This window comes from Acinetobacter calcoaceticus (assembly GCF_016508255.1).
Classification (GTDB): domain Bacteria; phylum Pseudomonadota; class Gammaproteobacteria; order Pseudomonadales; family Moraxellaceae; genus Acinetobacter; species Acinetobacter calcoaceticus_E.
Genome location: NZ_JADVKT010000006.1, coordinates 1 through 115,343, shown reverse-complemented (window position 1 = coordinate 115,343; position 115,343 = coordinate 1). Strand labels below are relative to the sequence as shown.

General features: G+C 38.8%; 108 protein-coding genes, 1 tRNA gene, 1 pseudogene and 1 riboswitch (1 of these 111 running past the window's edge). Of the genes and pseudogenes, 57 read left to right on the top strand and 53 right to left on the bottom strand.

Annotated features, from left to right (window positions below):
* The 3 genes from I5515_RS12855 to I5515_RS12845 all read right to left on the bottom strand — a co-directional run.
* Positions 1-1,099, bottom strand: partial view of an NADH:flavin oxidoreductase/NADH oxidase gene (locus I5515_RS12855; protein WP_199967519.1) — the 5' portion only. The gene continues 11 nt to the left of window position 1, outside the view; only the first 1,099 of its 1,110 coding nucleotides appear in the window; its start codon is at positions 1,097-1,099; the stop codon falls past the left edge of the window.
* Between the two features lie 9 nt (positions 1,100-1,108).
* On the bottom strand, positions 1,109-3,241 hold the full coding sequence (locus tag I5515_RS12850) for a TonB-dependent receptor (RefSeq protein WP_199967518.1): 2,133 nt from the start codon (positions 3,239-3,241) through the stop codon (positions 1,109-1,111).
* A gap of 133 nt (positions 3,242-3,374) precedes the next feature.
* On the bottom strand, positions 3,375-3,941 hold the full coding sequence (locus I5515_RS12845) for a DNA-3-methyladenine glycosylase (RefSeq protein WP_199967517.1): 567 nt from the start codon (positions 3,939-3,941) through the stop codon (positions 3,375-3,377).
* Between the two features lie 76 nt (positions 3,942-4,017).
* On the opposite strand from I5515_RS12845, the gene mutM reads away from it, so the two are divergent.
* Positions 4,018-4,842 carry a bifunctional DNA-formamidopyrimidine glycosylase/DNA-(apurinic or apyrimidinic site) lyase gene (gene mutM, locus I5515_RS12840; RefSeq protein ID WP_199967516.1) on the top strand — a complete coding sequence of 275 codons (825 nt, stop codon included), beginning with the start codon at positions 4,018-4,020 and terminating at the stop codon, positions 4,840-4,842.
* An 18-nt stretch (positions 4,843-4,860) separates the two neighbouring features.
* The gene (locus I5515_RS12835) at positions 4,861-5,151 is read left to right on the top strand and encodes a peptidylprolyl isomerase (RefSeq protein ID WP_199967515.1); all 291 of its coding nucleotides are present in this window, start codon (positions 4,861-4,863) and stop codon (positions 5,149-5,151) included.
* A 10-nt stretch (positions 5,152-5,161) separates the two neighbouring features.
* Here the strand turns inward: I5515_RS12835 and I5515_RS12830 are convergent, their stop codons facing one another.
* The 3 genes from I5515_RS12830 to typA all read right to left on the bottom strand — a co-directional run bounded on the left by I5515_RS12830 (position 5,162) and on the right by typA (position 8,175).
* On the bottom strand, positions 5,162-5,515 hold the full coding sequence (locus tag I5515_RS12830) for a gamma-glutamylcyclotransferase family protein (RefSeq protein ID WP_199967514.1): 354 nt from the start codon (positions 5,513-5,515) through the stop codon (positions 5,162-5,164).
* Positions 5,516-5,652: 137 nt separating this feature from the next.
* Positions 5,653-6,084: a large conductance mechanosensitive channel protein MscL gene (gene mscL / locus I5515_RS12825; RefSeq protein WP_199967513.1), complete on the bottom strand. Its 432-nt coding sequence runs from the start codon at positions 6,082-6,084 to the stop codon at positions 5,653-5,655.
* 255 nt (positions 6,085-6,339) lie between these two features.
* Complete coding sequence (gene typA / locus I5515_RS12820; RefSeq protein WP_199967512.1) at positions 6,340-8,175, bottom strand: translational GTPase TypA; 1,836 nt, start codon at positions 8,173-8,175, stop codon at positions 6,340-6,342.
* Between the two features lie 178 nt (positions 8,176-8,353).
* Here typA and I5515_RS12815 point away from each other — a divergent pair, with 178 nt between their 5' ends.
* From I5515_RS12815 to I5515_RS12795, 5 genes are all read left to right on the top strand, one after another.
* A complete protein-coding gene (locus tag I5515_RS12815; RefSeq protein ID WP_199967511.1) occupies positions 8,354-9,712 on the top strand; it encodes a uracil-xanthine permease family protein in 1,359 nt (452 codons plus the stop codon).
* A 63-nt stretch (positions 9,713-9,775) separates the two neighbouring features.
* A complete protein-coding gene (locus tag I5515_RS12810) occupies positions 9,776-10,789 on the top strand; it encodes a methyltransferase (protein WP_199967510.1) in 1,014 nt (337 codons plus the stop codon).
* A gap of 21 nt (positions 10,790-10,810) precedes the next feature.
* Positions 10,811-12,271, top strand: coding sequence for an amino acid permease (locus tag I5515_RS12805; protein WP_199967509.1), 1,461 nt, complete (start codon positions 10,811-10,813; stop codon positions 12,269-12,271).
* A gap of 275 nt (positions 12,272-12,546) precedes the next feature.
* Entirely contained in the window at positions 12,547-13,752 is a 1,206-nt protein-coding gene (locus I5515_RS12800) for an RtcB family protein (protein WP_199967508.1), read from the top strand.
* A 3-nt stretch (positions 13,753-13,755) separates the two neighbouring features.
* Complete coding sequence (locus I5515_RS12795; RefSeq protein WP_199967507.1) at positions 13,756-13,914, top strand: hypothetical protein; 159 nt, start codon at positions 13,756-13,758, stop codon at positions 13,912-13,914.
* A gap of 123 nt (positions 13,915-14,037) precedes the next feature.
* On the opposite strand, the gene omp38 is transcribed toward I5515_RS12795, so the two are convergent.
* Positions 14,038-15,090, bottom strand: a complete 1,053-nt coding sequence (omp38, locus tag I5515_RS12790) for an outer membrane protein Omp38 (protein WP_199967506.1) — start codon at positions 15,088-15,090, stop codon at positions 14,038-14,040.
* A gap of 379 nt (positions 15,091-15,469) precedes the next feature.
* Between omp38 and I5515_RS12785 the strand changes: the two genes are divergently transcribed.
* The 3 genes from I5515_RS12785 (at position 15,470) to I5515_RS12775 (ending at position 17,842) form a co-directional block, all read left to right on the top strand.
* Positions 15,470-15,985, top strand: a complete 516-nt coding sequence (locus I5515_RS12785; RefSeq protein ID WP_199967505.1) for a GspH/FimT family pseudopilin — start codon at positions 15,470-15,472, stop codon at positions 15,983-15,985.
* Between the two features lie 108 nt (positions 15,986-16,093).
* Positions 16,094-17,269 carry a thiolase family protein gene (locus I5515_RS12780; RefSeq protein ID WP_199967504.1) on the top strand — a complete coding sequence of 392 codons (1,176 nt, stop codon included), beginning with the start codon at positions 16,094-16,096 and terminating at the stop codon, positions 17,267-17,269.
* A 129-nt stretch (positions 17,270-17,398) separates the two neighbouring features.
* On the top strand, positions 17,399-17,842 hold the full coding sequence (locus I5515_RS12775) for a VOC family protein (protein ID WP_199967502.1): 444 nt from the start codon (positions 17,399-17,401) through the stop codon (positions 17,840-17,842).
* A 52-nt stretch (positions 17,843-17,894) separates the two neighbouring features.
* On the opposite strand, the gene I5515_RS12770 is transcribed toward I5515_RS12775, so the two are convergent.
* The 5 genes from I5515_RS12770 to I5515_RS12750 all read right to left on the bottom strand — a co-directional run bounded on the left by I5515_RS12770 (position 17,895) and on the right by I5515_RS12750 (position 25,268).
* Positions 17,895-18,380 (bottom strand): DUF934 domain-containing protein, encoded by a 486-nt coding sequence (locus I5515_RS12770; protein ID WP_199967500.1) that lies wholly within the window; start codon positions 18,378-18,380, stop codon positions 17,895-17,897.
* Entirely contained in the window at positions 18,373-20,016 is a 1,644-nt protein-coding gene (locus I5515_RS12765) for a nitrite/sulfite reductase (RefSeq protein WP_199967498.1), read from the bottom strand. Before I5515_RS12765 ends, I5515_RS12770 begins: the two co-directional genes overlap by 8 nt.
* Before the next feature lie 163 nt (positions 20,017-20,179).
* Positions 20,180-22,585 (bottom strand): glucose/quinate/shikimate family membrane-bound PQQ-dependent dehydrogenase, encoded by a 2,406-nt coding sequence (locus I5515_RS12760; RefSeq protein ID WP_199967496.1) that lies wholly within the window; start codon positions 22,583-22,585, stop codon positions 20,180-20,182.
* 175 nt (positions 22,586-22,760) lie between these two features.
* Positions 22,761-23,993 carry a carbohydrate porin gene (locus I5515_RS12755; protein ID WP_199967732.1) on the bottom strand — a complete coding sequence of 411 codons (1,233 nt, stop codon included), beginning with the start codon at positions 23,991-23,993 and terminating at the stop codon, positions 22,761-22,763.
* 156 nt (positions 23,994-24,149) lie between these two features.
* Positions 24,150-25,268: a CaiB/BaiF CoA transferase family protein gene (locus I5515_RS12750; protein ID WP_199967494.1), complete on the bottom strand. Its 1,119-nt coding sequence runs from the start codon at positions 25,266-25,268 to the stop codon at positions 24,150-24,152.
* A 210-nt stretch (positions 25,269-25,478) separates the two neighbouring features.
* Between I5515_RS12750 and I5515_RS12745 the strand changes: the two genes are divergently transcribed.
* The 5 genes from I5515_RS12745 (at position 25,479) to I5515_RS12725 (ending at position 31,316) form a co-directional block, all read left to right on the top strand.
* Positions 25,479-26,489, top strand: a complete 1,011-nt coding sequence (locus I5515_RS12745; RefSeq protein ID WP_004789200.1) for an AraC family transcriptional regulator — start codon at positions 25,479-25,481, stop codon at positions 26,487-26,489.
* 169 nt (positions 26,490-26,658) lie between these two features.
* A complete protein-coding gene (locus tag I5515_RS12740; RefSeq protein WP_199967492.1) occupies positions 26,659-27,864 on the top strand; it encodes an acetyl-CoA C-acetyltransferase in 1,206 nt (401 codons plus the stop codon).
* Between the two features lie 18 nt (positions 27,865-27,882).
* Complete coding sequence (locus tag I5515_RS12735; RefSeq protein WP_199967490.1) at positions 27,883-30,018, top strand: 3-hydroxyacyl-CoA dehydrogenase NAD-binding domain-containing protein; 2,136 nt, start codon at positions 27,883-27,885, stop codon at positions 30,016-30,018.
* A gap of 164 nt (positions 30,019-30,182) precedes the next feature.
* Complete coding sequence (locus I5515_RS12730; RefSeq protein ID WP_199967488.1) at positions 30,183-30,440, top strand: hypothetical protein; 258 nt, start codon at positions 30,183-30,185, stop codon at positions 30,438-30,440.
* Between the two features lie 15 nt (positions 30,441-30,455).
* Complete coding sequence (locus I5515_RS12725; RefSeq protein ID WP_199967485.1) at positions 30,456-31,316, top strand: patatin family protein; 861 nt, start codon at positions 30,456-30,458, stop codon at positions 31,314-31,316.
* Between the two features lie 29 nt (positions 31,317-31,345).
* On the opposite strand, the gene I5515_RS12720 is transcribed toward I5515_RS12725, so the two are convergent.
* Both I5515_RS12720 and I5515_RS12715 read right to left on the bottom strand, forming a co-directional pair.
* On the bottom strand, positions 31,346-31,765 hold the full coding sequence (locus tag I5515_RS12720; RefSeq protein WP_199967483.1) for a GNAT family N-acetyltransferase: 420 nt from the start codon (positions 31,763-31,765) through the stop codon (positions 31,346-31,348).
* A gap of 12 nt (positions 31,766-31,777) precedes the next feature.
* Positions 31,778-32,989, bottom strand: coding sequence for a class I SAM-dependent methyltransferase (locus tag I5515_RS12715; protein ID WP_199967482.1), 1,212 nt, complete (start codon positions 32,987-32,989; stop codon positions 31,778-31,780).
* Between the two features lie 127 nt (positions 32,990-33,116).
* Between I5515_RS12715 and trhA the strand changes: the two genes are divergently transcribed.
* Both trhA and I5515_RS12705 read left to right on the top strand, forming a co-directional pair.
* Entirely contained in the window at positions 33,117-33,758 is a 642-nt protein-coding gene (trhA, locus tag I5515_RS12710; protein WP_199967480.1) for a PAQR family membrane homeostasis protein TrhA, read from the top strand.
* Between the two features lie 132 nt (positions 33,759-33,890).
* Complete coding sequence (locus I5515_RS12705; protein WP_199967472.1) at positions 33,891-35,201, top strand: MFS transporter; 1,311 nt, start codon at positions 33,891-33,893, stop codon at positions 35,199-35,201.
* 124 nt (positions 35,202-35,325) lie between these two features.
* Here I5515_RS12705 and I5515_RS12700 read toward each other — a convergent pair whose 3' ends face one another.
* The 3 genes from I5515_RS12700 to secA form a co-directional block, all read right to left on the bottom strand.
* Positions 35,326-35,772, bottom strand: a complete 447-nt coding sequence (locus I5515_RS12700; RefSeq protein WP_227562712.1) for a hypothetical protein — start codon at positions 35,770-35,772, stop codon at positions 35,326-35,328.
* A gap of 287 nt (positions 35,773-36,059) precedes the next feature.
* On the bottom strand, positions 36,060-36,503 hold the full coding sequence (locus I5515_RS12695; RefSeq protein ID WP_199967469.1) for a hypothetical protein: 444 nt from the start codon (positions 36,501-36,503) through the stop codon (positions 36,060-36,062).
* Positions 36,504-36,634: 131 nt separating this feature from the next.
* Positions 36,635-39,355, bottom strand: a complete 2,721-nt coding sequence (gene secA / locus I5515_RS12690; protein WP_199967467.1) for a preprotein translocase subunit SecA — start codon at positions 39,353-39,355, stop codon at positions 36,635-36,637.
* 407 nt (positions 39,356-39,762) lie between these two features.
* Between secA and I5515_RS12685 the strand changes: the two genes are divergently transcribed.
* The 3 genes from I5515_RS12685 (at position 39,763) to I5515_RS12675 (ending at position 42,028) form a co-directional block, all read left to right on the top strand.
* Positions 39,763-40,404, top strand: a complete 642-nt coding sequence (locus tag I5515_RS12685; protein WP_199967460.1) for a peroxiredoxin — start codon at positions 39,763-39,765, stop codon at positions 40,402-40,404.
* Positions 40,405-40,640: 236 nt separating this feature from the next.
* Positions 40,641-41,453, top strand: a complete 813-nt coding sequence (locus I5515_RS12680) for an MBL fold metallo-hydrolase (protein ID WP_199967721.1) — start codon at positions 40,641-40,643, stop codon at positions 41,451-41,453.
* Positions 41,450-42,028 carry a dual specificity protein phosphatase family protein gene (locus I5515_RS12675; RefSeq protein WP_199967458.1) on the top strand — a complete coding sequence of 193 codons (579 nt, stop codon included), beginning with the start codon at positions 41,450-41,452 and terminating at the stop codon, positions 42,026-42,028. The genes I5515_RS12680 and I5515_RS12675 overlap by 4 nt, the downstream gene beginning before the upstream one ends.
* Before the next feature lie 28 nt (positions 42,029-42,056).
* Here the strand turns inward: I5515_RS12675 and I5515_RS12670 are convergent, their stop codons facing one another.
* From I5515_RS12670 to I5515_RS12650, 5 genes are all read right to left on the bottom strand, one after another.
* Positions 42,057-43,121, bottom strand: coding sequence for an SPOR domain-containing protein (locus I5515_RS12670; protein WP_199967455.1), 1,065 nt, complete (start codon positions 43,119-43,121; stop codon positions 42,057-42,059).
* Positions 43,112-44,398, bottom strand: coding sequence for a bifunctional tetrahydrofolate synthase/dihydrofolate synthase (folC, locus tag I5515_RS12665; RefSeq protein ID WP_199967453.1), 1,287 nt, complete (start codon positions 44,396-44,398; stop codon positions 43,112-43,114). Before folC ends, I5515_RS12670 begins: the two co-directional genes overlap by 10 nt.
* Positions 44,395-45,291, bottom strand: coding sequence for an acetyl-CoA carboxylase, carboxyltransferase subunit beta (gene accD, locus I5515_RS12660; protein WP_199967451.1), 897 nt, complete (start codon positions 45,289-45,291; stop codon positions 44,395-44,397). The genes folC and accD overlap by 4 nt, the downstream gene beginning before the upstream one ends.
* Positions 45,288-46,091, bottom strand: a complete 804-nt coding sequence (gene trpA, locus I5515_RS12655) for a tryptophan synthase subunit alpha (protein WP_199967449.1) — start codon at positions 46,089-46,091, stop codon at positions 45,288-45,290. The genes accD and trpA overlap by 4 nt, the downstream gene beginning before the upstream one ends.
* A gap of 246 nt (positions 46,092-46,337) precedes the next feature.
* A complete protein-coding gene (locus I5515_RS12650) occupies positions 46,338-47,387 on the bottom strand; it encodes an AraC family transcriptional regulator (RefSeq protein WP_199967447.1) in 1,050 nt (349 codons plus the stop codon).
* A gap of 120 nt (positions 47,388-47,507) precedes the next feature.
* On the opposite strand from I5515_RS12650, the gene I5515_RS12645 reads away from it, so the two are divergent.
* Entirely contained in the window at positions 47,508-48,383 is an 876-nt protein-coding gene (locus tag I5515_RS12645) for a metal-dependent hydrolase (RefSeq protein WP_199967436.1), read from the top strand.
* 8 nt (positions 48,384-48,391) lie between these two features.
* On the opposite strand, the gene I5515_RS12640 is transcribed toward I5515_RS12645, so the two are convergent.
* The 5 genes from I5515_RS12640 to I5515_RS12620 all read right to left on the bottom strand — a co-directional run bounded on the left by I5515_RS12640 (position 48,392) and on the right by I5515_RS12620 (position 52,420).
* Positions 48,392-49,387 (bottom strand): DUF2804 domain-containing protein, encoded by a 996-nt coding sequence (locus tag I5515_RS12640; RefSeq protein ID WP_199967434.1) that lies wholly within the window; start codon positions 49,385-49,387, stop codon positions 48,392-48,394.
* 272 nt (positions 49,388-49,659) lie between these two features.
* Positions 49,660-49,875, bottom strand: coding sequence for a hypothetical protein (locus tag I5515_RS12635; RefSeq protein WP_199967433.1), 216 nt, complete (start codon positions 49,873-49,875; stop codon positions 49,660-49,662).
* Positions 49,876-50,028: 153 nt separating this feature from the next.
* A complete protein-coding gene (locus I5515_RS12630) occupies positions 50,029-50,538 on the bottom strand; it encodes a DUF1543 domain-containing protein (RefSeq protein ID WP_199967431.1) in 510 nt (169 codons plus the stop codon).
* A gap of 9 nt (positions 50,539-50,547) precedes the next feature.
* Positions 50,548-51,777 carry a tryptophan synthase subunit beta gene (trpB, locus tag I5515_RS12625; protein WP_199967429.1) on the bottom strand — a complete coding sequence of 410 codons (1,230 nt, stop codon included), beginning with the start codon at positions 51,775-51,777 and terminating at the stop codon, positions 50,548-50,550.
* Positions 51,761-52,420: a phosphoribosylanthranilate isomerase gene (locus tag I5515_RS12620; RefSeq protein WP_199967427.1), complete on the bottom strand. Its 660-nt coding sequence runs from the start codon at positions 52,418-52,420 to the stop codon at positions 51,761-51,763. The genes trpB and I5515_RS12620 overlap by 17 nt, the downstream gene beginning before the upstream one ends.
* A 126-nt stretch (positions 52,421-52,546) precedes the next feature.
* A riboswitch (cobalamin riboswitch) is annotated at positions 52,547-52,754 on the top strand.
* A 35-nt stretch (positions 52,755-52,789) separates the two neighbouring features.
* Here I5515_RS12620 and I5515_RS12615 point away from each other — a divergent pair.
* From I5515_RS12615 to I5515_RS12605, 3 genes are all read left to right on the top strand, one after another.
* Positions 52,790-54,661: a TonB-dependent receptor plug domain-containing protein gene (locus tag I5515_RS12615; RefSeq protein WP_199967424.1), complete on the top strand. Its 1,872-nt coding sequence runs from the start codon at positions 52,790-52,792 to the stop codon at positions 54,659-54,661.
* A gap of 95 nt (positions 54,662-54,756) precedes the next feature.
* Entirely contained in the window at positions 54,757-55,335 is a 579-nt protein-coding gene (locus I5515_RS12610) for a cob(I)yrinic acid a,c-diamide adenosyltransferase (RefSeq protein ID WP_199967422.1), read from the top strand.
* A 72-nt stretch (positions 55,336-55,407) separates the two neighbouring features.
* Positions 55,408-56,121, top strand: coding sequence for a glycerophosphodiester phosphodiesterase (locus I5515_RS12605; RefSeq protein WP_199967420.1), 714 nt, complete (start codon positions 55,408-55,410; stop codon positions 56,119-56,121).
* A 27-nt stretch (positions 56,122-56,148) separates the two neighbouring features.
* Here I5515_RS12605 and I5515_RS12600 read toward each other — a convergent pair whose 3' ends face one another.
* Complete coding sequence (locus I5515_RS12600) at positions 56,149-56,682, bottom strand: META domain-containing protein (RefSeq protein ID WP_199967418.1); 534 nt, start codon at positions 56,680-56,682, stop codon at positions 56,149-56,151.
* Between the two features lie 208 nt (positions 56,683-56,890).
* Between I5515_RS12600 and I5515_RS12595 the strand changes: the two genes are divergently transcribed.
* The 3 genes from I5515_RS12595 to I5515_RS12585 all read left to right on the top strand — a co-directional run bounded on the left by I5515_RS12595 (position 56,891) and on the right by I5515_RS12585 (position 60,262).
* Positions 56,891-58,063 carry an acyl-CoA desaturase gene (locus I5515_RS12595; RefSeq protein ID WP_199967416.1) on the top strand — a complete coding sequence of 391 codons (1,173 nt, stop codon included), beginning with the start codon at positions 56,891-56,893 and terminating at the stop codon, positions 58,061-58,063.
* Positions 58,064-58,162: 99 nt separating this feature from the next.
* Positions 58,163-59,605, top strand: coding sequence for a protein adenylyltransferase SelO (locus tag I5515_RS12590; RefSeq protein WP_199967407.1), 1,443 nt, complete (start codon positions 58,163-58,165; stop codon positions 59,603-59,605).
* 75 nt (positions 59,606-59,680) lie between these two features.
* Entirely contained in the window at positions 59,681-60,262 is a 582-nt protein-coding gene (locus I5515_RS12585; protein ID WP_199967405.1) for a L,D-transpeptidase family protein, read from the top strand.
* A gap of 70 nt (positions 60,263-60,332) precedes the next feature.
* On the opposite strand, the gene I5515_RS12580 is transcribed toward I5515_RS12585, so the two are convergent.
* A complete protein-coding gene (locus I5515_RS12580; RefSeq protein ID WP_003655179.1) occupies positions 60,333-61,019 on the bottom strand; it encodes a response regulator in 687 nt (228 codons plus the stop codon).
* 21 nt (positions 61,020-61,040) lie between these two features.
* Positions 61,041-62,699, bottom strand: coding sequence for a sensor histidine kinase efflux regulator BaeS (gene baeS, locus I5515_RS12575; protein WP_199967403.1), 1,659 nt, complete (start codon positions 62,697-62,699; stop codon positions 61,041-61,043).
* A gap of 131 nt (positions 62,700-62,830) precedes the next feature.
* Between baeS and I5515_RS12570 the strand changes: the two genes are divergently transcribed.
* The 4 genes from I5515_RS12570 (at position 62,831) to I5515_RS12555 (ending at position 67,854) form a co-directional block, all read left to right on the top strand.
* A complete protein-coding gene (locus I5515_RS12570) occupies positions 62,831-63,208 on the top strand; it encodes a hypothetical protein (protein ID WP_199967401.1) in 378 nt (125 codons plus the stop codon).
* A gap of 291 nt (positions 63,209-63,499) precedes the next feature.
* The gene (locus I5515_RS12565; RefSeq protein ID WP_199967398.1) at positions 63,500-65,302 is read left to right on the top strand and encodes an acyl-CoA dehydrogenase C-terminal domain-containing protein; all 1,803 of its coding nucleotides are present in this window, start codon (positions 63,500-63,502) and stop codon (positions 65,300-65,302) included.
* Between the two features lie 167 nt (positions 65,303-65,469).
* Complete coding sequence (locus I5515_RS12560) at positions 65,470-67,251, top strand: acyl-CoA dehydrogenase C-terminal domain-containing protein (RefSeq protein ID WP_199967396.1); 1,782 nt, start codon at positions 65,470-65,472, stop codon at positions 67,249-67,251.
* A 120-nt stretch (positions 67,252-67,371) separates the two neighbouring features.
* The gene (locus I5515_RS12555) at positions 67,372-67,854 is read left to right on the top strand and encodes a phosphate-starvation-inducible protein PsiE (RefSeq protein ID WP_199967394.1); all 483 of its coding nucleotides are present in this window, start codon (positions 67,372-67,374) and stop codon (positions 67,852-67,854) included.
* A gap of 48 nt (positions 67,855-67,902) precedes the next feature.
* On the opposite strand, the gene I5515_RS12550 is transcribed toward I5515_RS12555, so the two are convergent.
* Positions 67,903-68,286, bottom strand: a complete 384-nt coding sequence (locus tag I5515_RS12550; RefSeq protein ID WP_199967391.1) for an RcnB family protein — start codon at positions 68,284-68,286, stop codon at positions 67,903-67,905.
* A 163-nt stretch (positions 68,287-68,449) separates the two neighbouring features.
* On the opposite strand from I5515_RS12550, the gene I5515_RS12545 reads away from it, so the two are divergent.
* Positions 68,450-68,896, top strand: a complete 447-nt coding sequence (locus tag I5515_RS12545; RefSeq protein ID WP_004789125.1) for a hypothetical protein — start codon at positions 68,450-68,452, stop codon at positions 68,894-68,896.
* 248 nt (positions 68,897-69,144) lie between these two features.
* Here the strand turns inward: I5515_RS12545 and I5515_RS12540 are convergent, their stop codons facing one another.
* Positions 69,145-70,608 (bottom strand): phospholipase D family protein, encoded by a 1,464-nt coding sequence (locus tag I5515_RS12540; protein WP_199967383.1) that lies wholly within the window; start codon positions 70,606-70,608, stop codon positions 69,145-69,147.
* A 74-nt stretch (positions 70,609-70,682) separates the two neighbouring features.
* On the bottom strand, positions 70,683-72,695 hold the full coding sequence (gene znuD, locus I5515_RS12535; RefSeq protein WP_199967381.1) for a zinc piracy TonB-dependent receptor ZnuD: 2,013 nt from the start codon (positions 72,693-72,695) through the stop codon (positions 70,683-70,685).
* Between the two features lie 124 nt (positions 72,696-72,819).
* Here znuD and I5515_RS12530 point away from each other — a divergent pair, with 124 nt between their 5' ends.
* Both I5515_RS12530 and aspS read left to right on the top strand, forming a co-directional pair.
* Positions 72,820-73,584, top strand: coding sequence for a DUF4184 family protein (locus tag I5515_RS12530; RefSeq protein WP_199967379.1), 765 nt, complete (start codon positions 72,820-72,822; stop codon positions 73,582-73,584).
* A gap of 170 nt (positions 73,585-73,754) precedes the next feature.
* Entirely contained in the window at positions 73,755-75,539 is a 1,785-nt protein-coding gene (gene aspS / locus I5515_RS12525) for an aspartate--tRNA ligase (RefSeq protein WP_151964298.1), read from the top strand.
* Between the two features lie 64 nt (positions 75,540-75,603).
* Here aspS and I5515_RS12520 read toward each other — a convergent pair whose 3' ends face one another.
* Complete coding sequence (locus I5515_RS12520; RefSeq protein ID WP_199967377.1) at positions 75,604-76,632, bottom strand: stealth conserved region 3 domain-containing protein; 1,029 nt, start codon at positions 76,630-76,632, stop codon at positions 75,604-75,606.
* A 201-nt stretch (positions 76,633-76,833) separates the two neighbouring features.
* Here I5515_RS12520 and I5515_RS12515 point away from each other — a divergent pair, with 201 nt between their 5' ends.
* A complete protein-coding gene (locus I5515_RS12515; protein ID WP_004789113.1) occupies positions 76,834-77,052 on the top strand; it encodes a hypothetical protein in 219 nt (72 codons plus the stop codon).
* Between the two features lie 39 nt (positions 77,053-77,091).
* Here I5515_RS12515 and I5515_RS12510 read toward each other — a convergent pair whose 3' ends face one another.
* Positions 77,092-78,021 carry a lipooligosaccharide outer core biosynthesis glycosyltransferase GtrOC6 gene (locus tag I5515_RS12510; protein WP_199967375.1) on the bottom strand — a complete coding sequence of 310 codons (930 nt, stop codon included), beginning with the start codon at positions 78,019-78,021 and terminating at the stop codon, positions 77,092-77,094.
* Positions 78,022-78,049: 28 nt separating this feature from the next.
* Positions 78,050-78,805, bottom strand: coding sequence for a glycosyltransferase family 25 protein (locus tag I5515_RS12505; RefSeq protein WP_199967373.1), 756 nt, complete (start codon positions 78,803-78,805; stop codon positions 78,050-78,052).
* A gap of 68 nt (positions 78,806-78,873) precedes the next feature.
* Between I5515_RS12505 and I5515_RS12500 the strand changes: the two genes are divergently transcribed.
* Positions 78,874-79,764, top strand: coding sequence for a hypothetical protein (locus tag I5515_RS12500; protein ID WP_199967371.1), 891 nt, complete (start codon positions 78,874-78,876; stop codon positions 79,762-79,764).
* Here the strand turns inward: I5515_RS12500 and I5515_RS12495 are convergent.
* The 4 genes from I5515_RS12495 to I5515_RS12480 are packed head-to-tail and all read right to left on the bottom strand — an operon-like array spanning position 79,761 to position 83,347.
* Positions 79,761-80,795: a glycosyltransferase gene (locus I5515_RS12495; RefSeq protein WP_199967368.1), complete on the bottom strand. Its 1,035-nt coding sequence runs from the start codon at positions 80,793-80,795 to the stop codon at positions 79,761-79,763. The genes I5515_RS12500 and I5515_RS12495 overlap by 4 nt on opposite strands.
* 7 nt (positions 80,796-80,802) lie before the next feature.
* Entirely contained in the window at positions 80,803-81,570 is a 768-nt protein-coding gene (locus tag I5515_RS12490) for a glycosyltransferase family 2 protein (RefSeq protein ID WP_199967366.1), read from the bottom strand.
* Entirely contained in the window at positions 81,567-82,322 is a 756-nt protein-coding gene (locus I5515_RS12485; RefSeq protein WP_199967364.1) for a polysaccharide deacetylase family protein, read from the bottom strand. Before I5515_RS12485 ends, I5515_RS12490 begins: the two co-directional genes overlap by 4 nt.
* Positions 82,319-83,347: a glycosyltransferase gene (locus I5515_RS12480; protein WP_199967361.1), complete on the bottom strand. Its 1,029-nt coding sequence runs from the start codon at positions 83,345-83,347 to the stop codon at positions 82,319-82,321. The genes I5515_RS12485 and I5515_RS12480 overlap by 4 nt, the downstream gene beginning before the upstream one ends.
* Before the next feature lie 124 nt (positions 83,348-83,471).
* Here I5515_RS12480 and I5515_RS12475 point away from each other — a divergent pair, with 124 nt between their 5' ends.
* Positions 83,472-85,046: a phosphoethanolamine transferase gene (locus tag I5515_RS12475; RefSeq protein ID WP_320159797.1), complete on the top strand. Its 1,575-nt coding sequence runs from the start codon at positions 83,472-83,474 to the stop codon at positions 85,044-85,046.
* Here the strand turns inward: I5515_RS12475 and I5515_RS12470 are convergent.
* From I5515_RS12470 to I5515_RS12445, 6 genes are all read right to left on the bottom strand, one after another.
* On the bottom strand, positions 85,031-85,915 hold the full coding sequence (locus tag I5515_RS12470; RefSeq protein ID WP_199967359.1) for a mitochondrial fission ELM1 family protein: 885 nt from the start codon (positions 85,913-85,915) through the stop codon (positions 85,031-85,033). The genes I5515_RS12475 and I5515_RS12470 overlap by 16 nt on opposite strands.
* Before the next feature lie 67 nt (positions 85,916-85,982).
* Positions 85,983-86,909 (bottom strand): branched-chain amino acid transaminase, encoded by a 927-nt coding sequence (locus tag I5515_RS12465; protein WP_009389399.1) that lies wholly within the window; start codon positions 86,907-86,909, stop codon positions 85,983-85,985.
* 24 nt (positions 86,910-86,933) lie between these two features.
* Complete coding sequence (glnE, locus tag I5515_RS12460) at positions 86,934-89,684, bottom strand: bifunctional [glutamate--ammonia ligase]-adenylyl-L-tyrosine phosphorylase/[glutamate--ammonia-ligase] adenylyltransferase (protein WP_199967357.1); 2,751 nt, start codon at positions 89,682-89,684, stop codon at positions 86,934-86,936.
* A 67-nt stretch (positions 89,685-89,751) separates the two neighbouring features.
* The gene (locus tag I5515_RS12455) at positions 89,752-91,023 is read right to left on the bottom strand and encodes a sensor histidine kinase (protein ID WP_199967355.1); all 1,272 of its coding nucleotides are present in this window, start codon (positions 91,021-91,023) and stop codon (positions 89,752-89,754) included.
* 389 nt (positions 91,024-91,412) lie between these two features.
* Complete coding sequence (locus I5515_RS12450; RefSeq protein ID WP_199967353.1) at positions 91,413-91,976, bottom strand: DUF2939 domain-containing protein; 564 nt, start codon at positions 91,974-91,976, stop codon at positions 91,413-91,415.
* Positions 91,977-92,300: 324 nt separating this feature from the next.
* A tRNA-Leu gene (locus I5515_RS12445) sits at positions 92,301-92,387 on the bottom strand.
* A gap of 182 nt (positions 92,388-92,569) precedes the next feature.
* Here I5515_RS12445 and queA point away from each other — a divergent pair.
* From queA to secF, 7 genes are all read left to right on the top strand, one after another.
* Entirely contained in the window at positions 92,570-93,607 is a 1,038-nt protein-coding gene (queA, locus tag I5515_RS12440) for a tRNA preQ1(34) S-adenosylmethionine ribosyltransferase-isomerase QueA (RefSeq protein WP_199967351.1), read from the top strand.
* A 232-nt stretch (positions 93,608-93,839) separates the two neighbouring features.
* Positions 93,840-94,868 (top strand): hypothetical protein, encoded by a 1,029-nt coding sequence (locus tag I5515_RS12435; protein ID WP_199967349.1) that lies wholly within the window; start codon positions 93,840-93,842, stop codon positions 94,866-94,868.
* Between the two features lie 84 nt (positions 94,869-94,952).
* The gene (locus tag I5515_RS12430) at positions 94,953-95,522 is read left to right on the top strand and encodes a LemA family protein (protein ID WP_199967346.1); all 570 of its coding nucleotides are present in this window, start codon (positions 94,953-94,955) and stop codon (positions 95,520-95,522) included.
* A 153-nt stretch (positions 95,523-95,675) separates the two neighbouring features.
* Positions 95,676-96,809, top strand: a complete 1,134-nt coding sequence (gene tgt, locus I5515_RS12425) for a tRNA guanosine(34) transglycosylase Tgt (RefSeq protein ID WP_004638765.1) — start codon at positions 95,676-95,678, stop codon at positions 96,807-96,809.
* 97 nt (positions 96,810-96,906) lie between these two features.
* Positions 96,907-97,236 (top strand): preprotein translocase subunit YajC, encoded by a 330-nt coding sequence (gene yajC, locus I5515_RS12420; protein WP_003655131.1) that lies wholly within the window; start codon positions 96,907-96,909, stop codon positions 97,234-97,236.
* A gap of 51 nt (positions 97,237-97,287) precedes the next feature.
* Entirely contained in the window at positions 97,288-99,189 is a 1,902-nt protein-coding gene (secD, locus tag I5515_RS12415; protein ID WP_199967344.1) for a protein translocase subunit SecD, read from the top strand.
* A gap of 8 nt (positions 99,190-99,197) precedes the next feature.
* Complete coding sequence (gene secF / locus I5515_RS12410; RefSeq protein WP_199967342.1) at positions 99,198-100,163, top strand: protein translocase subunit SecF; 966 nt, start codon at positions 99,198-99,200, stop codon at positions 100,161-100,163.
* 63 nt (positions 100,164-100,226) lie between these two features.
* On the opposite strand, the gene coaBC is transcribed toward secF, so the two are convergent.
* Positions 100,227-101,480: a bifunctional phosphopantothenoylcysteine decarboxylase/phosphopantothenate--cysteine ligase CoaBC gene (coaBC, locus tag I5515_RS12405; protein ID WP_199967340.1), complete on the bottom strand. Its 1,254-nt coding sequence runs from the start codon at positions 101,478-101,480 to the stop codon at positions 100,227-100,229.
* A gap of 112 nt (positions 101,481-101,592) precedes the next feature.
* Between coaBC and radC the strand changes: the two genes are divergently transcribed.
* Both radC and I5515_RS12395 read left to right on the top strand, forming a co-directional pair.
* A complete protein-coding gene (gene radC, locus I5515_RS12400; RefSeq protein WP_199967337.1) occupies positions 101,593-102,300 on the top strand; it encodes a RadC family protein in 708 nt (235 codons plus the stop codon).
* Between the two features lie 61 nt (positions 102,301-102,361).
* Entirely contained in the window at positions 102,362-103,273 is a 912-nt protein-coding gene (locus tag I5515_RS12395; protein ID WP_151964278.1) for a bestrophin family protein, read from the top strand.
* Between the two features lie 4 nt (positions 103,274-103,277).
* On the opposite strand, the gene I5515_RS12390 is transcribed toward I5515_RS12395, so the two are convergent.
* On the bottom strand, positions 103,278-104,129 hold the full coding sequence (locus tag I5515_RS12390) for a PHP domain-containing protein (protein WP_199967335.1): 852 nt from the start codon (positions 104,127-104,129) through the stop codon (positions 103,278-103,280).
* A gap of 44 nt (positions 104,130-104,173) precedes the next feature.
* Here I5515_RS12390 and I5515_RS12385 point away from each other — a divergent pair, with 44 nt between their 5' ends.
* The 4 genes from I5515_RS12385 to mnmC are packed head-to-tail and all read left to right on the top strand — an operon-like array spanning position 104,174 to position 107,495.
* The gene (locus tag I5515_RS12385; RefSeq protein ID WP_199967333.1) at positions 104,174-104,788 is read left to right on the top strand and encodes a septation protein IspZ; all 615 of its coding nucleotides are present in this window, start codon (positions 104,174-104,176) and stop codon (positions 104,786-104,788) included.
* A gap of 34 nt (positions 104,789-104,822) precedes the next feature.
* Complete coding sequence (locus I5515_RS12380) at positions 104,823-105,125, top strand: YciI family protein (protein ID WP_056483568.1); 303 nt, start codon at positions 104,823-104,825, stop codon at positions 105,123-105,125.
* A gap of 4 nt (positions 105,126-105,129) precedes the next feature.
* On the top strand, positions 105,130-105,597 hold the full coding sequence (locus I5515_RS12375) for a hypothetical protein (protein ID WP_199967331.1): 468 nt from the start codon (positions 105,130-105,132) through the stop codon (positions 105,595-105,597).
* Between the two features lie 23 nt (positions 105,598-105,620).
* Positions 105,621-107,495 (top strand): FAD-dependent 5-carboxymethylaminomethyl-2-thiouridine(34) oxidoreductase MnmC, encoded by a 1,875-nt coding sequence (gene mnmC, locus I5515_RS12370; RefSeq protein WP_199967329.1) that lies wholly within the window; start codon positions 105,621-105,623, stop codon positions 107,493-107,495.
* A gap of 36 nt (positions 107,496-107,531) precedes the next feature.
* On the opposite strand, the gene I5515_RS12365 is transcribed toward mnmC, so the two are convergent.
* Positions 107,532-107,846, bottom strand: coding sequence for a rhodanese-like domain-containing protein (locus I5515_RS12365; RefSeq protein WP_016137240.1), 315 nt, complete (start codon positions 107,844-107,846; stop codon positions 107,532-107,534).
* A gap of 91 nt (positions 107,847-107,937) precedes the next feature.
* Between I5515_RS12365 and I5515_RS12360 the strand changes: the two genes are divergently transcribed.
* The 3 genes from I5515_RS12360 to I5515_RS12350 all read left to right on the top strand — a co-directional run bounded on the left by I5515_RS12360 (position 107,938) and on the right by I5515_RS12350 (position 109,539).
* Positions 107,938-108,426: a YajQ family cyclic di-GMP-binding protein gene (locus I5515_RS12360; RefSeq protein WP_005036089.1), complete on the top strand. Its 489-nt coding sequence runs from the start codon at positions 107,938-107,940 to the stop codon at positions 108,424-108,426.
* Positions 108,427-108,461: 35 nt separating this feature from the next.
* Positions 108,462-108,956 carry a DUF4442 domain-containing protein gene (locus I5515_RS12355; RefSeq protein WP_199967319.1) on the top strand — a complete coding sequence of 165 codons (495 nt, stop codon included), beginning with the start codon at positions 108,462-108,464 and terminating at the stop codon, positions 108,954-108,956.
* 76 nt (positions 108,957-109,032) lie between these two features.
* Positions 109,033-109,539 carry an ester cyclase gene (locus I5515_RS12350; protein WP_199967717.1) on the top strand — a complete coding sequence of 169 codons (507 nt, stop codon included), beginning with the start codon at positions 109,033-109,035 and terminating at the stop codon, positions 109,537-109,539.
* 66 nt (positions 109,540-109,605) lie between these two features.
* Here I5515_RS12350 and I5515_RS12345 read toward each other — a convergent pair whose 3' ends face one another.
* The 3 genes from I5515_RS12345 to I5515_RS12335 are packed head-to-tail and all read right to left on the bottom strand — an operon-like array spanning position 109,606 to position 111,358.
* Positions 109,606-110,022, bottom strand: a complete 417-nt coding sequence (locus I5515_RS12345) for an acyl-CoA thioesterase (RefSeq protein WP_199967317.1) — start codon at positions 110,020-110,022, stop codon at positions 109,606-109,608.
* Position 110,023: 1 nt separating this feature from the next.
* Entirely contained in the window at positions 110,024-110,461 is a 438-nt protein-coding gene (gene trxC, locus I5515_RS12340) for a thioredoxin TrxC (protein ID WP_199967314.1), read from the bottom strand.
* Positions 110,462-111,358, bottom strand: a complete 897-nt coding sequence (locus I5515_RS12335; protein ID WP_199967312.1) for an alpha/beta hydrolase — start codon at positions 111,356-111,358, stop codon at positions 110,462-110,464.
* A 190-nt stretch (positions 111,359-111,548) separates the two neighbouring features.
* Between I5515_RS12335 and I5515_RS12330 the strand changes: the two genes are divergently transcribed.
* Both I5515_RS12330 and I5515_RS17670 read left to right on the top strand, forming a co-directional pair.
* Positions 111,549-111,884: a TIGR01244 family sulfur transferase gene (locus I5515_RS12330; protein ID WP_002116083.1), complete on the top strand. Its 336-nt coding sequence runs from the start codon at positions 111,549-111,551 to the stop codon at positions 111,882-111,884.
* A gap of 153 nt (positions 111,885-112,037) precedes the next feature.
* Positions 112,038-112,142, top strand: coding sequence for a lipoprotein (locus I5515_RS17670; RefSeq protein ID WP_413784476.1), 105 nt, complete (start codon positions 112,038-112,040; stop codon positions 112,140-112,142).
* A 35-nt stretch (positions 112,143-112,177) separates the two neighbouring features.
* Here the strand turns inward: I5515_RS17670 and I5515_RS12325 are convergent, their stop codons facing one another.
* Positions 112,178-113,659: an Ig-like domain-containing protein gene (locus I5515_RS12325; protein WP_199967310.1), complete on the bottom strand. Its 1,482-nt coding sequence runs from the start codon at positions 113,657-113,659 to the stop codon at positions 112,178-112,180.
* Between the two features lie 147 nt (positions 113,660-113,806).
* Between I5515_RS12325 and I5515_RS12320 the strand changes: the two genes are divergently transcribed.
* Both I5515_RS12320 and I5515_RS17570 read left to right on the top strand, forming a co-directional pair.
* Positions 113,807-115,177 (top strand): dihydrolipoyl dehydrogenase, encoded by a 1,371-nt coding sequence (locus I5515_RS12320; protein WP_199967308.1) that lies wholly within the window; start codon positions 113,807-113,809, stop codon positions 115,175-115,177.
* Positions 115,178-115,188: 11 nt separating this feature from the next.
* A pseudogene (locus I5515_RS17570) lies at positions 115,189-115,278 on the top strand (hypothetical protein); the annotation flags it as partial.
* Between the last annotated feature and the right edge of the window lie 65 nt (positions 115,279-115,343).

The following is a 115,343-nucleotide window of genomic DNA, read 5'->3' as shown; positions in this document are numbered from 1 at the left end:
TAAAAAGCTGTTTTACCCCATGAGGTTGGCAGCGTAAATATTGAGGGGCAATTTTAACTTCTGCTCCTAAAGCCGCCGCTGCATGCCAAGGCCAACGCGGGTCATATAACATTGCACGAGCAAGACCAATTGCATCGGCCTGACCTGAAGTTAAAATTTCCTCTGCCTGCTTGGGTTCTGTAATCAGCCCAACCGCAATGACCGGAATAGAGACATGTTTTTTAACCTGTTCGGCAAAATGAACTTGGTAACCCGCTCCAATGGTAATGTTTTGATGTTCATGTAAACCACCACTAGAGACATGAATATAAGCGGCACTCAACTGCTCTAAAGCTTTGGATAAACCAACCGTAGATTCAATATCCCATTGTTCATTACCCTCCATCCAGTCAGTTGCGGATAGACGTACTCCTACTGGATATCCTTCAGGAACAGCTAATTTAATTGCTTGAAGTACTTCAAGCGTCATGCGCATACGATTTTCTAAAGAACCGCCATATTCGTCTGTTCGCTGATTTGCAATTGGCGATAAGAATTGATGCAACAAATAGCCATGCGCTGCATGCACTTCAATTAACTCAAAGCCAGCTTCAACTGCGCGTTTTGCCGCAGCGGCAAAGTCTTGTTGAACTTGTTTAATTTCAGCAATGGTTAAAGCATGTGGTGCTGCATCATGAACAGAAAAGGTGCTTGTACTTGGTGCAACGGTTTGCCAGCCATGTGGCTGATTTTTTGCAATTTGGCCTTTTCCTAACCAAGGCTTTTCAGTAGATGCTTTACGACCAGCATGCGCTAACTGAATTCCAAATGGCATTGGAGAAAGTGTTTTGACTTTCTCCAATAAAGTTTTGATCTGGTCACGTTGCTGATCATTCCAAAGTCCAAGATCAGCATAACTAATTCGACCTTCCGCCTGTACAGCAGTAGCTTCCACAATACATAACCCAGCCCCAGACAACGCGTAATTTGCCCATTGCTGCTCATGCCAATAGGTAATTTCGCCTTCATCTGTTGCCGAATATTGACACATTGGGGCAATTACAATTCTATTGACCAGTTGTAGTGAATCAAAATTAATCATTTCAAATAATTTTGCCATTTTAAATTCCTAGAATTGTTTAATTACACGTAAACCTGCACTCCAGTTACGCCCATCAGCAGGTTCAAAGTAACGGTCATTACCATCATTTACGATGACTGAACCCGCATAGTTTTTATCAAACAAGTTGTCCACACGGGCAAAGCTTTTGACTTTCCAATCGCCTAGATCCCATGCATAACCAATGTTTGCTGAAGTTACACTGTAGCTTGGTGCTGCGTCACTGTTGGTATCATTCACGTATACTTTATCCATATACTGTACATCTACACCACCATATAAGCCGTGGCTAGGTTGCCAAGCTAACGACACAAAAGCCTGATTTTTAGCAATACCTGGAATCGCATTCCCTGATGGAATTTGCGTAGAACCTCCAGAAGCTGGAATATCCGCATCAAAAGTCGCATCTAAATAGGCATAACTTGCAGTAGCCGTTAAATCACGCCATAGCTTTTTATTCCATGCAAACTCTACGCCTTCACGCAAAGTTTTATCTGCATTACGGAAGGTTGCACGCCCATTTGAACTTCCCGCTGAAACAATGTCATTTTTGGTTTTAGTTTGAAAAACTGCCAAAGTAAAATCACCTAATTGGTTTTGTGACTTTAAGCCAGCTTCATAGGTATCACTGGTTGATGGTTTTAAATCAAAGTTAAAACCTGACTTTGTCATATCAGTTTGATAAGCCATTTCAGTAAAGGTTGGTGTTTCAAAACCTTTGGCATAACTTACATATGCCATAAGCTCAGGTAAAATTTGCCAACTTAAAGCAGCTGAAGGTAAAACTTTATCGTAATCTATTTTGCCACTATCGTCGCCATTGCTTAAGTAGTGATCTTTAGATTTGTAATGAACATTGCTATAACGTACGCCTGTATCTAAACGCCATGTTGGTAAAAACTGCCATGAAGCTTGTAAATATGGGTCGATATTCCACAAAGTATTGTCTTCATCACGACGTAATTTACCTTTAACGCCATAAGAAGGTTGCCCATTTACTAAATTAAAGTTTTCAAAGCCTTTACGGTCTTCATCCATCGCATCAAGTGCAACACCCACACTCACCGTTGTATTTGGTAGTAGTTCCTTACCTGTCCAACGGAAATCAGCACCATAATAATTACGTTCAAAGTCAATCACTCCACCCGCATGATTAATGCTGGCATCTTGTGCCGACTTAGGAATAGATTGATATTGAGTGACTTGGCGATTGCCTAAATAAGCCATGGCATAAAGCTCATTATGGTCATTAATCGGTTTAGACCATGTCACCCCTGTTTGAGTTTGCTCAATATCTTTTCGAACCTTGTAAATATTTTTTGAATCATTAACCTGTTTGGGATTCGCATTCCATTGAGCATGATTTAAACCTTGCGGATCATCTGCATTGATTTTGACATAGTTAGTTACCCAGTTGATTTTGCTTCCATCATCAAGGTTCCAACTCAGCTTTGCATTATTTAATACTTTATCTGCACCACTATGATCTCGGTAACCGTCCGTATTGAAGTACGATGAACTAATAACATAACTTGGCTCATTTGCACCCTTGGCCCCACCTTGTAGCACGAGTCCCGCTCGGCTTTTATCATGGCTGCCTCCCGAATAGCTCAGCTCAATTGAGTCTTTCCCTTGTCCTTCTTTAGTAGAAGTTAAAATTGTCCCGCCCGATGAGTTTCCATAAAGTGAAGAAAAAGGACCTGTTAACACTTCGACATGGTCAAGACTACTTAAATCAATATTAGACGTTTGACCTTGCCCATCTGGCATGGTTGCAGGAATCCCATCAACATATAGGCGAATACCTCTTACCCCAAAAGTAGAACGTGCGCCAAAACCACGCATAGATAGCTGTAAATCTTGCGCATAATTTTCACGATTACGAATTTGTAAACTCGGTATTCCCTTCACAACTTCAGTCAAATTGACTTGTGAAGAAGTATCCGCTTGAGGCCCATCTATTCGAAAAACGGAAGCAGGTGTTTGCAAATAAGTGGTATCAGTACGCGTTGCTTCCACATGTAAAGTTGGCAATTTGGCAACTTCTGAATTTGAGTCTTCTGCCCAAACGAGTGGACTAGAAATACAGCCCATACCCATCAAAATACAGTAATGAAGTCGATCTAAGCGTAATAAGGACATGCTTATTTCCTTTATTTATATTGTAGTTATCATAACAAAAAGCGGTGTCTTGTCTGGATATTGAATTCGATTTGCATTGTTGTAAATCTAGAACAATCTTTTCGATATATAAAGATTGATTTTCAGAATTGAACTAACGGCTTAAAGATGGATGATCTTTCCAGCAATAGCGCTCTGGCCAATCTTTTGCTTCCTCGGCATAATCAATTCCGATGCGTGGAGTCATAACCACTTCAGGCTGCGTTGATGCTGCTTCAATCCATAGTCCAGATTTTTCACCTAAAGTCTGACTTTTTAAAGTTCGATCAATGCCTAAATAGCGTGTCAGTTTGCCGGGTCCAGCTAAAAGCTTATATTCTTTTTTGGTTGAAGCGCCATTTAAAAATGCAGACCGAATCATCACGCCTTCAGGGACACCTTCCGTTTGCGTAATGATATTCAGCATTTCATACATGCCATAAATTAAATAAACGTAAATCGTACCACCATGGCCATACATCACATCTGTTCGAGCGGTACGTTTATCATTGTAGCTATGGCAAGCCTTATCACGAACCCCCAAATAAGCTTCTGTTTCGCTAATCGTACAGCGGATAATTTGACCATCAGGCTGTCGCTTACACAATACACAGCCGATCAAATCATAAGCCACTTCTGAAGTTTCTCGTTGGAACCAGCTTAGTGGTAAAATATCTGACATAGTAAGCTCTGAAATATTACATACCACACTTTATACTTGATTAGTCCAGTATATCTGTTAATTCTGCGAGTTGGCGATGCCTGAGTTACCCGAAGTCGAAACAACCAAAACGAGTTTATTCCCCCTATTGAATCAAAAAGTTCAAAGTGTAGAAGTCCGTAATCCTAGCTTACGCTGGCCGATTCCGGATGATGTTCATAAACTTATTGGACAACGTCTTATTGGCTTAAATCGACGCTCAAAATATATCTTGGCAGAGTTTGAACAAGACCAAATGCTCTGGCATTTAGGAATGTCAGGTAGCTTCCGCTTGTGCCAACCAAATGATGAGCTGAGAAAACATGATCACTTCATCATTCGCTTTGAAGAACATGAATTACGTTATCACGACCCTCGTCGTTTTGGCTGTATTCTCTGGCTTAACCGTGAGACTCAAGGCAAGTTAATTGATACTTTAGGACCTGAGCCTTTAAGTACCGACTTTAATGCAGAATATTTAGCTTCAAAACTTAAAAATAAATCTGTCGGCACAAAAATTGCAATTATGGATAATCATGTTGTAGTCGGTGTTGGCAATATCTATGCAACTGAAAGTTTATTTAATGTCGGAGTTCATCCTGCTCAGCCAGCTGGGGACTTAAGTTTTCAGCAGATCGAGAAACTGGTTATCGAAATTAAACGAATTTTAAAATCAGCGATTGATTTGGGTGGTTCAACTTTACGAGACTACAGCAATGCCATGGGTGAAAATGGTTATTTTCAGCAAACACTACTCGCTTATGGTCGTGCTGGAGAAATGTGCGTTAATTGTGAAACCCCATTAGAAAACTTAAAACTTGGTCAGCGTGCTAGTGTATTTTGCCCACAGTGCCAACCCCTCAAAAAGCCAAATAAACTCTAATTTATAGAGGAAGACAAAATGCAAACAGCTATCGTCCGACATATTCTAGTCAAAGATAAAGACTTAGCAGAACAGTTAAAAAAGAAGCTACAAAATGGTGCTGACTTTGCCAAACTGGCTAAGCAGTATTCAACATGTAATTCAGCAAAACGTGGTGGTGAATTAGGTGAAGTAAAAAAAGGACAATTAGTGCCAGTTATCGATAAAGTCGTTTTTACTGCGGCTGAACGTGTATTACAAGGCCCAATAAAGAGCCAGTTTGGCTACCATCTGTTAGAAGTTAAATTCAGAATGGGCAGTTTACGTTAATCCAATTATTTTAATTGTGTTTTTCAGAAGCTTGAGCCTGCGCATTCAATTGATATGTCCAGGCTTTAACCATTTCTCCTGACTCAAGCTTCACCTCTGCGATGACACGTTGGTATTGGAAACCTTCAAAATCATCAAGCATCTGCCAATTTTCAGCCAGTTTCTCGGTGCTAAACAGATAACCCTCTACCCAATTGGCTTTTGAGTCTAAAACGATTGCCTTTAAGCCTTTGTCAGGTCCCCAATCTAAAATATGAATCACGCCTTGCACACTGGCTTTTGTCCAATGTCCACCAATCTGCTCTAAAATATGAGCATTAGCTTTATTCGGACATAAAGTGCCATATACAAAAAGCTGATTCATTTATTTATACCCCTTTTACAATCTGCATAGCTGAGCTTATCGGTAGCCTTTAAATTTTATCAGTATCTTTAGTCCAACATAAAATACTTAGTCATAAAAAACGGTACTCTAGGTACCGTTTTTTATTTCAAATTTTATTAAGCTTTCTTTTTCAACTCATCACGAATTTCACGTAATAACTGCACGTCTTCAGGAGTTGCAGCTGGAGCTTCTGGTACATTTTTATCACGGCGAAGTCTGTTTAATAATTTCACCATTAAAAATACAACCCAAGCCAAAATAATAAAATTAATTAAAATGGTGAGGAAGTTACCATAGGTCAATACATTGATACCTGCTTTTTGCAAAGCATCTAAAGATTGTAGGTTATTAGGATTTGCACCTAGTACGATAAATTTTTGAGAGAAATCAACACCACCACCAGTAATTACACTAATGAGCGGCATGATGATATCTTTTACTAAAGAGTCTACGATTTTGCCAAAAGCACCACCAATAATGACACCAATGGCTAAATCCATCATATTGCCTTTAATGGCAAATTCTTTAAATTCTTGAATAATACTCATCTAAACATCTCCAGATGTCGGGGGCCGAAACACGTCATATTTTTCTTTTTCATTGGCATCTTATCGATTTAGATAGTACTCGCCATGATATTGATAATTTAATATTTTTATCAAAAAAAGAAAGCTATTTCACACTTTAACAACATATTCTCTGATAAGAAAAATATGATTTTAAGCTTAGTTTAACTTCAAATATAACGATTAAAAAAACCGCTAAATTAATTTAGCGGTTTTTTCTTTTTCATTTAAGAAAAATTATTTATCACGGTTACGTTTACGTTCATTTTCAGTCAAGTAACGTTTACGGATACGGATTGATTTTGGTGTTACTTCAACTAACTCATCATCTTCAATGAATTCAAGTGCTTGTTCAAGCGTGTATTCCATTGCAGGTGTTAAAGTTAATGCTTCATCAGTACCAGATGCACGAACGTTAGTTAACTGTTTCGCTTTAGTTGGGTTAACAACCATATCATCTGAACGAGAGTTAATACCGATGATCATGCCTTCATATACTTCTAACTGTGGTTTAGCAAATAAACGACCACGGTCTTGAAGTGTAAATAATGCATAGCCCAAGCAAGTACCTTGAACCATTGAAATCAATACACCATTTTGACGTTTCGCAACAGTACCTTGTTTAGCTGGACCATAATGCGAGAAGCTTGATGTCATGATCCCTGTACCAGAAGTCATGGTTAAGAATTCAGAACGGAAACCGATCAAACCACGTGAAGGCACAGTTGCTTCAATACGGATACGGCCTTTACCGTCAACTTCCATATTCGTCATTTCGCCTTTACGGAAGCCCATTTGTTCCATCACAGAACCTTGGTGCTGTTCTTCAACGTCAAAAGTTACGTTTTCGTAAGGCTCTTGTTTTTGACCGTCGATTTCTTTCATGATTACTTGTGGACGTGACACGCCCATTTCGAAACCTTCACGACGCATGTTTTCAATTAAAACTGAAAGGTGAAGTTCACCACGGCCAGATACTTTGAAACGGTCTGGACTGTCAGTATCTTCAACACGTAAAGCTACGTTATGAATTAATTCGCGATCTAAACGTTCACGGATATTACGTGAAGTTACGAACTTACCTTCTTTACCAGCAAACGGAGAGTTGTTTACTTGGAATGTCATAGATACTGTAGGTTCATCTACAGATAAAGCTGGTAATGCTTCAACATTTTTCGGATCACAAATCGTGTCAGAAATGTTAAGCGCATCAATACCAGTAATACATACGATGTCACCCGCAGATGCTGAATCAACATCAATACGCTCTAAACCATGGTAACCCATGATTTTTAAGATACGACCGTTACGTGTATTGCCTTCTTTGTCAATTACAGTAACAGGAGTGTTTAATTTTACTGAACCACGTTGAATACGACCAACACCGATAACACCTACGAAGCTGTTATAGTCAAGTGAAGAAATCTGCATTTGGAATGGACCTTCAGCATCAACTGCTGGCGGTTCAACGATGTCTACAATCGTTTCAAACAACGGAGTCATATCTTCTGCAAGTTCTTCTGGAGAAGGACCAGCTACACCGCGTAAACCTGATGCGTAAACGATTGGGAAGTCCAATTGTTCATCAGTTGCACCAAGGTTATCAAATAAATCAAATACTTGATCGATAACCCAGTCTGGACGCGCGCTTGGTTTGTCAACTTTGTTAATAATAACAATTGGTTTTAAACCACGAGCAAACGCTTTTTGTGTCACAAAGCGAGTTTGTGGCATTGGACCTTCTTGAGAGTCAACTAAAAGCAATACGCAGTCAACCATCGACATAACACGTTCTACTTCACCACCGAAGTCGGCGTGTCCCGGGGTGTCAACGATGTTGATACGATAAGTTATATCAGTACGTTTATCTAACCAAGTAATAGAAGTGTTCTTTGCAAGAATAGTAATACCACGTTCACTTTCAAGCGCATTCGAGTCCATGACACGCTCAATCTCGCCTGCTCGGTCACCGAGAGCACCTGATTGCTGAAGTAGTTTATCGACAAGTGTGGTTTTCCCATGGTCGACGTGCGCAATAATTGCGATATTACGGAGATTTTTGATATCTGACATGAAAGTTCGAAACGCCTGAAATTTGAGGGCAAATTATACAGAAAAACACTACTCTTGAGTAGTGACAGTTTATTGACATTGACAAAAAAAATTTCCAATCGCCTGTATTTCGTTTTGTAAAGATAGTTATCTCGATTAGAATAGCGCCAATTTGCAAAATTGCGGCGGACCTACACCCATGTCCAATCAACACTCTCAAGACCATTTAGACCTTGTTTATGGTTTAAATGATCGACCAAAACCTTTGATCGCTTTTTTAGCAGCTTTCCAGCATTTGCTTGCGATTATTGTACCAATTGTTACACCTGGCCTTTTAATTTGTTTAGCTTTAGGCGTTTCACGCACCGAAACCAACATGATTTTATCGATGTCTTTGGTGATTTCAGGTATTGCTACATTTCTACAATGTAAAAAAGTTGGTCCGTTTGGTGCAGGTCTGCTTATTGTTCAAGGCACGAGCTTTAACTTTATTGGTCCTATTATTGGTATTGGTAGTGCAATGGTGGCCGCAGGAACACCTGTTAACCAAGTTATGGCTGCAATATTTGGTGTGGTCATTGCAGGTTCCTTCATTGAAATGGGTGTTTCACAAATTCTTCCATGGGTAAAAAAACTAATTACTCCGTTGGTGACCGGTATTGTTGTTTTATTAATTGGCTTAACGCTTATTAAAGAAGGCTTAATTAGTATGGGTGGTGGTTACCAAGCCATGCAAGATCACACTTTTGCAAGTGCAGACAACCTTATTATGTCATGTACAGTACTTGCCATTATTATCGTGCTCAATCGTATTCGAGTGGTTTGGATTAAATGTTCAGCTATTTTAATCGCTTTAGTGAGTGGTTACATTCTTGCTGGATTTATGGGTCATCTAGATTTCTCTGGTATTAAAGATGCGCCACTCGTACAAATTCCAACACCAATGCACTTTGGTTTGAGCTTCTCTTGGGGATTATTCATCCCAATGGCATTCATTTATTTAGTAACTTCTTTAGAAGCAATTGGTGATGTGACAGCAACCAGTAAGCTTTCTAACCAACCTGTTAATGGCCCTGAATGGATGAAACGCATTAAAGGTGGTGTGTTAGTTAATGGTGCAAATTCTTTATTGGCTGGATTATTTAACACATTCCCGAGTTCTGTTTTCGCCCAAAACAATGGTGTGATTCAACTCACTGGGGTTGCTAGCCGCTATGTAGGTATCTGGATTGCTTGCTTATTGATTTTATTAGGTCTATTCCCTGCGGTAGCTGGTGTTATACAAGCAGTTCCTCAAGCGGTTTTAGGTGGCGCTGTTATGGTAATGTTCGGTGCAGTGGCTGCATCAGGCATTAATATTCTTTCTTCAGTTCACCTTGACCGCCGAGCATTATTAATTATTGCCATCTCACTTGCATTAGGTTTAGGTGTTGCTCAAGTTCCTCAAATTTTAGAGCACCTTCCAGAATTATTTAAAAATATTTTTAGCTCTGGCGTGGCAACAGGTGGTATAGCAGCATTAATTCTAAATGTTGTGCTTCCTGAAACTCATAAATAACTAATTTGTAATTTTGATTACTGCCCAGTTCCCACTGGGCATTCTTCTTCATGAGAGATGTACATGGATCCTAGAAGTGAAGTGGTATTAAGACAGCAAGACTATTTGAAAGGTAGAATCTTGTTAATTAATGCACCAAATGATGCCTTAGTCAGTCAATTACCCACTGGGACTGATGCGTCAGTCTGGACATGGAACCATGCCGACTATCAGGTATTTATAAATAGTGGAACAAAAGCGCACTTCTCAGTTGAGTTCCCATCACAAGAATTCGACCAAGCAATCATTTTTGTTCCAAAATCTAAAGAGCTCTTAAACTATATCTTGCACGTAGTGATGAGTCATCTTAAAACCGATCAGTCTGTTTTTTTAGTCGGTGAAAAAAAAGGTGGTGTCGAAAGAGCTGCCAAACAATTACAAAGCTTCGGCAAGGTACTAAAACTTGACAGCGCCCGCCACTGTCAGTTGTGGCACTTAAAGATAGAAAAAACAGAACAGATTAAACCTCTGGAAAGTTGGCTTAAAACTTACACTGTTCAGGTGAATGAACAAGAGCTTACGATTTGTGCCCTACCCGGTGTTTTTAGCCAAAATCATCTAGATGTCGGAACTGCTGTTTTACTCCCTTATCTTAATCAGGTGAAATCAGGTAGAATTGCCGACTTCGGGTGTGGTGCTGGAATTATCAGTTGCTATTTGGCAAAAATAAATTCAAGTAATATTATTCATGCCCTAGATATTGATGCTTTCGCATTACGGTCAACGGAAATGACTTTTAGTCGAAATGGAATAGGTTCAGACCAGTTGAGATTGCAGCCTGTCATAGGTATTGCAGACGCTCCAACAGAACTCGATGCCATTGTCAGTAATCCCCCTTTTCATCAAGGTATTCATACCAACTATGATGCAAGTGAAGGACTCTGTCAGAACGCTAAAAAACATTTAAAGGCATCAGGCGAGCTATGGATTGTAGCAAACCGTTTTTTAAACTATCCGATCTTAATTGAGAAGCACTTTGGTCAGTGCCAGATTAAAACTGATCTTCAAGGCTTTAAGGTGTTATATGCCTGTGCATAACAAACTATGTAAGGAATCTCCATGAGCGAAACACATGCTCCTGAAAAACTCCAGCGTAAGCTTGGGGCTCGTCATCTGAATATGATCGCCATTGGTGGTTCCATTGGTACAGGCCTCTTCCTTGCTTCTGGATCAACCATTGCAAATGCTGGCCCAGGTGGAGCACTACTCGCCTATTCCCTTATTGGTATTATGATTTACTTCTTAATGACCAGTTTAGGTGAGCTTGCAACCCACAATCCGACTTCTGGGGCTTTTTTTACATATGGCAGTCGTTATGTCGAAGAAGGTTTTGGCTTCGCTTTAGGTTGGAACTATTGGTATAACTGGGCGATTACGGTTGCCTTCGAACTTGTTGCAGTTCAGTTTATTATGAAGTTCTGGTTCCCTGATATTCCAGGGTTCTATTGGAGTGCTCTGTTCCTTGTCGTTATCTTTATGATTAATGCCATGACAGTAAAGGGATTCGGCGAAAGCGAATTCTGGTTCTCAATGGTAAAAGTGATCGCCATCGTTGCCTTTATTATTATTGGCTTAGCCATGATCATTAAGATTATGCTCACTCCAGGTGTTGCAGCTTTTGGAAACTGGACCTATAAAGAAGCACCTTTTGTAGGTGGTTTACAGGCGATGATCGGTGTAGCAATGATTGCCGGATTCTCTTTCCAAGGTACTGAAATGGTTGGGGTTGCCGCTGGTGAGTCAAAAGATCCAAAGAAAACGATTCCACTTGCAATCAAACAGATTTTCTGGCGAATTTTATTATTTTATATCTTATGTATTTTCATTATCGGTACCTTAATTGCCTATGATGACCCAAATTTGCTGCAAGCTGCTACTACTGAAAACATTGCGCTTTCTCCATTTACCTTACTCTATGAAAGAGTTGGTTTTGCCTTTGCTGCTGGCTTAATGAATGCTGTCATTCTGACTGCTATTTTATCTGCTGGTAATTCTGGTATGTATTCTTCAACGCGTATGTTGTTTAAAATGGCTCAAGAAGGTCGTGCACCGAAATGGTTTGCAAAACTTGATGGTCGTGGCGTTCCGATGAATGCGCTATATGCAACGACATTTATTGCAGCATTTTGTTTCTTAACTACATTTATTGGCGAAAAGCAGGTATTTAACTGGTTGCTCAATATGTCTGGTATGTGCGGATTTATTGTCTGGTTAGGAATTGCAATTTCTCATTACCGCTTCCGCAAAGGTTATATTGCTCAAGGATATAAATTAGAAGATTTAGCATACCGTGCCAAATTTTTTCCATTTGCCCCTTGGTTCGCATTTATTCTATGTTCAATCATTATTTTGGGACAAAACTATCAAGCCATTTTAGGTGGAAAAATTGACTGGTTAGGCCTACTTTCAACTTATATTAGCTTACCTTTGTTCTTAATTATTTGGTTGGGGTATAAGTGGAAAAATAAAACTAAACTCATCCCTTATGATCAAATGAACGTCAAACCGGAACAAGATTAAAAGCGATATCAACAAATCTTTAATATCACTCAAAGGTCAAAAAACTTGATCTTTGATTTAAAAGAGGTAAAATGCCGTTCAGATTTTCAACGGCACTTTTAAATAAGGAGGACATCATGCCAACACTACTAGGTAAAACAGATTAAATCATTTGGCACGATGTCAGCTCACGGACAAGTGTACAAATTCACTTCACTTGTCCGAATGCTCAAATTTAAGACCTAGCATTCGCTAGGTTTTTTTATGCCTGCACGGACAAAAATAAGAGAAAAATTATGGGCATACAAAAAATATTAAACGAGGAAGCACTTTACGGTGTTCCTGTTAAAATTTTCACTCAAGATATCGATAGTGAAAGTATTGAACAACTCAAGAAAATGGCTCAGCTGCAATTTATCTATTCTCATATTGCAGTTATGCCAGATGTCCATGTAGGAAAAGGCGCTACCGTAGGCAGTGTTATTCCTACTAAACATGCCATTATTCCTGCTGCTGTAGGTGTAGATATTGGCTGTGGAATGAATGCAATTCGCTTAAGTCTAAAAGCATCGCAATTGCCTGATAACTTAAGCCGTTTACGTGATGCAATGGAGCGCAAAGTACCGGTTGGATTTGCCTTACATAAACAGGTAAAAGCAAAGTCATCTAGCATTATTCCATTAGAAAAACGTTTGCAACCTATTATCAAAAAGCACCCTGGTCTTATCCGCATGTTACGGCAATTTGATGCCACATGGCAAAAGCAACTAGGCACTCTAGGTGGTGGTAACCACTTTATAGAGCTATGTATTGATGAAAATCAAGACGTATGGATTATGCTACATTCAGGTAGTAGAGGGTTGGGTAACGTTATTGGTACTTACTTTATTGAGTTAGCCAAGAAAGAGGCTCAGCACCGTTTTGGTCATGTACCTGATAAAGATTTGAGTTATTTTGCCGAAGGCTCAAACAGTTTTGATGATTATGTAGAAGCTGTGGAGTGGGCTCAAGAATATGCTTTTGAAAATCGCAAAGAAATGATGCGATTAATATTAGAAGCAATTCGCCCTCTTCTACCCTCCTTTCAAATGACAAAAGAGGCTATTAATTGCCATCATAATTATGTGAGCCGAGAAACTCATTTCGGTGAAAATTTATTGATTACCCGAAAAGGTGCAATTCGAGCAGGCTTAGATGAATTAGGCATTATCCCTGGTTCAATGGGAGCAAAATCGTATATCGTCCGAGGTAAAGCAAATCCAGAGTCTTTTTGCTCTTGTTCACATGGAGCTGGCCGAAAGATGAGTCGAAGCAAGGCAAAAAACCTTTTTAACCAGCAAGATCTTATTAAACAAACCCAAGGTGTTGAATGCCGTAAAGACAGTGGTGTTGTAGATGAAATCCCAAGTGCTTATAAAGATATTGATGAAGTCATGGCAAACCAAACTGACCTCATTGAAGTTGTCCACACACTAAAACAAGTTTTATGTATTAAAGGTTGAAACATGAAAATTAAAGATATGTCAAAGATCAAACTCCGTAATCAAGTGGCTCTTTCTCCTTTACTTCAAAAAGGTGGGATGCACGAAACAGAAAAACCTCGTGCTCAACATCGTAAAGATAGACAAGATACTAGACAGCTATTAAGAAAAGGTGATTGGTAAATATTTTAGACAAAAACGAAAGAAATAATTATTAAGGAGATCTAGAAATGACTAAATATTTTAAAAATCGCAATAAAAAAAGCGACTCTAACGAGTCGCTTTTTTACTGTTCAAAAACTCAAATTATTGAGCTTGTTGACCAGGTTGAACTACTACAGTACGGCTACCAGTGATTGTCGCGAATACACGACGGTTCATAGCACGACCTTCTTTAGTTTTGTTGTCAGCAATCGGTTGATCCCAAGCGAAACCTTGAGTAGACAAACGAGATGCATCAACATTGTATTCGTTTACAAGAGCTGATTTAACAGAGTTAGCACGAGCTAAAGATAAACGTTCGTTTAACTTACGTGGACCAGTGTTATCTGTGTGACCTTCGATACGTGCAGTAGCGTTAGGGTATTCAGTTAACTTTTCAGCAACTTTAGCGATTTCTGGCTTGTATTGGTCTTTGATGTTTGATTTGTTAGTATCAAAGAACACACGAAGTTCCATGTTAAGGTCTTCAGTTAACTCTTGTGGTTGTGGAGCAACTGGAGTTGGTTCAACTGGAGCAACTTCTACTACAGGAGCAGCAGGCTTCAAGTGACCACCAAGAACTACGTTCAAACCAGCAAGAGCTGTATAGTTCCAGAATTTCTCGTCAAAGTTATAAGTACTACGAGCTTCTGTACGAAGTGATAAAGCATCGTTTAAGCGATAGAAAGCACCGATACCCGCGTTACCTAAAGTACCTTCTTCAGAATTACCACGTGCGCCACGATCTACACCAGTAAAGTCATATTTGTAGTGACCAGCACCTAATAATACGTACGGCTTAAATTTGCTGTCATAGTTTTTAGTGATTAAATCAGAAGTAGCATAGAAGTTACCATTGATTTGTTTTTGTTTGTATTCAGCACCAGCAGAAGCGCCGTTTACATCACCTTTAACTTGGTTATATTCAGCTTCAAAACCTAACCATGGTGTTAATTCAATACCAAGAGCCGCACCAACGAATAAATCGTTTTGAAGCTCTGGACCATTTGTTAAATTACCCTTATCACCACCATTATTGTGTTGGCTGTCTTGGAAAGTGTAACCAAGCAATAATGGAGTAACAGTTACGCCAGCATTAGCAGCAGCTAATGGAGCAGCAACCAGCATAGTAGCAAGTGCAATACGACTCAATTTCATGGATATCCTCCAGAGATAACAATTGTTGTTCAAGCTCAGCCTAAATTTATTGGCCCCTGAGATATTTTTACCCCAGTATTATTTTTAAGCTATTCACATTTGAATCATACAAACACTTGATAGACTTTCCAAGTGCTTGATAATTTTAATCAAGTAAATTATTGACAAAATTACTTACAATTTCCGTTGTAATTCGGTAATTTTTTACTCAACTAGCAAATATGAACAACTTCGTTGTTTCGCTTGCGGTGATTTTACCAGTATTATTGCCAACTGATAACCCTTATTTGATTTTGTGTTTCCTTATTATAAAAAATAATATAAATCATTGTCAGAAAACATAAAATTGCTCTATTTATATATATATTAAGGTTTCTTAATGTTTAAATCTCCTGGTTTTACTATAGTTGAGCTTTCTATAACCCTCGTAATTCTTATGATTATGTCAGTTATAGCCATTCCTTTATACCATCAAATTATGGCATCTGTAGAATTAAAAAACACTTCGCGTATACTCACAATTCATATACAAAAAGCTAAATATGACGCAATTATTAGACATAAGAACGTTGTCATCTGTCCAAGTTCTGATCAATTGGCCTGTAATACGAACTGGGATACCAATTTAATCAGCTTTATCGATAATAATCGTAATCTACAGCATGATTTAAATGAAGAGTTATTATCCTTTGTAAATCTTAATCATCATTATGGTTCTATGAAATTACAACGTTTTGGAAAAAAACAAAATAGTATTGTTTTTCAAGGAAGCTCAGGTCTTCCAATCGAGTCTAATGGTAATTTTATATATTGTTCTTATGATCAACTTAAAAATTTTAAATTAATTCTTAGCAAAATGGGGCATGTACGCTTAGAAGAACTAAAAAATTGTTAGAACTCTACAGTCTAATGCGGAACCTAATCCTGCCCCTATTTTGCAATATACTGCTTAAGTTTTAAAATTTTCTTAATTTGAGATAAAGAACAATCGGAGATTACAACAATGACTGACATCGTAATTGTTAATGGTGCTCGTACTGCTATGGGCGGTTTTCAAGGATCATTATCTGGTCTAACTGCTCCTGAATTAGGTGCGGTAACAATTAAAGAAGCAATCGCACGAGCAGGCTTACAGCCTACTGATGTCGAAGAAGTCATTATGGGTTGTGTTCTTCCTGCGGGCTTAAAACAAGGCCCTGCTCGTCAAGCAATGCGTAAAGCTGGCTTACCTGACTCTACAGGTGCTGTGACGATTAATAAGCTTTGTGGCTCTGGCATGAAAGCTGTAATGCAAGCAACCGATATGATTAAAGCTGGTAGTGCTGAAATTGTAGTTGCTGGTGGTATGGAGTCTATGACAAATGCTCCTTATGTTTTACCAAAAGCACGTGTTGGCTATCGTATGGGTCATGGTGAAATTAAAGATCATATGTTCCTTGATGGTCTTGAAGATGCTGAAACTGGCCGTTTAATGGGATCTTTTGCTCAAGATATGGCAAATACACGTGGCTATACACGTGAGCAAATGGATGACTTTGCAATTCGTTCTTTGAAACGTGCTCAAACAGCAATTACCGAAGGTTATTTCAAAGACGAAATTGTTTCTGTTACTGTCCCTAGCCGAAAAGGCGATGTTGTTGTTGACCAAGATGAACAACCTTTAAATGCAAAGATTGACAAAATCCCTTCACTCAAGCCAGCTTTTGCAAAAGACGGTACGATTACCGCAGCAAACGCAAGTTCTATTTCGGATGGTGCATCTGCACTAGTGTTAACTTCTAGTGAAGTTGCCGCCCAACGTGGTTTACAACCCCTTGCAAAAATTATCGCTACAGCTTCAAACTCTCAGCATCCTTCAGAATTTACGATTGCTCCAGTAGGTGCTATCGAAAAAGTTCTTAAAAAGGCTGGATGGAATGCTCAAGATGTTGATCTTTGGGAAATTAATGAAGCTTTTGCGATGGTTACTATGTGCCCAATTGATGACTTCAAACTTGATGCCGAAAAAGTCAACATCAATGGTGGTGCTTGTGCGCTAGGCCATCCTGTTGGTTCTACGGGCTCTCGTATTATTCTTACGCTGATTCATGCACTGAAACGTACTGGTGGTAAAAAAGGTATTGCAGCACTGTGTATTGGTGGTGGAGAAGCAACAGCCGTTGCGATTGAACTCATTTAATTAAAATTAAGTTTTTAAAATCCCGCTTCGGTGGGATTTTTTTATGAAAAAACTACAAAAAATGACCCACAAAATCACTTTTAAGTTTTAACTTATTCTTTTAAACGAAAACAACAATGGACAATAACAATGCAACTCAATCACTATCTCAATTTCCAAGGTCAGGCAGAGCAAGCCTTTAATTTTTATAAGTCGGTATTTGGCGGTGAATTCGCCATGTTGAGCCGTTACGGTGATATGCCCTCGCAAGAAGGTGTGACCCTATCAGAAGCGAACAAGAATCTAGTTCTTCACGTTTCTCTACCTATCAATGAATACACTGTACTTATGGCATCAGATACCAATGATCAGTTCTGTGCGCCTAACAGTGTTTTTACCCAAGGCAATAATCACTACATCGCTATTAATCTTGAAAAGGACGAGCAAGAAAAAGCAAAACAACTTTTTGATGCTTTATCTGTTAATGGTCAAATTGAAATGCCTCTAGAAAAGACATTCTGGGGAGCATTGTACGGCGCTTTTACCGATCAATTCGGTATAAAGTGGATGGTCAACTGCCAATTAGATACATAAATTTCAATATAAAAAATCCCGCAAATTGCGGGATTTTTTATATCAGGATTTATTAAGCACCTGTTTGATAACTCGCTTCTGGCACACCAGTTGAAGCTTGATACGGGTTGGTAAAGTCTTGTAAACCTGCCGCTGCTTCTTGTACGTCTTTGCCTTCTTTTACAACAAAACTATCAAAACCAGAACGCTTTAAGTAGTTCAAGACATCCTTAAACACATCACCTGTCGCACGCAATTCACCTTGGAAACCTTGGCGACGCAATAGTGCAGCAAATGAATAACCGCGCCCATCTCCAAAACCTGCAAACTCAATAAAAATTGCATCAAGTTCATTTAATGGAAATGTATGATCTTCAGGTGAATCATTCACAGTTACATACAAAGCTTTTTTACCTTGAATGTTAGCTAATTGGTCTAGTTGAGCTGTTGTTACCACAACGTCACCTTGAGGAACAACACCATCTTCAGCAATGATTTGATATGTATTATCTGCAATCGTGCCATCTTTATAAAGCACAGGTAGAGCTGTATTAAGCATATGCACGCTCCTTAAATGGTTGAATTCCTACACGGCGATATGTATCTACAAAACGCTCACCTTCAGTACGTAAATCAAGATAAGTATTTAATACTTCTTCAATAACGTCAGGCACAGCATCTGCTGCAAATGATGGGCCTAAGATGTCACCGATTGATGCATCATGGTCAGAATTACCGCCTAGTGTAATTTGGTAGAATTCAGCACCTTTTTTATCTACACCTAAAATACCGATGTTACCTACGTGGTGATGACCACAGGCATTCATACAACCAGAAATATTTAAGTCTAAATGACCAAGGTCATAAACTTTGTCTAAATCATCAAAACGACGTGTAATCGCTTCAGCAATTGGAATTGATTTCGCATTTGCAAGTGAACAGAAATCACCGCCTGGGCAACTAATGATATCGGTAATAAAACCGATATGTGCACGTGCCATATTTTGCTGTTCAAGCGCTTGCCATACATCGAACAAATCTTTTTGAGGAACATCGGCCAAAGCAATGTTCTGTTCGTGAGTAGTGCGAAGTTCACCGAAAGTATATTTATCAGCAAGATCTGCAATAAAATTCATTTCTTCAGTGGTCATATCACCTGGTGCAATACCTGCACGTTTTAGAGAAATCGTAACAATACGATAGCCCTTCACTTTGTGCGCATGTGTGTTGATATTGAACCATTGCTTGAATTTTGGATGCTCAGCAAATAAAGCCGTAAAGTCTTCATCTGCTAAATCTTGATAGTCAAATGGAATGAACTCTTCATCCAGTTTTTTCAAGATTTCTGGCTGAATTCTTAAAGATTCACGTGTGTGTTCAAATTCAGCTTCAACTTTCTGAGCAAAAACTTGAGGAGTTAATGCTTTAACTAAAATTTTGATACGTGCTTTATATTTGTTATCACGGCGGCCATGCAAGTTATAAACACGTAGCACTGCTTCTAAGTAAGCAATTAAATCTTCACGTGGTAAAAACTCACGAATTACGCTACCAATGATTGGGGTACGGCCTAAACCACCACCAGCCATAATTTTGTAGCCGATTTCACCCGCTTCATTACGCACGATATATACACCAATATCATGGAATGCCGTTGCTGCACGGTCTTTTTCTTCAAGTGCAGAAACGGCAATTTTGAACTTACGCGGCAAGAAGGCAAATTCGGGATGGAACGTACTCCACTGACGAATCAATTCACATGTAGGACGTGGGTCTGCAATTTCACCTGCAACCACACCTGCATATTGGTCAGTCGTTGTATTACGAATACAGTTACCACTGGTTTGAATGGCATGCATTTGTACCGTGGCAAGTTCAGCTAAAATCTCTGGTACATCTTCAAGAGCTGGCCAGTTTAACTGAATGTTCTGACGTGTAGATACATGTGCATAACCACGATCATATTCAGTTGAAACTTCAGCAACTTTACGTAATTGTTTTGAATTCATTAAGCCATACGGCACGGCGATACGCAGCATAGGCGCATAGCGTTGCACATATAAACCATTTTGCAAACGTAATGGACGGTATTCATCTTCAGAAAGTTTGCCCGCTAAATAGCGCTCTGTCTGATCGCGGAACTGAGCAACTCGTTGATTAATCAGCTGCTGATCGAAATCGGTATATAAATACATGGCGTACGGCTAGTAGTTTCATTATTAAGGCGGATAGCATAGCGAGCTTTTATTCATCAATAAAATGCTTTTTTTGCATATTTAATAACGGTTTTATTGATAAGCTTATATAGATCGACATAAAAAAGCCCAGATAAATCTGGGCTTTCTTTATAGCAAACGTTTATTTGTTATCTGGCAAAGCATAAGCCACTAAATAGTCGCCCATTTTTGTACCAAATGAACCATGACCACCGGCCATAATCACAACATATTGCTTACCATTGATTTCATAAGTCATTGGTGTTGCTTGTCCACCTGCTGGTAAACGCGCTTCCCAAAGTTTCTTACCATTTGTGACGTTAAACGCACGGATGTAATTATCTTGAGTTGCACCAACAAACATGACATTACCTGCGGTAGAGATTGAACCACCTAAACCAGGTACACCAATTTTCACAGCTGGTAATTGGAAGAGTTTTGGCAAGCTATCACGGATAGTACCAATACGTTTTTTCCATACTACTTCATGTGTTTTTAAATCTACGCCAGCAACATAACCCCAAGCTGGTTGTTTACAAGGTAAACCAAGTGGAGATAAGAATGCGCTGATTTCTACGCCATAAGGCACGCCATACATTGGCTGAATACCCTGCTCAGTTCCAGCACCTTTTGCAGTTTCTGCGCGGTTCGGATCTTCAGGAATTAGACGGCTTACAAATGGCAGACCAATCGGGTTCATGACAGCAACCTGACGGTCAGGGTTAACCGACATACCGCCCCATTCAAACACACCTAAGTTACCAGGGAAAACTAGAGTACCGTTTTCTGATGGTGGCGTATAAATACCATCGTAATTTAGACGCTTGAAAGATACACGACACATGAGCTGATCAAGCATTGTGGCACCCCACATATCTTTATCAGTCAATTTATCTTGTGGTGCCAAGTTCAAATCAGAGAATGGCTGAGTTTTTGAATAATGCTCGCCTTTGGTTTGTGGGCCACGCTTAACTGTTTGTGGAACTGGTTTTTCAGTTACAGGAACAATTGGCTGACCATTACGACGATCAAGAACAAAAGCATTACCTGTCTTAGTCAATACATAGATTGCTGGAACAGTTTTACCTGCTTTGTCTTTAATATCTGCCAAAGATGGTTGAGACGGTACGTCCATATCCCACAAATCGTGATGGGTTGTCTGGAAGTTCCATATCAATTTACCAGTAGAAGCATTAATCGCTAACATCGAGTTCGCATAACGCTCTTTCAACTCAGTACGGTCCCCCCCCCAGATATCTGGAGTACCTACACCTGTTGGAACATAAACGATATCAAGTTTGGCATCGTATGCTAAAGGTGCCCAAGCATTTGGCGAGTTATGAACAAATGTTGTACCTTCGCCTGGCATTGCATTTGGATCTGCTGCACCCGTATCGAATGCCCAAAGAAGTTTACCAGTGTTAACATCGTATCCACGAATTACACCAGATGGCTCTTTACTTGAATAGTTATCTGTTACAGAACCAGCAATGACGACAGTTGAACCTGTCACAACACCAGGAGATGTTGGGTTATAACCACCTGGATAAGCATATGGCATGAATTTTTGTAAATTCACTTCACCATTTTCACCAAAGTCAGTACATGCTTTACCTGTATCAGCATTCACAGCGACTAAACGTCCGTCATTGACTGGTACAAAGACCTTACGAGGACATTGTGTAGAGCTAGATTTCTTGCTTTGAAGACTCGTTGCAAACTCAGTTGTATTGTTTGCATCGTAGTACATCACACCACGACAAGTTAAATGCTGGAACGATTTATCCGTTTTCAACTTCGGATCAAAACGCCATTTTTCTTTACCTGTAGCTGGATCAATTGAAATTAATTGCTGGTGAGCCGTACAGATAAACATGTTATTACCGATTTTAATCGGTGTAACCTGATTGGTTGTTTCGCCAGAATCATTATCTGTTTTGAGATCACCAGTACGTAATGTCCAAGCCACTTTTAGGTCTTTTACGTTCTGATCATTAATCTGTTTCAATGGAGAATAACGTTCACCCGCTTGAGTACGACCATAAGCTGGCCAGTCGCTCTCTGCCACACCAGGTACAGCTTGAGCTGTTTCTGGTTGAGGTGTCTTGATTTCACCATTAATTTCTTGCGGATCGTTGAAGATAGAATAAACCATCAACACGATTGCAATTGCTAAAGTTGAAGATAAGGCAACTTTACTTGATCCAAGGTTGCTGATTCCACGAGTCACAGCTGGAACCAATAACCATAAACCAAGAATACCTAAAATATCTAAACGAGGTGCAAGTGCCCAAAAGTCAGTTCCAACTTCCCAGACTCCCCAGATAATGGTACCTAGCATTAAAGCGGCATATACCCATAGGGCCGTGGATGCGCGCTTATAGAGTTGCCAAGTAACAATAAGGAGTAATACACCAGCAATAATATAGTAAATTGAACCGCCTAATGTAGCGAGCCAAATACCTCCAATTAACAGGAATAACGCTAATAACCCGATTATAATTACGGTAAAAGTCGTTAGACCTGATCTTGAAGTAGGTTGATTCATAAACCACCTCTTATCAATCATCATTTTTATCGGAAAGATGTGCCAAAAATTTTATCGAAAAATGGCATCATCAATACATCTAAAACAAAATTCAGGCATCAAGAAAAAACGGAAGGTCAGGATAATTCAATCAATGATTTAGCCCTCGACAATCCGTTTTTCGGAATAATTACGCTTAGAATGCGGTTGAGAATTTAATACCGCCTACCCAAGTGTTATCACCATTTTTTAATGCGCCAACATGACGAACATATTGCACATTTGGACGAATGGTTAGCCAGTTAGTGGCATGAATACCGTAGTAAAGTTCGGTATTGTATTCAGTGTCATATTCTTTATTTTGGATATCACTCCAATCATCATTAAGATGAATACGAGATACACCCAACGCCAATTCATCTTGCGGACGTTGATTGAGCAAACCTTTATAAACCAAGCCTACATTTTGTGTGTTATCGACTTTGTTAGTATCAGAGTCATGGAAAGTCAGGTTCACAAAACCTGTCAAACCGCGATCTGTTTGATCAGCCGGTTGGAATAATTTTTGTTTTGCAGTTACCCAAACGCCTTGCTTATGAGATGTTTTGGTTTCATCTGCAATTTCTTTAGCATCAGCAGTGCTGTAGTAATAACCTAAACGGTATTCACCAGCCATACTTTGTGTACCGAGTTTCGGTGACCAAACTACTTCTGCTGGAATAATTGCACCGTGAGAACCATCTGTACTTAGGTTAAAGCCTTTGCCTCGGTCCAGATTTTCTGGGTTATATTCATATACACCTACTTGCGTATATAAATCGGGTTGCAAGTTATATTTAACGCGCATTGCCCATTGGCTGACTGGCCAGTTATACCACTGATCGCCTACCCAGTTTCCGACTTGTGAACCACAAAGCGCCAAGTTCTGGAAATCGCAGTCAAAACTATTAAAGTCTTCACCTTCACCAAAACGACCAACTTTAACGTCTAACTTCTGATCCATGAATTTTTTCTTAATCCACAAATCAGTTAAACGCCAAGTTTGCTCACGCCCCCACACTTCCTGTACAGAACTCAAGTGTCCAGCGAGTGCTGGTGAGTGTTCAGAAAGGGATTGCCCATCACGATAAGTTAATGTGATTTGAGCTTCTGTATCTTGCCAACCTAAAATTTTACTTAGGTCAAAATGAGTTCCTAATGCAAGTTGCCCCGTATAAGCACTACCATGCGTAGATGTATTTTTTGAATCTAAAATACCGGCATATTCACCGGTATATCCAAAAGAAAAATCATAACCTTGTGCTTTTAACGCGGTGCGTTGACCGTTCCAATCACCCAACATCCACGGACTATTTGGGTCGAATGCAGCAGCAGCTTGTGCGTGCTGTATGAAAAGAGTAATTGATAAAACGGATAAACAGGAAGCCATCAAGGATTTATGTGTTTTCATGTTTACATACCTTTTATGTCTTTGTTTATAAAGGGTACGCTAATTTTATGTAAAGAAATTATTCAAAATGTTAATCAATTGATTAATTTAATAATAATCTTAATACACATTGTATAAGGAATAACCTTAGGCCTTTTACCACTCTCCCTCACCAAGTTTTTGACCTATAAAGGAATATCTCATTTGTGATCTGGAAAACTTAATAGGACAAGCAAGTTGAGGCTCTGTATCAGCTGCAGCATTTTGCAAAGGTACATCCACAATCCATCCACGTTGTTGTGCTAGGGGCGAGTTTAGGGCTTCACTTAAACTTAGAACAGGTTCAACACATACATCAAGATTTGCAAAAATTTCATGCCATTCTTTAAACGTTTTGGTTTTGATTTTTTCTTGAATGGCTTGCTTAACTTCCTGTCGATCTTGAATATCTAATGACGCACCTTTTTGCAATAACACAGGCAAATCAAGAGCGGCAGATAAACCAGACATAAACTGGGGTTCAAGACTGCCAATAGAAAGATAACGATTATCTTGGGTCATATAGTAGTCATAAAAAATACCGCCATTGAGCATTCCCTGTTCAGGTGCCTGCTCTACTTGTGCCGCCAATGCAGCAGAACCAGCCATACTATTTAAGCTAGCAACACAATCTGTCATGGAAATATCAATATATTGCCCCATACCACTACGCCCACGTTCAACTACCGCGGCTAGAATAGCAATCACTGCATGAAGTGAACCACCTGCAATATCTGCAATTTGAATACCGAGTGGCGGTGGACCGCTTTCTTGTCGACCGCTATACCCAGCAATACCAGCTAAAGCTAAATAGTTAATATCATGCCCTGCTCTGTCTTTATAATTTCCTGTTTGCCCATAACCTGTAATCGAACAATAGATTAACCGAGGATTAATTTCTGCCAGTGTTGAGTAGTCCAATCCTAGACGGCGCATAACATCAGGTCGAAATTGCTCAATAACAATATCGAATTCGGAAATCTTTGCTTTAATCAGGTCAATACTCGCAGCATCTTTTAAGTCTAAAACAATCGATTGCTTGTTACGGTTTAGATAACTATGTGCGGTTGCTTGCCCATTTGCATAAGGTGGCATGATACGGACGAGATCAGGACGTGATGGTGATTCAATATGAATAACTTCTGCCCCCATATCAGCCAAGTACATGGTTGCAAAAGGTCCAGGTAGGAGCGTTGAGAAATCGAGAACTTTAAGTCCATTTAATGCTGTCGTCATCGTTTTTTTAACCACTATTATTCATATTTTCTTTTATATTAGTTAAGCAAATATTCTAAAACAATGTCATGTTCAGCCATTTACCTTGATCATTTCGGCAATTTAACATGTAAAAAGTGCTTTTACTCTGTTGTAAATCGCCAATTTATTTTTTTAGACGGTCATTTAGGTCAATTTAAAGTGAACATCAAAGAGACTGAAGGATTCAATATGAGTCGCGATACGATTAGCATCCACTTCGTGAATGCGGCTTTGACAGGCGTAAAGCGCCTTGGCATGGATGTTGAAATGCTCCTTTCACATGTGGGCATTGAAGCGGAATTATTACGTCAACCTAAAGCTCGAATCTCACCAGAACAATACACTCGTTTTATAAAAATGTTGTGGATGGTCACACAGGATGAACACGTTGGATTTGACGTACAACCACGTCGTCTGGGCACTTTTGCCATTATGTGTCAGTTGATTATTCATGCAAAAACATTGGGCCAGGCCCTTGAACTCTCATCTCAATTCTACAAATTATTTGGTGATGAATGGTCAGTAAGCCTAGAGCGTGACAAGCATGAAGCCCGTCTAGTCCCACTCATTCCAAAAACTTTAGATCCAGATCATTTCATTACTGAAAGTATGCTAATGATTTGGCACGGTCTGGCATCATGGTTAATTGAACGTCGTTTGCCATTAGAGCGCGTTCATTTTAGCTACCCACGTCCTGCACATGCAGATGAATATGATGCATTATTTTTTGCACCTGTCATGCAGTTTGATGCACCGCGTACAGAAATTACCTTTGCGGCTGATTATCTTGATTTGCCAATTCGCCAAGATGAAAAAACGCTAGAAGAATTCTTAAAAGCAGCCCCTGCTCAGCTTTTAGTAAAATTCAAAAATACCAACTCGCTAACTTCTCGTATTCGTGAAGTACTCAAAAGCCAGATTGGTGAAGAAATGCCAACGCTTAATGACGTTGCATCAATGTTGTATTTATCTCCTCAAACCTTACGTCGCCGCTTGGCTGCTGAAGGGAAAAGCTATCAAGGCGTGAAAGATGCTTTACGCCGAGATGCTGCAATTCACTTATTACTCAACCCTGAATTAACACTTGAAGACGTTGCTCAACAAGTTGGTTTTAGTGAAACGAGTACGTTCCACCGCGCATTTAAAAAATGGACGGGTGTAACCCCTGGCCTATATCGCCAGCTACATGGTTACCACTAATTTTTAAATCTCTTTAGTTTCACATTTAGCCCAAGTTCAACTTGGGCTTTTTTGTATTTCTATTGGCAAAAATCATCACCTGACTGGTGCGCTTATCGTCATTGCGTTGCCTTTTAAAACCAGTACACTCAAAGCACAACAAAGTTTAAGTAATAAAAAAGGAACTGCTATGAGCGAGGCTTATATTATTGATGCCATTCGCACCCCACGCGGAAAAGGAAAAAAAGATGGCTCACTTTACGAAGTAAAACCAATTACCTTACTCACCACCTTATTAAATGAATTACAGCAACGCCATCAACTCGATACGTCTAAAGTCGATGATATTGTTCTGGGCTGTGTAACGCCTATTGGTGAACAAGGTGGCGACATTGCAAAAACAGCAGCTATTGCAGCAGGTTGGAATGATGATGTTGCTGGGGTGCAAATCAATCGTTTTTGTGCATCTGGTTTAGAAGCAGTCAACATGGCAGCAATGAAAGTCCGCTCCGGCTGGGAAGATTTAGTTGTTGCCGGTGGCGTTGAATCAATGTCTCGTATTCCAATGGGTTCTGATGGCGGACCATGGGCATTAGACCCTGAAACAAACCTTAAGTCATCATTTGTTCCGCAAGGCATCGGGGCTGACCTTATTGCAACCCTAGATGGCTATAGTCGCGCCGATGTTGATAATTTTGCCGTGAAGTCACAACAAAAAGCGGCAACGGCTCAATCAAATGGTTATTTTAATCATTCAGTCGTACCCGTAAAAGATCACGCAGGTGTGGTGATTTTAGAAAAAGATGAATTTATTAAAGGCAATACGACACTCGAAGGTCTAACGAAGCTCAACCCAAGTTTTGAAATGATGGGGCAAATGGGTTTTGATGCAGTAGCTTTACAAAAATATCCTGAAGCACAAAAAATCAATCATGTTCATCACGCAGGTAACTCATCAGGCATTGTCGATGGAGCAGCTGTAGTTTTATTGGCCTCTGAAAAAGCGGTAAAAGAACAAAATTTAAAACCACGCGCTAAAGTTTTGGCAACTGCATTAGTCGGTACTGACCCAACCATCATGCTGACTGGCCCTGCTCCTGCCGCACGTAAAGCTTTAGAAAAAGCTGGTCTAACGATTGATGATATTGATCTATTTGAAGTGAATGAAGCATTCGCAGCAGTTGTTATGCGTTTTATTAATGAACTCAATGTTCCACCCGAAAAGGTTAATGTAAATGGTGGCGCGATTGCTTTAGGTCACCCTTTAGGAGCAACGGGTGCCATGATTTTAGGTACATTACTTGATGAGCTTGAACGACAAGATAAAAAGCGCGGTTTAGCGACGCTCTGTGTTGGTGGTGGGATGGGTATTGCCACCATTATTGAACGCGTATAAAGATTAGGGATATTAAAAATGAGTGCAATCCAATACGAAAAAAATGCCGACAATATTGTCATTTTGACACTTGATTCAACTGGCCAATCTGCAAATACCATGAATGCAGAATTTCGTGACTCGCTCGATGAAGCGACTCAGAAACTTAAAGCAGAAACAGAACTTTCAGGCGTTATTTTCCGCTCAGCTAAAAAAACTTTCTTTGCAGGCGGTGATTTAGATGAACTAATTCAAGTTCAGCCTGAACATGCGACTGAGTTTTTCAATATGGTTGAAAAACTAAAAGGCCATTTACGTACAATTGAAACGTTAGGGATTCCAGTTGTTGCAGCATTGAATGGCACCGCACTTGGTGGTGGCTGGGAAATCGCTCTAAGTTGCCATCACCGTATTGCGATTAATGACCCAAAAAGCAAATTTGGCTTACCTGAAGTAACTTTAGGTTTGTTACCTGGGGGCGGTGGTATTGTCCGCATGGTACGTCTACTTGGACTTCAAAACGCCTTTCCATTTTTAATGGAAGGCAAACAGTTCGGTGTTGATAAAGCAAAGTCTTTAGGTTTAATTCATGATACTGCAGAAAATGAACATGAGCTTTTAGATAAAGCAATTGCTTGGATAAAGGCTAATCCTAAATCTCAACAACCTTTTGATGTGAAGGGTTATAAAATTCCGGGTGGCGACCCAAAAACTCCAGCAGTTGCACAAGTTCTTGCAATTGCACCAGCCATGTTAAGAGACAAGACCAAAGGTTGTTACCCTGCCCCTGAAGCAATTATGGCAGCCGCAGTTGAAGGCGCACAAGTTGATGTAGACACTGCACTGCGTATTGAATCTCGCTACTTTACCCAGCTTACAACAGGCCAAATTTCCAAAAATATGATCGGCACTTTCTGGCATGCTCTAAATGCAATTAAGTCTGGTGCTAGCCGTCCTGCTGATATTGCAAAATGGCAAGCGACTAAAGTTGGTGTGTTAGGTGCAGGCATGATGGGTGCTGGTATTGCCTATTCAACAGCAATTAAAGGCATTGCTGTTGTACTCAAAGACGTATCTATTGAAAATGCTGAAAAAGGCAAAGCGTACTCACAGAAGCTTCTTGATAAACGTGTTTCACAAGGCCGCATGACCGCAGAAAAACGTGATCAGGTTTTATCACTGATTACAGCAACTGCCTCAGCACAAGACCTACAAGGCTGTGATCTGATTATTGAAGCCGTATTTGAAAACCAAGAACTTAAAGCAAAAGTCACTCAAGAAGCTGAACAATATTTAGCGCCTAATGGTGTAATGGCATCAAATACCTCAACCTTACCCATTACGGGTTTAGCTCAGGCAAGTAAGAATGAGAAAGCGTTTATCGGCCTACACTTCTTTAGCCCTGTCGACAAAATGCAGTTAGTTGAGATTATTAAAGGTAAAAACACCTCAAGCGATACACTTGCTAAAGCCTACGACTTCGTACAACAAATTGGAAAAACACCAATTGTGGTGAATGATAGCCGTGGCTTCTTTACCAGTCGTGTGTTTGGTACTTTCATTCAAGAAGGTATGCGCTTGCTTGCTGAAGGTGTTCACCCAGCACGTATTGAAATGGCAGCACTGAAAGCTGGTATGCCAGTTGGACCACTCGCGATTCAAGATGAAGTGTCTTTAACATTAACTGAACATGTTGCTGGTGAGGCGCGTAAAGCGCTACAAGCCGAAGGTAAAGATTTACCTAAAACTTCTGTAGATGAAGTTGTTCACACCATGATTCATGAGTTAAATCGTAAAGGTAAAGCTGCTGGAGCAGGTTTTTATGACTATCCTGAAAATGGCAAAAAGCATCTTTGGGAAGGCTTGAACCGTTGGCAAAAAGATCATGATATTTCTGAACAAGATATGATCGATCGCATTTTGTTTGTACAGGCTTTAGATACCTTACGTTGTTATGAAGAAGGCGTATTGGAATCTGTGATTGATGCCAATGTCGGTTCTATCTTTGGGATTGGTTATGCACCTTGGACGGGTGGAGCAATTCAATTCCTAAATCAATATGGTATTGATAAAGCACAAAAACGCGCTGAAGAGTTAGCTGCCAAATATGGTGAACGCTTTACACCTCCAACTTTGCTAAAAACCAAAGCCGAGCAGAAACAAAATATTCAATAATTTAGAGCTATTGAATATTTAAAAACTGCATGAACCTTGCCCATATAAATATATTTTATTTATATGGGCTTTTCTTTATGACCTTTAAGATTTCAGCCTACTACCTAAATATGCTATAAATAGACTTCATTTTTGTGCTTCCACAGCACATTCGAGAAATTCTTATGTCCGATAAAAATTCTTCCGAGTCAGCAAGTTTAGGCTGGAAATTTGTTCTGATCGTTGGTGTTTTAAGTGCGATTTTCCTTGGCTTTTTCTATTTAGCGATGAGTAATGAACCTGACTATATGCCAGGAGCACAGCGCAAAGCTCAACAAGAGCAAATGCAGCAAAAGGCTGAACACTCTACAGAGCAACACGCTCAACATAGTGACGACATGCCTGGAATGGATATGCAAGAACACAAGCAATCAACTCAGTAATCAGATATTTTTCAAATGACAGATTTTTCCCGTAATGCACTTGTTGTAGAGGGTGGAGGCATGCGTGGTGCCTTTACCAGTGGCGTACTTGACGCTTTTTTACAGCAACAGTTCAACCCCTTCGATTTATATGTTGGCGTATCATCTGGCTCAACCAACGTTGCAAACTACTTAGCTGGTCAACAAGGCCGTACTTTAACGTTTTATGTCGATCACTCCCTGCGTCCGGAATTCATCGATTACAAACGCTTTTTTAAAGGCGGTGATTTACTTGATTTAAAATGGATGTGGGAAATTGGTGAGCAAGAACATCCTCTTGACCAACAAAGTCTTTTTGCTAAAAACCCTGATTTTTATATGGTGTTGACGCATGCCAAAACAGGTCATGCGGAATATCTCCGTGCTGGTAAAGATAATTTACTAAATGCACTGCGTGCTTCTAGCTCAATTCCAGTATTAACGCGCCACCCTGTCGATATTATGGGCGAGCCTTATTTTGACGGTGGTGTTGCAGATGCTTTACCTGTGCGCTGGACTGCCCAACAAAGCGGTGTAAAAAAGCTATTAGTGTTACGAACCCGTCCCCAAAACTACTTTAAGGCGAGTAGTAGAGGTGATCAATTTCTCGCGAAATATGCTTTTAAACATCATTATGGTTTTGCAAATAGTCTGCGTAGTCGCTGTGCTCGTTATAACGCTTCGGTAGATTTCGTACGTGGTTCTAACCCAGATCAGCAAATTTTAGAAGTTTGCCCACCGCCGCTTAAAAATATGGCTGGCCGTTTAAGTACTAATCCTAAAAAGCTTCGTTACAGTTATGAAGTCGGTTTAGAAACAGGTCTACAAGCAATTGAAAGCTGGAATGCAATGAAATAAATCTAAATTGAGATTTCTAAAAAGAAGTCTCAATTTAACTCTAAAATCATATCAATATGTGGAATACCACAGTCTTCGTAAACTTCACCCTGTACATGAAAACCCAAAGCTTCATAAAAAGCGATCACATAAGTTTGTGCTGAAAGTTTCAAATAAGGCAGTTTCTGATGACGCGCATAATCAATAATGTGCTGCATTAAAATTTTACCTACACCTTGCTTTCCATAAGGCACTAAAACAGCAACACGCCCTACACTATGCTGCGGCAACAGAAGCGCTGTCGCAATGGATTGTTCGTTGTCATACACAATAAAGTGTAAAACTGTAGCATCCAAATCATCCCATTCATCTTCAGGCGCAATCCCTTGCTCTTGAATAAAAACTTGCTCGCGGATGTATTTCGCATCTTTCTCAAGCTGCTCCCAACCACCCGCTCTAATTTTATACATCAATTCACCTGCTTAACATTTACACCCAATATTTTCGATAGGCAACTGATCTTGTAACAACAATTCTAGCGTTTGTTTTTGAATACCGTACATTTCTTTCAAGGCTTGAATCTGAGCCATGATCTTGGCATCAGGTTCAGAAACATTTTTGCGCTTGGTTGCTAAAATCATTTTATTTTTACTGGTATGTTCAAGCGATACAAATTCAAAAACTTTGGTTTCATAGCCATATGCTTTTAAAAGTAATGCACGTAATGTATCAGTCAACATTTCAGCTTGTTGCCCAGCATGAATACCAAACTGTAGCATTGGCTGTAAAACGTCTGGACTATGTAATTGTGGACGTAATTCTTTATGACAGCATGGCGCGCACATGATCATAGAAGCATTTAAACGAATTCCAGTGTGAATCGCGAAGTCAGTCGCAACATCACAAGCATGCAAGGCAATCATGACATCAAGTTTTTCTGGTTGGTAACTACGCACATCACCTTCAAAAAAGTCTAAATGCTTAAAATCAACTTTATGTGCGACCTTTTGGCAAAATTCCACCAGATTACTGCGAAGTTCAACACCAGTAATCAATGGGGTTTTCTGCTGTTCTTGTAAATAGTCATATAAAGCAAAAGTTAAATAACCTTTACCCGAACCAAAATCGACAATGCGTAACTCTTGTTGAGATGCATCAATCTGTTCGTAGGCGCTGGCAAAAATTTCAATAAATTTATTAATCTGCTTCCATTTACGGGCCATGCTTGGAATAACTTGGCCTTTTTCATCGGTAATACCAAGTTCTTTCAAAAATGCATTAGCCTGCTGCACATAGCGTTGCTTTTCACGATCATGAGCTTGTACAGTTTGAATAGAGTTTATAGTTTGTTTTTTACCCATATTTAACATGGCTTTTTTCTTATTTTTTTTAAGCTGAATTTCTTGGTTTACTGAAAATAAGTTAGCTTGCTTACATTGAACTAAAAGCGCTGCAATTTGTTGTAGCCCCTCTTCAAATGAATAGTTTTTAGTTACATCCTGTGTCGCATAATGATAAAGCGCTGAAAGCTGTTTCTGACCATGTAACTCGACTACGCGGAAAGTGATTTTTTCCAGCTGCGCCAACTCTCCCTTATATTGACTTAAGATCAAACGCTCAAAAGTTTGTTGCTCAAGCATTTGCTGAGTTTCATGAAAGAATTGTTGTTCTTGCTCAAAGGAAAAAACCGACACGAATATACCTAAAAAATGATGACTCATATGAAATGAAAGTTTAAAGGGTCTGACGTTAAAAATAAAATAACTTTACGACTGATTTGTATTTCTATACATTCGTATTTTTAATTGAAAAATTAAACTCATGAGTAAATCGGTGTTGGAAACTTACGACCCTAAAGAAGAACTATTTAATGCCTATAGTCATGGTGCTGGTGTTATCATGGCAGTCATTGCCTCTATCCTTTTAATTATAAAAGGGTCTTATTTATCCACTGGTCAGTGGATTGGTCTATGGGTTTACTCTTTTAGCCTTATTTTGGTTTTTACCAGTTCTACACTCTATCATTTTGCTCAAACACAAAACCTACGTTACTGGTATAAAAAACTCGACCATACTGCGATCTATTATTTAATTGCTGGAACTTACACTCCATTCTTAAGCATCGCAATTCCTACTACAAAAGCTCATTATCTGCTAGTTGCACTATGGGCCATCGCCGCAATTGGTACACTTTTCAAGTTAGTTTTCATTCATCGTTTTCAAAAGATTTCTTTGCTTGCCTATATTGTGATGGGATGGCTTGCAGTGTTTGTCATGGATGATATGCGTACCTATTTAAGCAAAGACGCATTGATTTTCTTGATCATTGGCGGACTTGCTTATACTGTCGGAGCATTGTTTTACGCGTTAAAAAAGGTAAGATATACCCATGCGATCTGGCACATTTTTGTGCTTTTAGGAGCAGGAGCACATTTTCTTGCTATCTATTGGTACATCGTTTAGTCCATTTTTCACTCATATTCAGTGATCCTGAAAGAGTCATGGATGATATTCTTTCACGCTATTCTTTTAGAAAAACATGCTCTAAAAAAGAATAGCAAACTAAAAATAAATTTTACTAATATAAGGACTTACATGGATTCAACCTCTGCGACTGCTGCTCCGGCAGTAGCCACTAATTCAAAAACACGGGTTTTGTTTGCAAGCTTAGTCGGCACAACCATTGAGTTCTTCGACTTTTATATCTATGCAACTGCTGCCGTTCTTATTTTTCCTCACCTGTTTTTCCCTGCTAGTAGTGGCAGTGCCGCAGTCCTACAATCTTTAGCAACCTTCGCAATTGCCTTTATTGCTCGCCCTATCGGTGCAGCCCTGTTCGGTCATTTAGGAGACCGTATTGGCCGTAAAGCTACACTGGTTGCAGCTTTACTCACCATGGGTGTTTCAACCGTATGTATTGGTTTACTTCCTACCTATGCACAAATCGGGATTTTCGCGCCTTTACTATTGGCTGTATGCCGTTTAGGACAAGGTTTGGGGTTGGGCGGTGAATGGAGTGGTGCAGTATTACTCGCGACTGAAAATGCCCCAGAAGGTAAAAGAGCATGGTACGGCATGTTTCCACAGCTTGGTGCTCCAATTGGCTTTATTTTGGCTACTGGTTCATTCTTACTATTGGGTGCAATTATTCCTGAGCAGGCCTTCATGCAATGGGGCTGGCGTATTCCCTTCATTGCAAGTGCTGTATTAGTGATTGTGGGCTTATATATCCGTTTAAAGCTGCATGAGACTCCAGCATTCCAAAAAGTTTTAGATAAGCAAAAAGAAGTAAATATTCCATTTAAAGAAGTCTTAACCAAACATACAGGTAAACTTATTCTTGGCACGATTGCAGCAATCTGTACTTTTGTCGTGTTCTATCTGACCACCGTATTTGCTTTAAACTGGGGAACCACTAAGCTTGGCTATGCACGTGGTGAGTTCTTAGAACTTCAACTCTTTGCCACACTTTGTTTTGCTGCATTTATTCCTTTATCGGCTATTTTTGCAGAAAAATTTGGTCGTAAAACAACTTCTATTGGCGTCTGTGTTGCCGCTGCAATTTTCGGCTTATTCTTCTCTAGCATGCTAGAGTCTGGAAATACCTTAATCGTCTTCCTTTTCTTATGTACAGGTTTGGCGATTATGGGGTTGACCTATGGTCCGATTGGTACCGTTCTTTCTGAACTTTTTCCAACTTCAGTTCGTTATACAGGTTCAGCATTAACGTTTAACTTAGCAGGTATTTTTGGTGCGTCATTTGCACCACTTATTGCAACTAAGCTTGCTGAAACTTATGGTTTATATGCAGTTGGTTATTATCTTACTGCGGCATCACTTCTATCACTCATCGCTTTCTTATTCATTCGTGAAACAAAAAATGATGATGTGAATAATCAGATTTAAATATCCAAATCATGTCTATTTTAAAATAAAAAACCAGTTCTAATTAAAACTGGTTTTTTATTTTCGCAATTAGATTATCTAGCTAATTATAAAAATAGATGTTTTAAATAATCTTCAAATTAAATTATTCAAATGCTTTCTTAAATTTACTCTCATCTAAATACTGGGCAAATTTTCCAATTCGTTGATTTACATTCTTGTCAACAAGCATACCGCGCATGGCAAGCTGACCTAAATATTCAAATGATTTTTCCAGAGCATTCGTACCTTCATTTTTAACCACATCTTTAACAGCCATATTACAATTTTGTGTCAAAATTCTTTCATAAATTTTAGCAATCTTTTTATCTGCAAGAATTAACTCATCAGAAGAAATACGAGTAAAGCCTGACAATTCAGAGTTTGAGGCCATTGCAAAAAATATCCATTGCGTTAAATCTTTTCGCTCTTGTTCTGTCACAGAACTTTCAAAACACTGATTTAACTTATCTTGATAAACCCCTGCATGACTTAATGATGTTAATAGAACTAAGGGGAAAATATATAGAATAGATTTCAATTTAAATTTCATTATGAATAACCTCTTGTAATAACTCAATTATATAGTATTAACATGAATCATGTAATAATAAATAGGCTTGAGAAAAGTTACTAGAGTCATGGATTAAATTATATAGAAAACTTCTCATTAGTTATAATTCCAACCTGGTTGGTTTGTACTAAGTAATTTTTTTAATTATTGACGTGGACTTATTAAGAGTAAATTTACTATTTCGATTACATTATAAATGGTTAAAATAGAGTACACAAAAATAAAAACCAGCTCATATTGAACTGGTTTTTTTATAAATATATGTCTTAATTTATTGTTGCTGGATTTGCTGGAGCAACGCTACTTGTTACAGCTGGAGCTGTTACATTGCTTGCTGCAACAGCAGCTGGTCCAGCAACAGCAGCTTCACCAATTAACGCAACTTTCGCTTTTTCTTGACTCTTCGCAGATAAAGCAGGGTTAGTTGCCACAATACGATTAATATTTGCCGAGTTTGCCGGAGCAATAGCGGTCGTTTGTAAAATAATTGGGCGATTACCTGTGTTACCCAACGTATAGCGAATGCCAGTACGCGGACTAATCACTGTTGTGTTTTCTTGCTTCACTACCGCTTGAGCCGAAGTTGGCCCTTTTGCTGCAAGTACTTTATCAACCGTTGTCGTTTGAGGGGCTGAAGCTGCTTCTGCTGCGAAGACAAAACTAGGCACAGCAAGAACAGTTAAAAATAAAGGTTTTAATACTTTTTTCATTGTCTTTCCAACATACACTCTGGATGAGAAGTAAATAGCATTTAATGCTTAAAACTGCAAACATTATTCACAGGCTTACTACAAACATAAAAAAAGCAGAACAATTGTTCTGCTTTTTTTATCAAGGCAGATTAGATCTTACCATGACATTGTTTATATTTTAGTCCTGAACCACATGGGCATGGTGCATTGCGACTTTCTGGAACAGGGAAAGCTTGCTGATCGACAGCAGACTCTATAGTTTCTTGAGAAAGAGTGACTTCTCCTGTTAAACCATCTACATCGTCATGTTCAAAAGAAAGTTTCATCGATTCAGCTTGCTGCTGCTGTTGAGCTTCCATTTCTGCAAGTTCTTCTGGTGTTGGGATATGTACACGAGACAAATCAGTCACAACATCAGTTTTAATAATGCCCAACATATTTACGAACAGGTTGAAAGCTTCTTTCTTGTATTCCTGCTCAGGGTTCTTTTGCGCGTAGCCACGTAAGTGAATACCTTGACGCAAATAATCCATTGCAGCTAAGTGATCTTTCCAATGACGGTCAAGAGAGTTTAAAACGAAGTGACGTTCAAGCATTGCTGCTGACTCATCACCCATTTGAGCACGGCGTTGACGATAACGCTCAATCACTTCATCACTGATTCGCTCAACCAAACCTTCTTCATCCAGACGGCGATCTTGATCTAACCATTCCTGAATTGGCAGCTCAATACCCAAATCAATACGTAAGGCATTTTCTAAACCTTCAACATCCCACTGGTCGTGAATTGACTCTGGTGGAATGAAGTTAGCAATCACGCCTTTCATCACTTCATGATGCATTTCTTCAACGTATTCTTTTAAGGTATTTTCAGCTAACACTTCATCACGTTGTGAATAAATGATCTTACGTTGTTCATTATTCACATCATCGTATTTCAACAAGTTTTTACGAATGTCAAAGTTACGTGCTTCAACTTTACGCTGTGCATTCTCGATTGAACGACTCACCATTTTGTGTTCAATCGCTTCATTTTCTTGTAGACCCATCGCGCGCATCATTCCGACTACGCGGTCACCTGCGAAAATACGCATAAGGTCGTCTTCAAGAGACAAATAGAAACGAGAAACACCAGGGTCACCCTGACGGCCCGCACGACCACGTAACTGGTTATCAATACGACGTGATTCATGGCGTTCAGAACCAATGATGTGCAAACCACCTGATTGCAATACATCTTCGTGATCTTGTTCCCATTGTGCTTTCAGACGTGCTTCATCTTCAGCAGTAGGGTTTTCAAGTTTGCCAAGTTTCGCTTTCCAGTTACCACCCAAAATAATATCAGTACCACGACCAGCCATGTTGGTTGCAATCGTTACTGCATTCGGGCTACCCGCTTGAGCAATAATGTCAGCTTCACGCTCATGTTGCTTTGCATTCAACACTTCGTGATGAATACCTGCTTGCATTAACTTAGAAGATAAAATTTCACTGGCTTCAATGGTCGCTGTACCAATCAGAATCGGTGCAACACCTTGCTGACGAATATTCGTAATTTCCTGAATAATCGCATTGTATTTACCGTTACGGTTTAAATAAATTAAATCGTTTTGGTCATTACGTACCATTGGGCGGTGAGTTGGAATAATCACAACATCAAGGCCATAAATTTCTTTCATTTCCGCAGCTTCAGTATCAGCAGTACCTGTCATACCTGAAAGCTTTTTATATAGACGGAAATAGTTCTGGAATGTTGTGGTTGCTAGAGTTTGGTTTTCAGGTTGAATTTCCAAACCTTCTTTCGCTTCAACTGCTTGATGTAGACCTTCTGACCAACGACGACCCGGCATTGTACGGCCAGTATGTTCATCAACAATCACAACTTCACCATCGTGAATAATATAGTGAACATCACGTTGAAATAAGAAGTGTGCACGAATAGCGGCAGAAACGTGGTGAACAAGGCTGAGATTCGTTGCTGAATATAGGCTTTCACCTTCGGCCAACAAGCCCATCTGAATAAGTTCTTGTTCAACAGTTTCATAACCAATTTCGGTCATTTCAACTGAACGCTGCTTTTCATCAATCCAAAAATGCCCGCCATCCGCTACTTTTTCTTCTTTTTGAGGATGCAATTTAGGGGGAATCGTATTAATTGCAGCATACAGATGCGAAGAATCTTCACTTTGACCAGAAATAATTAATGGTGTACGTGCTTCATCAATCAAGATTGAGTCAACTTCATCGATAATGGCATAGTGCAAACCACGTTGTTTCTTTTCTGCTAAAGAAAACACCATGTTGTCACGTAAGTAGTCAAACCCGAATTCGTTATTGGTACCATACGTAATATCAGCAAGATAAGCTTCCGCTTTTTCAGACGGGCCTTGCATTGAAAAGATCGTACCAATAGATAGCCCCAAAAATTCAAATAATGGGCGGTTTAACTCAGCATCACGCTGTGCCAAATAATCGTTCACAGTAATGACATGCACACCTTGACCACTCAAAGCGTTTAAATAACACGCCAGAGTACCCATAAGGGTTTTACCTTCACCGGTACGCATTTCAGCAATCTTACCTTCATGTAAGGTAATACCACCAATAAGCTGAACGTCATAGTGACGCATGCCCATTACACGTTTGGCCGCTTCACGACAAACTGCGAACGCTTCTGGAAGTAATTTATCTAAACTTTCGCCGTTATTATAACGTTGTTTGAATTCTGGAGTTTTTGCAGATAAGTCTGCATCGCTTAAAGCTGATATCGTCGGCTCGAGCGCATTGATTTGCTCAACAATTTTGCGCATGCGTTTGAGTTCGCGCTCATTTTTTGTACCGAAGATACCTCCGATCAGACTTGCCAACATGGATAAACTCTCTAAATCTTGCTTGGTCAAATGAATAAACTTTTTCTCAGTCGTTTATTATGGTGCCAGAAATTTGAAGTACAAGGGGTTTGCACAAAACCCCTAAAAAAAATCTGATAGTTAGACGAATGGTTTTATTATTCGTCTAGTCCCCCGTAATGCATCTTGCACTTAAAAATGTAACATTAACGCTCATCTATTAAGCATAACTTCCGAGAAATCTAATTTAGCAAATTTACCTTAAAGTTACATTGATTAAGCACATAAAATAGTGAGTTTTAGTCATATATATTTACACTTATATAAAAAGTTCATAATAAAATACAAAAACAATAATTTTAATCATAAAGAAAATGCTGCATATTCATTAGAACACATAACAAATTATGAGCAATTAAGGAACGACCATGACACTACGATTAGGAGACACTGCCCCCGATTTTCAACAAGAATCGAGCGAAGGCACTATTCATTTTTATGATTTTCTAGGAGATAGTTGGGGAATCTTATTTTCACATCCAGCCGACTATACTCCAGTATGTACAACAGAGTTAGGCTACACAGCAAAATTAAAAGATGAATTTACGAAGCGTAATGTTAAAGCGATTGCTTTGTCAGTAGACGATGTAGAGTCTCATAAGGGCTGGATCAACGATATTAACGAAACACAAAATACGACTGTAAACTTTCCAATCATTGCAGATAAAGATCGTAAAGTATCTGAGCTATATGATTTCATCCATCCAAATGCCAGTGAAACGCTTACAGTTCGTTCTCTAGTGATTGTTGATCCTAATAAAAAAGTTCGCTTAATTATTACCTACCCTGCTTCAACAGGCCGAAATTTTAATGAAGTCTTACGTGTTGTTGATTCATTACAATTAACTGACAAGCATAAAGTAGCTACCCCAGCGAACTGGCAACAAAGTGAAGATGTCGTTATTGTGCCATCGCTTAAAGATGAAGAAGAAATTAAACAGCGTTTCCCTAAAGGCTATAAAGCAGTTAAACCTTATTTACGCCTCACACCACAGCCTGAGCAAGATTAAAGCCTTTTAAAAGGCTTTAATCGAAGCGCAAGACAAGCGAAGCGCGTAGGCAAGCATCAGAAAATTTCAAATAAGCCCAGTGCATAGCAAGCCTTAATAAATCCTAAGCGAAATAAATATCCTTATCCTGAAAAGTCATCCAACGCGATGGCTTTTTATTTATGTATTGAATATCCATGGTTTTTACTACTCAGATCAGTTATAACTCGAAACGATTCGGTATAAAAAATAAAATCATGATCTATAAAATTCATCATTTAAAGTGTGGCAGCATGTGCCCAGTTTGTGCCCCACTCTTTGGACAAAAAGGTTTACGAGCTGAAGTCGTATGTCATTGTCTTCTGATTGAAACTGATCGTGGGCTTGTACTCATTGATACAGGCTTTGGATTACAAGACTACCTACATATGAAGCAGCGTTTAGGCTCACTCGTCAACCGTTTAGGTAAAATCGAGCCTAATCTTGAGTTTAGTGCCATTCAACAAATCCAAAAGCTCGGGTTTAATCCTAAGGATGTACAGCACATCTTTGTCACTCATCTTGATTTTGATCATGCAGGTGGAATTTCAGATTTTCCTCATGCCACTGTGCATGTTTTAGCAGCAGAATATAACGCAGCCCAACTTCCAAATTTCAAAGGCAAACTTCGCTATAGAACCAATCAATATAAAGACCATCGCTACTGGAACTTTGTTGAATATCAGCAAGGTGAAGCGTGGTTTAATCTAGAAAAAGTAAAAGGCTTTCCTCTTTTTCAAGATGAAATTTTAATGGTGCCTTTATTGGGTCACTCGGCTGGTCATTGTGGCATTGCCATAAAACAACAAAACCAATGGTTATTATTTTGTGGAGATGCATACTATTCACATCTGGAGTTAAACCCTAAAAATAAATTAAGATCACTCAGTTTGCTGGAAAAAACATTTGCAGAAGATAATGAGAAACGTCTTATTAACCTCAAACGCTTACAGCATTTAGCTCAACATGAGCCAACGATTGAAATCATTTGCGCCCATGATCCCTATGACCTTCGACGGTACCAAACATGAAAAAAATTTCACTCATCGCACTTATTCTATGTTTAAGCCTACAAGGTTGTATGCAACATGAAAGTATTACACAAGCGAAGAGACCTAAAGATTGGGGAATTTTAGTTTCTCAAGCCCAGAATTTTTATCAAGTAAGCGATGATGTTTTTCGTAGTGAGCAACCTGATATCACAATGATTCCCGAATTAAAACATCATCAAATTGGAACGATTATTAATCTAAGAGCCAAGGATTCAGATAGTTTGGTTTTTAAAAATGAAAATTTCAACCTTGTGCATATTCCTATCAATACATGGGCAATTGACCGACAAGACTTATTAGAAGTCATGCGACAAATTAAGATTGCCAAGCAGAATAATCAACGTGTTTTACTACACTGCTATCATGGTTCAGACCGTACAGGGGCTAGTATTGCCATGTATCGAATTATTTTTGAGAATTGGGCAATTGATGATGCGGTTAAAGAAATGAAAGAAGGAGGTTATGGTTATCATATTATCTGGAAAAATATTGACCATTTATTTACCCCTGAAAATGTAAAATGGATTCAACAGCAACTGTCAAACCCATCTTAACTACATCTTGAGTAAACATTAGATCAGATTAACGCTGATCTAATGGTACCCAGTCAATGACCCAAGCCGATTTCATATTTAAACTTGAATCAGACGTAATTTTCTTACGGGCTGCATCTGCTGTATCACGGTCTTTCGCTGGTCCAACCATAATACGGATTCCCTTGCTAGTTTGGCTCGTGGTTACCTTGTAGCCTTTAGCTCGTAATTTAGAAACAACTGAATCTGCATTTGCTTGGTTAGCAGCCAATGCAACTTGCACCATCCATTTTTTATCACCATTTTCCAGCAGTTCACGCGCTTTTTCAGCCTCGGCTTTTTTCTCGTTTTCTGCTTTGTGTTTTGCTTCAGTTGCCTTTTTATCAGCTTCTTTTTTGTGTTTTGCTTCAGCTGCCTTTTTGTCAGCTTCAGCTTGATGTTTTGCTTCAGCTGCCTTTTTATCAGCTTCTGCTTGATGTTTTGCTTCAGTTGCCTTTTTATCAGCTTCTGCTTGGCGTTTTTCTTCAGCTGCCTTTTTATCAGCTTCTTTTTTGTGTTTTGCTTCAGCTGCCTTTTTATCAGCTTCTGCTTGTCGTTTTGCTTCAGCTGCTTTTTTATCAGCTTCTGCTTTTTTACTATCTACAGATTTTTTATTCACATCAGCTTGTAAATTTTTAACCTTACCATCGCTACCGACAACTTCAGGCGGAATGTTATCTGAACTTTCTTGAGCTGCTGTACGACGTGCATTAACCGCAGCGTACTCTGCTGCTGCTTTACGAGCAGCATCAGCCTCAGCTTGCTGTTGCATTGCTAAAAACTCTGCTGCACGTGCTTCTTGTTCTGCAACAGCTTTTTCACGTGAACGGCGCTGTTCTTCTAGCAACCGCTTTTCTGTTGCAACATCAACCGCTAGAGGCTGTAGTTGTACCATTTGCCCTTCTTGAGCTGATTGCTTTGGTTTGGCTTGTAGTTTCGGTGATGTTGAGGTTTGGGGTTGAGCACCCACATGTTTTATTTCTTCATTTCCTTTTAGAAGTAATGCTGCCAATAAAACACCACCACCTAATAAAACAACGCCACCCATCCAGCGTTGTTTGTTATTCATTGACATTCTTCCAAATACTCCCAAATCGCTTCTAAAGTATGAAACGAACCACAGACCAAAATCAGCTGATTGTTATTTGTTTGCTCAAGCGCTGATTTAAAAGCCTCTTTGATATTACCAAATTGTTGTACTGTCTGGCCTTGTAGGGCATCATTCAATTGCTGAATCGGTGCAGCACGCGGCACATTCAACTCAGCAATTTTCCAATGTAAAACAGTAGGTTTCAACAAATCGACTACTGATTTTATATCTTTATCTGCCAGCATTGAAAATACTGCGACAACTTCTGTGTACTGTTTATTGTATTCTAAGAAATTTCGCAATTGCTTTAACAAAAATTCAACACCATGTGGATTGTGTCCGGCATCAAAAATTACCGTTTTCCCTTCCACTTGACGTTCTTCAAAACGCCCTGCTAAGCGTGCAGCTCGAATACCTTTTTCTAAAGCAGGCTGAGAAATTTCAAGTCCGCTATTTAAAATTGCAGCAACCGCCCCTGCAATATTTTCAATGGCTAAGCGACCTAAAGGAAGCTTTAAAGTTATTCCTTCTGAAGCAAAGTACCAGTTTTGTGCATCATCGGCGAGTTTATAAAAATAATCACGATTAACGGTATATAAAATTGCTTGCGTACTTGCTACTTTATCTTGAATTGCTTGAGGTAAAAGTTGTTCACCAGCAAAGATAACCGGAATTTGTGGGCGAATAATACCTGCTTTTTCAAAAGCAATTTTCTCGATGGTATCACCTAACCAATCGGTATGATCTAGACCAATATTAGTAATAATCGCAACATTGGGGTCAATTACATTAACGACGTCTAAACGTCCGCCCAAACCGACTTCGAGCACCCATACATCACATTGCTGTTGTTTAAAAATGACAAAAGCAGCCAAAGTGGTTGCTTCAAAAAAAGATAAACTTAAATCACAATCGCGACGAGCCTGATCAACTTGAACAAAAGCATCAATCAGACTTTGATCATCGACTTCGACTCCACCTAATTTGACTCGCTCATTAAAGCGATAGATATGGGGTGACTGATATAACCCAACTTTATAACCCTGCTCATTTAATATAGCAGCTAGTGTGGTTGTAGTTGAGCCTTTGCCATTCGTTCCGGCTACTGTAAAAACTTTGGCAGCAGGCTGGGTTACACCTAGCTTTTCTGCCACAGGAATTACACGTTCCAGACCAAGATCTATCCCTGTAACGTGAACATGGCTCCAATAATTGAGCCATGTATCTAAAGAGTCTATTGAAAGTGGAGCTTGTGGGTTCAAGGTAAGTTCATCAATTTCGATACAAGTCGAGATACAGTATCACGTAAAGCATGACGATGAACAATCTGATCGATTACACCATGATCAAGCAAATATTCAGCACGTTGGAACGGTTCTTCTAGAGTTTCACGTACAGTCTGCTCAATTACACGTTTACCAGCAAAGCCAATCATCGCTTTAGGCTCAGCAATATGAATATCACCCAACATTGCTAAAGAAGCTGTTACACCGCCATACACCGGATGTGTTAACACTACGATATAAGGTAAGCCTGCATCTTTTAATCTTTGGATCGCCGCTGAAGTACGTGCCATTTGCATAAGAGACAGCATACCTTCTTGCATACGTGCGCCACCAGAAGCTGCAAAACAGATCAATGGCTGACGTTTTTCAATAGCAAGTTCAGCAGCCTGCACAAAACGATCACCTACTACAGTACCCATAGAGCCGCCCATAAAGTCGAACTCAAAAGCACAAGCAATCATATCAACGCCATTTAAATTACCTTGCATGGCAATTAAAGCTTCTGTTTCACCAGTTTTGCTTTGAGCTTCACGCATACGTTCTGGATATGGCTTGGTGTCGACAAACTTTAACGGATCTTTCGCGCTAAACTCTTGCCCTAATTCAGCTACAACGTTATCGAAGAACCAGTTTAAACGATCACGAGCTTTCATACGTAAGTGTTCATCACACTGCGGACAAACATACGCATTGAAAGAGATTGCTGTACGTGTCACTAGAGCATGACATTCAGGGCATTCAATGGTTGGCTCAGTAAATGTTGCTTTGAGAATTTGTTGCTCATTTGCGACTTCAATACCTGGAACCGGACGTTTTGTCCATGGGGTCGCAGGGCTAAGAACTTTCCCTGATTTCACTTCTTGATTCATACTAACTCATCGAGCGCTGCTCGAAGCTCCTTGACTTTATTCACCGTCTGTTCAACAGCGTCATCCGCTGCCAACGTTGCAAAATTTTTAACGAAAGCACTACCTACGATCACAGCATCAGCAACGCTACCCATTGCTTTTGCTGAAGCAGCATCACTAATACCAAAACCAACACCTACTGGAATATCAGTGGCATTTTTGATTTTTTGAATACGTGCAGCAGCTTCTGCCGTATCTAATGTTGCGGCTCCTGTTACACCCTTGAGTGAAACATAGTAGATAAATCCACTTGCCTGATTTGCCACATGTTGAATGCGTTGGTCTGTAGAAGTTGGCGCGAGCAAGAAAATTTGATCCATGTCATGTTGCTTCAACACGGCACCAAACTCTTTTGACTCTTCTGGTGGTAAATCCACCAGTAATAAGCCATCTACACCACATTGTTTCGCATGAGAAACAAACTTCTCGTAACCAATTACTTCAACCGGATTCAAATAACCCATTAAAACAACAGGTGTATCCTGATCCTGTTCACGGAACTCCTTGACCATATTAAGAGCATCTAATGTGTTAGTCCCTGCTGCAAGCGCACGTTCAGCTGCAAGCGCAATTACCGGACCATCAGCCATTGGATCTGAAAATGGTAAACCAAGCTCAATGACATCTACTCCTGCCGCAACCATTTTATGCAGTAACGGAACCGTTACTTGCGGCTGTGGATCACCCGCCATGACATAAGATACAAGCGCTTTACGTTGTTGGGACTTAAGCTTTTCAAAACGGGTGGCAAGACGTGACATAGGGTTGTGCTTTCCTTGAATTATTTAAAATTGAGGAGTTGTTTGTAGAAATACAAGAACATCGCATTTTAACGCTATTTTTTGTCCATTGAACAGCTCTAACGTTATGGCGATATTCGATTGTATGATTCATACAACCCATGGGGTACATTTATCAATATTTTGAAACTTTTCTCAATGATCAAAGCTTCCTATTTTCGAGCCATTATTAGATTGTCATCTGAATAGAAAATCACCACAAAAAGACTATTTCACTGCATTTTTATGGGTTAGCTGTAATTGTCTTTTCCGTGTTAATAAGGTTTGTCCTGTCAAATTTTTATGAGCACGGGCAAGCGCCGACTGATCTGAATATCCCAATTGCTCCGCAATAGAAATTAAGCTTTCATTTTGGCTCAGCAATATCTCACAGCGTCTCATGCGTTCTACATCTAAAATTAATTTAAATGAAGTGTTTAATGACTGTAGCTGGCGTTGCAAGCTTCGTACTGAAATATTCAATTCGATGGCAATATCTTCTATTTTTGGGGCTTGCTGCCTTTGCTTAAAATATTCATGTACGATCCAATGTATTTGCTGAGCTAAATCTGTATGTATTTTACGCTGAGCTAATGCCTCTTCTGCCTGTTTCACCAAAAGTTGCATTAAGGTTGGGTCTGCATCTTGCGGACGAATACTTAGCCCCTCACTTGCAAAAGTTAATGCATAGTAAGGTTTTTCAAATGCTAATTTGCATTGGAAGAAACGCTGATAGTGTACTAATGGGCCACGTGCACGGTGCACGAACTCAACTTGTTGCAAGAGAAAATCGTGTAATGGCGCAATTTGTTTAGCAAGCTGCACCATAGCTGCTAAGGTCAATTCACAAAGTATGATATTACTGTCATCTACCAACGGCCAATACAAACGAATTTTAGAAGCGTCTTGTTCAACTTGCATAGGCACGACTTGCTCACCATCAATCACCAGACGATGAAACTTCATGACATATTCGAGCACCTGAGCAAGGCTATCGCTTCGTGATGCCATGTAGCCCAGCACACCAAAATTGGCAGGTGTAATACAGGCAGCCATTTCCAAAGCTAAATTGGAAACTTGTAGTCGAGATTCGGTGAGCTCTAAAAGCTCAAGAAAAAAAGTTAACGATGATTGAGCATCAATAGATGCAGATAAGATATTTTGAACTTGGCGAGCTTGGGTTTCAGTTAAATTTAATGACCGCCAATCCATCCCCTTTTCTTTTAAATACGTATTCCAAAGGTAAAAGTAACCATTGGAAATCGTGAAATCCTGCATGGCTCATCCTTTTTCTAATGCCATCTTGTCGCAAACTGTATAAAAATTGGCAATAACTGTCAAAACAAAGCCGACCAGTCGCGACATACTAGGGAAAGGTTAGATGCGAGAAATAAAAATATGAACGCACATGTTGCTTATCAGGTTAATCCCGTTGTACGTAAAGATTTAGATTTTCATTTAAACGAAGCACCTCGCTTTTGGTTTAATAATGATCCTTTTCTGACCCGTATGTTTGATGCCCTCAGCTTAACTTTTCCAGATGGTGAGCGTTACTTTATTGAATGTGTTCGTATGTTTCGCGACAAGATTGATGATGCTGAGCTTCAAAGACGAGTGGCAGACTTTATTAAACAGGAAGCTCAACATGGTATGGCTCATGACAAAATGAATCAGCTCATGAAAGAACAAGGCATGCCAGTTGACCAGTTCACCACGACTTTGAAAAAGATTTTTCGTTTTGAACTCACCAAACGCTCACCACAATACAATATTGCGATGACAGCGGCGGCTGAACACTTAACAGCATTAATGGCTGAAACTTTTTATAGCCATAAAAAGACTTTAGAAAATGCACACCCTTATGTTCGAGCACTGTTTGCATGGCATGCAATTGAAGAGATGGAACACCGTGATGTTGCTTTTGATGTAATGAAACAGGTGGGTGAAGTTCCAGAGTCGACTCGTCGCTTTGTATTAGCTCTTACGACAGTACTTATGTTTGGTTTTACGCTCTATCGCACCAATATCATGTTGAAGTGTGATGGCTTTAGTTCTAGACAAAGACTATTAATGACTCTCAAAGGCTTACCTTGGTTCTTTGGCAGAAATGGCACATTAACAGCTATGAAAAGCCAATATCTGGATTGGTTCAAAAAAGACTTTCACCCAAGTCAGCATCCTGTGATTCGCCAGTACCCTGTTTGGATTAAAACACTCGAAAAGACGAATGATCCTATTGCAGCTGGAGAAGCATTTTGGCAAGCAGGTTTATAACCTGCTTGTTACCATTTTGCATAATGTTGTTCTAGTAGACCGTATTGCGCATTGCAATTAATTCTATCGGTTTCCTCATGCTCAATCGTGCCACTAATTTTAGCCTGCCACTGATTGAACTGGCTTCCGATCATTCTTAAATTGATATTTTCATATCGGCACCAACCAATGTGTACCTCTAGGTTTAACTTTTGATCTAAAGAACGAATGTGCCAACGCTCATCATTTACTTTTTCAAATAAAACATCCGTCAATGGAAATAAAACACCATTCACCCACAAACAATTTTCATTACCAAAACTTTCATTCACACCAGAGGCTAAGTTCAAACCAATACGTCGACCTTGCCCATCCCAAAAGTTACATGAAAGCCAAAACCAAGCTGTTTCTGGACGTAAAAAACCACAAGTATCATCTAAAGAGGCAAATGTCTTTTCATCAAATTGTACAACTTGATTCTGTTTATTAATAAACATCCCTTCTACAGCCAATGTGGCCTGCTTTTGGGTATAGGTCCAACCATTAATACCTGTTGGTGTACACAAACTTAAGATATCTGTTCCTGCACAGAAAATACGGGCGCTCAGACAGATTTCACCATATTTAGTCACTCGGATATAACGCACCCCATTCGCATGCTGAATATCAATTTGATAGGGCGATTTAGAAAAATAACTTTGATTAAACAAAGGTTGTTCATCAAGATAGGTTTTATGACCTAAAGGTTGAATCGCATTCCATTCAATCACTTGCTCTGTTTCATGATCGTAAATATAGAAAAAGCTGTGCCCAACCCAACCAATATCTGCAATTGCCAAACCAATAGTATAATGTGTATGTTGAATGCCACAGAATTTAAATTTCTTATACTTTAATTGCTTACGCCAACCTTTTAAGACTTTGCCATAAGGGGTTTTATAGATATATCGTTGTATATGAATGCTTGATGGTACAGATTCAAACCGTCCATAATGAGGCTGTCCATTTTCTTGAATTAAATCCATTATTCATTATCCGGTGATTTATTGCTCATCTATCAAGTAATAATAGACTGTTCCCCGACCAATTGGCTACCACATCTGTTTGATCTTCAAATGGCTTTTATTAAGCTATAAAAAAAGAGCATACTGATATGCTCTTTTTTCTGATATTCACCTAAATCTATATAAGATAACTTAAACTCTTTAAGGGTCTGTCTAAACAGTTGTGGTCCGATTCATTAATAACATCAGATTCAACTAATAATGATTTAAGTGTGGAATTCAATTTCTAAAAATTAAGCGTCATCATCGCTCGGTTGTTCTTGCTCTGGCTCTGATTCCTGCTCACTATCTTTATTTTCCAATTTATTTTCAGCGATCTTTGCGGCTTCATAGCCTGCAAAAGCACCTGCTGCTTTTTCTAGGAAACCTGCATCTGGATCTAATTTATCGACGCCTTGTTCCGCGATAATAGCACCAGCAATTTTACCTACTTCATCTAAAAGACCCATTTTTGATTACTCCAAAGAGCTTATGTTGAGCTTCTAGTCTAAGCAGATGAATTGTAAATAGTGCTACAAAAAAGTTGCGATTTGAGCGAGTTATATAAGAGATCAGCAACTTTTTATATTTTATTTTTAACTTTAAGCCTTTTTTAAGAACAGTTAGAGATCTATATAAGTATTTTCCCAAATTGTTGGATTGGACTCACCTTGCACTAGCTGAATATAACGCCCTGCAATATGGTCAATCGGAATACAATCATCAATATCTACAACACGGTCGGTATGGGGTTTATGCCATTCTTGATCAATGAACTGCTTACCTAACTGTTTTGCCATCATAGCATCTGTCGCAACAATCAAATGATAACTATGTAACTCGCCGAAAGCATTGGGTGTATATCCACCCAGATTAATCAAATACAACTTTAAATCTGAAGCTGACGGCGCTGCATCTGAAAACTGGATTTGATAGTTCTGCCCTTGAGAACTAACACCTGAAAGCTTGGCCCAAGCATCGATATGCAGCCCTTGAGTCTCACCAAACCAAGCCTGTTTAAGTTGAGGGTAAACTTCTTCCAAAGTGTCCCCTACTGCCATAACAACATCATGAACTTCTGTATTGGCACGTGCATGACGTCCGCCCAACATCACCATAAACAAACTTGGCATTTTGTGCTCTTACATCTCAACCATTTCTACGCCATCAATGCGTGCAACTGTCATTAAATCTTTATCACCACGGCCAGAAACAGTCGCAATAATAATCTGATCTTTAGACATTGTCGGCGCAAGTTTAGAGACGTACGCCATTGCATGCGAGCTTTCAAGTGCTGGGATAATCCCTTCGATTTTAGTTAAATCACGGAAACCTTGTAGAGCTTCTGTATCATTAATCGGTACATATTCCACACGCTTCATATCTTTCAAGAAGCTATGCTCTGGTCCTACGCCCGGATAATCCAAGCCTGCCGAGATACTGTGAGTCTCAATAATCTGACCTTGTTCATCACTCATCAAGTAGGTTCGGTTACCATGTAACACACCAACGTGCCCTGCATTTAATGGTGCAGAGTGCTTACCAGTTTCAATACCAAAACCAGCAGCTTCAACACCATACATTTTCACATTGGCATCATTTAAGAACGGATAGAACAAGCCCATTGCATTTGAACCACCGCCTACACAAGCAACCAATGCATCTGGTAAACGGCCTGCTTGTTCCAAAATCTGTTTGCGTGCTTCACGGCCAATAATTGACTGGAAATCACGTACGAGTTGAGGATATGGATGTGGACCAGCAACTGTACCAATTACATAGTAAGTACTATCAACATTGGTTACCCAGTCACGCATCGCTTCGTTCATGGCATCTTTAAGCGTTTTAGAACCACTTTGTACTGGTACAACAGTCGCACCCAACAAACGCATACGATAAACGTTCATCGCTTGACGCTTAACGTCTTCTGCACCCATATAAACGACACATTCAAGGCCTAAACGTGCTGCAATTGTTGCAGTTGCTACGCCATGTTGCCCAGCACCTGTCTCGGCAATAATACGTTTTTTACCAGAAAGCTTCGCTAATAAAGCCTGACCAATCGTGTTATTTACCTTATGTGAGCCTGTATGGTTCAAGTCTTCACGTTTAAGATAAATTTGCGCACCACCTAACTCTTTTGACCATCGCTCAGCATGATAAAGTGGACTAGGACGACCTACATAGTAGGCGAGGTCACGGTCGAATTCTGCCAAAAACTGTTCATCATTTTTCATACGAGAATAGAGATTTTCTAAATCTTCTAATGCCGCCATGAGAGTTTCTGACACAAAACGTCCGCCATGGATACCGAAATGCCCGGCAGCATCTGGGTACTGTGTGTAGTCAATCACATTATTTTGCTGATCCACGTTGGACTCCTTGCATAAATCGTTCAATGAGTTGTTGGTCTTTTATACCTTTTGCGGACTCTACGCCTCCGCTCACATCTACTGCAAAAGCACCTGTAGTATGAATAGCGTCAATGACATTATCAGGGGTTAAACCACCTGCCAAGATTAATGGAATATCAAGTTTTGGGAATTTAGACCAGTCAAACTGATGTCCTGTGCCCCCTTTAAGTTCAGGATGCCACGCATCAAGTAGTACAGCACTGGCTCCAGCCGCCTGATATTTTTGAATTTCAGCAATAACATCAAGATCAGGTTTAACCTGAATGGCTTTATACCAACGACGTTTGCAATAGCGAGCTATTTCCTGACACTGTTCTGGAGTTTCGTCGCCATGTAGTTGTAATACATCTAAGGGAACACAATCAAGTACAGCTTGAATATCAGCAGCACTCGCATTTACAAACAAACCAATCATTTGTACATAGGGCGGAACTATTTTTGCTAATTTTTGTGCCTGTTCAATTGTCACATGTCTTGGGCTTGGCGGGAAAAAAACAAAACCTATCGCATCTGCTCCAGCAGTGACTACTGCATTAACATCTTGCGCGCGAGTAATTCCACAGATTTTTGCTCGTGTACGTTTTTGGTTTAAGGGGCTCATGATCTGCCTAAACTACAACCATTTCTTAAAATAAGCGTCATTGTAATGCAATTTTTGTCCCTTGCGTAAAAGTTCTCTGGGAATTGGACTAAATGACATTGTACGAAGCAAATCGGCACTTTATACTGCGTAAAATTGGAAGCAAGTGTAAGCAATTAAAGCTTTAGGGAAGCTGGTGAAAGTCCGGCACTGCCCCCGCAACGGTAACAATGTAAAGCATATTTTGTAAGTCGATATCGACTTACACCACTGCAGTCATGTGGGAAGGTGAATATGTCCATAAATTAAATATGGCGCTGAAGTCCGGAGACCTACTTGTTTCATCTATCTACCCGATCATTCACGTGGGGTGAATGTATGGAGCATGTTATGTCTAAGTCTTTTCAACCTACTCGTCTGGTAGGGGCTATCGCTATTGCGATGGGGTTTTCACCTATTATTTTTGCTGAAGATACAACGAACGCAACTCAACTTGATCCAATTGTAGTCACTGCTTCAAAAAGCGCTGAAAAAGCCAGTGAAGTTCCAGCGCGTATTTCAGTAATTTCTAAACAAGAAATTGAAAAAAACCCTGTTTTAAATTTATCTGATGTATTACAAAAAGATGCGTCTATTTATATAAAACAATCTGGTGGCGTTGGTCAACTCACAGACCTATCTTTACGTGGTGGACAAACGGGCTCGACATTATTATTGAAAAATGGTGCTCGCTTAAATACTCAAAACGGCTTAGGCCCTGTTTCACCTGAATTTATTAACCTATCAGATGTAGACCAAATCGAAATTTTAAAAGGCCCAGCTTCTGTTCAATATGGTTCAGATGCTATTAGTGGTGTAGTACAATTAATTTCAAACAATCCAACAAAATCTGGAGCAAGTTTAACAGGTGTATATGGTGAAAACCGTACTTATAAGACACTTGTAAATGCAGATTATGTAGATGATAGTGGTTTTTATGCAAGTATCGGTGGTCAACGAATGGAGACTGATGGTACTAGTATTATCAATATACAAGATAAAAGTGAAAAAGCAGCATTTGACCAAAAAGGATATAATGCAAAAGTTGGTTATAGTAATGATGTAATTAACACAAGCTTAGCAATTGACCAAAATCAAGGTACGAATAACTATACTACGAACTATTCAACGAATAATGCAAAACGTAATTTTGAAAATCGTCTAGTAAATTGGCTGGCTAGTTATAAGGCTTCTTCTGATTTGGTCTTAAATGCACGCTATTCTCATTATCTTGATAAAATCGAACAAGTAATTTATCAAAGCCACTTTAATACGACCTCTGATGAAGGGGACATAAATGCCAAATGGAATTTTGTACCAAATCAGAATATTTTAGGGGGTGTTACATACAATCGATCAAAATATGATGCTAGCTCATCTCCTGAAGCGGTAAGAGATATCAGCTCTACAGGCTATTATTTACAACATCAATATAACGATAATGGTATTCATACTCAGGTTGGTGTTCGAGTTGAAGATAATGATTGGTTTGGTACCCATACTGTTGGACAAGCTGCTATTCGTTATCAAATCTCTCCTCTAACAAGTATCTACACTAACATTGGTACTGCATTCAAAGCACCAACCCTTGAACATTTATATGGCTCTTACGGCTATGATTTTTATAGTAACCCTGATCTAAAACCTGAAGAAAGCAAGTCATATGAAATTGGTATAGATCAGAAGTTTAATTATGGTATTTCTGCCTATCTTTCTGGCTACTATACAGATGTTAAAAATTTAATTAGTTATGGTGCTATAAATGGTAAAACAACATATATCAACTTAAATAAAGCGGATATGAAAGGTGGGGAAATAGGTTTAAAGTGGTCTAAGGATAATATCTTTGTTAATGCTGAATACGCTTATGTAGAAGCTAGAGATAAAGATAAAGACATAGATGTGCCTTATCGTCCTCGTCAAACATATACTTTAACTGCGGGCTATGATGATGGTATTTATGGGGTGAATGCTTCACTAGTCTCTCGCTCTAAAGCAAACGCACAAAATATTGAAAACTCAGTTAAAGTTCCAGGTTATGCAACTGTTGATTTAAATGCTTTTTGGAATATGAATTCAAATATAAAGTTATTTACGAACATCCAGAATATTGGTGATGTACGTTATAACACTGCATATAATGCTCAATCGTCATTCTCTCCGGAATACTGGTATATCAACGGCGGCCGCCTTGCATCAGCTGGTGTGACATTAAGCTACTAAGCAAAACTTTATTATAAAAATATTTTCTTAGCTCCAGTTTCGGGGTAATGTTCTGACCGACATTACCCCCCTTTTTTATGTTCAGGATATCCATCATGGGACACCGTTTAAGCAAAATCTATACACGCACAGGCGACTCAGGCACAACAGGTTTAGGTGATGGCTCTCGTGTTGCCAAAGATGATTTACGCATTGCAGCACTTGGCGATGTCGATGAACTGAATGCCATTATTGGGGTTTTACGGGCTCAAATCACAGCCAGTCAAATGAACAACAAAGCTGAGTGGGACAAAAGCCTGAGCCTGATTCAGCATTGGTTATTTGACTTAGGTGGCGAGGTTTGTATTCCGAACTACAATTTACTTCAGCCTATTTGTATTGAGTTTCTTGAAAAAGAAATTGACCGTATGAATGAAGACTTGCCTATGCTTAAAGAGTTTATTCTACCTTCTGGCTCTTTAGCTTGTAGCTATGCTCATCAGGCCCGTGCCGTTTGCCGCCGTGCAGAACGTTCACTCATGTCTGTACAAGCACGTGATCAAAATATTCAGACAACTGCCCTACAGCTAATTAACCGGTTATCTGATTGGCTATTTGTTGCATCTCGAGCTTTGCAACGTGCTGAAGGTGGACAAGAAGTTCTTTGGCAAAAAAATATTAATGAGATTATTTAAAAATAGATTAGATTAACAATGACCTCTAATATTTATGAGGTCATAACAAATAATATTAGATAGAAGAAAACTATGCGCATTATTGGTCATCGTGGCGCACGCCAAGAAGCTCCTGAAAATACATTAGGTGGCTTTCAGCATTTGCAAGAGTTAGGTATTCGTGGTGTTGAGTTCGACATTCGTCAGCTTCAAGATGAAGAACTCGTCGTAATCCATGATGATAATTTCTTACGTACAGCTGGACTCGATCAAATTGTAGAGCAATCTACATTGGCCCAAGCATTATCGGTTGATCATCGTAAAAATTGGCCTAACTGGCCAAGTTCAGAACCAACGCCTACACTTAAACAAGTTTTGACTCTACTTGATAATTTTGATCATATTGAGGTTGAGGTTAAAGCTGTAAGAGATATGGCTTTAGCAGAAAGACTGGTTCAAAAACTTGAGGCTGAGCTACAGGGTTATGAAAAAGTAGTCACTATCACCAGTTTTGACCTGCAAATTTTATCGGCCTTACAGCAAAATAAATCACAGTTTAAGCGTGGATTACTCATTGAGTTACCTGTTGGAGCAACGGCTATTGAGTTTGCTCATCAATATGGCTGTGTACACATTGGCTGGCATGATCAACTAGCAACTGATGAAGTAGTTAGACTTTCTCAACAAGCAAATCTAAACATTAGCGTTTGGACAGTAAATGACATAGAGCGAGCTAAATCTTTACGTGATTTAGGCGTACAGGGGCTGATTACAGATATTCCCACCGCTATGTTACAAGCGCTTTAAATATAAAAAAGGTGGTAAAACCACCTTTTATTTCTTTTGTGCCTGAATGAGGCGTTGCCCACTCTGATCAAGCAGATATAACGTATTACCCACTAACTGAAAGCGTTGAATACGTTGTAAGGCATCGACTAACTCTGCTTCTTGGGCCAACGCACCAGAACAACTTAGATGTCCTGCATTGACCTGCATATCAAGTTTTTGCTGACTAAAATCAAATGTATATCGACCAAAAACCCTGTTACAGCCTGTATGGCCTGATACCGTTTTGACAGCAGAATTTAGAGAAAGAACGGGCCACTGGCTAAAAAACTTGGCCTTATGACCATTAATCTGAGTAATCTGCCAATCAATGTCTTGAATGCCATCAGGACTCACTCTCTTTTTTACAACTGGAGGTTGAACATGATGAACTGTTTTTCTTGTTTGAACTTTTTTTGTATTTTGGTCGGGTGCACTTTGACATGCGGCTAATACAAGACTGATTGTGACCAAGATACACTTCAATGATAATTTTCTTGCAATATCAATGCTGTTCTTTTTTTTCAATCGTTGTACGTTCATTAAACAACTTCTCCTGCTTGAAAAACTCTGTGACATAGTTTAAATCTGTTACCGTTCTTTCAATACATCTGTACAATAATGTTAGTGATTCTCACTAAGCACGTGCTAATATGAAGGATAGAATAGCAATATATCTTGATGATTGGTTTTGCTATGTCGTTTTGTCTTTGTACCTTGTCTAACAAGGATTCTAGGAGCGCTGCCGGATATGACTTCCGCCCCACTCAAAGCCCCAATTAACTGGACCGCTAGCATTACCTTAATTGGTTTACCAATTCTTGCCGCAATAATAATCCCGATTTACGCGTATTATTATGATTTTAGTGTAAGCGCATGGGTAAGCTTATTTTTTCTTTTAGCTCTAAGTAGTATGGGGATTACTGCTGGTTACCACCGCCTGTGGGCTCACCGAGCTTACGAAGCGTCGTTACCACTTAAAATTCTTTTAATGATTGGTGGAACATTTGCCGTGCAAAATAGTATTTTGTTCTGGGCATCTGGTCACCGTACTCACCATCGACATGTTGATCATGTTGATGAAGATCCATATTCAATTGAGCGTGGTTTTTGGTATGCGCATATGGGTTGGATGATCCGCGATCATTCACCATCTGAGCCTGACTTTAAAAATGCACCTGACTTGCTCAATGATAAATTGGTCATGTTCCAACATAAATACTATGGTTTACTGGTAGTTGCAGTTCATGTTGGTATTTTAGGCTTAATTGGTTGGGCAACTGGCGATTTATGGGGTGTAGTCCTCTTAGGTGGTCTATTGCGTTTAATCATTAGCCATCAAGTGACTTTCTTTATTAATTCACTTTGTCATATGTTTGGTAAACGTCCGTATACAGACGAAAACTCGGCACGTGATAATTTCTGGTTAGCTATCGCCACTTGGGGCGAGGGTTACCACAACTATCATCATATCTTCCAATACGATTATCGTAATGGTGTGAAATGGTGGCAATATGACCCAACAAAATGGTTAATTTGGTCTTGTTCTAAACTTGGTTTAGCTAAAAATTTACGTCGTATTCCAAGCTTTAATATTAAAAAAGCAGAACTAGCGATGAAATTTAAATATGCTGAGCAAGATCTTGCTATTTATGGTCATGATGTAAATGCTGACATTAGTCAAATGAAGCAACGTATTGCACAAGAATACGAAGCATTTACCCATACTTTAAATGATTGGGCAAAACTTAAAGAACAAGAGTTACAAGTAAAAAAAGCAGCAATGGCAGAAAAGATTCATAAAATGGATCACAAGCTTAAAGTTGATTTCCAATTACTTGAACATCGTCTAAGTCATCACCGTGAATGCTTAGAAACACTCATGCGTAGTGTTAAAAAGACTACCAATGTGGTGTCAGACTAAAATAAATTCTGATCTCAAATAGCTCTTTCGGGAGCTATTTTTATGCCTGCTTTTTAACTATGGTATAGTAAAATCCGCTCTCTCTATTTTGCTAAGCCCATGCAGTTTAATCCGCTCTACCCTACACTTCCGTCTAAACTATTCCATGTTCAACAACCATCGCCTTTACGTGGTGCAAAAGCAGGCCATTTCAATACTGCTTTGGCAGATGAATTGCAATGGTCTGAAGACGAAAAAAATGCATGGGTTGAAATCTGTAGCGGACAGCGTACTTTCACTGAATTTCCTTCTCTGGCTATGGTCTATGCTGGCCACCAATTCGGACAATGGGCAGGACAACTTGGTGATGGCCGCGGATTACTCATCGCGCAAATTCTTAATACAAAGGGTCAAACCATAGATCTACATCTAAAAGGTGCAGGTCCAACACCCTATTCACGCATGGGAGATGGTCGAGCAGTATTACGCTCTGTCGTTCGCGAATATTTAGCTGGGCATGCTCTAAATGCTTTAGGAGTAGCTTCTAGCCATGCAGTAGGTTTTACCACCTCTACTCAAGGCGTACAGCGCGAGAAACTAGAACCCGGTGCAATGCTATTAAGAACATCAGAATGTCACATCCGTTTAGGACATTTTGAATGGATTAATCAATACGCTCCTGACTTACTCCCAGAGTTCACTCAGAAATGTATTGAATGGCACTACCCAGAATGCCTAGAAGCAGAACAACCTATTTTAGCTTTTGCGAAAGCCGTAATTCACAATACCGCTATTATGATTGCGAAATGGCAGTTGGTTGGCTTTGCTCACGGTGTAATGAATACAGATAACTTAAATATTACAGGTTCAACTTTAGATTTTGGTCCATATGGTTTTATGGAGCGTTTCCGCCCAAACTGGATTAATAACCACTCAGATTACCAAGGCCGTTACACCTACCAAAACCAACCAAGCATAGGTCATTGGAATTTATGGACATGGTTAAATAATTTAATCCCTCTTGCCAAACCTGAACAAAAGGATAAGTTCAAAGAAGAGTTAGCCGCCTGCTTAGAGCAATTTGAACCAACTTTTATTGAACACTACACAACAGGTTTATGTCAAAAAATGGGACTACCTCATTTTCATAAAGACAGTCTTGATTGTAGTTTTACTTTTTTAAAAATTCTACAAACTGAACAACTTGACTACACTCAGAGCTTTATCAGACTTCAAAATAAAGAATATAAAGTTCTACGAGATGATTGCCTTGATATTCGACAATTTGATGAGTTTCTTAGCCAATATCAAAGTATTCGTGAACATCAAGATACCGATGAACTAGACGCGAATATGCAAAAAGCCAATCCAGTTTATATTTTACGGAACCATATGGCGCAGCGCGCTATTGATGCAGCCGAACGGAATGATTTTAGCGAAGTAGATCGTTTATTTAAGCTGCTTAACCAGCCATACACTCAACAACCAGATTTAGAAAGACCTGAAGATTTAGGTCCATTACCAAGTGATGTTCCTGACGTAGCAGTAAGTTGCTCTTCTTAATCTTTTAAAACATAAAACTCTCTTAAATCGCTTAGTGGTAGATTAAGAGAGTTTTTAAGCATCAAAGAATAATATATGAAAATTAGATCTATTGTTATTTGTACACTTCTCATGATTCCATTGGGAATCACTTTTTATAATTATGAAAAATATTTACCAACTTTTACTTCATCCCATAAAGCTCTTTCACACGAAGAGATTTCGGATCTAATCAAGACAAAGCCCATTACCTCAATTGAAGTGTTTAAGAATCAACGCATACTTCTACTCAAAAGTAATCAGGAAGTAATTCGTCGTTATCCTATTCGTTTAGGCTTTAACCCTGAAGGACACAAAAATTTTGAAAATGATGGAAAAACACCTGAAGGTGTTTATTCCATAGACTGGCGAAACGCACAAAGTGCTTTCTATAAATCTTTGCATATTTCCTATCCCGATACGAAAGATGTTGCTTATGCCAAGCAACATAATCAACCAACGGGTGGAGATATCATGATTCATGGATCAGTTCCAAAATCCTTTTTATTTATGCCTTTTAGCTCGACTTATATGCCACATAAGGATTGGACATTAGGATGTATCGCTGTTAGAAATGCAGATATAGATGAGATTTGGCAATTCGTGCCGAATCATACCAAGATTATAATTTATCCATAAAATCTTTAAAACTATCCACATTTTCTGTGGATAACATTGTGGTTATCCACAGAATAACTTTAGTGAGTGCTTATTCTTCAGGATATTCGAAGCGGTAACCTACACCGTAAACAGCTTGAATCCACTCATGGCGATTACCAGTTTCAGCCGCTTCACTAATTTTTCGGCGCAAGTTTTTGATATGACTGTCAATTACACGATCGGCAACATCAAAACTATCAGGATTAATATGATCCAATAATTGTGCACGCGAATATACTTGGCCTACATGCTCTAAAAATAGCTCAAGTAAACGAAATTCTGTTGGCGTCAAACTCAATGATTTTTGTTGATACCAAATTCTTTGCTGTGCTTTATCAATTCGAAAAGAATCATTTTGTTCAGGCTCTGCCTTACGTTCTAAACGGCGTAAAACTGCCTGTACGCGAGCAACCAATTCTTTTGGGCTAAACGGTTTACATACGTAATCATCAGCACCCATGTTCAAGCCTAATACACGATCAATTTCTTCAGTACGGGCAGTGACCATAATAATCGGCAAATCTGACTGTTCACGAACTTTACGGCAAATGGTCAAACCATCCATTCGTGGAACCATTAGATCCAGAACCATTAAATTAGGTTTACGTTGCTGAAAACTCGCATAGGCATCTTGACCATCATGAAACATACTTACTTCAAAACCGGCAGCTTCAAGATAATCACGCACCAAATGTGCCAATTCGACTTCATCTTCAACCAACATCACATGTTTCATGAGATATTTTTCCTTTTATATTTAACTCTGCTTTTTGAAAGTGAGCACACAACGTAATCCACCTAATGGCGAATGTTCAAAACTGAGTGTACCACCAAGCGCTTGCGCAATTTTACAAGACAAAGCCAAGCCTAGCCCTGTTCCACCAGTACTACGCGTACGCGAATCATCTACGCGATAGAATCGCTCACCTAAACGAGATAACTGCTCATCATTTAAACCATATAGACTGTCATCGACATACAACGTCCAATCTTGAGGAGTTTGAGCTGTATGAATATGAATTTTGCCACCTGTTTCGGTGTAACGAATACTATTACTAATTAAATTAACAATAATCTGTTTAAACCGATCACGGTCTAATAATAGCGGAGAACTTGTTCCTTCAACTTGAATTTCGAGACCAGCTTGCTCAAGTTTTGGTTTAAAGTTTTCAACTTCTTGTAATACCACTTCCCATGGGTTTACAGAACTCAAATAACACTTGAGTTGTTGTGCATCTGCCTGTGCCAAGTCTGCAAGGTCTTGTGTTAATTTTTTCAGGCTTGAAACCTGACGCATCATTGCATCTAGATGTTCAGGAGTTGCTTTTCGGATTCCATCTTGCATAGCTTCAATTTGTGCTTGCAATACAGCCAATGGTGTTTTTAACTCATGGGAAGTATCCGCGACCCATTGACGCCGTGACTCTTCATGCTGATGTAAAATTTCTGCTAAATGATTTAATTGGGTCGATAAATCGCCTAATTCATCATTTCGCTTAATAATGACTTTATGTTGATAATTTCCTTTCGTTAATTCATTTGTTGCATTTAATAAACGCTGAATCGGCTTTTTAAAATAAGTCGCCATTAATAGCGCTGCAACTAAACTTGAGAGTAAAGTTAAAGCATAAATTAAGAGTAAATAGCGCTTTTGATTACTAAAGAAATTAATACTTAAAGCATCTTCTTTATCTAAAACTGGTTTTAGGCCTAAATATCCCACGACTTGATTGTTTAAGATAATCGGGCGATAAGACATCTGATCTGAAGACGGCGGCTCACCAACGACAAACTGATGCCGTGCATCATATAAAGATAAACGAGAACTTAGCCCCAAACGGTCGGGCAAAGCAATAAATCGCTTCTTACCATTTTGAGTTTCAATATCTTTTAAGCTCCCCCTCTTGGATTTACTTTTATCATCACGTGGGCGAAACTGATTTGCACTCAAAGGGAATCTTAACCCTTCAAATGGTTGATATTGAGAGGGTAAATTTTTCTCAAGTGTTCTTAGCTCTTCATCACTAAAAATAGTATTTTTATTTGCCGGCGCAACTTGAGGTGAAATATTGATTAGGGCATGTTCATCGAAAGAATGCTGTTGTATGGCAATATCATATTGGCGACGAAGCCACCACTGTGAGAGGCGATCATAATCATCGGGAGCAGCAGTCCCTTCAATTTGTAAAATTTGTGCCTGAATCGCATTTCCCCAATCATGGTACACCGTATAGACATCGCCCAGATTGGTAATGAGGCGGTCGAGCTTCTGCATTTCAACGTCGGCCACATATTTGGCAAAGTTCTTTTGCATTGTCCAGTGCAAAACGCTCAAGCTTGCAGTCGCAATAAGTAATGTAGTGAGCAAGACTGTTAAAAATAACCGCAATGCAATGGGAACACGTAGAACGTTCAAAAGCACTCTCTCATTTTTACCCTATATTTGGCATTGTAACCAACAACGAAAAGAAAAACTCTCCATTGTTTCTACATCTTTATTATCTAATCTGTAAGTCATCTTAAAACACAACATAAAGGGCTTTAAATATGAAAATGACGGCAAAAATTGCATTATTCAGTGCGGCAATTGTAACTATGGGTAGTTTGGCGGCTTGTCAATCAACACTTCAACCGCAAAAATCAGAGCATGGCATGATGCAAGATGGCCCACGTGAAGGTCATCATCGTATGAAACATCGTGAATTCACACCAGAGCAAAAAGCAGCATGGGAACAGCACCGTGCAGAACGTCAAGCTCGCTTTGAACAAATCCAAAAAGCATGTGATGGCAAGGCCAATGGACAACCAGTAAATGTTCAAGTTGGCGATAAAACAATTGAAGGTACTTGTAACATTCGTTTTGAACCAAAACGCCCTCAACCACCAGTTAACGCCCCTGCTCCTGCATCAGCTCAAGCAAAATAATTCTAAAAAAATCATGAAACAAAAGGCGCCGATAGGCGCCTTTTGTTTATACATAACTATTTACGATTTTGACTATTTGTATCATATAAACATAACCAAAAGTGTTTACACTCAAAGCACTTACATAGTTTAAGTATTTTTTTCTTGACTTTGCAGTCACAAAGTAAAGGTCCTGAGGTGCTTGTACAGTTATGCAAGTTGTTGCACGATGTAATAGTCCAAGGTGCCTCATGGCACATTATCATAGATTAAGATTATAACTCTGGTTTCACCAGTATTGAGGAACCCGATATGCCACAATACAAAGCGCCCTTACGTGATATGCAATTCGTTTTGCATGAATTATTAAATGCTGAAGAACACTATGCAAAATTACCTGATTTCCAAGGTAACGTAAGCCGTGAATTGGTTGATCAATATTTAGAAGCTGCGGCAGACTTCTGTGAAAATGAACTTTCTCCTTTAAACCAAGTTGGCGACCGCGAAGGTTGTACTTGGAATGATGGCGTAGTGACTACTCCAACAGGCTTTAAAGAAGCTTATCAAAAATATATTGAACTTGGCTTTCCGTCTTTATCAGCAGAAGAACAATACGGTGGTCAGGCTTTACCTAACTCTTTAGGTATTGCAATTTCTGAAATGGTTGGTACAGCAAACTGGTCTTGGGGTATGTACCCTGGCTTGTCTCACGGAGCTGTACGTACATTAGAACATCATGGTTCTGATGAACAAAAAAATACTTATTTACCAAACCTTGTTTCAGGTGTTTGGACGGGTACGATGTGCTTAACTGAATCTCATGCAGGTTCAGATTTAGGTATTATCCGCTCTAAAGCAGAACCAAACACAGATGGTAGCTATGCAATCTCTGGCGAGAAAATCTTTATCTCTGCTGGTGAACATGACATGGCTGAAAACATCATCCATATCGTTCTTGCTCGTTTACCAGGCGCACCAAAAGGTACTAAAGGTATCTCGTTATTCATCGTTCCTAAATTCCATGTAAATGCAGATGGAACTGTGGGCGAGCGTAATGCGGTTCGTTGTGGCTCTATCGAACACAAAATGGGTATTCATGGTAACGCGACTTGTGTCATTAACTTTGACCAAGCAAAAGGTTACTTGATCGGACCTGAAAACCGTGGTTTGAACTGTATGTTCACCTTCATGAACACAGCACGTATTGGTACTGCTGTTCAAGGTTTAGCAGCATCTGAATCATCTTTCCAAGGTGCGTTAACTTACGCAAAAGAACGTTTAGCAATGCGTTCACTTTCTGGTCCTAAAGCTCCAGAAAAAGATGCAGATCCAATTATCGTTCACCCTGCTGTTCGTAACATGCTTTTAACTCAAAAAGCGTTTGCTGAAGGTGGCCGTGCACTTGTTTACTTACTTGCTCAGTACGCTGACATCGTTGAAAAAGGCGAAACAGAAGAAGAGCGTAAGTTTGCTGACAACATCTTGTCTTTATTGACTCCTATTGCAAAAGCATTCTTAACTGAAACTGGTTCTGAATCTGCTAAGCATGGTGTTCAAGTCTTCGGTGGTCATGGCTTTATTTCTGAGCATGGCATGGAACAAATCGTACGTGATACACGTATTTCATGCTTGTATGAAGGTACAACTGAAATTCAGGCACTCGATTTGTTAGGTCGTAAAGTATTGCAAACTCAAGGTGCAATGCTGAAAGACTTTACCAAAATGGTTCACAAATTTGTTGAAGCAAATAAAGATAACGCTGCCATGAAAGAATTTGTTGAGCCGCTTGCAGCTCTTAACAAAGAATGGGGCGATCTCACCATGCAAATTGGTATGCGCGCAATGCAAAACCCAGATGAAGTAGGTGCTGCTGCTGTAGATTACCTTTACTTCTCAGGTTATATCACTTTAGCGTATCTATGGGCTCGTATGGCACTTGTTGCACAAGAGAAATTAGCAGAAGGCACAACCGATGTTGATTTCTACAATGCAAAAGTAACAACGGCTCGATTCTACTTCAAAAAAATCTTGCCACGTGTTCGCTCACATGTCGATGTGATTGCGGGTGGTCTAGATCCATTAATGTCATTAGATGCTGAACATTTCGCTTTCTAACCATAGTTAGTTGCGATATGCAATGTTAAAAAACAAAAAAGGACTGCTCAGTTTTGACGGTCCTTTTTTTATAAAATCAATGATAAATTTACACTTTAAATTCCATATCCATTTCGTTTAACAGGATATCTAGCACAGGCCAATGTGCACAAAAAAGGTGAACGATTATGCCAATTTACAATGCTCCTTTAGCTGATATGAAATTCATCTTAAATGATGTATTTAAAGCAGAACAATTTTGGCAGTCTAATGAGAAACTTGCTCATGTAGATGCTGCAACAGCTGAAGCAATTTTAGAAGAAATGGCTAAATTTGCTCAGAACGTGACTCATCCATTAAACCGTACAGGTGATGAAGAAGGCGCTCGCTACGAAAACGGCGAAGTGTTCACACCAGCTGGTTTTAAAGATGCATTCCGTCAATATGCAGAAGGTGGTTGGATTGGCCTAGGTGCCGACGAAGAATGGGGCGGTCAAGGCATGCCAAAAATGCTCACCGTTCTTTCTGATGAAATGTTATTTGCAACAAACCCATCATTTATGCTCTACCCGCTTCTTTCTGTAGGTGCAGGTATGGCTTTAAGCAGCTATGCATCTCAAGAACAAAAAGAAACTTACTTACCTAAGATTTATTCAGGTGAATGGTCGGGTACGATGTGCTTAACCGAGCCACATGCAGGTACTGACTTAGGTATTATTAAAACCAAAGCGGAACCTAATCAAGATGGTACTTATAACATCACAGGTACTAAAATCTTTATCACTGGCGGTGACAATGATTTAGCAGAAAACATCATTCATTTGGTGCTTGCTAAAACCCCTGATGCTCCTGCTGGTTCACGTGGTATATCGCTGTTTATCGTTCCGAAATACCTTGTAAATGAAGATGGCTCTTTAGGTGACCGTAACCATGTTGGTCCAGGTTCTATTGAACATAAAATGGGGATCAAGGCATCTGCAACTTGTGTGATGAACTTTGATGGAGCAAAAGGTTACCTCGTTGGTAAAGAAAACGAAGGTCTAGCTGCCATGTTCGTCATGATGAATTACGAACGTCTATCAATGGGTATTCAAGGTCTAGGTGCATCTGAGTTTGCATATCAAAATGCTGCACAATACGCGACTGACCGTTTACAAGGCCGCAGTGCAGTAGGTGTTCAATCACCAAATAAACCAGCAGATAGCATTTTGGTACATGGTGACGTACGTCGTATGTTGTTAAACGTACGTGCAAACAATGAAGCATCTCGTGCATTTGCCGTATATGTAGGTCAACAGCTCGATATCACTAAATTCTCAACTGATGCAGAAGCAGTGAAAAAAGCCAATAATCGCGTTGCGCTTTTAACACCAATTGCTAAAGCTTACCTCACGGACACAGCATTCCAAGCAACTTTAGATGCTCAGATGGTGTTTGGTGGTCATGGGTATATCCGTGAATGGGGTATGGAACAATGTATCCGTGATCTTCGTATTGCTCAAATCTACGAAGGAACGAACGGCGTTCAGTCTCAAGATTTAATTGGTCGTAAAACCATTAAATGTGGCGGTGCATTCATTGCTGAATACATCACTGAAATTCGTGACTTTGCAAATGACTTAGACACAGATTTGAACTTTATTAAAGATGCAACCTTAGATGCTGCAACTGAAATTGAAGCAATCACTCAGTTTATTATTGAGCAAGCTGCTGAAAATGTAGATTTCCCGAACTCTGCTGCTGTTGATTACTTACATGCAGTTGGTTTACTCAGCTTCTCTTATATGTTTGCAAAAATTGCAGCCGCAGCAAAAGATAAATCTGGTGATTTCTACCAAAACAAGCTTGCATTAGCTCAATACTTTGCTGAACGTATCTTGCCAGATATCGATGCACGTATTGCTAAAATCAAAGCAGGTTCTGACTTAATTATGGGCTTTAGTGAAGACTATTTCACGAATCAATCTTAATTAAGACTTTTATAAAAAGCGCCTGAAAAATCAGGCGTTTTTTTATTTTGTATTTACTATTTCCATTAGCATGAAATTTGTTTAATTTCTAAACATATGAAGCAAACAAAAGATATTACTATGCCTGATCCTAAAAAATATGAGCGAATACTTGACCGTTTTGGTCATTACGCTGTAGAAGTCTTCCACTACTTAGCCCTGTTTATTATTGGATGTATGGTGGCTTGGTCCGCAGCCAATACTGTTTTTGAAATTTTGACCGTCAAAAAGTATGCTTCGATTGATGATATTTTATTGCTATTTATATATTTAGAACTTGGAGCAATGGTTGGAATTTACTTTAAAACTAACCATATGCCTGTACGCTTTCTTATTTATGTTGCGATTACAGCCTTAACCCGCCTACTCATTTCAGATATCCAACATGATCATAAAGCAGATATGGACCAAGTCATTATTACTGGCTCAATTCTTATTTTAGCTCTTTCTATTTTGGTGGTTCGTTTTGCATCTTGGAATTATCCTTCAGTGATGAAAGAGAAACATGCAAAAACAACTACCCCTTTAAAAACACCTCAACCACAAGATGATGAATTAGCATAAAAAAATGGCCTCAACATTGAGGCCATTTATATATTCTATATTTCAAAATTAACGAACACGATAAACTTGGTGGTGTGAATCAACTAACAAATATTGATTCGGTGTTTTCACCCAGTGATATCCACGTGGTGGCTCATCTAAACGATGTGCACGCCAGTCCGAAACAAAGTAACGGTTATCACGATATTCTACAGGCATACGATCACCACGTTTAAATGCTGCATATCTATCATAATGTTTGCCACGGTCCGAATTTGACCAACCAGGTGCTCTATGATCATCACGGTGGTCATAACGATGATCGTAACGCTGTTCAGAATGTCGATTGTCTTTACCGTGATAATCATCCCAGCGATTATTTGAATCCGCCATCGCAGTAGCAGATATACCCAACATTAAAGTTGAAAGTACAATAACGATTGGCTTTTTCATGGTATTTCCTTTTGGTCTTGATATAGAGTTAGATTAAAAGAGAGTCAAGGAGAAATCATGGATAAAATGACTTTGATTGATATTGTTTGTAATGACTATAAAGAAAATATGAAGAATCTGTATCTATGCTACCATTAGCATTTTTCAAGCTAGGTCAATTGCTGTGTCTGAAATCAGTTTTGAACGTCTTCATCAATTTTTTTGCAAAGTTCCAACCGTACAAGAAGCCCGTATCATGGCTCATGGAGCAGATGGCGAACATGCTTGGTGGTTTAAGTTCAGTATTGATGTAGAACATCCACTTGCATGGCAAACAGTTCAAGAATTAGGGCATGTTTTAAACTATCTATCTACGAATGAGCGCCTACCGACATTATTCTTTCCTGTTTCTCCACCGCCTTATATGAATGGTGAAGCAAAAGATTTTTTATCGTGGATTATTCAGTGTAACCATCCTGAATTTAACCCAGATGTAGTCTGTGACTGGCTTGAGGCACGTTTACCAAATCCTGTAGATGATGAGTCGCAGTGGAAAATTAAAACTGATTTGAGTGAATTGGAAAAGTTAGATGATAAGACTTTGGATCAGTTGATACCGCCAGCACCTTAAAATATTCAAAGTTTTATTCTCTTTTTTAATTAGCAAGACGGAGTCTTACCGCTTTAAGTTCTAGTTGTAGTAGCTAATTCGTTACTTTGGTTTCGCCCAAAGTAACCAAAAGCATTTGTCATCCACAAAACCTGTTCTCTGTTTTCGCTTATCTAATTTTATTGCAAAAACAATTTAATCTCAGATTTTGGGCAGGTTGTGGATGACTCTAGGCACAAGCCATTTTTGGAAAACTCCAAAGATGGTCATTAGAAAGTCGACAGCCCTGACCATTCCATAAAACGATAAATCCAGTATTTCACTTTCGACTCATCTGCATACTTCGCATAGTCCACGCTCATCTGTTTACCTTGTAGGTTTGACCAAGAGGTATTGAAATAATCTTGAGCATCTTTAAAGACTTGACCTTGAACTTTGCCCATAACCATCATGTCAGTTTCAAGGTTGTAATTTTTTAAATTACGGGCAGTAAAGTTGGCAGATCCTACAATTAACTCTGCTTGCTGGGCATTATATTTTAATATCATTTTGCTATGGTTCTGCTCACCATGTGTATCACACCAACGAATTGGAATACCCGCAGCATGTAGTTCTGAAGCAACCTGACGATTTGGAATACCATTTTTTTGTCGGCCAAAAGCATCTTTATTAGGATCAAGTAAAACGCGAACGACAACTCCACGTTCTTGGGCATTTTTTAAAGCCTGAATAATCTTGCGCTCAGATAAATAGAACATACTTAAATCAAGATGTTCTTTCGACTTAGCTGAATCAATCAATTTGAGTACAGATTGATAAATCGCCCCTTCAGTTAACACTTGAACTTGAGGTTTGGTTACGTCTTTTTCAAAATCACCTAAAATGAGCGAGGGTGCACTACTTCCCGACATTCGAGCAACCGCTGCTTCAGTTTGTAAAACATCTGCGGCTGTAGCTCCTGTTACTACTAATGCAACATTTGAGTGCCTAGAACTACCATCATGTGGATTTGCTGAAGTCACCAGTGATTTCCAACCTGTATCAGTATCAACAACTAATGTCTTACGATGATTCGCTTTAAAATTGAATAAGTTTAGGTAACTGCGTAATGTAATTTTTCCATTCCCAAATGGGTTGGGTAACCAACCTTTTTGAGGATTATTTCCAATATTTTGACAACAGATGTACCAAAAACCGGACCAAAGGGGATTAGAAGCACGTAAAGGGCCTAAGTTAGTTTCAATCACATCAACACCCGCTTGACGTAACTGACGGTAATGTTCAGGATTTAAGCCGCCATACACAGAGTTAATTGGGTCAGTAATTAATACAATCTGGATTTGGCGATTTTGTCTTTTTTTACTTACTAATGCATCGGTTAACTCTTGCATTAGTGGTCTTTGCTTTATTTTTGAATCGCCCACTTCTGAATTAAACAAAAACATATCCACCACAATTGTAGTTTTTGCCTCATCAATCATTTTCAAGATTTCATCAAAGATGTGCTGATCAACCTGTTGTTGCCCTTTTGCATCAAGGTAGGTTTTATCTGCTAAAAATTTGACATCGGCATGTCTAAGCTTGCCACTAAAGTTAATTCCTTGTGGCAATGGTTTTACTGTGTGGTAAATTGCCGATGCAAGATATGCAATAGCAACAACGCAAAGTAATATCGCCATATAACGACGCCCTGACCAATTTATTTTTTGATGAATTCGTTGAAAAATACGCATAAAAAAGACCTAACTTAATGCTTTCAAGTTAGGTCTTTTAGATTGATTTTTCAAGTTTAGTTTCGTGTTAAGCCTTAGAAACTAAAGTTTACCCCTACAGTAAAATTACGTCCGACTTGAGGAACATTTGCGAGGAAAGACTCATGTTGATAAATTCGACTATCCAGCAAGTTATTCGCATTTAGGAACACACGATAATCGCCAACGTTGCCATATTTCCCGTTATAACCAACACCTAAATTCAGCATGTTATAGCTTTGTCCCTTGGTTTCATAATTAGCAATATCATCTTGTTTAAACACATGATAATACTCGGCAGAACCATCCCAACCATCGCCAAAATCTGCTTTGACTTTAGTACCTAAACGTCCGCCAGGAATACGTGGCGCATTTTCATTATCAATTTTGCCGCGAACATAATCACCAAATAGCCCTAAATTATATACAGGTGAAATTTGGTAGCTTAGATCAGCATCAACACCATAAAATTTCGCTGCATCTTGACTATATTGAATGAGACGGAATCCCTTGTATTCATCTAAAGTATTGGCATAAATGAAATTATCAAAACGGTTGTGGAACACGCTTACATTATATTTCAAGAGATCATTGTCAAAGTGCAAACCTAACTCAACATTATTTGAGCGTTCTTTTTTCAGGTTATCATTACCCAACTCATAGGTATTGGTTGCCATATGAACACCGTCTGAATATAACTCTTGAGCAAATGGCAAACGCTCTTGGTGTGATGTTGTAAATGACAATTTGTATTGCGGAATAAATTCCCAGCTTGCTGTAACAGCAACCGAATATCCTGTACCCGTGTAATTTTTTTGATCTGACTCAATGTCGATGGTTTGATGATCAATACGTGAAGAAACCGCAAGATTGACGTTATTGATTTGTTTTTGTTGCAAACCAAATACACTATAACGCTGGGTTTTACTTGGGTCCATAATGGACTCATCACCAACAATATTTAGTTTTTGTTGGGTATATTGCGCCCCAACTTGCCCTGTCCAACCAGCCCAAGCATTATTCTCTAATGTAACTCGGCTATCTATACCTTTGCTTTTAAAGGTTGTTCCAACATCACTGCCATGCATTTCTTCATGTTGATAATCGGTATAGCTCGCTTGCGCTGCAACTTTAGCAAAACCTGCAAACGGGTCTTTTAACTCAGCTTTTAAGTCATAACGCTTTTCTTTAAGATTAATCCATGAAGCATCATGTTCGTGATCATGCCCATGATCTGTTGATGGATCACCAGTTCCACACACGAGATGCAAGCCATCACGACCACAAGAACTATAAAGCTCATTATCAGCAGGAATACCGTATTGATCATGGCGTTGGCTAAATGACGCACCGATAAATCCACGGTCCCCAATCCAAGACAGTCCAGCATTATAATTTTTAGATTCGGCAAAAGTGCTGTCCTGACGACGTTCATCTGTTTGTAAATCTTTAGGCAAGATATAGTCATTGGCATCGCGCTTTAAACCACCAACACGTAGCGCAACATGATCACCTAAACCAACTGTCGCTTGCCCTGAATAAAGTAATTCATCACTACCTGAGTTATAGCGAACACCAGCTTTTCCTTGATAACCCTTGTCTGGCATGCTGGTTGGAATTTTTTCATCAACCACATTTACCAGCCCCCCAACTGAACCTGCACCATATAATAATGCTTCAGGACCATTTAATACCTGAATATCTTGGGCAGAGTTTGGATCAACTGTAACTGCATGATCTGGCGATACGGATGAAACATCCATTACATCGCCACCATTTTGTACAATCTTAACGCGTGTACCATCTTGACCACGAATGACAGGACGACTCACCCCACCTGTATATTGAGCTGAATAGACCCCTGCTTGACCATTTAAGGCATTACCAATACTGGTTGCCCCTTCTGCCAAAGACGTATTGTTAATTGGCGCTGTAGGTTCGGCTTTAACCTTAATTGTTGCCAATTCGGCAGTTTTCTCTTCCTTCGTATTTGTATCGTCCGCTGCCATCACTTGCTGAATAGAAAATGATAATAATGAGAGAACAAAAAGCTGTGTTTTGAGCTGCATAGTCAATGACCCATATTTTTTTGTTATATTATAACATTTCGATTGTTTTGCAATAAAAAACATTTCTGATTAGATGATTCGTTAGACTGGTCAATTAAATGATGTGAGTAATTTTTGATTTCTAATGCCTTTTACAATCTCTCATGCCGTTATAGCTCCGCCTCTATCTAAGCTTAGCCAAAACACTTTACCAGTTGCTGCTTTGGCAATTGGAAGTATGACACCCGATCTTTACCGCTTATTTACAGTTCAGTCCAGCATGCTGACTCATCAATGGAAAGGTCTACTCTACCCAAACCTTGCATTAGGTTTATTGTTTTGTGTCATTTGGTATTTAGTTTATCGGCCTGTTGTTTACCGTTTTTTTGGTATTCAACATGATTTGAAATTAGACTCTTTTAAACGTTTTATCCAGTTTTTTATCGGAATTATATTCGCGCTCATTATCGGTATCGCCACTCATCTGATTTGGGATGGTTTAACACACTCAGACTTCCGAACTTTTGCATTTAAAGACGTATTAGCAACAACTGTGCATCTTTTTGGACATCCCTATCCTTTGTATCGTCTTTTACAACTTGGTTCCTCTGCTCTTGCATTACCGTTTTTAGGCTGGATGAGTATTCATTACTACCAGTGCCATAAACAACATTGGGCAGTAAGTAAAAAAATTAAATTTTTTGCATGGTCTCTGTTTATTCTATCTACAGTCTTAGGCTTATTTTCATTTTGGGATTATGCACGCTACATTCCCCATGAAGTTTGGCACTCAGATACCTATTATTTCACCGGCCGTTCTATTAATGAGTTTATGCAAGGTTGGCTCAGCACATTTAGTTTAGGGTGCTTACTTTTCCTATTTTTGGATAGACAACAAAGAATGGGGTAATTTGGAAAACTTGCTGCCAAATTGCTCATTTTTCGCTTAATTTCTGCGGTTTTTTGATCTACTTCTTGTGACAAACCATGCAACAGGGCATAATCGAAAACTTATTTTTTTGACGGTGCGCGGTTTACGCATCCGTCTTTTCAGCCAATATAGTTTGGATAATCTTCATTATGATGCGAACTCATTACTGCGGCTCTTTAACTGAAGCCCAAATCGACCAAACCGTTACACTATGCGGTTGGGTACATCGTCGCCGTGACCATGGCGGTGTTATTTTCCTTGATATGCGTGACCGTGACGGTCTCGTTCAAGTGGTTATTGACCCAGATACTCCAGAAGCATTTGCAACTGCAGATAAAGCACGTTCTGAATATGTATTAAAAATTACAGGTCGTGTTCGTCGCCGTTATGAAGGTACTGAAAATGCCAACATGGTGAGTGGTCAAATTGAAGTTTTAGGTAAAGACATCGAAGTTCTTGCCGCTTCTGAAACTCCACCATTCCCCTTAAATGATGAAAATACCAATATTTCTGAAGAAATTCGTTTGAAATATCGCTTCTTAGATATTCGTCGTCCTGAAATGTTGGATCGTTTACGCTTCCGTTCTAAATTGACCAACCTCATTCGTAATTATTTCGAAGACAATGGTTTCTTGGACGTTGAAACACCTATTTTGACACGTGCGACACCTGAAGGTGCACGTGACTATTTAGTACCAAGTCGCGTACAAAATGGTAGTTTCTATGCTCTTCCACAATCACCACAATTATTCAAACAATTGTTAATGGTGGGTGGTATCGATCGTTACTATCAAATCGCGAAATGCTTCCGTGACGAAGACTTACGTGCTGATCGTCAACCAGAATTTACTCAAATCGACGTTGAAACATCGTTCATGAGTGACGATGACATTATGGACTTAATGGAAGTCCTCACTGTGAAGATGTTCGATGAACTTCTTGGCGTTAAATTTGATAAATTCCAACGTATGACGTATGCAGATGCAATGCGTGACTATGCATCAGACAAACCTGATATGCGTATTCCGTTGAAACTCGTTGACGTTGCAGACTTAATGCAAGAAGTAGAGTTCAAAGTATTTGCTGGTCCTGCAAAAGATCCTAAAGGCCGTATTGTTGCTTTACGCGTTCCAGGTGCAGCAGCATTGCCACGTAGTGCAATCGATGAATACACCAAATTCGTTGGCATCTATGGTGCAAAAGGTTTGGCTTACATCAAAGTTAATGAACTCGCTAAAGGAATTGAAGGTCTTCAATCTCCAATCGTGAAATTCATTGAACCGATCGTACTTGAACTATTGGCACGTGTTGGTGCGCAAGATGGCGATATCGTATTCTTTGGTGCTGATAAAGCTAAAGTTGTAAATGATGCAATGGGTGCTCTTCGTGTGAAGATTGGCCATGATTTGAATCTTGCAACTTGTGAGTGGGCTCCACTTTGGGTTGTTGACTTCCCAATGTTTGAAGAAACTGACGATGGCAAATGGACTTCTGTTCACCATCCATTCACTCTACCAAAATCAAGTGTAGAAGAAGTGAAGAGCAATCCAGGTGAAGCACTTTCTGTTGCTTACGACATGGTATTGAACGGTACTGAAGTTGGTGGTGGTTCTCTACGTATTTATACATTAGAAATGCAAAAAGCGATTTTTGAAGCGCTTGGTATTTCTGATGAAGAAGCAGAAGAGAAATTCAGCTTCTTATTAAATGCGCTTCGTTACGGTGCTCCTCCTCACGGTGGTTTGGCATTTGGTCTTGACCGTTTAGTAATGTTAATGACTGGCGCGACTTCAATTCGTGACGTTATTGCATTCCCGAAAACTAAGACTGCTGAATGTCCACTTACACAAGCACCTGCTCCTGTTGAAGCAAATCAGCTTCGTGACTTGGGCATCCGCTTACGTGAAAAGCCAAAAGCTGAAGAATCTAAATAATTTTTAGATTTTCAAATAAAAAACCCTGCTCTTGCAGGGTTTTTTATTGAGTAATTTTCAAATTTTAATGAGATATTTCTTTTTCAAAACTTGAAAGCGTTTTAAATTTTTGGTCAAAAATTTGAATAATTTCTGTTTTAAGCTTTTCAAAATCGACCACGTGTTCATCATCATTTAAACAAATCTGTGGAAGTTGCTCATTCTTAATCACATGATTAATTTCAGGAAGATTTTGTAGCTTTAAGTTAAAGTTTTGGCCCCGTTCAAATATATTTACTGGATAAAATTGGGCTGAACAGAACTGCCACATCCGAAAAAGATACTGATTCACATCTAAAGGCTGTCTAAATCGATGATTTGATACTTCCTTTAAATAAGCCTCTTCATTTTTCCAAACCTCTTCAAAAACTGACTTCAAAAAAGGTTGAGGCAAGTGAGTACTATAAAAGCTTGAGAACTTTCGATTATATAAACTTAAAAAATTTCCCCAATTATTACTCATTGAATATCGATGATTAAAAAGAGCATAAGGATGGTTTCTAAATAGTTTTCTCTTATCAAAATATTTATTAATAATTGCAACATCAGTTAAAGCAACTGCGCCCAAAAAGTTCTCTTTCCCCACCACCATTAAGGACTGCAGACGAATACCATCACAAGGCAAACCATTTTGAAAGAAAAACTCAGGTTCTAAAGGTCGATTAATAAAAGTATCATCATTGAAATACACAAAATTTTCGGCAAGCCCTTCTATTTTATAGATATTAATTTCAATAGCATGAGAATTAAATGTAGGCAGACAAACTGGATCTATAATTTGATCGTGGGTTACCAAATTCAATTTAGGATGATTTTTGACTAAAAACTCAGGGAAATGACCACAGGTTACAAGATGAATTTTTCGTACCCAAGGACAGAATTTTTCAACAGATCTGAACCAGTACTGAAGGTTGTCCCAATCACGATAACGGCACTCTTCATTAAGCTCCGTCACCTGTATATTTGTTTCTTTAGATTTATAATATATATAATCTTGCTGCCATCTAGTATCAGTTGAGTCTACCCAAATCAGTACAAAATCAATAGGCTGCATTAGTCTCCCCAAGCCAAAATTAACAAGGTAATGAAAGTATTAGTAAACAAAAGGGATTTTACTATTTATTAATGTTAATAAAAGTTCACAATTCATTCACATTTTTATTTTTTCTACACAATTTCGTTAATTCAGGCTCTATTGAGATGAAAGTGGGCAAATGGCATAATATCACCACTTTTTCTCCCTTGGTGATTCATTATGGCAATGCGCCCTGATGTACGTCGACACGCTTTAATCGTAATTGTATTCTCTCTTGCGCAATGGTTTTTCATGCGCTATATCCTTGCAAATGAATTATTTAACATCACTACAAATCAACGTATTCTTTATTTCTGCGTAAGTAGCTTAGCAGGTGCATTGCTTATTTTTGTTGCGCTGATTTATATGGTTTTAAAAGGAAATGCGGATAAAAATTAATATCCGCTTCCCATCATAAAGTTTAGATAATCCTAAAATTTATTTCCCAATATAGTTATCGCATAACTGAATCAATTCCGGATGTCTATCATGTTGATGGACAATAGGAATGATTTTTTGGTTGCGATTGATAATAAAACCTTGATCATTAATGGCAATTTGATCTATTGGATATAATCCAAGAGTTACAATAATAGACTCAAATGGCTGACAGCGAGTTATGTCTGCTAAATCATTGGTAATTAATAATTTATTATGCATTGCCTGATCATAAATTCTTTCAGACATTTTTTGATATGGCTGCTTGCAGAATTCTTCAATCATCTTATTGATATAGACTTTAACTGAGTTCATATCTCCAATTGTGACACCTGAGCATGAAACTTGCTCATCTTTTGCACTATTATAAAAAACCTCTCCATATGCATCCAAGATCCATTTTTGATTATATTGCTCAGTACCTATCGTATAATCTGGATTTTCCATTCCTACAAAGAGCCCTTTGCTAAGATCTTTAAAAGGATTACTTTGGAAAAAAACATCTCGGACATCAGTTAGCAATACATACGAAGCATCAGGATGATTTTCTACAATTTCCTTATATTCAAAAAAGCGACTCACATGTGGATAGCCTGTGATTTTAAGTGCTTTTATTTTTGAATCAGGAATTGCTTCATTTACAGTTAAACCAATAATTTTCTTAAAAATATTTTTTATAAACTTAAATTTGTAAATACCTGTATATTTTGACTTCGATTTAAATTTCCCAATAGTTGAAACTTTAAATTCAATTTTAAAAGTCTTGATATCTGAAAATGCATTAACAAATTCTGTCATTTGCTCTTTATATATAATTAAAACCAATACGCCATCAAAGTCTGTCTTTTTTAAAGAATATACAAAAGAAGAAATATGGTCAGAACTGTATCCAGTTGCTGACCCGATAATAATATTTTTTTGCTTAACCATAAAATTAGTAAGAAAATCTAAAGAATGACTAAATTATATATTTATTAAGTATATATTTCTTTAGTTTAACTCTTAAGTAACGTAACAAATCACTGTCATCTTGTGAGATAGGAGTAATTAAGCTACGTTCCTTTTCTAAATAGCTTAACGAATCATTATTTTCAATGATCGGGTGATCGAATAAAAAACTGACATAAAAACTAAAATCACCTCGACCAACAAGGTCTTGCCAGTGATCATAAATTTTTAACGGTTGATGATAATCTACTAGCATCTGCGCCATTTTTCGATCTACAACATAGGCATAAGCATAGGCTAGTTTTTCAAGATAGTCATAATCAACTTTTAGAATTTTTTGGTTATACAACTCTTCTGACAAAAATTTTCCACGAACACGATTGCATATTTTCATTTGAATGCCGCCCAAGCTTAGGAAAAAGCACGAACCTAGATTCAAAGAACTAATATGTTTTTCTAAATCCTGAAAATCGACTTCAAAACGTTCAATCACATCATCTTCAAAAATAATGGCATATTCTTCATCAGAGCTTAAAAAATCTTTTAACGCCGCAATATGAGACATGGCACAACCAAGTTCACCAGGCGTCATTGGTTTTTTCTTGCCTGCTACACCTTGTTGAAAATATTCACTAACGCTTAAGTTTTTACCAATTACCCCGAACTGTTTAAACTCATCTTTATAGTTGTAAAATGTTGCCTGAGAGTACAGCTTCTTCAAACGATCACTATTAGCAGATTCAATACTGATTAAATATTTTTTCATTTCATTCAAATGGTAAAATGACTCAAAGATAGTGTATCGAATTATAGTTATATCGAGTGTAAAATTTAATGCTAAATCGCCTGATTCAAAAAAAATGGTACAAATACCAACAATCAAAAAAAGCAAAATCTTTTAACTCTCATTGGTATATGCGTTTTGGCTGGCTAGAACAACCGTTTACAACACTTGAGCAATTAGATTCACTCTTTGAGATCCACTCGCCTAGAAAGTTTACATTTGCAGATAGCTTTTATGCTTGTGAAAATAATCGTCATTTTATTTTCTTTGAAGAAGTGGATGATGAACATCCTGTCGGTTTTCTTTCTGTTTTGGAAGTATTTAAAGACGGAACTTACACCCCACCTGAGACTATTCTAAAACTCGACTATCATCTTTCTTACCCATGTGTATTTAAAGTAAAAGATGTCTGGTACATGATTCCAGAAACATCTGCAAACAAAACCATTGAGCTTTGGAAATGTACAGAGTTTCCATTGAGATGGGAAAAACACTCTAATCTTATTGAAGGTATTGAAGCGGTCGACAGTACACCTTTTTATCATGAAGGGTTATGGTATCTTTTTACTTCAACGCGTCGTGATTGTAAGAAATTTGGTGACCGTTTAGATCTATTCTTTACCGAAGATATTTTAAATCCGAACTGGCAAGAGCATCCAATGAATCCAGTATGCCGAGGCAGTCAACAATTCCGTATGGCGGGTAAACCTTTTATTTATAAAGAGCAACTGGTTCGACCAAGCCAAGATTCTTTAAAGCGTTATGGGGGCAATATCGAATTAAAAGCGATTACTCAGCTTAGCCCGACAGTTTATGAAGAAAAGTTATTAGAAGTGGTTTTACCAGACTGGAATCAGGCAGATGATGGTTGCCATACCATTAATGTCGAAGATAACTTCGTGGTACTTGATGCCATTCGCCTTACGCCAAAAAATAATTAAGTTTTCAGCAGCAGCTTATAAATATTAAGCGTCTGCTCAGCCATGGCTGGTACAGTCAGTTCAGCCTTGGCTTTTGCATACAAAGGGCTAAAGTCGTTTTGAGCCTCAGGTTGAAGTGCAAATTGAATTGCTTTTGCTAAGCCTTGTACATTTCCAATGTCTGCTAGATATTGCTCTGGCAGCCATTCGATCACACCATTCACTTTGGTTGAAGCCATTGCTTTATTAGCTTGTAAAGCTTCTACCATCACGAGCGGAAAACCTTCACGATCTGATGATAAAACTACAACATCAGCAAATTGCATCAGATCTCGAGCATCAGTTCTAAACCCTAGAAAAGCAACTCGATTTTGCATGTTCAATTCACTGACTTGTTTTTCTAAACTTGCTCGAAGTGAACCATCACCAATAATCCATAAATTGGCATTAATCTGTTGCATCGACTCAATCAGTAAACTGATATTTTTTACTGGCTCTAGACGCCCAATACACATGACAACTTTTTTGCTAGAGTCCAGCTCAGCCAAATCTTTTTGGATCGACTGAAGTAGTTTTTCTTTATTTTCTGCTGTAAGAGCAGGTTGAGGATAAACTCCATTATAAACCACGTGTGCTTTCGACTCTGGAATACCTTGCGTCAATGCTTGGCTTACCGCAATAACCGCATCACCCGCCAAATAGGCAGATTTATTCTTTTTAGTACCATGTACCGTCGTCACAAACTTTGGACCAGATAAAAATGGCTTAATACGAGCAATTAATTCAGCCGCCTTTCCTGCTTGTGCATGCACAATAGCGGGCTGAATGTGCTGGATAAGATTTTTAAGTTGCCAAAGTAAAAAAATGTTCCAGCGGCTACGGGCAAAATCGACAGCATGAAAATGTACTTTTGAGCTAAACTTGTCTGCATAGCAAGGATGTGCAATCACATGTACTTCATGGTTTAAAGCGAGCTCATTAACAAGATTAAAAGTATGCTGCTCTAAACCACCAACTCCACCGCTAGTTGCCAATACCTGAACAATTTTCATAGCTTGCCTACTTATTTTTATCTTTATTCATTGTCTGTTCAAACAGTTTGGCTTCTTTTAGAAAAGCATAAAACGCGTTAATCATACTATTTACGAAACCACGCCAACCATTCAAGAAACTACGGCGAATAAAATAAGACTTCATAAAAGTCACTGGCATCACCAGAACCAATTTAGCAACACTCGGAGACTTTCCTTTTTGGTATTTCTCTAATGCTTTTAGATTGGAATATTGGTTATTTTTTTCGACTTTAACAAAAATGCTCGACTCGCCATAATGATAAATATCATGTTGAGCGCGCTGCGACTCACCATCTACAATCACATTTTCATGGACTTTATTGGCAAGGTCATAATGCCCGTTAGACTTACGGAAAAAGCGCACCTTTGCATGTTTTTTAGTATGTTTACTGTTAGGAACACCTAAGAACACATCATTAATTGGTGTGATTAAAGCATCAAGTTTGTTCTGCTGAATGGTCTCAATAATTTCTTGCTTTAACTCGTTAGATAAGACTTCATCACCATCTAAATTGAGTACCCAATCATTTCTGCATTTTGCTAAAGCTAAACTTTTCTGCCCCGCATAGCCTTGCCAGTCTTGGTGAGAAATTTTTGTATTTTCAAAGCGCTGTGCAATTTCATAAGTATTGTCAGTACTGCCTGAGTCTAAAATAATAACTTCATCAAACTCACTTACACTTTGCAAAGTTCGCTCTAACCAAGCACCACAATTTAAAGTGACAATATAGACACTACATGGAATTTTATTCATAACTTATAACGTCCTTTAGCAAGGGCGATACGCATCTGTAAAGCATTCATGGCACCATGCGTGCTGACACGTGGAATATTAAATTGATTAACAGCTTCATAGGCTTCGATTTTTTTTCGAGTCGATACAGCATTTTTAAAGCCAATCTCTTCGGCCATTTTCTGGTGCTTTTCGCTAAATCGACCAAATGGATAGGCAAAGCTTGGGCACTTCCCAACTAATGCTTCAACGTCACGTTTAGACTGAAGCATTTCATCGTAAGCAGTTTGATCATCAAGCTTAAGTAAGTTCACATGATGTTGGGTATGTGCACCAAATTCAATGAAACCAGAATTTGCCATTTCATGAATTTGCTCATAAGTTAGCTTTTCGATTCCTTCAATTTGCGTCGCCAAATAAATGGTAGCCTTTGCATTATATTTTTTGAGTAATGGATAGGCATAAAGATAATTATCCATAAAGCCGTCATCAAAACTTAAAGCAACGACATTCTTTTGATTACGATATTGTTCAAGCTCAGAAACAAAGCAAAAAGTAGCCCCTTTACGCGTCAACAACTTTAAGAGTTGTTCAAACTTTTCAGGAGGCATATTCATGCCAGAGGCTGCATCTTTAGGTGTAACCTGATGCAACATCACAATGCGTGGTAGTTTATTCGAACGAAAAGGAAGCCAAAAAGTATAATTACCCAGCACATATAACAGTGCAGCAAGTGCTATTAGGCCTACCGCAACGTACAAAAACCACATCATGCATAAACCTCATGTGACCATTCATAATCTTCTGAAAGGGGCTGCTTAAATGTCACCTCAACCATAAACTGGGTGATACGCTTAGCATTGAAAGATTTACGTGTTTTCTCCCACCCTTCTTTCGCTATTTTTTCAGCTTGCTCTGGGTTTTGGTCAAAGAATTGTATCTTCTTAGCCAAGTCGAACTGATCATCAAAATAAACGACTTCCTGCTCAGTGTAGAGTTTTTCAAAGCCAGGAATTCTTGGGCTAAAAGTGAGTAAACCATTACCAGTCAAGTGTACAATACGGTCAGAACTATACAAGGTTACATCATTACGGCGTGAGTAATTAAGTCCCATTTTTGTTTCAGATAGAACTTTATAATAAGCTTTACCGTAAACACCAGGTTGCTCAAAACAACCATAATATTGATAGTTCACATGACATTGTTGCAGTGCATCTGCTAAGTCTTTTAAGAATTTCTCACGCTCAGGTTCTTTATAGATCACGCCACAAAAAATAAAGGTCTTGTCGGTGTTAGCATTTGAAAACTGTTGTAGCGTCTCTACATTACGATGCCCCACATTTGGCAGATAGGCTACGCTTAAATGAGGCTGCTTTAATTTTTGTAGATATTCGCCACCTGTTGTGCAGAAAATAGCATCCAAATACGGCGAGAATGCTTTTACAAAGCCAAGTTTGCTTTCTAGATAAAGCGGGTCAACATACCAAAATGCAATTTTAGTGTTTGGATAAGATTCCTTAATCTGTCTGAGAACATCTGGACTCATTAAGTCACTATGACCAATAAGCACTAAATCAGGTTCAATGTTATTGACGACTTTTAAGACTTCTTTATTGGCCCAATTGGCACCCAGTTTTTTTGTTTTAAAAATGGTGCCCATTCGAGCCATATCGCGAAAACTAAAATCATAAACGAAATGGCCATTTTCAATTAATCCGGCAGAAATTTTACGGTCTGTGCAGTAAAAATGCGCGCCTTGTTTATTAAAGCCAAAATTTGCGATATGCAATATTTTCATTCTAAACTCTACAATTCCATTAATTCTGGAGATCAATCAAAATATTATATCATGCCTGATTTTTGTAGACCCAGTTATCAAAATATAGGATGATATCGCGCTTTTACACTTGGAATAGCTTGGCGTGATTTTTCGACTCAAGACAGGAAAGCTATGGTTCTTTCTTTATTGCTTTATGCTCCTTATTCCATCGTGCGTTATTTCTGGTGATGGCTTTTTAAAAGCTTTGTATCCACTCATTTTTTTCGTTTTTTTAATTTATCATTATCGCCGTTTTTTCTGGTTTAGCTTACCTATTTATCTCTTAAGCCCTTTTGCTCTTTATTACGAAATTACCTATAACGCCCCAACTGAAATTTCAGTATGGCTCACAATTCTGGGAAGCTCTACAACTGAAGGTAAAGTTTATTTATCGACATTAGATCTTCCTTTAGCAATTGGTTTGATTATTGCTTATATCATTCCTCTGGTTTTCTTTTATTATTTTATTCCAAATCAAAAACTACAAACCCCAATATGGCTGCGTATTTTAGCTTTATGTCTTATTTTTTCACCCATTCAACGCTACTTTAAAGCACCTGACCCTGATCAAGGGTTTCTAAATATCTATCGTCATTTTAAACAATCTTATCCTTTAAATTTACTTCTTGGCTTACCTGCAGCGAGCCTTGAGGTAGATCGAGTAAAAGACTTCATCGCAACACAAAATAAAATTGAATGCACACAGATTAAGGAAACTCGGCCTACCATTACGGTATTAGCGATTGGCGAAAGCGCACGGCGCGATCGTTTAAGTTTGTTTGGCTATACAAAAAACAATACAACACCTTATCTGGCAAAATATAAACAAGATTTATGGTTATTTAATAATACGATTTCAGGTTCTTATATGACCAGTAAATCTGTACCCACCTTATTAACAGGAAAGCTAAACGGTACTGATAATTTAAGCCCCTCTGTTGTCAATGCTTTCAATGCAGCAGGCTATAAAACTTATTGGTTTAGCGCACAATCTCAATATGGAGAATATGATTCTCTTGTTTCAGCTTACGCTTCTTCTGCTCAAGAAACCCAATTTTTGACACAACATTCATATTCAGCATCACTAGAAACTCATTACGACGCAGAACTGCTCAAATCACTTGACCGGGCATTGGCAGAAAAAACACCACATAAATTCATCGTGTTACATCTTTATGGTTCACATGCAGATTTTACAAAACGCTATCCACCACAATTTAATAAATTTAAAGATACTTACGACAACACTGTACTTTATACAGACTACTTGCTTAATGAAGTTATCCAAAAATTAAAAGCAACCAATGTAGATGCCAATTTAGTTTATACATCTGACCATGGATTGAATCTTGGAGAATGTAAAGGAAATAGCTCACTGCATTTAGATATGAAAAATAATTTTGATGTTCCTTTAATTATGTGGAGCTCAAACTCATGGAAACAACATCATCCACAGATGGCTAGTATTCTTTCTCAAGAGCAAAGTAGTGCGATTAGCTCAATTAATATATTACCTACACTCTTAGATATGAGAGGTATCCACTGTAAAAACATATCTCAAGATAAATCGTTATTTAATTCAAACTACAAAACATATCCAAGAGAAGTTTTAGCAACATCAGAAACAGTCAACTACGATACAGGTCATGATGATGACCAATGTCATTTAGTTAACTGATGCACAACCCGATTTGCTTCCTGCAAGACCTGTCCTTCAGGAAGCAAATTTAAATCAGATACATTTGCTATAATTTTTTTCTCTAGTAACACATCAACCGAATTTGTAATACGATCTTGTTTGAGCCTGTCCATTGCAATCACACCAACTCGACAACCTGCAGTAAGTGCTTCAAAAATCATAGAAACACTATCTTCTGTTACCCATACCGCTTCTGCTTTTTGCATTTCCTCAAAAATCCAACCTTGAGGGGTTTGATCAACCGGAAAAATTTGTAAATGCTCGGCAAAACTTTGCTGTCTTAAAATATCGATAAATTCTGTTGGCGTTCGGCGTGAAGTCGTCAGAATAATTTCAGAGTCTGGGTTATTCTCAACAATTTTTTGAACACTGCTTAATACTTTTTCTTGGTTCCACTGATGTCGTTTAGATGAGCCACCTAAGGTTATTAAAATTCTTGAAGCTTGATGACGGTTTTCATTACGAATTGGATTGAGTGCACCCTGCGTCACAATAACGCGGCTATTCGCAGAAATACCATCATGCTCGGGAACTACAGCATAGTCAAAACAAGCAATAGGTAAATTTGGCTTCATTAAGATAACAGTCTTAGCCTTTTTAAAAATTTTACCAAGTAACCAGACACGAAAGTGAGTGTGGCTTCCCACTCCAAATATATAATCAGGTGCTTGTTTAAATAAGGATTTCTTTGAGGAGAAAAAAGCCTGAATTAAAGAAATAATAGGCAAATCAGAAATGAGGACCTCTTCAAAAGTTGCATTTGCCTGCTGTCTTTGCATCGCCTGAAACAAACCTAAAGCCTGTGAACGATGCCCTGCTTTACCATCAGAGACATAGACAATATGCATAAAAACTCCCTAACCCAAAATAAAAAAGGCGAAACCAAAGTTCGCCTTTTCATGTTAACGGATTAACTTATTTTACGTAAGTTAACCAGTGTTCATATTTTGGATTTTTACCTTGAACTGCATCAAAGAAAGTTTTTTGGATTTCAGTGGTAATTGGACCACGGCAGCCTGCACCGATTTGACGGTCATCGTATTCACGAATTGGTGTTACTTCAGCAGCCGTACCTGTGAAGAATGCTTCATCTGCAATGTAGAATTCATCACGTGTAATACGACGCTCAACAACTTGATAACCAAGATCTCTAGCAATCGTCATTACAGTTTGACGGGTAATACCATCAAGCGCACCACCAGCGATGTCTGGAGTATGTAAAACGCCATCTTTAATTAAGAATACGTTTTCACCAGAACCTTGGCACACATAACCTTGTGGGTCCATTAACATTGCTTCATCGTAACCAGAATGTGCAACTTCTTGGTGAGCAAGAATTGACAAGGTGTAGTTACCAGATGCTTTTGCTTTACACATCGTCACGTTTGGATGATGGTGAGTAAACGATGAAGTTTTAACGCGAATACCATTCGCCATTGCTTCATCACCAAGGTACGCACCCCACGCCCATGCTGCAACTGCGGCATGAATCGTATTATTCGTTGCTGCGATACCGAGTTTTTCTGAACCGATCCAAATAAGTGGACGTAAATAGCAAGAAGCTAATTTATTTTCACGTACAACATCAATTTGTGCTTGTTCAAGCGCTGCTTGGTCATACGGTACTTTCATTTGATAAATTTTTGCTGAATTTAACAAACGTTTTGTGTGGTCTTGAAGACGAAAAATGGCAGTACCTTTAGGAGTTTCATAAGCACGAACACCCTCAAATACGCCCATACTGTAGTGTAAAGTATGTGTTAAAACGTGAATCTTTGCATCACGCCAATCAATTAATTGTCCATCTTGCCAAATAAAACCATCACGATCAGCCAAATTCATGGAACACTCCAAATTGTTATAAAATCATTCACTATCCAACTCAACCGAGGCGGTTGGGTCTATTAATCTTTGCCATAAATTGCAAACGACCGCACGGGTACTACGCCAGTCCGCTGCGCTTACTTGCATGGATTGATTTGCAAGGGCTAAACGGTGGCTTTCGGCACGTTCACGAAGATAGGCTCGAATTAATGCTGTGGCATCTTCACTGGATAAGCAGTCTGCTTTAGCAGCATCTTCTAAAATTCTTACATTATCAGAATAATGGGCGAGATCGGGGTTCGTCCCGCTCCATGCAAGTACAGCATACTGTGCCATAAATTCGATATCTACGATACCACCTGCGTCCTGTTTTAAATGAAAAATACCATGTTTTTTTTGTTCAGAAGATGAACCCAAGTGGTCTTTCATTTTCTGACGCATTTTCAACACTTCCTCACGAACATAAGCCTCATCTCTAGATTGAGTCAATATCTCGCGGCGAAATATTTCAAATTTCTGGCAAAGCATCTCATCACCTGCAATAGAACGTGCTCGAACGAGTGCCTGATGCTCCCAAAGCCATGCACTTTTCAACTGATAGTGCTCGTATGCCTTAAGACTTGTCACCAACAAACCCGCCTCACCTGAGGGTCTTAAGCGTGTATCAATTTCATAGACACGACCATCAAGCGTTTGAGTGGTCATGAGTGACATAAACTTTTGAGCGACACGCATAGCAAACTCAAAGCCAGTAATAGACTTCGTTCCATCCGTATCTGCTTGTTCATCCAGATAATGAATAAAGACAAGATCTAAGTCAGAACCATAGCCCAACTCAATGCCACCCACCTTGCCATAACCAATAACAGCAAAGGCTTTGTAGTCTAGTGAGCAGCGTTTTCCATCGATATCACATGGATAACCATGACGCTTTGCCACGGTCTGATAAGCTAAATGAAGTGTTGCATTAACACTCACTTCTGCAATATCTGTTAATGCATCTGACACCTTCATAAGAGGGCTTTCGGCTAACACATCACTTGCTGCGACAGTGAGTACATTACTCTTTTTAAACAGCCGAAGTGCTCGCATTTGGTCTTCAACCTGATCAATCTCAATGCGGAGCAACTGTTGACGTAAAGAATCCTCTAAGTCCTTTCGTTTTGGCAACTCAAAGCCCATCGACAAGAACTCATCAAGCAGTACTGGATATTGCGTTAGCTCTTCACAAATCCATGGACTTACGGTCGCCATTTTAACTAAGCGTTGCAATGCCCCTTTACTTTCAATCAGCATGACTAAATACACAGTTCGACGCATGACTGATTCAATCAGTGGCATTAAACGTAAAAGCGCAGTTTGAGGTTGCTCAGACTGTAAGATCACTTCAATTAAATGAGGCCAAAATGTTTTTAAACGCTGGACAGCATTTGAAGGTAGCTTTTTGATTGCATGACCGTGCCAGAACTCATGAATCAGATTTTTCGCATTGTCATCCAGCACTTCATCTAACTGTTGCTCTAACTGCCCAAAGTTTTCAGTTGCTGCATTAGAGCTAGTATCTTCAATCAATTGCTTAAATTGAACTTTTACTTTCTGGCGTTTCTCGTTGAGAACATCGATAAATTCATTCCAACTCGCAAAACCCAAAGTATCTATAATGCGTTGTCTTAGATCGACTTCTTCTGGTAATAATTGGGTTTGCTGATCATTCAGCGCTTGAATCGCATGTTCAACACGGCGTAAAAACAGATAGGCATCTTCTAGTTCTAATACGGCCTGTTTTTCTAACAAGTCTGCTTCGCCAATATGCTCAAGACTGATTAAACATTGGCGGTCTTGCAGCTCACGTTTCGAGCCGCCGTAAATAAGCTGGAACACTTGAACAATAAATTCAATTTCGCGAATACCTCCCGCCCCGAGCTTAATATCATCCTCGATATGACGGCGCAAAACTTCGCGCTCAATCATGGCTTTCATATCGCGCATAGCAGCAAAGGCGGTGTAATCGACATAACGACGGAAAACAAAAGGACGTGTCATCTCTAACAAATCTTGCCCTTCTTTACCTCCAGTCACAACACGCGCTTTAATCCATGCATAGCGTTCCCATTCACGACCATGCTGACTTAAATATTTTTCCAAAGCGACATGGCTAATCGCCAAAGCGGAGCCATCTCCCCAAGGGCGTAACCGCATGTCAACTCGAAACACAAAACCATCTGCGGTAATGTGTTCAAGCAAATAAATGAGTTTTTGTCCCCACAAAATACAGAACTGCTGTACATCAATGCATTTGCGGCCATTGGTTTCACCTTGTTCATCAAAGGCAAAAATCAGATCAATATCACTCGACAGATTAAGCTCTTGAGCACCAAGCTTCCCCATAGCAACGACAATCAAATCTTGAACTTTGCCAGAATAGCTCACAGGTTCGCCATGTTTAGCCACGAGCGCCACACGAGCAAAAGCCTTTGCCGCACAAATACTGGCATCGGCAAAATCAGAAAGTTCGCGAGTGAGTGTGACAACATCGGTAAGCTGATTGGCATCCTGCCAAATCCAGCGGAACATTAAACGTCCACGCAAAATACGAAGCCCACGCATCCACAGCGTTTCGTCACCAATCCCATCTAATGTGGTTTGTACAAATTGGTAAATCTGTTCAGTCGAGAGCGGCGCAGTAAATTGATCTATTTGGTAATCTTGCTCTAAAATAGTTTGATGCAAACCTAAAACTTGTTCTGCATACTGACTAGCACGCAATGTTTTTTGTAACTGCTCCGCATTCATATAAAAAGCTCTTTTCCTCGTACTCTCTTTTTAGTTATAGCAGTTCGAGTAGTGGTAGGAAAAGGGATTAGACTAATTTTGCTTCCGATGATGATTGATATTCGATATGAGGATCATGACTGTCTTGAGCCGAAGGTAATAAAACTTTAAATGTGGTTCCAACACCCTCTTTGGAACTGACATTAATTTTCCCCTGATTAATCTCGACAAAACGCTTACAAAGGCTCAAACCTAAACCCGCACCTTTTTCACCTGCGGTACCTTTGAAGCTGGCCGTAATACGTGGATGGAACAAATTCGCCATTTGTTGCTTGGTCATACCGAGACCTGTGTCTCGCACTGTTATTTCAATATTTTCGCCAGTTTGTTTGGCTTCAATAAAGACTTTGCCCGAACCATCAACATCTGTAAATTTCAGCGCATTTGACACCAAGTTTTGAATTACCGACGTCATCATATTGATATCAGCATAGATTTTTAAATCTTCTGGTACAGCATTCACCAATTCAATATTTTTCTTTAAAGCTAAGGTATATAAAACATCAAAAACGATATTACTGACTTGTCTAAGGTTAAAGTTAATCGGGTGATAAACAAAACGCCCACCCTCAGCCATCGCCCAGGTCAGTAAGCTTTCGAGTAAGTTATAGGTCGATTGCGAAGTGTCGTATAAATAATCTGCAATATTTTGAATGCTAGACTCATCTAAGGTTTCACGTTCTTTGGCGAGTACTTCTGAAAACCCGAGCAGTCCATGAAATGGCGCTCGTAAGTCATGCGAAATAATCGAGAAAAATTTAGTTTTACTTGAGTTGATCGCAACCTGTTGCTCGTAGAGTTCATTTAATTCTTCATAATTAAATTTCAACTCGACTTGCTGCATAAAAGTAGAACAGTAATCGAGTAATAATTGAATATCATCATCTTCAAATGTTGCTGCATCATCATCGAAAAAGACAGCAAAGCCCATAGAGGTTTCATCAGGATGCAAAAGATGCACAGCCAACGCCCTGCTGCACTCGATGTTTAGTTCTTTTAAATAGTTGGTCAAATTTTGATAGGAAGGATGTGCGTGATTAATCACCTGTTGTTTGGCAAAGCACTGCTTTAAATGTTTCGAAGGCTTAAACGAGATTGCCGTCATGCCTTCTGGACAACGATGCCAAAAGTAAGGTTCTTGATTAAAAGTTAATAAGGCTTTTTTACACTTCAAAAGTCGAAGACTAAATCGGAAAAATTGCTCAATGTAGTTCTGCTCGGCATTTAATCCAAGCAACAGAGAGATTCTACAAGCACTTAACTGCTCAACCTGATTTAGTTCTAAACGCTGGAATGTCATTGCCCGCCTCACAGATTTTGTCGTTTTTGGTCGGAAACGCTCTTAAAAAAATGTACTTATAATCATTATGATCTACTACAAACTTTAACACAGTACATAAAAAGAGCAACGTTCTTTTCGAAATAGAAATGTGAAGTTTCAATTAAAGGTTTTCAGATACATAAAGTGGGTATGCTTAAGAAAAATACAACAAATGTTTGAAGGTAAAGAGTTGTAGCATGTTAGAAATGCGAGTTTATAAATAGCAAAAAATAAATAGTAAGTATTCCTTCAAAAAAAAAGACCAATAACTTGGCCTCTTTTCAAATTATTATTTACATTAATGATTTTAACTATCTTGTACATTATAACCATACAGCTGAATACCAGCTCCCATAACCCCCGTGTAGTTATGGCTCTAATTTTTGTTTAGCCTTTATCTGATCCATTGGTAGAACAATCTTTTTTACTTTCCAGCTCAAACCATCACGCTCCATAATGATTTTCACATCCTTGTCATTCTGTTTATTTCTAAGAGTTACTTCAAACATATTCATTGATAAATACCGAGTTCTGTATTCTATCTTTGGGTTATCTGTTTTTTCTTTAGGCGTATCTTCTATATTATCAGTTAAACTTTTTCTAAGATCTTTCCCTTGCAGCATCAAGGTCATACCTTCAGGTGTTACTACCGCATCGACCATCTTTTCGGCCAAAGTTGAAGCCATCATCGCACCTAAAGCTTCCCAACCATCGGCTTCTTTAGTCTTGAGCTCTTTTAGCATATAAGCATTCATCTGATCTTTAAGACTTTGGCGTACGCTTGTATAGTCAATATAAGCAGAAACCTTTTCACTATCATTCTCTTTCAATGCATTCTTAATACTATTTAAGATGATATAAGGCGAAGCGTATAAATACCCCAAAATTAAAATGATTAACCCGAAGATAACCCCTATAATTTTTTTATTCATAATTTACTCTCTAATTGTAAAATAGTAGGTAGAAAAATAATCCTACCTAAGTGATATACCGCATCTTCTCTTTTATATTCTACTGAAAAGTCACAGCTCAAGACGTTGAATGAAGAATAGATCTGTCAATTCCACTAAAATTATAGATCATCACCTATTCTCATGAATCATGTCCCAAAGGAAATTTCATAAGAGATCTAAGCTTTGCTATAAATTAAGCATTAACAATAAAAGATAAAATTAATAGGTAATCATTTTTAATTAAACAAAAAACCCCTAAGCCGTTAGCTTAGGGGTTTTTGTAGAATCTTACGATTCTGAATATGGTCCCGAGGGTCGGACTCGAACCGACACGTCATCTCTGACAGCGGATTTTGAGTCCGCCGCGTCTACCAATTTCACCACCTCGGGAGAGGAAGTATGTTTGTGTTGCGTATATTAGCGCGTTTGTAAAACTTGTCAAACCCTAAGTGAATATTATCGTTCACTTTTAGATCATTTAAACATTTTTCATGATTTAAGCCAGAAGCACAGCCATAAAAAAGCGAAAAAGTTTATACTAGGCCCAATTTTTGCGGTGTTTTTTCTCAAATATGCAACTGTCTGACTTTTCCTTTGAATTACCCGATGAACTTATTGCCCGTTACCCTCTTGAATCACGTAGTGCTTCACGGTTGTTACACTTAGACTCAAAGGGTCAATATCACGATCACATGTTCACAGACATTATCGATCTGTTCGAAGAAGGTGATCTGTTAGTGCTCAATGACACAAAAGTCATGAAAGCACGACTTAAAGGAAAACGTTCTACAGGCGGTGCTATCGAGATTTTAGTTGAGCGCATGCTGAACCACACCACAGCATATTGTCATATTAAATCAAGCAACTCACCTAAAGCAGGTGCGGAGCTTTATGTGGGTCCAGATAACATTCCAGTGATTGTACGTGGCCGCCACGAAAATTTATTTGTGGTTGAGTTTTCACAGCCAATTTTGCCGGTACTTGAGCAATATGGTCAGTTACCTATTCCGCCTTACTTTAACCGTGAAGCAGAAGAAATTGACACTGAACGCTATCAAACGGTTTTCCATAATCCAGAAAAAATTGCCAGTGTTGCAGCTCCAACTGCAAGCTTACATTTTGATCAAACACTTTTAGAAAAATTAGAACAAAAATACGTTCAAAAAACTTTTGTAACTTTACACGTGGGTGCCGGCACATTTATGCCAGTTCGTACCGATGACATTACTAACCATGTCATGCACAGTGAATGGTGTGATGTACCTCAAGAAACCATTGATTTAATTTTGGAGACTAAGGCACGCGGCAATAAAGTGATTGCCGTTGGTACAACCGCAACACGTGCTTTAGAAAGTGCAGCTCAAGCTCATGGTGGTAAAATTGCAGCTTGGACTGGCGACACGCAAATCTTTATCTATCCGGGCTATGAGTTCTGCATCGTAGACCGTTTAATTACTAACTTCCATTTGCCAGAATCTACTCTGCTCATGTTGGTGTCAGCACTTTCAAATCGAGACAACATTTTGGCAGCCTATGAGCATGCAGTTAAAAGTCGCTATCGTTTCTTTAGTTATGGCGATGCAATGCTGGTTGATAAATTAGAAGTTTAAAAACTAAGGCTGGGTTAAACCATATTGGCTAATTAAAAGGTTTAACTCAGCCCAAATACTTACAATAAAAAATAATGAATTTAGCTCTATGAGTTGCAGAAATTTATCGAAAAAACTCAAGCATCAAATTTTTGAAGACAATTTCTTAATTTAAAAGCATTTAGTATTTATCTCTTTCAATTTAAAAGATAATCTAGAAATAGCTCTTTATGATAATGAACTTATTAATTCCATGCCAATCGATACAGTACAAGAAGCTCTTCATATAAGGCGTAAAAAAAATACACAGGTTTTTCGCAATATTGCTCGACTTTGGGATGCTGGACAAAAATCTCATTCAGCCCAAGATCTTTTAGATGCTTTACATCCATGGCGTGAAGATCACAACCTTCGCTTTTTTAATGTGCTCCCCTATTTACTCGCCATTTGCAGCATCATAATATTAGGTTTTGGTTATTTTCTTCATCCACATATTCAATATATTTGGAGCTTTTTAGGTGCCTTTTTAACAGGGTTTCTGGCGTATTTACTATATCAATCTCAAGAACCTTTAACGCAAGTCATTCTTTATCTAGAACAGCGTATGGTCATTTTACGTTATGGCTTACAGTTTCAGCAGCTACCAGCCTATCTTCCCATTCATGCTCAGCCTGTTTTAGTTCTGAGTAAATTAAAACAACATTTTCCGCTGTTTAACCGAGGGAGTGAATCTAACGAAATTACTCATTTTGCTTCGGCTACATGGAACGATGGAGTAACCGATCATCAAGTCTTGCTGTTTCAATATCATTACGTTAATGAAATCCCTATTATCCAAGACCCAAATAGCGATAAAAAAATTATAAAAGAAATTCATAAAGATTTATGGGGTGCTTTTATATTTCAAATGCCTGCTTTGGGTATTGCTGTTAGCAATCAACGTTCTCGGTTTTTTACTCCCTACAGCAGTAAATGGCAAAGTAGTGATATTTTAATTAACCAAGAACTTAATATTTGGGGGGTTAATCAACACCAGTTGGCCAAAGAAGTCAGTCCGAGCTTAACTTTAAAATTAAATGATTTTTTTCAGCACTTTAAAGGTGATTTAATTTATCATCACGAAGAACAAATTTTGTGTTATCTGGGTGAGCAAAATCTTTTTCACACCACAAGTAAGCAAAGTGAAATTCATGATGTTTCAGCATTACGTGGACACTTACGTACCATGACCATGCCGCAATATGAAAAATTTCAGCAATTAATGTTGAACTTAATTAAATAAATCTCCGGTATTACTTCATTGTCGACTCATTAAAAAATGAGAAGCCAAAAAGTACACTGAGGGAATAACAATAAGGAACTGACCATGACTGGTTTATTTATTTTCTTGGGGATTTTTGTTGTACTGATCGTCTGGGGCGTTCAGATCCGTAATACCATCGTACGTTATTTTAATGCGACTAAACGTGCTTGGGCTGAGGTTGTCAATTTTGAGCGTCAAAAAGTAAAGACTTTGGAAGCGCTTGAGACAACACTTAATCAATATACTCACTTTGAAAAATCGACATTAGAAAAAGTTACCGAACTACGTCAGCAAATTCTTAATTTAAATGTGAATAATACTGATATTTCTCAGCTCCAACAAATCGAGAAAATGAGTAAAGAACTGATTCGCAGCTTAAATGTTGTTGTTGAAAACTACCCTGAACTTAAAGCCGATTCACTCTATAGCAAGATGATGGATGACATTCAGGAACAAAACGAAAATGTAGGTGCAGCTATTACCATTTTTAATCGTAATGTTGAATTATTTAATAACCAAATTGAAGTATTCCCTAACAATCTCATCAATACATTAACATTGTCTAAAAAAGCGATTCGTCCTTTTAAGGATAATCTTGTTAATGAAAATTTTGACTATAAACCTAATTTTTAATAGGAAAAAAAGAGTCTATAACCTGCCTAAAATTTTATCTATTTTATAGCCAGCTACATTTAGTAGTAGAACTACGTCGCAGAATCAAGGAAAATAGCTCTCTTTTTAGCAGCGAACTGTTTCTTCGCCTCTGCTCGTGTTCAGGATTTTTAGATGAAGTTTGAAAAATTAGGTCAGTCGGGGCGCGCCCGTCGTGGTCGTTTAACTTTAGAGCATGGTGTTGTTGAAACACCTGTTTTTATGCCAGTGGGGACTTACGGCACAGTCAAAGGTATGCTACCGCGTGATATCGAAGACATTCAGGCACAAATTATTTTAGGAAATACCTTCCATTTATATTTGCGTCCGGGTCTTGAAGTGATTAAAGAACACGGCGGTTTGCATAACTTTATTAAATGGGATAAGCCTATTCTGACTGACTCTGGCGGTTTCCAGGTTTTTAGTCTTGGCGCAATGCGCAAAATCAAAGAGGAAGGTGTTACTTTCCGCTCGCCGATTGATGGTTCAAAAGTATTTTTATCGCCTGAAATTTCTATGGAAATCCAGCAGGTTTTGAACTCTGATATCGTCATGATTTTTGATGAATGTACACCTTATCCTGCAACGCATGAAGAAGCACAAAAATCATTGCAGCTTTCTTTACGCTGGGCAAAACGTTGTAAAACTCATCATCATGATGAGCTTAAAAATAAGAATGCTTTATTTGGCATTATTCAAGGCGGCATGTATGAAGACTTACGTGATGAGTCTTTAAACGGCCTTCTTGAAATTGGATTTGATGGTTATGCGATTGGTGGTTTGTCTGTAGGTGAACCTAAAGATGAGATGATCAAAGTTTTAGATTATCTACCAAGCAAAATGCCACAGGACAAACCGCGTTACTTGATGGGCGTTGGTAAACCGGAAGATATCGTTGAAGCGGTGCGCCGTGGTGTCGATATGTTCGACTGTGTAATGCCAACCCGTAATGCGCGAAATGGTCATTATTTTGTCACTGATGGTCTTGTACGTATTCGTAATAGTAAATATCGCCATGACCAAAGTCCGCTCGATCCGCATTGCGATTGCTACACTTGTAAGAACTTTACCCGTGCTTATCTATTCCATCTTGAGAAATGTGGAGAGATGTTAGCGTCTATGCTCGGTACCATTCACAACTTACGTTATTACCAACGTTTAACTGAAGGTATGCGTGATGCATTAGAGAATGGCACATTTGACGAATTTGTTCAGGACTTTTATGCCCGTCGTGGTTTAGAAGTTCCACCATGTCCGGTTGATGAATAAGCCCGATTTGCGCTCAACCTCAAGACAAGGTAAATTGCAAAACGAATTAGGATTATGTCAGGTATCTGACTCATATTTTTAACTTTAGGAAATCAAAATGAGCTTTTTAATTTCTGCTGCACATGCAGCACCGGCAGCTGGCCCAACTACAGGTATTTTGCCAAACATCTTGATGATTGTCGTATTCGTTGCAATCTTTTATTTCTTAATTTGGCGCCCTCAAGCAAAACGTGCGAAAGAGCACCGTTCTTTAATCGAGAGCTTAGGTGTAGGTAGTGAGGTTGTGTTCGCTGGTGGTTTAATGGGCAAAGTGACCAAAATTGAAGGTGACTATGCAGTTGTTGAGCTTAGCCGTGGTGTAGAAGTAAAAATTCAGCGTGCCAGCGTAATTTCAGTATTACCTGAAGGCACTCTAAATAACCTTTAATCATAAAACAGTCGTGCTTTAGCACGGCTTTTTCATTTAAGAAGAAAGCGAATGCGTTACCCTGCATGGAAATATTTACTGATTCTGGTTGTTCTGGTAATCAGTACATTATACGCACTGCCTAGTCTATATCCGGATGAGCCCGCCGTTCAAATTTCCGGTGCCAAAGCTGGCACCCAAATTGATCAAAGTGTGGTGCAAAAAGCAGAGCAAATTTTAAAAACAGCAAATATTGCAAGTCACGATAATACTTTTACAAATAATGCTGCCCTATTGCGTGTCAGTTCGTCTGAAGCACAGTTAAAAGCAAAAGAAGTATTACGCCGTGACTTAGGTGATCAATATGTTGTCGCCCTAAACCTTGCACCAACCACACCGGAATGGTTGCAAAAGATTGGGGCAAAACCAATGAAACTTGGTTTGGACTTACGTGGTGGTGTCCACTTCTTGCTTGAAGTAGATATGGATAAAGCCGTTGCCCAACGTATGGAAACCTCTGCCACCGATTTGCGTCGTCAGTTCCGTGAAAACAAGATTAATTTTAACAACCTTGCGTTAAATAATAATGTGATCACTGTTCAATTTGCTGACAATGCTGATCGTGATGCAGCAATGAATTTTTTACGTCGTAATGGTAATGAATATACCCAACAGGCGTTAGCGAGCACGACAGGTTCTACCTTAAAGCTCACTTATACCGATGTACGTCGTCAAGAAATTCAGGCATATGCAGTAAATCAGAACTTAACAACACTACGTAACCGTATTAACGAACTTGGTGTTGCAGAAGCATTAGTACAAAGTCAGGGTAGCAACCGTATTGTCGTTGAATTACCGGGTGTTCAAGATACAGCAGAAGCTAAACGTGTTTTAGGTCGTACTGCTAACCTCGAATTCCGTTTAGTATCTGACTTAAATGATCAATATATTGACCCATATACAGGTAAATATAATGGTCAACCTTTACCTCCGGGTACAGAGGTTTTCGCATATCAATCTTTAGATAGCGGTCGTCAACTTTTGTTGCAACGTAACCGTATCTTGACTGGTGAGCGTGTTCAAAATGCAAGTTCTGGCTTCAGCCAAGACTCTGGTGGTGCCGAAGTAAATATTACCCTTGACAGTGCTGGTGGCAAGCTGATGTCCGATGCAACTCGTAATGCTGTTGGTAAACGCATGGCGGTATTGTTCATCGAAAATAAGCAAAAAATCACTTATATCACAGACCCGAAAACTGGTGCACAAACAGAAGTTCGTACACCTTATACTGAATCTGTAGTCATTAATGCTGCAACAGTTCAAGCCGTTTTAGGTTCAACTTTCCGTATTACTGGTTTAAGTTCTCCTCAAGAAGCATCAGAGCTTGCATTAATGCTACGTGCAGGTGCTTTGGCTGCACCAATGTACTTTGTTGAAGAACGTGTGGTTGGTCCAAGTCTTGGTCAAGAAAACATTGATAAAGGCGTATTATCAACTCAAATCGGCTTCTTGCTTGTTGCAATATGGATGGTCGTTTTCTTCCGTCTATTCGGTTTAATTGCTAACTTTGCACTCGTTGTTAACTTAGCAATGATTTTAACTGTCATGTCATGGATTGGGGCTTCCCTCACCTTACCGGGTATTGCGGGTATCGTTATTACCATTGGTATGGCTGTCGATGCGAACGTATTGATATGTGAACGTATTCGAGAAGAAATGCTCTGGGGAGCATCGCCCAAACAGGCCATTGTGGCCGGTTATGATCGAGCCTATAACACGATTTTTGACTCGAACTTAACGACGTTCCTCGTTGCTTTCATTTTGTTTGCAATTGGTACAGGCCCGATCAAAGGTTTCGCCGTAACATTAATGATTGGTATCGTGTGTTCGATGTTTACTGCAATTACAGTGACTCGCGCAATTGTACAAATCATTTATGGTAAACGCCGTAATTTGAAAAAGTTGAGCATTTAAGGAGATCGATGATGACTAAAGTGACTCAACAAGATTCAAAACAATATGGTCGTCCGGATGATGCAAAAATCATCCCGTTCATGAAAATTGCCAAACCTGCGGCAATTTTCTCGATCCTTATTACGTTAGCGAGTATTTTCTTTATTGCCACTAAAGGTCTTAACCTCGGTTTGGACTTTACAGGTGGTGTTTCAGCTGAGCTTAACTATGCTCAACCAGCAAACCAGTCTGAAGTCATTCAGGCACTTGCTAAAGCTGGCTTTAAAGATGCAGTAGTACAGACACTTGGTAGTAATAAAGACTTACTTGTGCGCATGCCTGTACAAGAAGTTAAAGTTGAAGACCTCAATAATGCCATCACCAAGGCTGTACAGTTGCCAAACAATGCCGCAGAAGTTCATAAAGTGGACTCTGTAGGTGGTCAAGTAGGTAACGAGCTCTATGTTCGTTCTGCTGGTGCTGTTGCACTTGCACTTATTTTAATGTTGATCTACGTGACCATCCGTTTCGAGTTTAAACTCGCAATGGGTGCCGTAATGTCTTTATTCCACGACATCATCATTATTATTGGTGCTTTTGCTTTATTTCAGTGGCCGTTTGACCTTACGGTTTTAGCTGCGGTACTTGCTGTTATTGGCTTCTCGCTTAACGATAACATTGTAGTTTCCGACCGTATCCGTGAAAATTTCCGTAAAATTCGCGGAGCAACTCCTCGTGAAATCGTCGATATTGCCTTAACCGAAACTTTACGTCGTACCATTCATACATCAATGACCTTATTGCTTGTAGTTCTAGCAATGATGTTCTTAGGTGGTGATGGTCTACACTGGTTCGCTGTGGCAATGTTTGTTGGTGTTTTTGTAGGTACTTACTCTTCAATTTATATCGGTACAGCTTTTGCCTTGTGGCGTGGTCTTAACCGTCAGGACTTCATCATTCAGGTTAAACCTGAATTTGAAGATGATATTCCTTAAGTTGTCGAAAGTAGATCATAAAAAAAACCGCGATTCATTCGCGGTTTTTTTATTTAAAACATATTATTTACGGCGTAATGCATCCGAAATTGCTTCAACCAACTGTTGAGAAATTTCTTGTTTAGACGCTTTCTCTAACTCACGCTTTTTCATGTGATAGTTTTCAGCAAAGAAAACCGTCATAGCATTTTCATCAGAAGCAAAACCAATATCCGCACGTGACACATCATTACATGCAATCATATCTAGTTTTTTAGCAACCAGTTTTCCTGCCGCATATTCTTCAACATTTTGTGTCTCAGCCGCAAAGCCCACCATAAATGGACGTTTCTCCTGACCCGCAATGGTTGCCACAATATCTGGATTTTTTACAAGGGAAACATTCAACTCATCCCCTGCCTTCTTAATTTTATGCTCGGCAACTTCTGCTACGCGATAGTCTGCGACTGCAGCAGTTGCAATGAAGATATCACAGCCTGTTTCTAACGAGCCCATACTGATATCTAACATTTGTCTTGCTGAAGCAACATTTACTCGTTTTACACCATTCGGTGTATCTAAACTTACAGGTCCAGCAATCAGAGTCACTTGAGCACCAGCGGCGTAACAGGCAGCGGCTAAAGCAAAGCCCATTTTACCGGTACTGTGGTTCGAGATATAACGAACAGGGTCAATCGCTTCACGTGTTGGCCCAGCGGTAATAACAACTCGCTTGCCAGCCAACAACCCAAATTTTTCAGCGATTGCACGTTGAGCTTGATGGAAATAGCCAGCGACTTGCCTTGCAATTTCTTCTGGCTCAGGCATACGGCCTAACCCAACATCACCACACGCCTGCTCACCCGCATCCGGCATAATCACATGTACGCCATCTTCGACTAAGGTTTGTAAATTTCGCTGAGTTGCTTTGGCAGCCCACATTTGCTGGTTCATGGCAGGTGCAACCCAGACAGGAGATTTTGTTGCCAAAAACACTGTACTGAGCAAATCATCTGCTAAACCATTCGCAAATTTAGCCAATGTGTCACAGCTTGCAGGTGCAACCAGTAATAAATTAGCCCAACGTGCTAATTCAATATGTCCCATTCCTGCTTCAGCCGCAGGGTCTAAAAGTTCAGTATGAACTGGATTACCAGAAAGAGCCTGAAAAGTTAGCGGGGTAATAAATGCCTGAGCACCATGTGTCATGACTACACGCACGTCAAAACCATAATCTTTAAGGCGACGGACTAAAATGGCACTTTTATAGGCAGCAATTCCGCCCGTAACAGCTAAAACGATGTTTTTATGAGGAATAACACTTAGATCAAAGCTCACGAACAGGATACCTTACTGTTGCAGTGGCGCTCACAATAGCATTAAATACGCGCAGACCCAAGATTGATTGGGCAAACAAAATAAATTTTTTAAGCAAATTACGCTGGGGAATATGAATACTTCTATTAAAAATTGGCCCGAACAAGAGCGGCCAAGAGAACGGTTATTACAGCAAGGTCCTCAAAGTCTCTCTGATGCAGAACTATTGGCGATTTTTCTTCGCTCAGGTTCACGACAACACTCAGCAGTCGAATTATCACGTTTACTCATTCAGCACTTTGGCAGCCTAAATGCAGTATTTGATTCATCGTTAAGTGAGTTAACTCAATTTAATGGAATTGGAGAAACGAAATATTCACAATTGCTGGCAGTCAAAGAGCTGGGACGGCGTTATCTTAATCATCACTTTCAGAAAAATAATCTAAGCCTTCATTCTTCTGATTTAGTCTTAGATTATTTACGCTATGAATTAAAAGGCGAGAAACAAGAAGTCTTTGCAGTGCTGTGTCTAGATCCAGAATTAAGAAAACTTCATTTTAAAAAACTCTTCTTTGGTTCAATGCGGCATTGTGCAGTCTCGGTCAATCAAACTTTACGATACGCCTTGCAACAACATGCTTGCCAGCTCGTTATTGCACACAATCATCCATTTGGTTCAGCACAACCTTCTGCCGAAGATATTGCCTTAACTCAGCAACTGGAACATGCATGTCAACTTGTCGAAATACACCTCTTAGATCATTTTATTATTTCTCCAGAAGGAAGCTTTTCATTTGCTGAACAACAACTGCTCAACCCAACAGCAATAACAGTTCAATAATATTGACAAAGCTTACCTAAGCCTAGAAGATCAAAACAAAAATAGTGATGCTTAAAATAAAATGATTGTTCGTGATCAACCTAGTATTTTTAAAGTTTTATTCTCTTGGCGAGGGACGATTTTACCAAAAATTCTTCCCTCTCTAGGTGTTGTTATGTTGATCTCGTCAATCATTGGTGGCGTGGAATATATCAACTTGTATCGATTTCCAGAAATTCCTTTGGTTGGCTTTACACTCATTGGTGTCGTACTTTCTATTTTCTTAGGATTCAAAAATACTGCATGTTATGACCGTTGGTGGGAAGCCCGAAAATTATGGGGTGTTTTAATTGCAACTTCACGCCATTTTGACCGTGACTGCCGGATTTTGACTCAGGCTCGTCGAGAGCGTGTCATTCAACATGTAATTGTTTTTGCTAACGTGTTACGTGATCGTTTACGTCGTCAAACAGCGAATCCAACTGAGTTAATACAAACCAGTGGTATGAGCCAGCAAGCACTCACCCAACTCTATCAGCAAAATAATGCCCCTCAGTACACCCTTAGCCTCATTCACTGGGAATTGTTGCAAGCGCTTAAAGAAGGTGAAATCTCTGACATCATCTATGCGCAAATGAATAAAAATGTTTCAGATTTAAGTGTCGTGCAAACCGGATGTGACCGAATCGCCAATACGCCCATTCCATTTGCCTATTCAGTTTTGCTCAACCGCACTGTCTATTTTTTCTGTTTTATGTTGCCATTTAGTTTAGGTTCATTGCTTGGGCTAGCAACACCTTTACTGGTTGGAATTTTGGCATATACATTCTTAGGGCTTGATGCACTCAGCTCGGAAATTGAAGAGCCTTTTGGTACTCAGAGTAATGATTTACCTTTAGACGCCATGGTACGTAGTATCGAAATTGAGCTTTTAGGAACGCTAGGCAAACCTACACCTCCCCCAATTCAAGCTCAAGATAATAACTTACTGTAAAATCTTAGAGAAAACGCTCCCAAACACCTTGCTGATTAGCCGTTGGTTTAGGTGTATTTCCCAGTTTAATCCATGGCATATTTTCACCATGAAAATCACTGCCAATTGATACGGCTAACTGATATTGCTCAATCATCCGATCAACCATCTGGCGAGTAGATAAAGTTTCCATAGATGGAGGTAACTCAATTGCATCTCCACCTGAGCTTGCAAATAACTCAATTAAATATCGAACATTGGTTGCAGATAAATCATAACGAGTGGGGTGAGCTAAAACTGCAAGTCCTTTACTTGCATGAATCACATCAATTGTTTCTTTTAACCCTAATCCTTCGAACTTTACAAAAGCACGTCTTCCCTCTTTTAAGAAACGATCAAATGCTTGTTGAGGCCGGGTTACGACTTTCTTCTCGACCAATGTTTTAGCAATGTGAGTTCTTGTCACTCGATCGGCCTGATCTTCCACTTTGGCCAGAACATCCTCGTAAATCTGAAAACCAATACATTTTTCTAATAAATCGCAAATTACTTTAGCCCTTTGTGCCCGTACTTTTTTTTGTTGTTCTAATGCTTCTAAAATTGGTGCTTCATCTTGCATATTTAAAGCAACAATATGTACGCCATAACTCTTCTTCGTTGTAGGACGTGACCACTGACTTGAAATCTCTGTACCAGAAATTATTTTTAAATCATGACCTTGTGCGGCAATTCTAGCTCGCTGTAACCCATCCATTGTATCGTGGTCAGTTAAAGCCAAAGTATGCAGATTCACATCGATAGCAGCTTGCACCAGTAATTCCGGAGACAAAGTTCCATCAGAAATATTGCTATGTGTATGTAAATCTATGCCTTGCATCTTTTATACTATGCCATTCACCAAACCTGATCAGATACTCTAACATGAAAGCACTTCTGGACTTTGTTCCATTAATTATTTTCTTCTACTTATATAAAACAGTTGATCCAACCGATGCACAGCATCCTTTACTTAAACTGATCGGGTCTGCTGGTGGTGCCGACAATAATAATATTCTTGTAGCGACTACTGGCTTAATTATTTCAATGCTTCTGGTATATGGTGCCCTATTTGTTTTCCAAAAATTCCGTCTAGATAAACAACAATGGTTTGTATTATTTATGACCGTCATTTTTGGTGGCATCACTCTCATGCTAAGTGACGATTTCTATATCCGCTTAAAAGCTGCAATTTTAAATTTAGTTTTCGCAGGCGCATTTTTAGTTTCGCCTTGGTTTGGTAAAGAACGTAAGCCGCTCATACGACGTTTATTTGATCCTATTTTAGAATTAAGTGAAAAAGGTTGGAAAAATCTAAATTATGCTTGGGCAGTCATGTTTGTAGTGATGTCTTGTTTGCATGTGTTCTTCGCATTTTTATTTCACGGCGGAAAATATTGGGGCGAATTTACTGCATTTGGTGACATGATTGTGATGTTTTCATTTATCATTATTCAGTTCATTATTTTACGTAAGCATTTTAAGTCAACAGATGCTTAAAGTGGTTCCTGATTGATTATAGAGATACGATTACATGCCTTTTTTTGTTCTAAGCTGTACCGATAACGAAGGAACTCTAGAGAAACGCTTAGCAGTACGCCCTCAGCATATTGAACGTTTGCAAAAACTTGATGATGAAGGCCGCCTTGTTACAGCGGGAGCTATGCCAAAAGACCCTAATGATCTTCAAGCAGGTTTCTATGGCAGCACCATGATTGTTGAATTCGACAGTCGCGAAGCATTAGATGAATGGTTAAAAGAAGAACCATTTCTCAAAGAAGGCATTTATGCCCATATTGATGTAAAACCATTTAATAAAGCATTTCCAAAAGGGTAATCGCATGCAGCCTGCAATCAAAAGCTTTCTTGGCTTGTGTTTGATATGTTCAACTGCTGGAGCAGTTGAACCTGCTGCAACACCAGCAACACCTCCTCCAAGCGCGCCTTCAACTCAAGCCGCTAAACCCTCTCCTACAGTATCAACTGTTGGAAAAGCATTGACTACAACTCAACCACTTACAGCAGAACAGCTCGTAAAGAATAAACAACAGCAAGATGCAAAAATCAAAGCTTTAGTTCAAGATCAGGCTTCTCGCTTAAAACAATTAGAGCACGCCAATCTTGAAGCACTTGCCCAGAACCAAGAGTTACAGTTAAAAAATGACAGCCTCTCTGTTCAGGTTCAAGTCTTACAAAGCGAACGTAGTGCGCAAATGTTTTTATATGGCGCGGTTACCTTAGCGGGTGGCGTATTGCTGGGTTTCTTTATCGCTAGTTATATTCATACAAAACGTCGACGCCAGTGGTAAATCCAAGCAATCTATTAAACCAAATGAACGTATCAAACCGTATCCAAACAGCAGAACTGGACTGGGAATTAATCGATGGTATCGAGGTTCCCATTTCCAAACAATTCGGTGATGTCTATTTCTCTAAAGATAATGGCTTACTTGAAACACGGCATGTTTTTCTAAATGGTAACGACTTATCAGAACGATTAACCAATCTAAAAGATTTTGAATATTTTAGTGTAGGAGAAACTGGTTTTGGTACGGGTTTAAACATTCTTGCTCTCTGGCAACTTTGGCAACAAGTCCGTCCTGACAATCAAAGCCATTTACATGCAATTAGTGTTGAAAAGTTTCCATTAAGTAAAGCCGACCTTATTCGCGCTTTAAATGTCTGGGATGAGCTTAAACCACTTGCAGACCAATTAATTGAACAATACCCACTCCCTATTGCTGGATGTCATCGTTTAACTTTTCCTAATGAGCGGTTTAGCATTGACTTATGGCTAGGAGATGCCCAAGAGATTTTTCCAAGCATGGCTAAAACTAAAGCAGTAAATGCTTGGTTTTTAGATGGCTTTGCGCCCTCTTGCAATCCAGACATGTGGGAACAAAACGTTTTAAACAATATTGTCCGTCTTTCTGACTATGGCAGTACATTTTCCTCTTTTAGTGTCGCGGGTGTTTTAAAACGTGGGCTAAAAGCGCATGGTATTAGTATTTCTCGTCCACGTGGTTTTCGGCATAAACGGGAAATGCTTAAAGCCATCTGGCATCCACCTCAGTCTGATGATGAGCCCTCACAATTAGACCAAGTCTACTCATTGGACGAAGAGCAACAGCGTATTGCGATTATTGGGGCTGGCATAGCAGGTTTAACTACGGCATGGGCATTTGCAGCACGTGGGCATCAAGTCACTCTATATGAGCAAACAGAAGCATTATCTGGTGCTTCTGGAAACCCCTTGGCGTTACTTAATCCAAAACTATGTCCAATTGAACAAAGCCATGAACATCTCATGACTTTGAGTTGGCAACATGCCTTAAACTTTTATAAAAATTTTCAAGCATTCCGCTCACTTCAAATACAACAAATCGCATTGAAAAATGCAGATGAACTTCTCGATCTTGTAAATCAATATCCAGCTGATGTTGTTACCAACACAACGAACTCACTTGAAACTGCAAATTCAAGTGTTTTACTTACCGAAGCCGGTTCCGTTTCACCACATCAACTCCGTAATGAAATTTTGCAACATCCTTTAATTGATTTAAAAATTGCCAATATCACAGCACTGGTTTCTTTTGAAAACAGAGTCCAATTACAGACTGACTACGAAGTTATTGCAGAGGCAGACCATGTCGTTGTGTGCTGTGCTCGAGAAAGTGCTGCATTATTTGAAAACTATCCGCAGTTAAAACCAATACGTGGACAAGTGAGCTGGGTTGATAATACTTTTGCTCCCCTACCTTTAAACGAAGCTTATAGCTATGGCGGCTACTGTATGCAGCTTGATGCTTCACAGATGATTTTAGGTGCGTCTTTCTACCCAAATCGTGAAGATCAAGATGTACTCCTTGATGACCATGTGCATAACTTTGAATTAATCCACAGCGTATTTCCTGAATACGCACAGCAATTACCTTCTACATCCACTTGGCAAGGTCGTGCATCTATTCGTGCACAAAGCTTAGATTATTTTCCACTGTTAGGAAAAATGCAGGAGAATAGCCGGGTTGCTACTTTTGCTGGTCTTGGTTCTAAAGGCTTTCTATTTGCTCCGCTATGCAGCGAGATCTTAGTTGCCCAAATGTTAGGAGAAGCGTGTCCAGTAACGGACCGCTTATTACAAAAATTGAATCCGCAACGATTCCAGAAAAAAGTAAAGCCTAAAAAACCTTATTTCAAACCACAGTAATTCTCTTCAAAAAAAAGCACCCTAAGGTGCTTTTTTTTATGCGCCCTGCTCTAGAGGCAAGCCAGCATCACGAGCTGCGCGTGTCCCGCCCATCAGCACGACATATTCACGCGAGGCATCCAATCCTTCTAGTGTCTCAGCTGCACGAGGAGCTTTGCTACCACCACCACATAAAATATAAATCGGCTGACCCGCAGAGACCTGATTCAAAATATCAGCATTCAAATCATTAATCGGGCGATTTACCGCACCTTTAACATGCCCTTCTGCATAAGCATTTGTATCACGGACATCCCAGATAACAGCATTTTCTGGGAATTCAAATGTTGTAATTTCTTGTTTACGGATCATTGTGCACTCCTTTGATGTAAACAACACTTGGCAAATGAAGAAAACCCTCTTAGCATCTCAAATATTCTTTCCCTTTGTAAAGGTCTAAACTATGCCTTCTTTCGATATTGTCTCTGAATTAGAGATTTTTGAAGTTAATCATGCCGTACAGAACACACAAAAAGAGATTGCAACACGTTTTGACTTTCGTGGTCACGATGTTTCAGTTGAAATAAACGAAAAAAATAAAGAAATTAAAATCAGTACCGAAAGTGATTTCCAGTGTGAACAGGTTTATAACATGTTAGAAAATCATTTTTATAAACGTAAAATTGATATTCAAGCACTTGATCCACAAAAAGCTGCTGCTTCAGGCAAAAACTTTGTACAAGTCATTAAACTTAAAGACGGTCTTGACTCTGATACTGCAAAAAAAATTAATAAAGCCATTAAAGAAAGTGGCGTTAAAGTGCAATCTTCTATTCAAGGCGACAAAATTCGTGTAACGGATAAAAAGCGTGACACTTTACAACAAGTCATGAATTTTTTACGTGAACAACAATTCGGTGTGCCATTACAGTTTAATAACTTTAAAGATTAATATTTTGTCGTGACATTCAAAGCTAAGGTAATTCCATGTCTCAATCCAATCGTCTATCAAAACTGGTAAAAGCGACTTCAAAATTCCCTAAAGGCATTCGTAGTACGCTTTGGAGCAAGGCATTTGGTCGTATCGTACCAATGGTAGGTACAGCAAATATTCGCTATCTGGAAGTAGACTCAAACCACGTTACTGTCCGTTTAGAAAACCAAAAAAATATGCAGAATCATATTAAAGGAGTCCATGCTGCGGCTATGGCTCTTTTAGCAGAAACTGCAACTGGTTTCCTAACTGGTTTACATGTTCCTGATAACCGCATTTTATTAATCAAATCATTGCATGTAGATTATTTAAAAGTGGTTGAAGGTGGTTTGACAGCTACAGCAACGTTATCTGCTGAACAGCAAAAGTTTATTGCGGATAATGAGAAAGGTGAACTTGTGATTCCAGTTACGGTCATTGATGATGCTGGCAATGAACCAATCCAGTGCCAAATGCTATGGGCATGGTTACCTAAGCGCAAGAAATAATAACGAATCTAAAGTACTTTTAGATTTTTATTTGTCTCAAGATACAAAAGTTACTTTTTGTATCTTGAGGTCAAAAATGAAAAAAACACTGATTCTTTCCTCTTTATTCACCAGTTTTATATTTACAACAATAATTGCTCACGCAACCGAACCTACAGTTAAAACCAGTAAGATTACTCAAACCAAATCTGAATCCATAGATCAAGTAAACGCACAGAACAAAAAAATAGTGATCGACTTTTATGAAGGTGTCTTTTTAAAACATAAAGTCAAAGAATATGCGAATCGCTATATTGGTCAACAATATATTCAGCACAACCCTAATGTTCCAGATGGAAAAGCACCTTTTGTTAATTTCTTTACTGAGAAATTTCAAAAAAATCCACAAGCTAAGAATGAAATTAAACGGGCGATTGCTGAAGGTGATCTTGTCGTTTTACATGTTCATTCCACTGAAAATGAAAAAGATCGAGGAAGAGCAATTATTGATATATTTCGTCTAGAACACGGAAAAATCGTAGAACATTGGGATGTTATACAAAACATTCCAGAGCAAAGCAAAAATACAAATACGATGTTTTAATTCTAAAAATTAATCTTTTGTAATAAAAATTAAAGCCTGAATACGAATATTCAGGCTTTCTAAATTTTACTGAGTTTCTAAATACTTCTGTCTCGCTTCTTCAGGAATCTGACGCTTGTTACCTTTTACATCAACAGCAACAAAGGTAAAGACCCCTTCGGTAATACGAATTGGCGCACGAGAGTCATCATGACTATCCCAAACTTCAATTTGCATCTGGATAGAAGTATTTCCAACTTTTAAGATCTTGGTATAGCAGCTAATGACAAAGCCAACCTTTACCGGAACCAAAAAGGTCATTTGATTAATGGAAATCGTAGCGCAGCGGCCACGACTGAAACGTTCTGCGTGAATTGCTCCAGCTAAATCCATTTGTGACACAATCCATCCACCAAATACATCACCACTCCAGTTTGTATCTGCTGGCATGGCAATCGTTTGTAAGGATAAAATTCCTTCTGGTTTGGTATAAGCTTCTGACACCTTAGCTCCCGAAATTCGTTTGAAGTTGTTGATCGAGCCACTGCTGCAATTCAGGCGCACGTAATGCACCGCTAATACGCGCGACCTCTGTCGTTTTGTTCATTAAGACAAGTGTCGGAATACTTCTCACATGAAAAGCTTGGCTCAAGCGAGGAGATTCTTCGGTATCAATCTTGGCAAAAATAACGCCTGGATTCTGTTTTGCGACCTGCGCAAAATGTGGAGCCATCATTTTACAAGGTCCGCACCATTCTGCCCATAAATCTATAAGAATAGGTAAATCACTATTCGTAATGTAGTTACTAAAATTTTGCTCATTTAGTTCAATAGGTGCAAGCGGTAGTAATAGCTGATGACATTGCCCACAGCTTGGTTGCTCAGGAAGTTTTTCTTCCGGAACTCGATTTTTTGCACCACACGATGCACATACAATAATCATTTACATCACTCCTATATGCTGATGTAAAAATTCTAATTGGGTTATCACTGCTTTTTCAAACCATGAACCGTGATAGATATCAAAATGTTTCATATCCCACTCATGATAACTCACAAAAGGCGCAATATTTGTGGCAGCTTCACGACTTGATTCAATAGGAATAAGAGTATCATTTTGGGCTGCAATAAATAAAACTGGAATATTAATCTGGCGTACAACTTGAATTGGACGGTATCGCATCAAATTAAAAAAGACACGAGCCGGAACTTCCCCACTCCAATAATAATCAGGATTTACAATCGATAGATAGCCATAATAACTATCTGCAGTAGGCATAAAACATAAATTATGTTGATCGACGACAGGTAATCTTTTGGGATTAAGCCCCATTTTTGATCCCATATAATCCTGACTCGATAATTTCAATGCTTGAGGATAGCGTTGCAAAGGATAGAGCTTGGCAGTTTCAGCTCCATCCACATAAGGAATTTGTACTAAAATTGCCTGAATATTTTTTAATTCAGAAGCCAGACTCAGCGCATATCCCCCACTTAATGAAGTTCCCCACAGCACAATCCTTCGATTATCGACAAGCTTACAAGTTGAAGCATATTGAATAACTGTCTTCCAATCTTCTAACTGTGAATTAATAGAGACCATTTCTCTAGGCTTACCAGTGCTCCCGCCCCAATATCGATAATCAAACAAAATAACAGCGTAACCTGCTTGAGCGAACCGCTGTGCATATTGAACTAATTTAAATTGACGCAACGCAGCAAAACCATGCGCCATAATAATAACGGCAGATTTCTTATTTGTTTTTGGAATATAAAAATCAGCTGCGATCGTTTCCTGACCACATGGAACATATAAAGGCTCAACCATATAAGCGTGCATATGTGCTCCGTTGAAATAGAATATGAATAACCAATTTTAAAAATAGCTTGATGATCATTTTTAAAATTTATAGCTTAGCTATAAGACATAACTTTCTCAGTCAGAACAACACACGAGTGTCTTGTATCTCAGGTTAAGCTTAATGCTATGATACAGCATAAGAGGTTTTGTTAAATTTTGGAGTGACGAAATGTCAGATAATGTTGGTTTCGCAGGTCAAATTGGTCCAGAGCATGTTGGTCAAGTTGTAGAAAAAGGATTTAAATCGATTATTAATAATCGACCAGATATGGAAGGTGGCCCAGAACAGCCTACAAGTGCTCAAATTGAAGAAGCAGCACGCCAAGTAGGTCTAGACTATGTTTATCAGCCTGTAGTTGCAGGTCAAATTACGGAGCTTGATGTACGTACCTTTGCAAATCATTATAATGAACTTCCAAAACCTGTTCTTATGTTCTGTCGTACCGGAAACCGTTCAAACAATCTTTATCAATTAGCAAAGCAAATGGATTTGTTAGACGACTAATTTTTATAAATTAATATTCTATAAAACCCTATTTCTTCTTTAAAGTAGGGTTTTTTGATAACTTATTTTGCATATTTCTGCACGAATTCAACAGAACTAAAAATAATATTGATCTAAAGTATTTAAATCGTTTTGAATCATTTATTAATTTTTATGAATAAATTTATATTCGCTCTTTTGAGCTGTTTAATTCTTTCAGCATGTTCATCAATGCAGGTACGCCCTACAGTAGGTGTAAGTATGGGAACACACCTTTAAAAAAGAAGCAGCTTAAATGCTGCTTCTTTTTTATATTAATTACTATTTGAACAGTTTGGATCTATTCCATATGGGCTTAATATATTCGGGGCAATACGATCACTGACAGTAACATCCTTTTTCAAGTAATCTAAAGTCAAAGATGTAGATCCTTTAATCAAACTTCCCGAAACTGTAGATTTAGCCGTTAACTGAACAGTTAACCAAGAAGCATAAATTTTAGGATATTGAATCTTAAGATCAAAACGACCATTTCCATCTGTTGTATATTTATTATTGGTTGCAGATGTGCCTGCACTATTAATATACGATACAACTTGGACTGTAGAATTTTCTTTAAGCGGCTTTAATTGATTAACAACCTCACCGTTAACATTTACAGCTTGAACTGGTGCTGTACACGCTGACCTAATAACTGGTAGATATTCATCTGGTTTGCCGTCAGCTGGAGTAGAGGTATCAACAAAATCAAATGCCCCTTTATAGTAGGCAAGTGCATTAACGCCCATTATCACATCTTGATTTGCGATCGGTTTACCATCCACATCAGTCACTTGTACTGAAATATTTTTATAGTAGTAAACACCATCCGTTGAATCCTCCACCATCGTCGGATTATATGCTACAGCTATAGCTCCTACGGCTACTGGTACATCAGAATTAACAACATCAAGTTTATAAGTATAAACTTTCGTTGATTGACCAAAATTAGCTTCTAAAACGAGATCATCTGTCACAAATTGAGCAGCACTATACAATGAGGATCTTTGATTTTCACTAAAAGATAAAGTGTAGGTGATTTGACCATTTGCATCAGTTTGCGTCGCATTTGGTGTAAATCTAACGCCGTTTGACGCTGAGTTTTTAACTTTAAGCGTGATTGCTTGATTTGCTAAAGTTGAACCATTTGCATCTACAGCTGTTAATGTAACGGTTGTTTGATCACCTCTAACATTTAAAGAAGTTTTTGTAGCATCAAATAAAACAATACTAGTGGTATCAGCTTCAACAGTGCTATCACTACCCGTGACTGTTACGGTTTGTTCTTGAGTAAGCGTATCGTTATTCGTATAGGCTACTAATTTAAAACCATTTTTCACTAAATCATTTATTGAACTCGATGTTTTTGGTGTCTTTATAATGTATACAGCGTTACCTGCTGCATCTGTAGTTTGAATTGATGCTCCTTCTATAGTTACGTTATTTGTTGGATCCTGTACTTGCAATCTAACTTTAGCACCAGCAATGCCACCTTTATTTATATCTAAAGCTCTAACAGTAACCGTTAAAGTATCATTCGTCGCCGCAACTGATAATTTATCTAGCTCTATCTTTAATGCTGTAGCAGTCGCTTGTTGAGATCCAGAATTATTACTTCCAGATGAGGAATTACTACTATTTGATGAACCACTCTGGTAATAACCATCGCCGCCTCCCCCACCACAACTCGCTAACATAATTGATACAGCCATAGCCGACAACTTCAAGGTAAGTTGTTTTTTATACATACTTTTCATTTCCCCAATCTTTCCTAAAGGTATAAGATTTTTTAATTATTTATATTATTAGTGTAATCATATTCGCCACACTCTGTAAACATAAATTACATTGTGTTTTATTATGTAACTTATTAAATGCAAAATTCATAAATATTGGGATTTATAATGTTCGATATTATTATCATTGGCGCAGGTACTGCTGGTATTAGCGCATATAAAGAAGCCGTTAAATATACAAATAATATTTTAATTATAAATGATGGTCCATGGGATACCACTTGTGCCCGTGTAGGCTGCATGCCAAGTAAAGTACTAATATCTACAGCAAACCGTATGTTCGATATCCAAAATGCTCAAGAAGTTGCTTTGGATGTATCTGCAAAAATTAATACTGATCAAGTTATGCAGCACGTACAAGCTTTACGTGATCGTTTTACACAAGCAACTTTAAAAGATGTAGAACAATGGCCAACTGAGCATAAAGTTTCTGGTAAAGCATATTTTATTGACGCACAGACTGTGGAAGTTAACGGGAAACAGTACCAATCAAAAAGTTTTATTCTAGCGGTTGGTTCAACTCCTAATTATGATCAAACCTGGAAGCAAGAACTCGGTAATCGACTTATAACCACAGATCAAATATTCGAATTAAAAATACTACCTAAATCCATTGCCGTCATTGGTAGTGGTGTGATTGCTCTTGAGATCGCACAAGCCTTGCATCGTTTGGGCGTAGAAACTACAATCTTTGCTCGTAGTAAACGTATGGGAGTACTTACTAGCTCAAAACTACAACAACTTGTGCAAAAAGAGCTAGGCAAAGAGTTAAAAATTCTATTCGAGACTTTACCAAGTGAAGTTAAGTGTGACTCTGAGGGCGTTATATTAAATTATAAATTTGAAGAAAAAGCTAAAACGCTCAAAGTTGAATATGTTTTATCTGCAACAGGCCGTTCAAGCTTACTTGATACTTTAAAACTGGAAAATATTGATAACTCTTTCAAAGATATTAAATTATTACCTCTAAATGCAAAAACCAAGCAATTAAAGACCTATCCAATTTTTATTGTTGGCGATGCTTATACCTCCACACCATTACAACATGAAGCTGCACATGAGGGCAAAAAAGTTGTTCATAACTGTTTAAATTATCCACAAGTCAATCCAATTAAGACTCTCACTCCATTAGGAATTGTATTTAGTCATCCTGAAATGGCTATTGCCGGGCAAAGCTATAAACAACTAAAAGACAATGGGATAGACTTTATTACAGGTGAAGCCTCTTATGAACGACAAGGCAGAGCTATCGTTCTTGGAAAAAATAAGGGTGCTATTGAAGTTTATATAGATAAAGAAAGTCAAAAACTTCTCGGAGCTGAGTTATTTACCGAAGCAACAGAACATATGGCCCATCTATTAAGTTGGATTATAGGCGAAGGTTTAACTGTAAATGATATTTTAGAGAAACCTTTTTATCACCCAACTCTAGAAGAAGGTCTTCGTACTGCTTTAAAACATGCTCGTAGACAGTTATAAAGGTAATCTAATTACTTAATATTAATTTAGATGAGTATGATAATAATGACCTAAAATTTGAGTTTAAAGGCCCATATGTAGGCTTAGAAGCACATTTCTAAACCAGAATGAACGCATAATTTATCTCAAATAAAAAAAAGCTCATAAGAGCTTTTTTTTAATGTTT

Bases quoted from the DNA above. Each gene is read 5' to 3' on its own strand.
- I5515_RS12850 (WP_199967518.1), bottom strand. From the start codon at position 3,241: ATGTCCTTATTACGCTTAGATCGACTTCATTACTGTATTTTGATGGGT.
- I5515_RS12845 (WP_199967517.1), bottom strand. From the start codon at position 3,941: ATGTCAGATATTTTACCACTAAGCTGGTTCCAACGAGAAACTTCAGAA.
- mutM (WP_199967516.1), top strand. From the start codon at position 4,018: ATGCCTGAGTTACCCGAAGTCGAAACAACCAAAACGAGTTTATTCCCC.
- I5515_RS12835 (WP_199967515.1), top strand. From the start codon at position 4,861: ATGCAAACAGCTATCGTCCGACATATTCTAGTCAAAGATAAAGACTTA.
- I5515_RS12830 (WP_199967514.1), bottom strand. From the start codon at position 5,515: ATGAATCAGCTTTTTGTATATGGCACTTTATGTCCGAATAAAGCTAAT.
- mscL (WP_199967513.1), bottom strand. From the start codon at position 6,084: ATGAGTATTATTCAAGAATTTAAAGAATTTGCCATTAAAGGCAATATG.
- typA (WP_199967512.1), bottom strand. From the start codon at position 8,175: ATGTCAGATATCAAAAATCTCCGTAATATCGCAATTATTGCGCACGTC.
- I5515_RS12815 (WP_199967511.1), top strand. From the start codon at position 8,354: ATGTCCAATCAACACTCTCAAGACCATTTAGACCTTGTTTATGGTTTA.
- I5515_RS12810 (WP_199967510.1), top strand. From the start codon at position 9,776: ATGGATCCTAGAAGTGAAGTGGTATTAAGACAGCAAGACTATTTGAAA.
- I5515_RS12805 (WP_199967509.1), top strand. From the start codon at position 10,811: ATGAGCGAAACACATGCTCCTGAAAAACTCCAGCGTAAGCTTGGGGCT.
- I5515_RS12800 (WP_199967508.1), top strand. From the start codon at position 12,547: ATGGGCATACAAAAAATATTAAACGAGGAAGCACTTTACGGTGTTCCT.
- I5515_RS12795 (WP_199967507.1), top strand. From the start codon at position 13,756: ATGAAAATTAAAGATATGTCAAAGATCAAACTCCGTAATCAAGTGGCT.
- omp38 (WP_199967506.1), bottom strand. From the start codon at position 15,090: ATGAAATTGAGTCGTATTGCACTTGCTACTATGCTGGTTGCTGCTCCA.
- I5515_RS12785 (WP_199967505.1), top strand. From the start codon at position 15,470: ATGTTTAAATCTCCTGGTTTTACTATAGTTGAGCTTTCTATAACCCTC.
- I5515_RS12780 (WP_199967504.1), top strand. From the start codon at position 16,094: ATGACTGACATCGTAATTGTTAATGGTGCTCGTACTGCTATGGGCGGT.
- I5515_RS12775 (WP_199967502.1), top strand. From the start codon at position 17,399: ATGCAACTCAATCACTATCTCAATTTCCAAGGTCAGGCAGAGCAAGCC.
- I5515_RS12770 (WP_199967500.1), bottom strand. From the start codon at position 18,380: ATGCTTAATACAGCTCTACCTGTGCTTTATAAAGATGGCACGATTGCA.
- I5515_RS12765 (WP_199967498.1), bottom strand. From the start codon at position 20,016: ATGTATTTATATACCGATTTCGATCAGCAGCTGATTAATCAACGAGTT.
- I5515_RS12760 (WP_199967496.1), bottom strand. From the start codon at position 22,585: ATGAATCAACCTACTTCAAGATCAGGTCTAACGACTTTTACCGTAATT.
- I5515_RS12755 (WP_199967732.1), bottom strand. From the start codon at position 23,993: ATGGCTTCCTGTTTATCCGTTTTATCAATTACTCTTTTCATACAGCAC.
- I5515_RS12750 (WP_199967494.1), bottom strand. From the start codon at position 25,268: ATGACGACAGCATTAAATGGACTTAAAGTTCTCGATTTCTCAACGCTC.
- I5515_RS12745 (WP_004789200.1), top strand. From the start codon at position 25,479: ATGAGTCGCGATACGATTAGCATCCACTTCGTGAATGCGGCTTTGACA.
- I5515_RS12740 (WP_199967492.1), top strand. From the start codon at position 26,659: ATGAGCGAGGCTTATATTATTGATGCCATTCGCACCCCACGCGGAAAA.
- I5515_RS12735 (WP_199967490.1), top strand. From the start codon at position 27,883: ATGAGTGCAATCCAATACGAAAAAAATGCCGACAATATTGTCATTTTG.
- I5515_RS12730 (WP_199967488.1), top strand. From the start codon at position 30,183: ATGTCCGATAAAAATTCTTCCGAGTCAGCAAGTTTAGGCTGGAAATTT.
- I5515_RS12725 (WP_199967485.1), top strand. From the start codon at position 30,456: ATGACAGATTTTTCCCGTAATGCACTTGTTGTAGAGGGTGGAGGCATG.
- I5515_RS12720 (WP_199967483.1), bottom strand. From the start codon at position 31,765: ATGTATAAAATTAGAGCGGGTGGTTGGGAGCAGCTTGAGAAAGATGCG.
- trhA (WP_199967480.1), top strand. From the start codon at position 33,117: ATGAGTAAATCGGTGTTGGAAACTTACGACCCTAAAGAAGAACTATTT.
- I5515_RS12705 (WP_199967472.1), top strand. From the start codon at position 33,891: ATGGATTCAACCTCTGCGACTGCTGCTCCGGCAGTAGCCACTAATTCA.
- I5515_RS12700 (WP_227562712.1), bottom strand. From the start codon at position 35,772: ATGAAATTTAAATTGAAATCTATTCTATATATTTTCCCCTTAGTTCTA.
- I5515_RS12695 (WP_199967469.1), bottom strand. From the start codon at position 36,503: ATGAAAAAAGTATTAAAACCTTTATTTTTAACTGTTCTTGCTGTGCCT.
- secA (WP_199967467.1), bottom strand. From the start codon at position 39,355: ATGTTGGCAAGTCTGATCGGAGGTATCTTCGGTACAAAAAATGAGCGC.
- I5515_RS12685 (WP_199967460.1), top strand. From the start codon at position 39,763: ATGACACTACGATTAGGAGACACTGCCCCCGATTTTCAACAAGAATCG.
- I5515_RS12680 (WP_199967721.1), top strand. From the start codon at position 40,641: ATGATCTATAAAATTCATCATTTAAAGTGTGGCAGCATGTGCCCAGTT.
- I5515_RS12675 (WP_199967458.1), top strand. From the start codon at position 41,450: ATGAAAAAAATTTCACTCATCGCACTTATTCTATGTTTAAGCCTACAA.
- I5515_RS12670 (WP_199967455.1), bottom strand. From the start codon at position 43,121: ATGTCAATGAATAACAAACAACGCTGGATGGGTGGCGTTGTTTTATTA.
- accD (WP_199967451.1), bottom strand. From the start codon at position 45,291: ATGAATCAAGAAGTGAAATCAGGGAAAGTTCTTAGCCCTGCGACCCCA.
- trpA (WP_199967449.1), bottom strand. From the start codon at position 46,091: ATGTCACGTCTTGCCACCCGTTTTGAAAAGCTTAAGTCCCAACAACGT.
- I5515_RS12650 (WP_199967447.1), bottom strand. From the start codon at position 47,387: ATGCAGGATTTCACGATTTCCAATGGTTACTTTTACCTTTGGAATACG.
- I5515_RS12645 (WP_199967436.1), top strand. From the start codon at position 47,508: ATGAACGCACATGTTGCTTATCAGGTTAATCCCGTTGTACGTAAAGAT.
- I5515_RS12640 (WP_199967434.1), bottom strand. From the start codon at position 49,387: ATGGATTTAATTCAAGAAAATGGACAGCCTCATTATGGACGGTTTGAA.
- I5515_RS12635 (WP_199967433.1), bottom strand. From the start codon at position 49,875: ATGGGTCTTTTAGATGAAGTAGGTAAAATTGCTGGTGCTATTATCGCG.
- I5515_RS12630 (WP_199967431.1), bottom strand. From the start codon at position 50,538: ATGCCAAGTTTGTTTATGGTGATGTTGGGCGGACGTCATGCACGTGCC.
- I5515_RS12620 (WP_199967427.1), bottom strand. From the start codon at position 52,420: ATGAGCCCCTTAAACCAAAAACGTACACGAGCAAAAATCTGTGGAATT.
- I5515_RS12615 (WP_199967424.1), top strand. From the start codon at position 52,790: ATGTCTAAGTCTTTTCAACCTACTCGTCTGGTAGGGGCTATCGCTATT.
- I5515_RS12610 (WP_199967422.1), top strand. From the start codon at position 54,757: ATGGGACACCGTTTAAGCAAAATCTATACACGCACAGGCGACTCAGGC.
- I5515_RS12605 (WP_199967420.1), top strand. From the start codon at position 55,408: ATGCGCATTATTGGTCATCGTGGCGCACGCCAAGAAGCTCCTGAAAAT.
- I5515_RS12600 (WP_199967418.1), bottom strand. From the start codon at position 56,682: ATGAACGTACAACGATTGAAAAAAAAGAACAGCATTGATATTGCAAGA.
- I5515_RS12595 (WP_199967416.1), top strand. From the start codon at position 56,891: ATGACTTCCGCCCCACTCAAAGCCCCAATTAACTGGACCGCTAGCATT.
- I5515_RS12590 (WP_199967407.1), top strand. From the start codon at position 58,163: ATGCAGTTTAATCCGCTCTACCCTACACTTCCGTCTAAACTATTCCAT.
- I5515_RS12585 (WP_199967405.1), top strand. From the start codon at position 59,681: ATGAAAATTAGATCTATTGTTATTTGTACACTTCTCATGATTCCATTG.
- I5515_RS12580 (WP_003655179.1), bottom strand. From the start codon at position 61,019: ATGAAACATGTGATGTTGGTTGAAGATGAAGTCGAATTGGCACATTTG.
- I5515_RS12570 (WP_199967401.1), top strand. From the start codon at position 62,831: ATGAAAATGACGGCAAAAATTGCATTATTCAGTGCGGCAATTGTAACT.
- I5515_RS12565 (WP_199967398.1), top strand. From the start codon at position 63,500: ATGCCACAATACAAAGCGCCCTTACGTGATATGCAATTCGTTTTGCAT.
- I5515_RS12560 (WP_199967396.1), top strand. From the start codon at position 65,470: ATGCCAATTTACAATGCTCCTTTAGCTGATATGAAATTCATCTTAAAT.
- I5515_RS12555 (WP_199967394.1), top strand. From the start codon at position 67,372: ATGCCTGATCCTAAAAAATATGAGCGAATACTTGACCGTTTTGGTCAT.
- I5515_RS12550 (WP_199967391.1), bottom strand. From the start codon at position 68,286: ATGAAAAAGCCAATCGTTATTGTACTTTCAACTTTAATGTTGGGTATA.
- I5515_RS12540 (WP_199967383.1), bottom strand. From the start codon at position 70,608: ATGCGTATTTTTCAACGAATTCATCAAAAAATAAATTGGTCAGGGCGT.
- znuD (WP_199967381.1), bottom strand. From the start codon at position 72,695: ATGCAGCTCAAAACACAGCTTTTTGTTCTCTCATTATTATCATTTTCT.
- I5515_RS12530 (WP_199967379.1), top strand. From the start codon at position 72,820: ATGCCTTTTACAATCTCTCATGCCGTTATAGCTCCGCCTCTATCTAAG.
- aspS (WP_151964298.1), top strand. From the start codon at position 73,755: ATGATGCGAACTCATTACTGCGGCTCTTTAACTGAAGCCCAAATCGAC.
- I5515_RS12520 (WP_199967377.1), bottom strand. From the start codon at position 76,632: ATGCAGCCTATTGATTTTGTACTGATTTGGGTAGACTCAACTGATACT.
- I5515_RS12515 (WP_004789113.1), top strand. From the start codon at position 76,834: ATGGCAATGCGCCCTGATGTACGTCGACACGCTTTAATCGTAATTGTA.
- I5515_RS12510 (WP_199967375.1), bottom strand. From the start codon at position 78,021: ATGGTTAAGCAAAAAAATATTATTATCGGGTCAGCAACTGGATACAGT.
- I5515_RS12505 (WP_199967373.1), bottom strand. From the start codon at position 78,805: ATGAAAAAATATTTAATCAGTATTGAATCTGCTAATAGTGATCGTTTG.
- I5515_RS12500 (WP_199967371.1), top strand. From the start codon at position 78,874: ATGCTAAATCGCCTGATTCAAAAAAAATGGTACAAATACCAACAATCA.
- I5515_RS12495 (WP_199967368.1), bottom strand. From the start codon at position 80,795: ATGAAAATTGTTCAGGTATTGGCAACTAGCGGTGGAGTTGGTGGTTTA.
- I5515_RS12490 (WP_199967366.1), bottom strand. From the start codon at position 81,570: ATGAATAAAATTCCATGTAGTGTCTATATTGTCACTTTAAATTGTGGT.
- I5515_RS12485 (WP_199967364.1), bottom strand. From the start codon at position 82,322: ATGATGTGGTTTTTGTACGTTGCGGTAGGCCTAATAGCACTTGCTGCA.
- I5515_RS12480 (WP_199967361.1), bottom strand. From the start codon at position 83,347: ATGAAAATATTGCATATCGCAAATTTTGGCTTTAATAAACAAGGCGCG.
- I5515_RS12470 (WP_199967359.1), bottom strand. From the start codon at position 85,915: ATGCATATTGTCTATGTCTCTGATGGTAAAGCAGGGCATCGTTCACAG.
- I5515_RS12465 (WP_009389399.1), bottom strand. From the start codon at position 86,909: ATGAATTTGGCTGATCGTGATGGTTTTATTTGGCAAGATGGACAATTA.
- glnE (WP_199967357.1), bottom strand. From the start codon at position 89,684: ATGAATGCGGAGCAGTTACAAAAAACATTGCGTGCTAGTCAGTATGCA.
- I5515_RS12455 (WP_199967355.1), bottom strand. From the start codon at position 91,023: ATGACATTCCAGCGTTTAGAACTAAATCAGGTTGAGCAGTTAAGTGCT.
- I5515_RS12450 (WP_199967353.1), bottom strand. From the start codon at position 91,976: ATGAATAAAAAAATTATAGGGGTTATCTTCGGGTTAATCATTTTAATT.
- queA (WP_199967351.1), top strand. From the start codon at position 92,570: ATGCAACTGTCTGACTTTTCCTTTGAATTACCCGATGAACTTATTGCC.
- I5515_RS12435 (WP_199967349.1), top strand. From the start codon at position 93,840: ATGCCAATCGATACAGTACAAGAAGCTCTTCATATAAGGCGTAAAAAA.
- I5515_RS12430 (WP_199967346.1), top strand. From the start codon at position 94,953: ATGACTGGTTTATTTATTTTCTTGGGGATTTTTGTTGTACTGATCGTC.
- tgt (WP_004638765.1), top strand. From the start codon at position 95,676: ATGAAGTTTGAAAAATTAGGTCAGTCGGGGCGCGCCCGTCGTGGTCGT.
- yajC (WP_003655131.1), top strand. From the start codon at position 96,907: ATGAGCTTTTTAATTTCTGCTGCACATGCAGCACCGGCAGCTGGCCCA.
- secD (WP_199967344.1), top strand. From the start codon at position 97,288: ATGCGTTACCCTGCATGGAAATATTTACTGATTCTGGTTGTTCTGGTA.
- secF (WP_199967342.1), top strand. From the start codon at position 99,198: ATGATGACTAAAGTGACTCAACAAGATTCAAAACAATATGGTCGTCCG.
- radC (WP_199967337.1), top strand. From the start codon at position 101,593: ATGAATACTTCTATTAAAAATTGGCCCGAACAAGAGCGGCCAAGAGAA.
- I5515_RS12395 (WP_151964278.1), top strand. From the start codon at position 102,362: ATGATTGTTCGTGATCAACCTAGTATTTTTAAAGTTTTATTCTCTTGG.
- I5515_RS12390 (WP_199967335.1), bottom strand. From the start codon at position 104,129: ATGCAAGGCATAGATTTACATACACATAGCAATATTTCTGATGGAACT.
- I5515_RS12385 (WP_199967333.1), top strand. From the start codon at position 104,174: ATGAAAGCACTTCTGGACTTTGTTCCATTAATTATTTTCTTCTACTTA.
- I5515_RS12380 (WP_056483568.1), top strand. From the start codon at position 104,823: ATGCCTTTTTTTGTTCTAAGCTGTACCGATAACGAAGGAACTCTAGAG.
- I5515_RS12375 (WP_199967331.1), top strand. From the start codon at position 105,130: ATGCAGCCTGCAATCAAAAGCTTTCTTGGCTTGTGTTTGATATGTTCA.
- mnmC (WP_199967329.1), top strand. From the start codon at position 105,621: ATGAACGTATCAAACCGTATCCAAACAGCAGAACTGGACTGGGAATTA.
- I5515_RS12365 (WP_016137240.1), bottom strand. From the start codon at position 107,846: ATGATCCGTAAACAAGAAATTACAACATTTGAATTCCCAGAAAATGCT.
- I5515_RS12360 (WP_005036089.1), top strand. From the start codon at position 107,938: ATGCCTTCTTTCGATATTGTCTCTGAATTAGAGATTTTTGAAGTTAAT.
- I5515_RS12355 (WP_199967319.1), top strand. From the start codon at position 108,462: ATGTCTCAATCCAATCGTCTATCAAAACTGGTAAAAGCGACTTCAAAA.
- I5515_RS12350 (WP_199967717.1), top strand. From the start codon at position 109,033: ATGAAAAAAACACTGATTCTTTCCTCTTTATTCACCAGTTTTATATTT.
- trxC (WP_199967314.1), bottom strand. From the start codon at position 110,461: ATGATTATTGTATGTGCATCGTGTGGTGCAAAAAATCGAGTTCCGGAA.
- I5515_RS12335 (WP_199967312.1), bottom strand. From the start codon at position 111,358: ATGCACGCTTATATGGTTGAGCCTTTATATGTTCCATGTGGTCAGGAA.
- I5515_RS12330 (WP_002116083.1), top strand. From the start codon at position 111,549: ATGTCAGATAATGTTGGTTTCGCAGGTCAAATTGGTCCAGAGCATGTT.
- I5515_RS17670 (WP_413784476.1), top strand. From the start codon at position 112,038: ATGAATAAATTTATATTCGCTCTTTTGAGCTGTTTAATTCTTTCAGCA.
- I5515_RS12325 (WP_199967310.1), bottom strand. From the start codon at position 113,659: ATGAAAAGTATGTATAAAAAACAACTTACCTTGAAGTTGTCGGCTATG.
- I5515_RS12320 (WP_199967308.1), top strand. From the start codon at position 113,807: ATGTTCGATATTATTATCATTGGCGCAGGTACTGCTGGTATTAGCGCA.